Source organism: Pseudarthrobacter sp. NPDC092439 (genome assembly GCF_044754945.1).
Taxonomy (GTDB): Bacteria; Actinomycetota; Actinomycetes; order Actinomycetales; family Micrococcaceae; genus Arthrobacter.
This window is the reverse complement of the sequence record NZ_JBIVQB010000006.1, coordinates 54334-165237: the sequence shown is the minus strand read 5'-3', so window position 1 is coordinate 165237 and position 110904 is coordinate 54334. Positions and strand designations below refer to the sequence as shown.

Here is a 110904-nt window from a genome sequence, read left to right as displayed (position 1 = left end):
GTGGCATCCGTGCTGCGCAACCGGATCGCGGCCGGTGAACTGACGCCCGGGTCCAAGCTCTCCGAGCAGTCGCTCTCTACTGCCCTTGGAGTCTCCCGGAACACCCTGCGGCAGGCCTTCACTACGCTGGCGAGCGAGTCGATCGTGCACCGCATCCCGAACCGTGGAGTGTTCGTGTCATCCCCGGGAGTGGACGAAGTCCGCGAAATCTACCGCGTCCGCCGCGCCATCGAGCCGGCAGCGGTGATGTGGAGCTCGCCCACGCCCGCCACCCTTGCCACCATGGAGGCCGTGGTGCAGCGCGCGCAGGCAGCCCGTGACGCCGGGTCGGTGGCGGAGATGGCCGATGCCAACCAGGCCTTCCACCGCGAAGTGGTGGGACTGACCGGAAGCCACACGTTGCAGTCCCTGATGGACCGGGTGCTCGCCGAGATGCGCCTGGTTTTCCATGCCATGTCCTCCGCACCGGACTTCCACAGCCACTACGTGGACCGCAACGTGCAGCTGGTCACGCGGCTGCGGGCCGGCGAGAACGAGAAGGCCGCCCAGGAGCTTCGGGAGTACCTGGACACGGCCGAGGCCGAGCTGCTGGGGCACCTGCTCTCCAGCGCAAGAGCCTAGGACCCTCTCTCACTTAAGGCGGCAAAATCCCGCACCCTCTCTCACTTACCGGCGGAAAGCCGGAAGTCCAAGTCCCCGGGTGAGAGAGGGTTTCGATAAAAGCGGCATTAAGTGAGAGAGGGTTTCGGGGAGAGGCGTCCTAGCTGGTGGCGCCGGATGCCACCACGCCAAGGCCGAGCGCGGCGATGATCCCGCTGCTGGCCCGTTCCACGATGGTGCTGACCTTGGGGCGCTTCAGCCACCGCATCGCCTTGAACGCCACCACGGCAACAACCGACAGATAGGCAAAGGCAATCAGCGCCACGACGACGCCGAGGATCAGGGACGTGCCCATCGTGTCGCCGCCGTGCGGGATGAACTGGGGCACCACGGCGAGGTAGAACAGGCCGACCTTGGGGTTGAGCAGTGTTGACAATGCCCCCGCCCCCAGTGCGGAGAGCCTGCTGTAAGGAAGCGGGGTGTCCCCTCCTTCTCCGGCAAGTCCGGTCTTGGCGGCCTTAGCGGCCCGCCGGGACTTAATGAAGGAGGAAACCCCGAGGTACACCAGATAGAGGCCGCCCGCGATCTTGAGCCAGCGGAAGAGTTCCGCGGACTGCTCCAGGAGCGCAGCCAGGCCCACGCCAACCAGGGCGGCCCAGACTATCGCGGCACCCGCCGAGCCGGCCGCTGCCGCAACGCCGGCACTGGGCCGGTTCAATGCAATTCGCAGCACCAGGAACGTGTCCGGCCCGGGCGTCAGGGACAGAACGAGGCACAGCCCCGCGAAGGCAATCAGGGAAGCGATAGTCACGCCCCCGATTATGCAGCACGGACGCCGGTCCGCGCGCCTTCAGGGGATCAGGTACTCGCTGTCCCGGGCGTCCGTGATGAGCATGTGCCCCGGGGCGTGGCCGATGGCCAGCGGCGGCCGCGACTGCATCACCGCGGCCTGGGGCGTCACACCGCATGCCCAGAACACGGGGATGTGTCCGGCGGGAATCTGCACTGCGTCGCCAAAGTGGGGGCGGGACAGGTCCGTAATGCCCAGCTCCTCGGGGTTTCCCACATGCACCGGCGCGCCGTGGACCGCCGGGTAGCGTGAGGTGATCCGGACCGCATCCGCCACCTGGGCAGCGGGGACCGGACGCATGGAGACCACCATTGGCCCGGACATCGAACCGGCCGGGGCGCACTCCCGGTTGGTGCGGTACATAGGCACGTTAACACCCTGGTCGATGTGCGCAATGGAGATCCCGCCGTCCTGCAGGGCGGCTTCGAAGGTGAACGAGCATCCGATCAGGAAGGTCACCAGGTCATCGCGCCAGTGCTCCAGGATGTCTGTGGGTTCGTCCACCTTTTCGCCGTCCCGGTACACCGTGTACTTGGGCACGTCCGTACGGATGTCCCCTCCGGCCAGGAGCGGCCCGCTGGTTTGCCCGGGTTCGAGCACCCCCAGGATGGGGCAGGGCTTGGGGTTGCGCTGGGCGAAAAGCAGGAAGTCGAAGGCATGTTCACGCGGGAGGGCCAGGACGTTCGCCTGGGCAAACCCCCGGGACCAGCCTGCGGTGGGTTCCACCAGCCCGCCGCGGAACGCTTCGCGCGCCGCGGCGGGTTGTGCTGTTGCGCGGTGCATCATGCCCACAGCTTGGCGAGGCCCATGACCGAGTTCCAGCCGAGAAACAGGGTCAGCAGCCAGGTCAGGACGCCGACGATGAGCAGCCACTTGGGGTAGGCATAGCCGTGCATGAGGTCGCGGCGGCGCCAGGCCACCCAGAGCAGGACGGCGAAGCCCACCGGGAGGATCAGGCCGTTGAAGGCGCCGGCGAAGATCAGCAGCTGCTGCGGGGCCTGGCCAAGGAACATGTAAATGATGGCGCAGCCGGCAATGAACGCGACCGTGATGAGGTTGCGCTTGCGCTCCGGGGTCCTGGAGGAGGTGATGAATGAAACGGAAGTGAACGCAGCGCCGATGACGGAGGTGATGGCGGCGGCCCAGAGGACCACTCCGAACATCCTCATTCCTATCTCACCAGCGGCTGCGCCGAAGGCTTCTGCCGCCATGTTGTTGCTGGAAAGCACGGTACCGCCGGCCACCACGCCCAGAATGGCAAGGAAGAGCAGGACGCGCATGAGGCCGGTGACCAGAATGCCCAGTACGGAGCTGCGGGTGATTTCCTTGACGTGCTCGATGCCGGTGGCGCCGGAGTCCAGCATGCGGTGCGCGCCGGCGTAAGTGATGTAGCCGCCTACGGTGCCGCCCACCAGCGTGGTGATGATCAGGAAGTCAACGGTTTCGGGAAGGAACGTGTTCTTCAGCGCTTCGCCCACAGGAGGCGCGGCAACGATGGCCACGTAGATCATCAGCAGGATCATGAGCGCGCCCAGCATCACCACAACGCGGTCCAGGGCCATGCCCGCCTTCTTGCTGAGGAAGATCAGGATGGCCACCAGCGCGGAGGCGATGCCGCCTACCTTGGGGTCCACGCCCATCATCGCATTGACGCCCAGACCCGTACCGGCGATGTTGCCGATGTTGAAGACCACGCCGCCCAGGAAGACGAGGCCGGCGAGGAACCAGCCGACGCCGGGAATCACCTTGTTGCCGAGCTCCTGCGCCCGGAGGCCTGTGACACCGATGACGCGCCAGACGTTCATCTGGACGGCGATGTCAATGAGGATCGAGGCCAGGATCGCGAACGCGAAGGCCGCGCCGATCTGTGCCGTGAAGACCGTGGTCTGCGTGATGAAGCCCGGCCCGATGGCGCTGGTGGCCATGAGGAACATGGCCCCGAGGAGAGCCGTTCGCCGGGCTGAGGAGCTCAGGTTCAGTTTTGTGCCGGTGTCTGCCATGGGTCCGTCCGTTACTTTGGGTGACTGGTGTCACAATGGTCGTCTTGAGAGACGATACAGGTTGTTGAACAATCTGCGCAAGATATTGTTCAACAACTATTTTGTCCAGTCACGCTTCGGGCCCCGCATAATCCGCCCTCCGGCGCAGGCCCGGGCGGCTGCCCGGCCTGCGCCGGATGCGGCGGAGGCCCGGGCTACGAAGGAGACCCGCCCGGGTGGTCCCCGGGCTTGTGGGTTGCACCGCGCAGATTTTCCTGAACCTTGCCGAACAGATCCTTGATGGTCGATTCGGCATTGGTTATCACGTCCACCTGCAGGTACACGTCGTGGCCTACGGGGAGGTCATATTCATCCTTCAGGTGCGTGCCGCCGGCCACCCCGTCCAGGGACAGGTACACCATGGCCTCGGTCCGCGCGATTCCTGCGATCCGGCCAAAAACGACTGTGAACTCGTTCGGCTGGAAACTGACCGTCTGGCCGATGTGGCTGCGGTCCAGCTCCCCTGCGGCCACGGCCCGTTCTGACTGGCTTCCGGTGTAGTTCATGAACTTCTCCTTGCGATCGCCTGGCAGTTACCGTGGCAGTCTAACGCCGACGCCGATACAGGAGCACCGATGACTGCCGAGCGCTTCCCCGCAGCACAGCCCAACCGGCTCGCCGGCGTCCTGGGCATCGGGCTTCCAGTGGTGCTGGGGCCGTTCGGCGGCGTCTCCTCCGTCCGCCTCACCGCTGCCGTGAGCGACGGCGGCGGGCTGGGCTCCTTTGGCCTCTACGGGTATGACGGGGATGCCATCCGTCGCACGGCAGCCGAACTTCGGGCAGCCACCGGCCGGCCGTTCGCGCTGAACCTGTGGATCCCCACAGGCTCCGAAACCACGTCCCTGCCCCGGGCGGGCTTCGACCGCTACGCCGCCGCGCTGAAGCCGTTTTTTGATGAGCTTGGCCTCCCGTTGCCGCAGCCGCCGGCCCGCTTCATGGCCGACTACGCCGAACAGGTGGAGGCCACGCTGGAAGCCCGTCCCGCCGTCGTCAGCTTTGTTTTTGGCGTCCCCTCCCCCGAGGTGGTGGAGGCCGCCCACCGGCAGGGAACCAGGATTGTAGGCACAGCCACCACCGTGGCCGAAGCGGTGGCACTGGAGGCCGGCGGCGTGGACGCAGTGGTGGCAAGCGGGGCGGAATCCGGCGGGCACCGGGTCTCCTTCCTGGCCCCGGCCGAGGAGTCGCTGGTGGGCACCTTCGCGCTGGTGCCGCAGATCGCGGACGCCATCCGCATTCCGGTGATCGCGGCCGGAGGCGTCGGGGACCGCCGGGGTGTGGCCGCCGCTTTGGCATTAGGGGCCGACGGCGTGCAGGTGGGTACCGCTTTCCTGGCCACTTCGGAGTCGGCTGCTGTTCCCGCCTACCGCGACATGCTGCACAGCCCCGCCGCCGCGCACACGGTCCTCACGCGTGCCCTCAGCGGACGGCTGGCGCGCGGCATTCCCAACCGCGTGACCCGCAGCATCGCAGGGGACCAGATCGCCCCGTTCCCGGTTCAGAACTGGCTCACCGGACGGTTCCGGCCCGAGGCGGCCGCCCAGGGGAACACGGACCTGATGTCCCTGTGGGCGGGCCAGGCCGCGCCCCTTGTCCGGTACCGGAGCGCCGCCGACGTGCTGGCCGAACTCGTGGCGGGGCTCCCCGAGCACATCCGCCGGTAAGATTCAGGGCGGACCCCAGCAGCACACCCCGTGGAAGGAGCCGCCATGCGCACGTCGCCGCGGACCCCGTTCCACGCCCTGCGCGCTGCGTCGTTCGCCACCGCCACAGTCACCCTGGCAGCCGGGGCGCACCTGGCCGGCGGCGGCGGCCTTCCCCCGGCTGGAATCCTGCTGGCCCTCCTTGCCCTGACGGTCCTTTCCTGCACCGTCGCCACGCGCCTTCGGCTGGGCCTGCCCGCCATCGGAGCCCTCCTGACCGGCGGGCAGCTTGCCCTGCACGAGGCACTCACCCTCTTCAGCGCTACACCCGCCGCGCCTGCCGTGGCGCCACCGCCGGCGGGGGCGCACGCCCACGATACCGGCACCCTGGACGTGCCCATCGCCGCATTGGCCCACGTGGCCTCCCATGTGAGCCCCGCCGATCCCGCGGCTGCCCCTGTCATGCTGGCCGCCCACGCGCTGGCCACCCTCGGCTGCGCGCTTCTGCTCGCCCAGGGTGAGAACGCCCTCTGGCACCTGGCCGCGTGGCTGCGGCCGCTCGCGGAACTGCCGAGGGCCGCCGTCGTGCGCCCCGGCCCAAAGGCTCCCGCCGTAATCCCGTCCGCTGCGGGCCCCCTGCGTCCCTGGCGCAACCTTCGGCAGGACAGCCGGCGCGGCCCGCCTTCCGCCGCCGTGCTTTCCGCCTGACCCGCACTGCTTTCGTGCCGGTCCGAACATCCTTTACTTTTGCGCGCCCCGATGCGGCGCGCACCCGAAAGGCAAACCCATGCATAACACCTTCCTTCGCCGTACCCTGTCCGCCGCTGCAGCAACCGGCGGCGCCGCACTGCTTCTCTTCGCTTCCGCGGCCGGCGCCTCCGCCCACGTAGGCGTCACTCCCGACAAAACCGACGCCGGTTCCTACGCCCTGCTCACCTTCGGCATTCCGCACGGCTGCGACGGATCGGCCACCACTAAAATGGCCATCACTCTGCCGCAGGAGCTGAACGACGCCCAGCCCACCGTTAACCCCAACTGGACCGTCGAGAAGGTGACGGAACAGTTGGCGGAACCGCGCAAACTCGCGGACGGCTCGTCCATCACGCAGCGCACCAGCCAGATTGTCTACACCGCCAAGACCCCGCTACCGCACGAGCTCCGCGACGCGCTGGTGCTGTCCGTCAAGCTCCCCGAGAGCGCCGGGATGACGCTGTATTTCCCCACGCTCCAGACCTGCGAAACAGGCCAGACCGACTGGTCGCAGATCGCCAAGGACGGCGAGGACCCCCACTCGCTCGCTGCCCCGGCGCCTGCGGTCACCCTTACGGCCTCCGTCGCGCACAACGCGGACGAACACGGCGTGGCACCGGAAGAACAGCGGACGACGGCGGCGGACAGCGGGGCCTCTGCGCGCAGCTGGGCGGGACTCGCCGCAGGTGCGGGCGGGCTGGCGCTCGGCGGCGCGGCGCTGCTGCGCACCCGGAACCGCGCTACGGATAAGTAACCGGGATTGGTGACCGCTGGCGGAGGTCCCGGGCGAGGCCCGGTTCATCACGATCCGGGCATCAAATGGGCCTCCGCCACGCGGCATCGTTGACGCGGGCAACGGGTGGCGCAAAGGTGGTGCCATGAGGTCTCAGCGAAATTCATCCCGTTTAGTCATGGCTACGGCGGTTGCAGCGGCGGCTCTGGTATTGGCCGGGTGCGGGCCCAGCCAGCCACAGCAGTCCGCCACCAGCCCGGGCACCGGCTCCGCCAGCCCCGCTCCGAACGGCACGGACTCAGCCAGCCCCAGCGGCAGTGCCACGCCGGACGCGTCGGGGGCACCGTCGTCGACCGCGGCGGGTTCGCCTGCCCTGTGTAAGGCGGCGGGACTTTCCGCTGCTACGGACGCCACCGGCGGCGGAGCTGCCGGCAGCGTTTACATGAAACTGATGCTCACCAACAAGGGCACCGAACCGTGCCTCCTGCGCGGCTTCCCGGGAGTGTCCCTCGTGGCCGACGCCACCGGCGCACCCATCGGCGCTCCGGCCAGCCGCGACAACACCGCGGCCCCCGTGGATGTGCTCCTGGCCCCGGGCAAGAGCGGCACGGCGGTGCTCCGCTACACGCAGGCCCGGAACTACATGGAATGCAAGCTGGCGGACGCCGCGGGCTACCGAATCTACCCCCCGGAGGACAAGGGCTCCCTGTTCCTTGCCCAGCCCACTAAGGCGTGCACCAACACCGACATCACGCTGCTGAGCGTGGGGGCGTTCCAGCCCAGCTGACGGCACGCTCGCTACCGTAGGGATCGTTCCACCGCACAACCGTTCCACCGCACAACAAAGGCGGCCCGGCTGAATGCCGGGCCGCCCTGGTTTATGGTGTCTGCCGTTAGTGGGCCGTGGTGGTGCGGCGGGTGTGGGCGGTGCCGCGGGACAGGGCCACACCCAGTCCGATCATGGCGACGCCCAGGACGAAGTGCAGCCAGTTGTCCGCCGTGTTGACGGGGACGAAGTTGGCGGCGGTGTCGTGCCCGATCAGCAGCCCGTAGAGCCACAGGACCAGGTAGATGGCTCCGCCCCACACCAGGTAGTTCCGTGACTGCGCCGCGGTGCGTGCCATTCCGATCCCGGCTGCGCCGAACAGCAGGTGCACGATGTTATGCAGCACGGAAACCTGGAAGATGCCCAGCAGCAGCGCCTCCGAGCCGTGGCCGGCGAAGCCGAGTGCGCTGTAGTTGGTGGTGATTCCCGGGATGAACCCCAGGACGCCCACCAGGAGGAAAACCGCCCCCACGGCGAGCGCTGCTTTTTGGATGGTGGTCCGGCCCACGGTGCTGCCGTCCGAGCTGATGCTTGTCATGACTTCTCCTGGTGTCTGTCGAAACGTACACAAGATGCCCGCCGGGCTGGGCCTGGCCATAGACTTAAACCCGGACACCCTAAGTATACTTAGTAAATCCCGCGCGGATAAGGATGGCTCCATAACGGACCCATCACAAAACCGGCCCCGGCCAGGGCCTTCACCACGGAGGCAGGCAGCTGACATGACATCACTTTGGTTGGACCGTCCCGATACCTCTGTTCCTGATCCGTTCAAGCCGGGCTCCCGGTACCACACCGTCGTGGCCGGCGCGGGGCTTACCGGCCTGGTCACCGCGCTCCTGCTGGCACGGTCGGGGCAGGATGTGCTGGTGGTGGAGGCGCGGCACCCTGGCGCGGTGACCACGGGAAACACCACCGCCAAGGTCACCCTGCTGCAGGGCACGGTCCTGGCGCAGCTGGCACGGCAGTATCCCCGGCACCAGGTCCAGGCGTACGTTGACGCCAACCGCGAGGGGCAGGCATGGCTGCTGCGCTACCTGGAGGAGCACAACGTTCCGTTCCAGCGCCGGGACGCCTACACCTATGCCACCACGCCGGCTGCCACGGAAAAGCTCCGCGAAGAGGTCAGCGCGGCCACCACCGCGGGCCTGGACGTCGAATACGTGCGTGATGCCGGCCTGCCCTTCCCGGTCCACGGCGCCGCACGCCTTTCCGGACAGGCGCAGATCCACCCGATGGAGGTCCTGGACGCGCTGATTGCGGACCTCCGCAGCCGCGGCGGCTCGATCGCAACGGGTGTCCGGTTGCGGGACGTCACCGGCAGCGGGCCCTGCACGGTGGAGACGGACCGGGGCAGCGTCACCGCGGACCAGGTGGTGCTGGCCACCGGCACGCCCGTGCTGGACCGGGGACTGTACTTCGCCAAGCTGAAGCCGCACCGCTCCTACGCGGCGGCCCTCCAGCTCCCCGACGGCCAGGAGCCGCCTCCGGGGATGTACATTTCCGTGGAACAGCCCACCCATTCACTCCGGGACTACGGGTCCGACGGCGGGCGCCTCCTCCTGGTGGGCGGCCACGGGCATCCCGTGGGCCGGACCCCGTCCGAAAAAGCGCATCTGGAAGGTCTACTCGCGTGGGCCGGCCAGCACTATCCCGGCGCCGTGCCAACGCACACCTGGTCGGCGCAGGATTACCAGCCCACCAACCTCATGCCGTTCTTCGGCAAGCTCCCCCGAGGCCGCGGCCACGTGTACTTCGGCACCGGCTACAACAAGTGGGGCATGACCAACGCCGTTGCCGCAGCCCTGGGAATTTCGGCGGACATCCTGGGCGGCCAGGTCCCGTGGGCGGACACCATCCACCACCGGGTCACGTCGCCGTCCGGGGCGCTGTCCGCCGTGGGCCTGAACGCCGGCGTGGCCGCCCGGCTGGCCACGGACTGGGGCAAGGCGGCTGGCCGGAAGCTGCGCAGGGAAGCGCCGCCGGCGGCGGCACCGGCTGTCCCTGCGGAGGGGACGGGAACGGTCGACGGCGGAAGCGGACGTCCCGTGGCCGTCTCCACCGTGGACGGGACCACCTGCCGGCTCTCCGCAGTGTGCACACACCTGGGCGGGATCGTGCACTGGAACGACAGCGAGAAGACCTGGGACTGCCCGTTGCACGGCTCCCGGTTCAGCAGCGACGGAACGCTCCTCGAAGGACCGGCTACCCGGAACCTGCCGGGAGCCGACAAGGGGTGAGGCCTGGCTGTCGGCGGGGTGGGGCATGATGGAGGCATGAACCCGGAACGGCCGCCTGCTCCCGGCGCTGATGCTCCCATGGGGCAGTTCAGCCGCCCCACGAGGGAGTGGTTCCTGGGTGCGTTCAGTGGGCCCACGCCCGCGCAGGCCGGGGCATGGAACGCCATTTCATCCGGTTCGCACGCGCTGGTGGTTGCCCCGACGGGGTCGGGCAAGACGCTGGCCGCGTTCCTGTGGGCGCTGGACCAGCTGATCAGTTCCGCCGCACCCGCCCCTGTCCCCGCTGAAGTACCCAAAGGCAAACGCGCCCGCGCTCCCAAGCGAAAGACCCGCGTCCTCTACATCTCCCCGCTGAAGGCGCTGGGCGTGGACGTGGAGCGAAACCTTCGCTCCCCGCTGATCGGCATCACCCAGACGGCCAAGCGGCTGGACCTGCCGGCGCCGCTGGTCAGCGTCGGGGTGCGGTCCGGGGATACCACTACGGCGGACCGGCGGGCGCTGTTGAGCAACCCACCGGATATCCTGATCACCACGCCCGAGTCGCTGTTCCTCATGCTTACCTCCAGGGCGCGCGACACCCTCACCGAGGTGGACACGGTGATCATCGACGAAGTCCACGCCGTGGCCGGGACCAAGCGCGGGGCGCACCTGGCCGTGTCGCTTGAGCGGCTGGACGCGCTGCTGCCCAAACCGGCGCAGCGGATCGGGCTTTCGGCCACCGTGGAGCCGCGGGACCTTGTGGCGCAGTTCCTGGCCGGGACTGCGCCCGTGGAGATCGTGGCGCCTCCGGCCAAAAAGAACTGGGACCTTACGGTGTCCGTGCCGGTGGAGGACATGACGGACCTGCAGGGCGCGGCGGGCGCGTTCGACTCCGGCCCCGCGTCCGGGCTCCAGCCGCAGGCGTCCATCTGGCCGCATGTGGAGGAAAAGATCGTGGACCTGGTGCTGGCCAACCAGTCCACCATCGTCTTCGCCAACTCCCGCCGCCTGTCCGAACGGCTCACGGCGCGGCTGAATGAGATCTACGCCGAACGCCAGCTCGTCGCCGCGGGCGGCGGCTGGGACACACCTGGGCTGGGTACGGACGCAGCTGCGCCTGGGACGGCCGCGGCCTGGGGAGACGCGCCGCCGGGGGCGCCGCCGTCGGGCATTCCTGCCTCAACCGCCACCCCCGCGCACATGATGGCCCAGGCCGGAAGCTCCGCCGGGGCGGATCCGGTACTGGCCCGCGCCCACCACGGCTCCGTATCCAAGGACCAGCGGGCGCTGATCGAGGACGACCTGAAGTCGGGCCGGCTGCGCTGCGTGGTGGCCACCTCATCCCTGGAACTGGGCATCGACATGGGCGCGGTGGACCTGGTGGTGCAGGTGGAATCACCGCCGTCGGTGGCCAGCGGGCTGCAGCGGGTGGGCCGTGCCGGCCACCAGGTGGGCGAAGTGTCCCAGGGCGTCCTGTTTCCCAAGCACCGAGCGGATCTGGTGCACACCGCCATCACGGTGGAGCGGATGCTGGACGGAAAGATCGAGCGGCTCAGCATCCCGGCCAATCCGCTGGACATCCTGGCCCAGCAGACCGTGGCCGCCACCGCGCTTGGCAGCATCGATGTGGAGGAATGGTTCAGCACGGTCCGCCGCTCCGCCCCCTTCGCTTCGCTCCCCCGTTCGGCGTTCGAGGCCACCCTTGACCTGCTGGCGGGGCGGTACCCGTCAGACGAATTCGCCGAGCTGCGGCCGCGGATCATCTGGGACCGCAACGCCGGCACCATCGAGGGCCGGCCGGGGGCTCAGCGGTTGGCCGTCACCTCAGGCGGAACAATCCCGGACCGCGGGCTCTTTGGGGTGTACATCATCGGCACCGAAGTGGAGGGCTCCGCAGCACCTGCGGAGGACGGCAAGCCGGCCCGCGCACCCAAGGGCGGCCGGCGCGTGGGCGAGCTGGACGAGGAGATGGTCTACGAATCGCGTGTGGGCGATGTCTTCGCGCTGGGCGCCACGAGCTGGAAGATCGAGGACATCACCCATGACCGGGTCCTGGTCTCCCCCGCGTTCGGTCAGCCTGGCAAGCTGCCGTTCTGGAAGGGCGACTCACTGGGGCGGCCGGTGGACCTGGGACGCGCCCTGGGAGCGTTCGTGCGGGAGCTTTCAGCGTCCGACGCCGGCCCTGCCGCCGAACGCTGCAAGGCCAGCGGGCTGGACGACTTCGCTGCGAACAACCTCATCCAGTACCTCAGCGAGCAGAAGCAAGCCACCGAGGTGGTCCCCAGTGACACCACGCTGGTGGTGGAGCGCTTCCATGACGAACTCGGCGACTGGCGCGTGATCCTGCACAGCCCCTTCGGCATGCCGGTGCACGCGCCGTGGGCGTTGGCTGTGGGGCAGCGGCTGCACCAGCGGTACGGGCTGGACGGCTCCGCCATGGCCGCGGACGACGGCATCGTTCTTCGCGTTCCCATGATGGAGGACGAACCGCCCGGTGCGGAGCTGTTCCTGTTCGATCCGGAGGAGCTGGAGCAGATAGTCACAGCCGAGGTGGGCGGCAGCGCCCTGTTCGCGTCCCGCTTCCGGGAATGCGCCGCGCGCGCCCTGCTGCTGCCCAGGCAGACCCCCGGAAAACGGCAGCCGCTGTGGCAGCAGAGGCAGCGTTCCGCACAGTTGCTGGACGTGGCCCGGAAATACCCCACGTTCCCCATCGTGCTGGAGACGGTGCGCGAGTGCCTTCAGGATGTGTACGACCTCCCGGCGCTGAAGGACATTGCCGCGTCGGTGGAGCGCCGGGAGCTGCGCATCCTGGAGACCACGACGCAGCAGCCCTCGCCCTTCGCCAAGTCCCTGCTGTTCGGGTACGTGGCCCAGTTCCTCTATGAGGGCGATTCCCCGCTCGCCGAGCGCCGGGCTGCCGCCCTCGCCCTGGATTCGACGCTGCTCAACGAGTTGCTGGGCCGGGTTGAGCTGCGCGAACTGCTTGATGAGAAGGTCATCGAGGCTACCGAGCGCGAGCTGCAGCGGCTGGTCCCGGACCGCCGCGCCCGGGGACTGGAAGGCGTAGCTGACCTGCTGCGGCTGCTGGGGCCGTTGACACCGCAAGAAACGGCCGAGCGGCTGCAGGGGCCGGACGGGGTTTCGGCTGCTGACGGGGCCTCCGATGCCGGCGCCGAAACTGGATTGCCTGCCGACGACGCCGATGCCGGCAACGCGGTGGGCGCGCCTGCCGTGCCGGGCGCCTCAGCAGCCGAGGCCGCCGCGCACCTGGTGGCGCTGCAGCGGGCCAACCGGGCCATCCGGGTGACGATCGGCGGAGTGGAGCGGTTCGCCGCTGTGGAGGATGCCGCCCGGCTGCGTGACGCTATAGGCGTGCCGCTGCCCATGGGCGTTCCCTTGGCGTTCATCGAGCCCGTGGCCGATCCGCTCGGCGACCTCGTGTCCCGCTACGCCCGCACGCACGGGCCTTTCACGGCCGCCGAGGCCGCGGACAGGCTGGGGCTTGGTGTCGCCGTCGTGGAAACCGCGCTCAAACGCCTCGCGGCGGACGGCCGCGTGGTGGAGGGCGAGTTCCGCCCCCACGCCACGCCGCCCGACACCGCATCCGCGGACGCACATGAAGCTGCTCCGCAGCCGACGGCCCACCCGGCCGGCAGCGAATGGTGTGATGCCGAGGTCCTCCGCAAGCTCCGGCGTCGTTCGCTTGCTGCGCTGCGTGCCGAGGTTGAGCCGGTGGATGCGTCCGCATACGGCCGGTTCCTGCCCGCGTGGCAGCACGTCCGCACACCCGGCAGCGGCCGCGGACAGCCGTCCCTGCGGGGGCTGGACGGGATCGTCACCGCCATCGACCAGCTGTCCGGCGTGCCCATCCCGGCGTCCGCATGGGAGCCGCTCGTGCTGGCCAGCCGGGTGTCCAACTACCAGCCGGCCATGCTGGATGAGCTCATGGCGGCGGGCGAGGTGGTGTGGTCGGGGGTAGGTCCGCTGCCAGGCAACGACGGCTGGATCAGCCTCCACCTGGCAGATTCGGCGGAACTGACCCTGAACCCGTCGCCCGACTACGAACCCGGCGACGCCCAGCAGCGGATCCTGGACCATCTGCGGAACAACGGCGGCGGCTACTTCTTCCGGCAGCTGACCGACGTGGCCGGCGGCATGGACGCTGTGCTGGGCGACCAGGAAGTGGTTGCGGCGCTGTGGGACCTGGCTTGGGCCGGGCGGATCACCGGCGATACGTTCGCCCCGGTCCGGGCACTGATCGCCGGCGGGCACACCGCACACCGGCAGGTGGCCCGGGCGCCGCGGGCAAGGGCGCCGCGGCTCAGCAGGCTTGGCCGTTCGCACGGCACAGGTCTGCTGGGGTCCCCAGGGCTGAGCGGGGCTGCGGGATTGGGTTCCTCAGGGCTGGGCTCTTCCCGGTTGGGCGGCGCCGGAGCGGTGCCGTCCATGGCGGCGGGCCGCTGGTCGGCGCTGCCGCAGCCGGAACTGGACGCCACGATCCATGCGCGCGGTACGGCGGAACTGCTCCTGGACCGCTATGGAGTGGTCACCCGGGGCTCTGTCATGGCGGAGCAGATCCTAGGCGGCTTCGGCCTCATGTATAAAGTGCTGGCGCGGCTCGAGGAGGCCGGGCGGTGCCGCCGCGGCTACTTCATCGAACACCTGGGGGCAGCCCAGTTCGCCGTGCCCGCCACGGTGGACCGGTTGCGCTCCTACTCCGAGGACACCCAGCTGGCCAAGGCGGAGCCGGTTGCACTGGCACTGGCCGCGACGGACCCCGCCAACCCCTACGGCGCAGCGCTCCCCTGGCCTGCTTTGCATGACGACGCCGGCACCGGACACCGGCCCGGACGGAAGGCAGGAGCGCTGGTGGTCCTGGTGGACGGTGCCCTGTCGCTGTACGTGGAGCGCGGCGGCAAGACGCTCCTGGCCTTCAGCGATGACGACGCCGTCCTGGCCGCCGCGGCCGCGGCCTTGGCCGGAGTCGTGACCCGGGGTGCCGTGGACAAGCTGATCATGGAGAAGGTCAACGGCCACGGGATCCTTGATACCCCGGTCGCGGCGGCGCTCACCGCGGCCGGCGCCTACTCCACGCCGAAGGGGCTGAGGATCCGTGCCTGAAGGCGATTCCGTCTGGCGCGCGGCCCGGCAGCTGCACGAAGCCCTGGCCGGGCAGACGCTCCTGGCCTCCGACTTCCGGGTGCCGCGGTTCGCCACACTGAACCTGGCCGGCTGGACCGTGGCCGAGGTGGTGCCTCGCGGCAAGCACCTGCTCATGCGCGTCGCGGGTCCGGGCGGCAAACGGCTCACCATCCATTCCCACCTGAAGATGGAAGGGACCTGGCAGGTCTATCCGCCCCGCGGCCGGTGGCGCAAACCCGGCCACACGGCCCGGTGCGTGCTGCGGACGGCGGCTGCGGACGCCGTCGGATTTTCCCTGGGGCTGCTGGAGGTGGTGGCCACGGACCAGGAGGACGCGGTGGTGGGGTTCCTGGGGCCGGACCTGCTGGGCCCGGACTGGGACGTGGACGAGGCCGAACGCCGGATCCGTGCCGCGCCGGACGTTCCCGTGGGCGTGGCCCTGCTTGATCAGCGGAACCTGGCCGGCATCGGAAACATCTACCGGTGCGAAGCGTGTTTCCTGTCCGGAGTCCATCCCGCTGTTCCCGTCTCGGCGGTCGCCGATCTGCGGACCATCATGACGGATGCCAAGCAGCTCCTGGAGGTGAACCTCGGGCCTGGCCGGCGCGTCACCGTGCTCAACGCCCGCGGGCTGCCTGTGGGCCGAATGGCCGGACGGCCCGGCTACTGGGTCTACGGCCGCGAACACCGGCCCTGCCTCAAGTGCGGATCGCCCATCCGCCGCGGGCTGCTGGGAAAGCCCAACGGCGACGAGGAACGCGACATCTACTTCTGCCCGCATTGCCAGCCCGCCCCTGCCTGAAGCCACGCCCTGCTCACCTGGATTTGGCCCCCGACGCGTCCTGCCGGCCGAACCAGCGGGCCGCCGTCGTGGGTTCTTCGCTGGCGGGGCTGCCTGGAACCGCTGCCGCCCCGGGCACCATAAACCGGGGCAGAAGGAGATGGACCAGGGGGCCGATGGCAAGTGCATAAACCACGGTGCCCACACCCACCGAACCGCCCAGTACCCAGCCGATGGCCAGGACAGTGACCTCGATCAGGGTACGGCACAGCCGGATGGACCGCCCGGTGCGCCGGGCCAGACCGGTCATGAGTCCGTCGCGGGGCCCCGGGCCGAAGCGGGCGCCGATGTAGCACGCGGAGGCCACGCCGTTCAGCAGCACGGCACCGCCCATCATCGCGAACTGGCCGGCGACGTGCGTCACGTCCGGAATCACCGCCAGGCCCAGATCTGCGAAGAGCCCTACCAGGACCGCGTTGCAGAGGGTCCCGAAGCCCGGCCGCTGCCGGAGCGGAATCCAGAGCAGCAGCACGACGAAACTGGTAATGACCACTACGGTGCCGATGCTCAGCACTGTCCGGTTGGCTACGCCCTGGTGGAAGACGTCCCACGGGTCCAGGCCGAGTCCTGCGCGGATCAGCATCGCCAGGGACACCCCGTACAGGGCGAGGCCGATGAGGAGCTGGACGAGTCTGCGGGTCATCACACCACCTTGCCACGGAATCGTCCCGACCTCCGCGGCTTCGTCCCGGCTCCGCTGCGGAGATTAAGCGTAGACCTGCTCCAGGAACTGGCCCCATGCCTTGGCCGTGGTGTCCGGGTCACCGGAACCGCTGAAGTCGTGCACGGTCATTCCCACCGGGGCGCCCCACGCGCTGCGTCCGAAGAAGCGGTACATGGCGTCCTTGGTGCGGAGGCCCAGAAAGTGCTGGTTGGAGAAGTCCACCTCCGCCGAAAGCCGGCCCACGCCGTCCACCTCCACCTCCACCGTTGAGCCCTGCTGCGCCGACCCAAGGCCCAGCGCCCCGCGGAGCCGCTCGAAACCGTCCGGCGCCTGGGACGCGGCGGGAGCCTGGATGTCCGTGAAAACCACGGGCCGGCCGTCGAAATGCGCCAGGTACTGCCCCAGCGTGTGGAGGTAGAACGCGGTGTGGCGCGAGGCGCCGTCGTACTGTTCATCCCAGTTGTCCGCGAAGATGCCGCTATGGACGTAGTGCAGGCGGGCGCGGCCGCCGTCAAGCGGCTCGAGCACGTGCTCCAACTGGTTGAACCAGCCGTCCGGGCCCTCCATCCGGGAGACCAGATGGGTGGGATGCTCCTGGACTGTCTTCACGTCCGGCCACTGATCGGTGGGGAACATCCAGGCCGGGGTTCCGTTGGTTACAGCCTCCCACACCCGTTCCGGGGTGGCGGGAAGTTCGGTGTCCTGGACGATCTCGAAGCCGCGGTTGTCAGTCATTGTCCTGTTCCTTGCCTGTTTCGTGGTCGGTTGACTTGAGCGCGGGGTGCAGCGCGACCACCAGCCGGTGCCGCCTCCCTTTGGGTGTGTTGGGTCCGCCGGCGTGGTACTTGTCCACCAGCTGCGTGACCGCCACGCCAAGCTCCTCGGCGAAGGCGGCCCGGTCGGCGGCCGTGCGGAAGGTGATTTCGCCGTCGATCGCGAATGTCGCCAGCTTCTGCCTGGCTGCGGCCGCTCCGGCGATCAGCTTGCCTACTTCCTGCACCATCCGCCCGGCGAGTGCCAGCAGCCAGAAGGCGGAGAAGCGGTCCGAAAAGCGGTGCGGGTCCGGCGAGACCTCGGCCAGCGCCTGGGGCGAGATCAGGTATGACGCAGCAGTCGCCTGCAGCACCCGCTCCGTGACGTTGCCCTTGCGCCGCTCTTCCACCAGCTCCACCAGGCCATGCCGTTCCAGGGCTCTGAGGTGGTAGTTGACCTTCTGCCGGGGCAGTCCGGTCCTTACCGCGAGCTGCGTGGCCGAGCCCGGCTCGCCCAGTTCGTGCAGGATCCTGGTCCGGATGGGGTCCAGCGAGACCTCCGCGGCGGCGGGGTCTTCGATCACTGCGATGTCCAACATGGCTTAAGCATGCCGACCGACAACTTTTATTGTCAATAACTTTTTTATGATCGGCCGGGTCACCCTGAAGCCCACCAGACTCCCGCCCGGTAGACTGGGCCGGTGATGCAGTCCCCCCTTCCCGTGCGCGACGGCGTCAACGCCACACGCCTGCGCCTTCCGGAGGACGGGCCGTGGGACACCGCCATGGACTACATGATGCACCGGTGGGGGCACATCGATCCGCGAGGCATCGAGGACCGGTTCGATGCCGGCGAGATTGTTGGCGAGGGCGGCGTCCCGCTGGACCGGACCACCAGGCTCCAGGACCACACCTTCATCTGGTACTACCGCACGCTGCCGCCGGAAACCCGGATTCCCGTGGAGATCCACATCCTGCACCAGGACGACCACCTCCTCGTCGCGGACAAGCCGCACTTCCTTCCCACCACACCCGGCGGTACGTACATCCAGGAGTCGGCGCTGGTGCGGCTGCGGAACCAGCTTGATCTGCCGGATCTTATCCCCATGCACCGGCTGGACCGGATGACCGCCGGCGTCCTTCTCTTCTCCACCAACCCGAGGACGCGCGGCAAGTACCAGGTGCTCTTCGAGAAGCGGCAGGTGCAGAAGGAATACGAGTGCGTGTCCGCCGCCATACCCGCGCCCGCGTACCCCGCCGTCGACTTTCCAGTGGTGGTCCGCAACCGCATGACCAAGTCCCGCAGCTACCTCCTGGCCGAGGTGGTTGACGGCGAGCCCAATGCGGAGACCAGGATCGAGCAGCTTGAAACGTTCGACGCCGGCGCCCCGGCGGGTGCTCCGGGCACCACGGGCGGCGGCCGCCTCGCCAGGTACCGGCTGGAGCCGCACACCGGCAAAACCCACCAACTCCGGGTGCATATGGCATCGCTGGGGCTGGGCATCGTGAACGACGCGTTCTACCCGGACCTGCTGGACAAGGCCCCGGACGACTACTCCAAACCGCTCCAGCTCTTGGCGCGCGGCATCCGTTTCGTGGACCCGATCTCGGGCCGGCCCGTGGAGTACCGGAGCCGGCTGGAACTGAGCGAAGCAGCCCGGGCCGGCGCCTGATAGCTTGTCCGCATGGACTTCGGCAGCGCGGACAGCTGGGGCGCGGCGATCTATTTCTGGATCATCCCCGTTGTGCTCGGTGATGCCATTTTCCCGCCAGTCCCGTCCGAGATGGTGGTCATCACCGGCGGCGCGCTCTCCGCGGATGGCCGGGCCAACGTTTTCCTGGTGCTCCTGCTTGCCGCGCTGGCATCCTGGGTCGGCGACATGGTGGTGTTCCAGCTCTTCCGCCGCCGCCTCAGCCATGTCCTGGACCGCTGGCGCTGGGGCCGCCGGGTCCACCGCGGCATCCGCGAAGCCATCGCGAAAGCCGGCCGCACGTCCACCTACGGCACCATCATCGGGGCGCGGTTCATCCCCGGCGGCCGGCTGGCCACCTCAGCGGCGGCCGGTATCGCCAGCGTTTCAGTTCGCGGTTTCAGCCTCTGCGCCGGGCTTGGAGCAGTGCTGTGGGCCTGCTGGCTGGTGGGACTCGGCTACTTCACGGGATCGGCCACCGGGCTGCCGTTTTGGGCGAGTTCGCTCATCGGCGTCGCGCTGGGGCTCGTGGTGGGCGCGGCGGTCGGAGTCATCGCGACCAGGCGGCGCGGCAACCGTTCCCCCGTGGATGAACCGCCCGCCTGACCTCACACTGCGCCTGACCTCACACCGGCAGCCAGCGGCCCCGGCTGCGGCGGAGCACGGTGAGCGAGCCGGTCAAGGCAACACGTTCGACGGCGTCGCGCATCATGGCGCCCGACTCCACCGCCTGGCGGTTCTCACCGCTGTACCCGGTCGCCTCCACGAGGAACCGCAGGTTCAGCTGCGGCACGCCTCCGGCGATCTGGAGCTGGTGGGCTTCCACGTGATGGCGGGTTCCGAGCGCTTCGACGGCGGCGTCCATGACGGCCTCGGGCGGATTGCCGGGCCGCAAGCCGGTGATCTTCAGGCGGGCTTGGAACGAAGGCATGCCCTCCACCCTAGCCCGCCCAAACCCTCTCCCACTTAATACCCAAGATCCCCCAACCCTCTCTCACCTAATGCCCTTAACTCCCAAACGCTCTCCCACTTAATGCACTAGGTTCCCAAACGCTCTCTCAAATAAGTGCACAGGGCATGGTTTTACCGGGAGCACGGGTCTAGAATATGGCCGCGGTCTCATCGTTTCTACCCACTTTCAAGAAAGAAGAACGAACATGAGACGGACGCTAATTCGCCTGTTGGCTGCATTATCTGCAGGTCTGCTGGTATCAATGCTCACCATCAGCGGCGCGTCAGCCGCAGGCCAGAAGGACCTTGCACAGGTTCGGCAGGCTACCGCCCAGTACCACGATGTCAACGTCGCCATTGCAGCAGGCTACGTACCCGTAGGTGACTGTGTTCCAGGTATGGGTTACCACTACGTTAATTTCCAGCAGTTCGGCCAGTTGAACCCGCTGGTGCCGGATGCCTTCACGTATGCGGTTGACGAGGCAGGAGAACTCCGGCTGGTCGCTGCGGAATGGTTCAAGGTGGATGCGGACCAGGACCTGGCTACCGACAATGACCGGCCAAGTATGTTCGGGACGGCGTTCGATGGTCCCATGCCAGGACATGCTCCCGGCATGCCTATTCACTACGACCTCCACGCTTACCTGTGGCAGGGGAATCCTGACGGAGTCCTGGCGACTTTTAATTGGAACGTCGCTTGCCCCTAGCAGCCTAAGCCGGGCCCCGGGTGCTTAGCCGAGAGGCTGCGCCAAGACGCTCTCTCATTTGTTGCCCAAAATCCCCAAACCCTCTCTCACCTCCCGGGCGATAGCGCGGAGGGGTGAGAGAGGGTTTGGGTAAAACCGGCATTAGGTGAGAGAGCGTCACAGGAAGAGCGACGTTAAGTGAGAGAGCGTCGGGTTAGCCGGTGTTGCGCAGGCCGGCTGCCACCCCGTTCACGGTGATCAGCATGGCCCGCTGCAGGCGCTCATCAATCTCGCCGGCGCTGACGGTTCCCGCGGCTTCGGCATCATTCGCCCGGACGCGGCGGAGCAGTTCAACCTGCAGGTAGCTGATCGGGTCCAGGTACTGGTCGCGGATTTCGAGGGAACGCTTGAGGGTGGGCTGCGCGTCCAGGAGCAGGTTTTCGCCGGTGAGCTTCTGGATCTCGCTGACCGTGAGCTCGTACTCCTCGCGGATGGTGCGGAAGAGGTGGTGCAGTTCTTCCGGGACCAGGGTGGCCACGTAGTAACCGGCGATGTCCATGTCCGTCTTGGCCAGGGTCATCTCCACATTAGAGAGCACCGAGCGGAAGAAGTGCCAGTTCTCCATCATCTCAGCCAGTTGCCCGGAGTTCCCGGCCTCGCGTGCGGCCTTGAGCCCCGACCCCACACCGAACCATCCCGGCACGATCTGCCGGGACTGAGTCCAGCCGAAGACCCACGGAATGGCCCGCAGCCCGCCCAGCCCGGCACCGGAGTCGGGTCGCTTGGATGGCCGTGAGCCGATGTTCAGCGAACCCAGCTGCTCAACAGGGGTGGACGCCAGGAAGTAGGCAGGCAGGTCCGGGTGGTCGATCAGCTGGCGGTAGCGGTCGAACGCGGCATCGGAGATGACCTCCATGACGTGCCCGTAGCGTTCGCGCTGGTCCTCCGAGGTGCGCGGGTCCCGGTGCAGGGCAGACCCCTGCAGGACTGCGGCCAAGGAAAGTTCCAGGTTTTCGCGGGCCAGCTCCGGCAGGGAGTACTTGTCCGAGATGACCTCGCCCTGTTCGGTGAACTTGATTTCGCCCTCAAGGACGCCGTTGGGCTGGGCCATGATGGCGTCGTACGTGGGGCCGCCGCCGCGGCCCACGGAACCGCCGCGGCCGTGGAAGAGGCGAACCCGCACGCCATGCTTGGCGGCCACGTCCCGCAGCTTACGCTGGGTCTTGTGGATCTCCCACTGGCTGGTCATCACCCCGGACTCCTTGTTGGAATCCGAGTACCCCAGCATGATTTCCTGGATGTCCCCGCGCAGCCGGACGAGGTCGCGGTAGGACGGGTCGGACAGCAGCTGGTCGATGATTTCGGCGGAAGCGCGCAGTTCCTCAACGGTTTCCAGCAGCGGCGCGAAGCCGATCTTGGCGTACGGCTTCTCACCGAACAAATTGACCAGGCCTGCCTCGCGCGCCAGGACGGCTGCGGCCAGGACGTCGTCCGCACCGCGGGTCATCGAGATGATGTAGGTCTCTATGACATCGGGGCCGTAGGCGCGCAGGGCGCGACGGATCTCGCGGAAGACGTCGTACGTGCCGTCGGCGGCGCCGTCGAGCTTGATCGGGTGGCCGGAGAGGGGACGGCGGGAGGCGAGCTCGGAGCCGAGCACCTCGAAACGCTCCTCCCGGCTCAGCTCGGCGTAGCGCAGGCCGGGGCCGCCGAGGCGGTCCATCAGCTGCCCAACGGCGTCGTGGTGGTGGTCCGCGTGTTCGCGGATGTCCAGCGTGGCCAGGTGCAGGCCGAAGGAGGCGATGGCGCGGCGGGCGCGGGCCAGGGCACCGTCCGCCGCGAGGGTGGCCGAGTGGTTGCGGAGGGACAGTTCCAGCAGGTCGAGATCGGCCAGGAGCTCGTCCGTGCCACTGTAGTCCCGGCCGTGCTGGTGGTTGGAGTCTGCAGCCACCCGTTTGCCGGTGTTGATCAGCTTGGCTTTGATACAGGTGAGCTTCAGCCGGTAGGGCTCCTGCGCGTTGAGCTCAAGAACGCGCTTGTCCAGGCCCGGCAGCTTCTTCAGGTCCTCCTCGATCGAGTCCAGGAGCTGCTGGTCTGCGCCGGCCAGGGCCGTGGAGTTGGACAGGATGGAGATCAGTTCATCGATCATGCCGATGCTGATCCGCACCGCGTTCTGGTTTTGGATCTGCAGGATTTCCCGGGTGACCGCCGCGGTGACATTCGGGTTGCCGTCGCGGTCCCCGCCGATCCAGGACCCGAACCGGATGGGCGCGTCATGGGAGGGCATGCTGACGCCGTGTTCGCCCAGGAGCCCGGAGAAGTCCGTCAGGATCTCCGGCATGGTGTCGGTGAGGATGCCGCTGAGGTAGTAGATGGCGTTGCGGGCCTCGTCCACGGGCGTGGGGCGGACCTGCCGGAGTTCGTCCGTCTGCCACATTTGGTCGATGATCTCGGCCAGCTGGCGGTCCTGGCGGCGGCGGGCCGTGGTTCCCTCGGCCGTGGGCTGCGCCAGAACATCCGAGAGCTTGCGAATCTTGTCCAGCACCGAGCGTCGGGACGCCTCGGTAGGGTGGGCGGTGAAGATGGGGCGGACGTCCAGCCCGTCCACCACTTCCTGGAGCACTCCGGCGCCGGCCTTGTCCGCGATGTCCGCCACGGCCTTGGCAAGCCAGCCGTCCTTTTCGGCGCGGGTGCGCAGCCCGCGCACCCGGTGGACCTGCTCGGCAGCGTTGGCGAGGTGGAAGTAGAAGGCAAAAGCGCGCACCAGGTCGGTCGCCTGCTCGATCGGCAGGGAACCGAGGAGCTCGCGGACCTGGGCAACGACGTCGTGCGCGCTCCACGGGCCCGTGGCGTCCGCACCCCCACGCGCCGCTTCCTTGGACTCCTTGGTGAGGAGCCGCACCTGCTCCACCAGGTCCAGGAGCTCGGGGCCGTGCTGCCGGACCAGGGATTCGCCGAGCAGCGTGGAAACCCGCCGGACGTCAGCCCGGAGCTCGGAAGCGAGATCGGATTCGGAATTCATTGCAGTGTGAGCCATGGAAACTAATCTTTCGAGGGTTCGGGACTTGGCTCGTACACTGCGCTGGATACTGTGAGCCGCGTTACTAGCTAAAGATGCTACCCGCAGGCCGGCGCCGCGTGGGAATCCATCTCAGATAATGTCATCGGCCCCGGTAACGTGCGTCAACCGTCCTCGCCTAACCGGCCGCGCGCGCCACCTTGAAATTGAAGTCGGCGTGGCCCAGCGCACCCCACAGCCGAAGCCACAGGGGAAGCACCATTTCGGTGCCGCGGGCGGTGGTGATGTCACCCAGGTCGATGATGTCCCGGTGGCCGAACTCGCCCAGGAGACCGCGCACCACGCCCTTGGCGTCATCGTCATTTCCCGAGAGGAACACGGAATGGTCACCTCCGGCTACGCTTCCAGGGTCCACCATGATGGCGGCGTTCATGGTGTTGAGCGTCTTCACCACGCGCGCGTCAGGGAAGGCGCGCTGGAGCTGTTCACCCAGGCTGTCCGTGTTGACCGGGTTCAGCGACGGCGGGAATCCCGCCGAGAAGTCGAGCGGGTTGGCGATGTCGACGACGATCCTGCCGGCCAGGTTGCGCGCTCCCGCGGCCTCCAGGGCGGCCAGGGAACCGCTGCCGTTGGTCGCATTAACGATGAGGTCGCTGCCCTCTGCCGCTTCGGCGTAGCCGGCCACCGGAATCTCCCGGTGTTCCGCATGCCACTCGGCGAAGGGTGTACCGCCCATGGGTCCCGCTGCGGTCCGGGCCAGCGTGGCCTCGGGGTCCCGCGTTCCCACCGTGACGTCATGGCCGTTGGCCGAGAGTGCCCCGGCTACGGCCGTTCCCACCATGCCGGTTCCAAAAACCGCAATCTTCATGTCCCGCCCTCTTTCCGTTCATTGCCTCGGCAGACAGACTTGTCTGCCCTGCTCGCCGTGACGCTATCAGACAGACCTGTCTACTGCAAGGAACACGCCCAAGACAGACCGGTCTGTGTACGATGGACTCATGACGCCGACACCGGCCCCGGGCACCAGGACACCCGCCGGGCAGGCAAGGGAAAAAATCCTTACCACCGCTTTTCGGCTCTTCTATGCCCACGGACTGCGGGCCGCGGGAATCGATACAATCATCGCCGAATCCGGGGTGGCCAAAGCCACGTTCTACAAATACTTCCCGGCCAAGGATGACCTGATCCTCGCCTACCTGGAGAAAGTGGACGCCGTCTGGACCGGGCAATTGAAGGCTGCCGCGGAAGCCGCCGGACCGGAGCCCGCGGGCCAGCTGGTGGGACTCTTTGACGCCCTCGGCACCGCCTGCCGCCGCGACGGGTACCGTGGCTGCGCCTTTATCAACGCGGCCGCCGAGTCCGCCGCCGGAACCAGGGTGCACCAGCGGACCGTGGCCCACAAACAGCAGATCCTACATTGGCTGGAGACCCTGGCGGACCAGGCTGGAGCCGGCGATCCGGCCCGTCTGGCCCGCAGCCTTTCGCTGCTGCTCGACGGCGGCCTGGCCGGCGGCGCGCTGGACGCGGACCCCGCCGCGGCAGACGCCGCCCGCTCAGCCGCGGCTGAGCTGGTGGCCGCCGCCATAGGAAGAGCCCCCGTCCGCACTTCCCGGGAGGAACCATGACCTGGGCCCCGGACGCCGGATTCGAGCGCTGGCAGCGTTTCCGCGCCAACCGCAACAGCGCCCTCGCAGCCCGCCACGGCTGGCTCAGCCTCACCTCGTTCGCCTGGCTCGCGGACTCTCCTGCCGCCGTCGAGGGTGTCCCGGGGCTCTGGTCCACGGACGGCACGACGGCGGCGCTTACCGCAGTGCCAGCCGACGGGCTTTCGCTGGTGGAGACAGGCGGGCCGGTGGACGGAACCGTCACGGCGGCGCTTGCCGACGGGGAATCGCTGATGTGGGTCCGGTTCGGAGGGCCGAACGGGGACCGGGTGATGGTGGAGCTCGCCATGCGCGGTGGCCGGTACGCCCTTCGGACCAGGGATTCCGCCTCGCCGGTGCTGACCGCGTTCGCCGGCGTTCCCACTTTCCCGTACGACCCGGCCTGGGAGGTCACTGGCCGCTTCGAGCCCTACCCTGAACCGGTGGCCGTGCCTATAGGCACCGCCAATCCGCTGGTTGACGGCGTGCACCGGACGGTGGGCGCAGTTCTGTTCCGGTTGCCCGGCAGCAGCCATGAATTCCGACTGCAGGCGGAAGAGGAAAAGCTGGGTGCCCTCACCGTGACCTTCCACGACGAGACCAACGGCGACACGACCGACGACTGGCGCAAGCTGTCCATGCCACGGCCCCGCCCCAATCCGAACGGGACGTTCAGCGTGGTCCTGGACTTCAACCGGGCCATCAACTACCCAAGCGCCTTCACGCCTTACGGCACGTGCCCCATGCCGGTGCGGAACAACAGCCTGGACGCGCGCGTGGAGGCCGGGGAGAAGCGGCCGTTCCCGGAGGAATGAAGCCACCCCTCCCCCGGGCCGCCTACACGATCGCGGACATTCCCGTGACGGACCGCCCCACGATCAGGCTGTTGATCTCGTACGAGCCCTCGTAGGTGTAGATGGCCTCGGCGTCGGCGAAAATCTTGGCCATGCGGTAGTCGGTGACGATTCCATTGCCGCCGAGGATGGACCGGCCGAGCGCCACGGTTTCGCGCATGCGGGCGCTGATGAAGGACTTGGCCAGGGCAACCTGCGCCATGTCCGCGGCGCCTTCGTCCTGCAGCCGGGCCAGCCCGGCCATCATCCCCATGCTGGCCACGGCATTGCCCAGCATGGTCACCAGCTGCTGCTGGATGAGCTGGAATTTGGCGAGCGGGCGGCCGAACTGATGGCGCTCCACGGCATATTGGCGGGCAACGTCGAAGGCGGCGAGCTGTTGGCCCACCGCCTGCCAGGCCACCATGATCCGGGAGCCGCGCAGGAGTTCGTTGGTGTCCTCGAAGCTGCTGATGGCTGCGAACCGGTCTGCTTCCGCCACCCGGACGTCCTGGAACGCGATGTCGGCGTTCTGTACCGTCCGCAGGGCGATCTTGTTTTCAATCCGGCTCCGGGTCACGCCGGGCAGGGTCGCGTCCACGATGAATCCGCGGACGGCGCCGTCCGCCTCGTCCTTCGCCCACACCAGCATGTAGTCGCAGAATGTCCCGTTGCCGATCCATCGCTTGGCACCGTTGAGCACCCAGGCATCCCCGCCGTCGTCGGGCTTTCCCGTGGTGGAAGAAATGCGACGGGCGCGGGTCTCCATGCCGCCGGCCACGTCCGAGCCATGGTCGGGTTCAGTCAGCGCGAAGGCGCCCGTGATCCGCAGGTTTGCCGCGTCCGAGAGGAGCCGCCCGCGCTGGTCCGGGGTGCCGAACGCGTAGAGGGACTCGACGAAGAGGTCATGGTGGACCATGAAAAACGTGGCGATCGACGTGTCCACGCGGGTCATTTCCGCAATGACCAGACCGGCGAAGAGGTTGCTGTACCCGCGCTGGGCCGGCGTGCTCAGCTCCAGGGCGGCGAGCTTGGGCAGGATATGCGCGGGAAATTCGGCCTTGTTCCACCAATCCCCCGCATACGGCGCGATTTCCACTGCGAGGAAGGCGCGCAGCTCGGCGAGCTTGTCCCGTTCGCCCTGGCTGAGCAGGGACTCGTAGGCGAAGAAGTCCGCTTCCGGCAGGACCGCCGTGGCCGCGGGACTCACTTGGGTCCCATCCGGATGGCGCCGTCGAGGCGGATGGTTTCGCCGTTGAGCATGGCGTTGTCCACAATGTGCGCCACCAGGCTGGCGTACTCGGCGGGCCGGCCCAGCCGCGACGGGTGCGGCACCTGCGCCCCCAGGGAATCCTGCGCCTCCTGCGGCAGCCCGGCCATCATTGGGGTCTCGAAAATGCCCGGCGCGATGGTGACAACGCGGACCAGCGAGCGCGCCAGTTCGCGGGCGATGGGCAGCGTCATCGCGGCTACGGCACCCTTGGAGGCCGCGTACGCGGACTGCCCGATCTGCCCGTCAAACGCCGCCACGGAGGCCGTGTTGATGATGACGCCGCGTTCCGGACCGCCGAGTTCGGTGGCGGCAGGTTCGGTGGTGACCATCGCCGCCGCGGCCAGCCGCAGCACGTTGAACGTCCCGATCAGGTTCACCTGGACCACGCGGCTGAAGGAGTCCAGCGGCAGCACGCCGTCGCGCCCCAGCACTTTCCCCGGCGTGGCGATGCCGGCGCAGTTCACCACCACGCGGAGCGGGCCCAGGCCCATGGCGGTGTCGACGGCGGCCTGCACCTGCGCCTCGTTGGTCACGTCCGCGGGGACAAAGACGGCGCGCCGGCCATCCCCGGCAGCGTTCAGTTCCGCGGCAAAAGCCTCCCCGGCCGACGACGGGAGGTCCACGAGCACCACGGAGGCGCCGTCGTCGAACATCCTCCGGGCCGTGGCGGCACCCAGCCCCGAGGCGCCTCCGGTAATCAGCGCAACGCTGCCTGCAACGTCCATACATCCTCCTTGATGCGGTCCCCGGCCGCCGCGCGGACAGGAATGTTAGTTAGTGAATGTTAACTGAAATGCGCCGCGGCTGCACCCTTTTGGCCCTTCGGCGGGCTTGGCTAGGGTGGAACGCATGACGCTTCCGGATGCAGCCCGCCCGCAGTGGCACGACCGCGCCAACCATGCCGCCCGCTCCGTCACCGCGCTTTTCGGCAGGAAGCTGCTGCTGCTTCCGGGAACGCACCTGGGCGCCGTTTCCTGGTCCGGGCGCTCCCCGTCAGGACGCTCGGGGTCCGGGCGGGCCGCGGGGTGGCTGGAGGGGCTCATCCAGGGAAATGCCATCCGGGCGCTGTTCCAGCCGTGGCACTACTGGTGGCAGGCTCATTACGTGGACTGCCTGGTGGACACCGGCCGGCGGGAACTCGGCGGCGGCGCCACGCCTGCGGCCCGGTTCAACGGTCCGGACCGGCCCAGCGCCGGGCGGCTTGCCTCGCGGCTGGTGACCGGCATCCGGCTCCGCAACGCCTTCACCTTCGTCAACAACTACTACGACGACATGGCCTGGCTGGCCCTTGCCACCGAACGGCTGGACCGGCTGGCCGGGGAAACCCGCAGGCCGGGCCGCCGGCGCAACGCAGCGGTGCGGAAGTCGCTGGCGCTGCAGTTCGATTCCGCCGCCACCACGGACCTGGGCGGCGGCGTCTTCTGGAGCAAGGCGCGGGACTTCAAAAACACGCCCGCCACTGCGCCCATTGCACTCTTCTACGCCCGGACCGACCGGCAGGCCAAAGCCCAGGCGCTGCTGGACTGGCTGGACGCGACGCTCTTCGACGCCGATCGCGGCCTCTACCTGGACGGCGTCCGGCTGAACCCCGCCGGCGAAGTGGTCCTGGAACGCACCGTGTACACGTACAACCAGGGGCCGGTGCTGGGGGCACTCCTTGAGCTTGGCGGCGAGGAAAACCTGGCCCGCGTGGCTGCCGTGGTGGCTGCGGTTGACCGGCACCTGACCGTAGCCACCCCTGCAGCGCCCGGCTCCCCCGAGTCCGCTGAGTCCCCGGAGTCCGCTGAGTCCGCTGAGCCCCGCAGGATCCTGCGCTGTGATGGAAACGGCGACGGCGGTCTGTTCACCGGGATCCTCTGCCGCTACCTGGCACTGGCCGCTACAGAGCAGAAGCTGCCCGAGGCTACGCGGGAAACGGCCGCCCGCCTGGTGCTGGACACCGCCGAGGCTTTTTGGGCGGGCCGGCGCCCGCTGGCCCCGGAGGAGTCGGCGGGCCTGTCACCCGCAGGCCGTAACGCTTCGATCTTCTCCCTGCAGGCCGCACGGCGGGCGGGGGAAACGTATCCGCCGGGGGCCGCCGTCGAACTTTCCACCCAGCTGCAGGCATGGATGGCGCTGGAGGCGGCCGCGGCCATCGCAGACCGACGGGATGCAGCCGCCGCGGCCTGACCGGGCCGGGCGCCGTGTTCGCAGGACCGGGTACTCAGGCGGGCTTCCTCTTCTGCGGGTACGGCGTCTCCCCGCGCGCCAGCATCTCTACAAAAGCGGCAATCCTGCGTTCCCGCGTTGCCGCCTGCTTCACCGAGTCCGTCCGGTAGATCAGCGCGAACCGATTCACCGATGTCAGGACATCGAACATCGCCTGCGCTTCCGGAACGGCGGCGATCGCTGCGGCGAGGTCGTCCGGGACTACCGCCGCCGCCTGCCCGGCATACGCCGCCTCCCACCGCCCGTCAGCCTGCGCACTTTCGACGGCGGCGCGGCCCGCGTCGTCCATCCGGCCAGCGGCTTCGAGCCGTCCCGCGCGCCTCACGTTCCTGGCTGACCACGGGCTCTTGGGGGCGCGGCGCGTCATCCGCTGGAGGTAGCTCCCGGCATCGCGCTTCCTGACCTGGCCGTCAATCCATCCAAAGCACAGCGCCTCGTCCAGCGCCGCATCGTAATCCAGCCGGGTGACGTTCCCGCCCTTCTTATGGAGAACCAGCCACACGCCCGGACTGTCCCGGTGATTCGTTTCCAGCCAGGCCCGCCACGCAGCGGCATCTGCCACCAGCAGCTCCTCAAGTTCAATGGCCATGGCCCTATTTTGCACGGTGCCGGAGACTTCGGGAGGTGGCATGATGGCGGTATCTTCGCTGTTCCGGATTCGAGGAGTACCCCATGCTGCGTGTCCGACCCATTCATTCCACCTCCAGCGCCCGGAGCTGGGAACGGCTCCTGACCGCACTCGGGATGACCGGCGGAGAGGACGACGGCGGCCGCCGGGTCTTCACCGCCGGCTCCGGCAGGCTGGTGCTGCGGCAGGTCGCGGCCGGGTCCGCCGAGGACGGCACCACCGCATTCTCCGTGGAGGTGGGCGACCCGGCAGAGTTTGCCCGCCGCACCAACCTCGCCGCCCAGGCGGGCACCACGCGGACAGACATCGCACAGGCGGACGGTGACTCGTGCCGGATTACCGCGCCGGACGGCTTGAGTTTCACGGCGGAAAAAGCACCCCGCACCGTCCCGCTGGACGGCACCGACCCGGCGCTCGCCGTCGTCGGCGTCTGGTTCACGCCGGATCCAAGCACGGCAGCCGCCACCCTGCTGCATATCGGCGCCCGCCCGCGCCCGGTCCCGGACAACGACGAAACCGCAGACTTCACCGCCAAGAACGGCGGCGTCCTCCTGGTCCGCCCGGCGTCCGGCCATCCCCGCGGCGGCTTGGGATTCGAGTACGACGGCGGCCTGGAACCCCTGCGGGAACGGCTCGTCACCGCGGGGTTCAGTCCCACCGTCACCGAGGAGGCGTTCGGCAGCACCCTTCACGTGGCCAGCCCCGACGCCGGTGGCTCGGCCCATGCACCGGAGACGGTATGGATCTCGCTGCGTCACGCCATGGGGTAGAACTTAACCATGAACCTGCGCACCCCTGACCCGAATCCCGGCTGGCTCTCAGAAGAGGACCTTTTTGAGGCCCGCGGCCGGCTGCCCATGGTGTATGTGGAGGCCGTTCCGGTCAGGCTGGATCCGCTCGGGTTTGTCAACGAAGTGGGCACGCTGCTGCAGGCCGACGAGGACGGGACCATGATCCGGTCCCTGGTGTCCGGCCGTGTCATCTATCGGGAAACCATCCGGGCGGCACTGCTCCGCCACATGGAAAAGGACCTGGGCCCGCTGGCCTTTCCGCAGCTTCCCATCAGCCCGGTGCCGTTCACCGTGGCTGAATACTTTCCCGCGCCCTCGCAGACCGGTTTCACGGACGACCGGCAACACGCCGTTTCCCTGGCCTACATCATCCCCGTCACCGGCGAATGCGAGCCCCGCCAGGACGCGCTGGAACTGACCTGGATGACCCCGGAGGAAGTACTCAGCCCCGGCGTTCAAATGGAATTCAGCGGTGGCCGGGGTGGGCTGATCCGGCAGGCCCTGGCGTTCGCCGGCGTGGGTTTCTAGGCCACTGGGCGGAGCCGCGCGTCCCCACGTCCGGGCCGCCGTCTTTGTAGACTGTAGGGCGGACCGCAAGAGAACGTAAGGACTCCCATGACCGAATCACCAGCCGCCAGGCGCCGCAGTGAACAGCAGGCAGGGGCCCTGGCCGCCGGCAGCACCATCGTCCTGCCGGACGGTGAACGGACGGCGGAAATCCACCGCGTCGACCTGGAACCCGATGACTTTGGCGCGCCCGCACTCGTGCTCGCCAGCCTGGCCGGCGGCGGCACCCTGCGCATCGCCGTTGGCACCGCCGTAACGGTGCTGGAGCGGGATAACGACGTCGTCACGCGGCTTCCGTTCGCCGGCACGGCCGGCGCAGTGGCCGGGGAACCGGCCGGAACCCGGGGCTCCACGGAGACGGACGCCGGGGAAGCCGGCGCGGACACCCCGGCGGGGCCCGGGCTCGAGCAGTCCGGCGCCACGGCGGCCCCCGGCGCGGAGGCTCCCGCCGTCGTCGTACCCCCGCTGCCCCCGGCGCCGCCGGCACTGCCCGGACCGAGCGAGGAGGACCTGGCGCTGATCCCGGTGCCGCAGGGCACGCCCGAATCCGTGGTGGAGGCCGCTGCCGAGGCGCACCCGGATTCCGAGGGCGTCCTGCTGCTGGCGGACCGGCTGGCCAAGGGCGTGAACGTGAAGTCGGGAAGCTGCCTAAAGGACCTCAGCGACCTGGCGCACGAACTGTTCATCACGCTCAAGGATCCCGAGTCGGCCCTGTCGGTTGCGGACCTGATCACCGTGCTGCCGTACGACGGGAACCCCGGGCGGTGGTCCTCGGTGGAGGCCGCGCTGGCGCTGGCCAGCTACATCTGCCGCCAGGAGGGGCAGGACGAGCGCGCCGCGGTGTATGAGAAGCTGCTGCGCACGCCGGAAAACCAGGAAACTGACCCGTTCAAGGCACGGATGGCGGCCAAGGTGCGGCAGCGGTCGCTGAACGAGCCAAACCTGTACGACAAGGAAATCTTCCGCTCCATCGACAACTCCAACCACGATGCCGAGCGCGAGTGGCGGCTGCTGCGGCTCGAATCGCTGCTGTTCCTGCGGGCGCACGGCGGATCGGAGACCATCGGGGCTTCGGAGCTGGAACGCCGGATCGGCAACGAGCTGGACGCGGTCCGCGCCTGAGCAAATCGCCCCTACCCGCGGCCCGGCGGGAGTTGTACATTCGGGGCTATGACGAACAATCTGAGCGTACTGATCAACGCTGACGCGCCGCAGGTCTGGACCATGCTGCGTGAACCGTCAAAAGTAGCCCAATGGCACGGCTGGCAGGCCGAAAACCTGGATGCCGAGATCAGGGAGATCTACTTTTCCGGCGACGTGGAGGAATCCGCGGACCATACCAGCCTGACCGTCCACGGCGGGGATACGTTCGAGCTGCACCCCGCTCCGGGCGGCACCCGGGTCAGCGTGACCCGCGGGGCGCTGGACCACAACTCCGAATGGGCTGCCTGGGACGAGGACATCACGCAGGGCTGGCTCATGTTCCTGCAGCAGCTGCGGTTCGCGCTGGAACGGCATCCGCACGGCAAACGCCACACGTTGACGCTGCAGCTGCCCGGCGGGGATTCCGGGTCCGGTTCCGGTGCCGGGGCCATCCAGAAGCTTGGCCTGACGGATCTCCCGGCTCCCGGCGAGGACTATCGGCTCACCCTGGGCACGGGTGAGGAGATTTCCGGCAAGGTATGGTTCCGGACCGGCCACCAGGTGGGGCTTACCGTGCACGACTATGCCGGGCACGGCGAAGGGCTGCTGATCGTGGCTGATCATCCGGAGATCAAGGACGTGCAGCCCGACAACGGATCCATTGTGGTGGCGTCCACGTACGACCTGGGCGCAGCCAGGCTGGACTCGATCCGATCTTCATGGGACTCATGGCGTGCCGAGAACTACCCGTCCTCCGGGCCCGTGAGCTGACTGCCGATTTTGCTGGCACACTGGTACGGTGCCAGCCAACCCCGCCCCGTCCGTCCCTGCTGTCCAGTCACAGTTTTCGTTTGAGGTGGGCACCCGCCTGACTGAATCGTGCCCGCCGTCGTCCGCCCGGCTCGAACGCAACGGCGGCGAATTCCTGGGCCGCACCGGCACCATCACCACCCCGCACGGCGAGATCCAGACGCCGGCGTTCATCGCCGTCGGAACCAAAGCCACGGTCAAGGCGGTGCTGCCCGAAGCGGTAGCGGACCTCGGGGCGCAGGCTGTGCTTGCCAACGCCTACCACCTGTACCTGCAGCCCGGTGCCGAAATCCTGGACGAGGCCGGCGGCCTGGGCGCGTTCATGAACTGGCCAGGCCCCACCTTCACTGACTCGGGCGGGTTCCAGGTGATGAGCCTCGGCTCGGGGTTCAAGAAGGTCATCGACATGAAGTCCGTGGACGCCTCCGGGCCCGACGACGCCGTGGCGCCCGGCAAGGAACGGCTGGCCCATATCGACGACGACGGGGTCTGGTTCAAATCCCACCTGAACGGGGACCGGCACCGCTTTTCCCCCGAAATCTCCATGCAGGTCCAGCACAAGATCGGCGCGGATATCATGTTCGCGTTCGATGAGCTCACCACGCTGCAGAACTCGCGAGGCTACCAGGAGGAGTCCCTGGAACGGACCCGGCTGTGGGCTGAGCGGTGCATCAATGAGCACTTCCGCCTGACCGCTGAGCGCGCCGGCAGGCCATACCAGGCGCTGTTCGGCGTCATCCAAGGCGCGCAGTACGAGGACCTGCGCCGGAAGGCCTGCCGGGACCTTGGCGCCATGCCGTTCGACGGGTTCGGGATCGGCGGCGCCCTGGAGAAGGAGAACCTCGGCACGATTGTCCGCTGGTGCAACGAGGAACTGCCCGAGGACAAGCCGCGCCACCTGCTGGGCATCTCCGAGCCGGACGACATCTTCACCGCCATCGAAAACGGTGCCGACACCTTCGACTGCGTCTCCCCCACCAGGGTTGCCCGCAATTCCGCGTTCTACACCCCCTACGGGCGGTTCAACCTTTCCGGCGCCAAGTACAAAAGGGACTTCGGTCCCCTGCAGGACGGCTGCGACTGCTATGCGTGTACCCATTACTCCCGGGCGTACATCCACCACCTGTTCAAAGCCAAGGAGATGCTGTCCGCCACCCTGATCTCGATTCACAACGAGCGCTTCGTGGTGAAGATGGTGGATGACGCCCGGCTGGCCATCGAGTCCGGCACCTTCTTCGACTTCAAAGCCGAGACGCTGGGGCGGTACTACAGGTAGGTTTCCCTGCGACCTGCGGCACTGAGCCCCCCCCCCCCCCGCACGCTCTCTCACTTACCGCAGGAAAAACCCGCACGCTCTCTCACTTTCCGCAACGAGGTGAGAGAGCGTCCTAAAACAACCCGCATTAAGTGAGAGAGCGTCCTGGGGTCAGGTGCCGGAGTGTGCCTGAAGGAACGTGTACACCTCGGTTTCGTCCACACCCGGGAAAGCGCCCGGCGGCATCGCGGCCAGGAGGTGCGAGTGCGCCCGCGCCGACGGCCAGGCGTTGCCGGCCCACTCGGACGTCAGGGCCTCCGGCGGCCGCTTGCAGCAGGTGGGGTCCGGGCAATTGGAGGTGGCGCGCGCCGTCGTCTCCCGTCCGCGGAACCACTTAACGTGCTGGTAAGGCACCCCTATGCTCAGCGAAAACTGTCCGGTGGCGGAGCGCTCGGTGCGGGCAGTGCACCAATAGGTTCCGGAAGGAGTATCCGTGTACTGGCTGTAGGCGCTGAACTTGTCCGGTACGTCGAACACGGCCCGCGACGTCCATGCCTTGCACGACGGTTGCCCCTCGATGGCCCCGGTGTGGTCCTGCGGGAAGTTCACGCCGTCGTTCTCATAGGCCTTGTAGATGATGCCGCTCTGGTGCGTCTTCTGGAAGTGCGTGGTGATGCCCAGATGCTTTGTGGCCAGGTTGGTGAACCGGTGGGCCGCGGTCTCGTAGGACACGGCGAACGCGTCCCGGATGTCCTCGACGGCGATTTCCTTGGCCGCCTTGGCCTTTTGCAAAAATTCCACCGTGGCCTGCTCGGGCAGGAGCAGAGCGGCAGCGAAGTAGTTGGTGGCCACGCGCTGGGCCAGGAAGTCGCCGTAGTTCTTGGGCGTTTCATGGCCCAGGACGTAATGGCCCAGGGCCTGGAGCAGCACCGAGCGGGGGTCGTGGTCCTGCCGCTGGCTCTGAGTCAGGTAAATTCTGCGGTTCTTCAAATCGGTCACTGAGCGGGTGGAGTGCGGCAGGTCGCCCACGTGGTGGAGGCTGAATCCGAGGTGCGCTGCGATGTCCGCGATGACGTGCTGGCTGAGCGGGCCGGTGGTGTATCCAACCTCCTTGAGAACCTTTTGCGCCTCGGCCTCGTACTCCGGAAAGTAGTTGCCCCGCTCACGCATCATGGCCCGGAGTTCGCCGTTGGCGCGGCGGGCCTCCTCCGGGGTGGCCACCTGCTCGTTCATCTTCCGTTCGAGTTCGTGGAGCAGGCCCACCTGCGCTTCCAGCACATCCAGCGGAAGCCGCGAGCTGACGCGGATTTTCGGCAGGTTCAACGACTCGTACAACGGTCCACGCTGGTACCGTTCCAGTTCGATTTCCAGGGCCGCCCGGCGGCTGGGCGGCTCGGCCCCGAGCAACTGGTCTATGCCCACATTGAGCGCGCCCGCGAGCTGCTGGAGGAGGCCCAGTTTGGGTTCGCGCTTGCCGTTCTCAATCAGGCTCAGCTGGCTGGGCGCGGTGCCGACGGCGGCGCTCAGGCCATCGAGGGTGAGCCCGGCCTGCTTGCGCAGGTGGCGAACGCGGCGGCCCAGCGAGATGACGTCCAGTTCCGGGGTGGCGGGGACGGACGACGGCTGTAAAACTTCCCGGTTCCAGCTTGAAGGCGACATTTCTGAAGAATACGCGAAGAAGTGCGTTTCTTTCCAGACTTTTAGTCTAGAAAGGGGCCTGAAAGTGCAGAAAAGTAGTTTCCACGGAAAGAAACACCGCACCGGATAAGCCGGCGGGAACCCCAATGACGCGGTTCCCACCCACCGACTCCGGAGCTCAATCAAGGAGATCAACGATGACTGCAGCATTTGAGCCCACCCAGCAGACGCCCGAAGAACAGGCCGCCGCCTTGGAGCTCGAGTGGGCCGCCAACCCCCGCTGGGAAGGTGTGACCCGTGACTACTCAGCCTCGGACGTCGTCCGCCTCCGCGGCCGCGTCTCCGAGGAACACACCCTGGCCCGCCGGGGGTCCGAGAAGCTCTGGAAGCAGCTCACCGAAGAGCACGCCACCGGAAAGTACACCAACGCCCTCGGCGCCCTGACCGGCAACCAGGCAGTCCAGCAGGTCAAGGCGGGCCTGCGCGCCATCTACCTCTCCGGCTGGCAGGTTGCCGCGGACGCCAACAACTCCGGCCACACCTACCCGGACCAGTCCCTGTACCCGGCGAACTCTGTTCCCACGGTTGTCCGGCGGATCAACAACGCCCTGCTTCGCGCAGACCAGATCGAGTACTCCGAAGGCGTCCAGACCGTTGAAGACTGGCTGGTCCCGATCGTCGCTGACGCCGAGGCCGGTTTCGGCGGCCCGCTGAACGCCTACGAGCTGATGAAGTCCATGATCCAGGCAGGCGCCTCCGGCGTGCACTGGGAAGACCAGCTCGCTTCCGAGAAGAAGTGCGGACACCTCGGCGGCAAGGTACTGATCCCCACCCAGCAGCACGTCCGTACCCTCAATGCAGCCCGCCTGGCCGCTGACGTCGCCGGGACGCCGTCGGTCATCATCGCCCGTACCGACGCCGAGGCAGCAACCCTCATCACCTCCGACGTCGACGAGCGCGACCGCGAGTTCATCACCGGCGAACGAACGGCCGAGGGTTTCTACAAGGTCCGCAACGGCATCGAACCCTGCATCGCCCGCGCCAAGGCTTACGCCCCCTACTCCGACCTCATCTGGATGGAAACGGGCACCCCGGACCTGGAGCTCGCCCGCAAGTTCGCCGAAGCCGTCAAATCCGAGTTCCCGGACCAGATGCTTTCCTACAACTGCTCGCCGTCCTTCAACTGGAAGAAGCACCTGGACGACGCCACCATCGCCAAGTTCCAGCGTGAGCTCGGCGCCATGGGCTTCACCTTCCAGTTCATCACCCTGGCCGGCTTCCACGCCCTGAACTACTCGATGTTCGACCTCGCCCACGGTTACGCCCGGGAAGGCATGAGCGCCTACGTCGAGCTGCAGGAAAAGGAATTCGCTTCCGAGTCACGCGGCTACACCGCAACCAAGCACCAGCGCGAAGTCGGCACCGGCTACTTCGATGACATCGCCACTGCGCTCAACCCGAACGCATCCACCCTGGCCCTGGTGGGATCCACCGAAGAAGGCCAGTTCCACTAAAACTTACCGTTCGACGGCGGCGCTTGCCTCCGGCCTTCGGACCGGTCACCCCCGCCTTCGGAGCGGCAATGCTCTGCCTGCTATCCCCATGCCCGCCCCAAGACCTCGTAGAACTCGGTCGGGGGCGGGCATAGGGCCCCTTTACGCAGGCTGCCGCATCACCGCTCCTTCGGCTTTGCGCGTTCCTCGCCCACCCAGCCGCCACCCGCCGTCGAACTTCCCTTTCGTCTTTAAGGAGACAGAAATGAACAGCTTCACCGATAGCTTCACGATCAATGGCATCACCCTGACCGCCCAGCCTGTGTGCCGGCAGGATGAGGTGCTGACTCCGGATGCACTGGCCTTCGTCGCGAAGCTTCACCGGGCCACTGCCGAGCGGCGGCAGGAGCTCCTGCAGGCGCGCCGGGCCCGGCGGGCCGGGATCGCTGCCGGCACGGACCCCCGCTTCCTCCGGGAGACCGAGCACATCCGCAACGATCCGTCCTGGCGCGTCGCTCCCCCGGCCCCGGGGCTGGAGGACCGCCGCGTGGAAATCACCGGCCCGGTGGACAAGAAGATGACCGTCAACGCCCTGAACTCCGGCGCCAAGGTCTGGCTCGCGGACATGGAGGACTCCCTGACGCCCACGTGGCGGAATGTCATCAAGGGCCAGCTGAACCTCACGGATGCCCTGGAGCGCCGGATCGACTTCACCACCGAGGAGGGCAAGGAGTACAGGCTGCGCCCGTCCGCTGAGCTGCCCACCATCGTGGTCCGGCCCCGCGGCTGGCACTTGCCGGAAAAGCACATGCTGATCGACGGCGCCCCCGTTGCCGGCGGCATCGTGGACTTCGGCCTCTACTTCTTCCACAACGCCCGCCGCCTGCTCGCCCAGGGCAAGGGCCCCTACTTCTACCTGCCCAAGATCGAAAACCACCTCGAGGCACGCCTGTGGAACGACATCTTCATCATCGCCCAGGACCTGCTGGGCATCCCGCAGGGGACCATCCGCGCCACGGTGCTGATCGAGACCATCACCGCAGCCTTCGAAATGGAGGAGATTTGCTACGAACTGCGCGACCACGCCGCCGGCCTGAACGCCGGCCGCTGGGACTACATCTTCTCCCTGATCAAGAACTTCCGTACCCGCGGCCCCCGGTTCGTCCTGCCGGACCGCGGCCAGGTGACCATGACCCAGCCATTCATGCGCGCCTACACCGAGCAGCTGGTCCGGGCCTGCCACAAGCGCGGGGCCATGGCCATCGGCGGCATGGCGGCCGCTGTCCCCAACCGCAAGGACCACGAAGCCAACGCCATCGCGTTCGAGAAGGTCCGTGCCGACAAGGCCCGCGAAGCCAGCGACGGCTTTGACGGCTCCTGGGTGGCGCACCCGGACCTGGTGCCGGTTGCCCGCGAGGTGTTCGACGCCGCGCTCGGCGGGCGGAGCAACCAGCTGGACCGGCTGCGCGAGGATGTCACCCCTGACGACCGGGCCCTCATCAACGTTGCCGCCACCACCGGCACCATCACCGAGCAGGGCATCCGGAACAACATCGAGGTGGGCATCCGCTACATCGAATCCTGGCTGCGCGGCAACGGCGCCGTTGCCATCCACAACCTCATGGAGGACGCCGCCACCGCCGAGATCTCACGGTCCCAGCTGTGGCAGTGGATGTACGCCTCAGCCATCACCGACCAGGGCGAAATCATCACGCACCACTGGGTGGAGGAGCTGCTGGACGAGGAATTCGCGCGGCTGGAACGCTTCGACGGCGACCGGTTCGAAGACGCCCGCGACATCTTCGAGGAAGTCACCATGGCCCGGGAGTTTCCGACCTTCCTCACCCTGCCCGCCTATGCCCGCTACCTCACCGAGGCCCGTGAAAGGGCCACACTGGAGGAGCTCGCCGCGGCCTGACCGGCAGGCTGCAGCACCCACTTCCGTCCGCCGGGCCGGCACGCCCTCCGCAACAGGCACCCCGAAATCCGGGGGCCGGACCGGCGACGGACCCACCAGATGGCCCACCCTTCAGGACGCTCTCTCACTTAATGCGGAAAAACCCGGAACGCTCTCTCACTTTCCAATAGAAAGTGAGAGAGCGTTGGCGTTTCAGCCGCGTTAAGTGAGAGAGCGTCCGGGGGTGGGTGGGCGGGATGGAACGTACGACGGCGGCAGTCCGGTTTGGCGTCTTTGGTCCCCTTGGGCGGCCCTTGGGTCAGCGGCCCGGCTTACCGGCCCTTGGGCACCCGCCGCACGGACAGGGTGGTGCTGGCGACGAAGGTGAGCACCGACCCAAGGATCAGCAGCATCGGAAGCGTCCAGGAGCCCGTCAGCCCGTGGACGTAGCCCAAAACCGGCGGGGCTGCGGCACCGATGGAGTAGCCCACGCCTTGCACCACCGCGGACATCCGCCCGGCAGAAGCCTGATCGCGGGCGATCTTGATGATGGCGATGAAGATGAGCGTGATGCCGCCGCCTTGTGCCACACCGCCTACGGAGGACCACAACCACCACCACTGCGGCGCCAGGAGCAGGCCCAGAGGGACGGTCAGCCACATTGCGCCCAGGGTGACGGCAACCGTCGTCGTACTCGCGAGCCGTGCCACCAGCGGCACCCCCAGCCCGCCCGCGATGGCCAGGATCTGGAACAGCGACGACCCCGCCCCGGCAGCCGAGGGTGCCATGCCGAGTTCATCCGAGAGGAACGTGGGCAGCCAGGCCGTGACCCCGTAGTAGGAGAATGCCTGCCCCGCAAAGCCTGCCGTCAGGCCCGCCGTGGTCCACCGCGCCCCGGCGACCGGTGGCAGCCGGGTGCCCGAACCGTCGTCGGGCGCTATCAGGAAGGCGCGCCGCGCACCTACGGCGAGCGTCCAAAAGACGATCGCCGCAACCGCCAGCAGCGCCACCGATGCCAGGGCCACCTGCCAGCCCGCGATGGCCGCGAGCGGAGCGGTGGTCATGGAGGTAAGGAACGAGCCGATATTCAGTGCGGCCGTGTAGATGCCCATCGCGGTTCCCTGGCGGGCGGGAGCGAAGTCGCGCCGGATGATCAGGGGAACCGCGATATTGCCGATGGTGATGGCCAGGCCGATCACCACGGTGCCAAGCATGACCATTGCCGGGCCTCCGGCGGAGCGCAGGAGCACTCCGGCCAGGACACCCAGGATGGTCAGCGTGACGGCGAACTCCGCGCCGAATCTGCGCGCCGCAAGGGAGGCAAGCGGCGCGGCGAGCGAAAAGCAGAGGACGGGGATGCTGGTAAGGACACCCAGCGTCGCCGGCGAGAACCCCAAGTCCGCCTGCATCATCCCCACCACGGGCGCGACGGCCACGAACGGACCGCGCAGGTTCAGCGCGAGCAGCCCGATGCAGGCCAGCAGGACCCAGCTGTTGGGGACCCGGGCGAGGAGCCGGCCGCTCATGGGCGGGGCCGGAGGTGCAGCATGTTCATCACCCCCATTGCTATCACGGCACGCCGTTGCCTCCCTCCCCCGCCTCCGGAGTTTTCGTCCAGTTACAGGACTCATGAACCGGTTTTAGGCCCTGTAAGTGACCAATAACTCGTTGGGGCGGTTCAGGATTACTGCATATACCACCCGCGTGCATGGTTGCTCACGGCCGGCTGCCCTCGGGAGATTTCCGGCTGGGCGGCCCAACGGACGGCGTTGGCCAGCACCTGCCGGATCTCCGCCTGGTGGTAGACCGGATAGTCCTGGTCCCCCGGACTGAAGTAGAAGATCCTGCCCTTGCCGCGGGTGAACGTGACGCCGGAGCGAAACACCTCCCCGCCTTCGAACGAGCTGATGAAAATGAGGTCGTCCGGGTCCGGAATGTCGAAAAGCTCGCCGTACATCTCCTGCTGGGGAATGACCAGCGGGCTCGGCACTCCCTGCGCAATGGGGTGGGACGGCTTGACGGTCCACACCAGCTCGCGTTCGCCCTCGTTGCGCCACTTGAGCGAGCAGGTGGTGCCGAGCAGCCGGGTGAAGATCCGGGCGAAGTGGCCCGAGTGCAGCACCAGCAGGCCCATACCGCCCAGGACGTGCCGCTGCACCCGGTCCACCACTTCGTCACTGACCTCGGCGTGGGCTTTGTGGCCCCACCAAAGGAGGACGTCCGTGGCCGCAAGCGCTTCCTCGGTGAGGCCGTGCTCCGGATCCGCCAGCGTGGCGGTGCTGATGTACGCCTCCGGCAGGTGCACGCGGAGCCCCTCGGCAATGGCGCCGTGGATGCCTTCCGGGTACATCTCCTTCATCGTGGCGGGCTCGTTGTTCGCCTCGTGGACGCCTTCGTTCCAGACCAGGATGCTCAGGTTTTCAGTCATGTCAGAGTGCCACTTCCCGGTGTTCCAGTGCGGACCGGTAGCAGGCGTCCAGGACCAGGGCGCGGCTCAGGGCCACGGACCCGTCGTGCTGGCCCCACACCTGTTCCCCGCCGCGGACAGCTTCGATGAAGTCCTCCACCACGGCGTCATGCGCGCGGCCCGGCTCCGCCACCACCGCGTAGTCGGCATTTTCGCCGTCTTTCTCCTTGAAGATCCGCAGGTCGGCAACCGGAGTCAGGGACGCGCCGACGGCGCGCAGCTCCGCTCCGCCATCCGTCCCGTAGACCGTAAAGTCCAGCAGGTCAGCCTCTTCGCGGTAGGCCGCCCAGCCCGCTTCGAGGATGAGCGTGCCGCCGCCCTCGAGCCGGATGAACGCCGTGGCGAAGTCCTCCACCTCGAACTTGTGGCTGGATTTCATGGCGGTGTAACGGGCGTTGCCGCCGAGTCCGCGCGGCCCCAGCTCCGAGTGCGTGGCGGCCGATACGGACAGGACCTTCGGTTCGCCCAGCAGGTGCAGCGAGTAGTCCAGCACGTGCACGCCGATGTCCGCGAGCGGGCCGCCGCCGGCCAGTTCCGGGTTGGTGAACCAGCTGCCCAGCATCGGAATCCCGGACCGGCGCAGCCACGAAGCCTTGGCGTAGTAGGGCCGGCCCAGTTCGCCGTTGTCGATGATGCCCTTCAGCTTCTGGATGTCGCCTCGCCGCCGGTGGTTAAAGGCGACGTCCAGCACCCTGCCCGCCTTGCGCGCGGCGTCCACCATTGCCTGGCCTTCGACGCCGTTGCGCGCCAGGGGCTTTTCGCTCAGGACGTGCAGGCCCTTCTCCAGCGCCGCAATGGCGATCGGGGCGTGCAGGAACGTGGGAACGGCCACGCTGACGGCGTCCAGCCCCTCCAGTTCAAGAAGGTCCTCCCAGCGGGCGAACGCGTTCGGGACGGCGTGCTTGTCCTTCAGACCGGCAAGGAGTTCCGGCTCCATGCCGGCGATGGCCACGAGTTCCACGCCTTCAATGTCCTTGTAGGCCTTGATGTGCTGCTGGCCGGCCCATCCGATGCCGACAACCCCCACTTTCAGGGTTTCCGTCTGCTGGTTGCTCACGGGTAGATCCTTCTCTTTTTGTTTGGCGGACGTTTGATAACAGGCGTTGTGGAGGCGCACTGCGGAGGTCAGCCCTTGACGGCTCCGGCGGTCATGCCGGACACGATCCTTTTCTGGCAGACCAGGACCAGGATGACAAGGGGCAATGTGATGAGGACGGACGCAGCGCTGATAGTGCCGAGCGGCTGGTCGAACTCGCTGGCCCCGCTGAAGAAGGCAATGGCCACGGGAACGGGCCTAGCCTCGGGGGACGTGGTGAGCGTGACGGCCAGGAGGAACTCGTTCCAGACTGAAATGAACACCAGGATTGCGGTAGTGGCCAGCCCCGGTACGGCCAGCGGGAGGATGACCTTATGGAAGGCCTGGAACGGCGAGGCTCCGTCCATGTACGCCGATTCCTCCAGTTCGCGCGGGATCTCCTTGAAAAAGGAGGTCAGCGTGTAAATCGCCAGCGGCAGGGCAAACGTCATCTTGGGAATGATGAGGCCAAGGAGCGTGTCGTACAGGCCGATGTCCCGCCAAATGGCGAACATCGGCGCCGCGATGGCGATGGCGGGAAATGTGGTCACGGACAGGACCAGCGTGAGGATCAGCGCCTTCCGACGCATCCTGAGCCGCGCCAGGGCATATGCGGCGAATGACGCGAACACCAGGGCCAGGGTGGTGGTGACGACGGCGATAATCACCGAGTTCCGGAGCGCCAGCAGGAATTCGGCATTCTGGAGCACGCTCAGATAATTTTCCAGCGTGGGCTCACCGGGAAACATTTCGCCCTGGCCCAGGCTGGCGCCCTTCTTCAGGGAGGTGTTCACCAGCCAATAGAACGGCACGAGCGAAAAGCCCATGACGGCCACGACGAACAGCCAGGTCAGCGGGTGCAGTTTCGCTTCCCCGCGCAGCCGGCGGCGCGGCGCCCTGGACTTGGCGGGAGCAGGGCCGGCCGGACGTTCCGCGAGCAGAGTGGTCATCAGTTCTCCTTGGCGACGGCGCGGATATTGCTGCCCGCGAAACGGATGTAGACCATGGAAACCGCCATGACCGTCAGGAACGTCAGGATGGACAGGGCCGAGCCCTCACCCACCATCCGGTTTTCGCGCAGCTCGTTATACGCCAGCATGGACATCGACTCCGTACCGTTGGCACCTCGGGTCAGGACGAAGGGAAGGTCAAAGACGCGCAGGGAATCCATGGTCCGGAAGATTGCAGCCAACGCGATGGCGGGTTTGAGCAGCGGGAGCGTGACATCCCGGAACGTCTGCCACTTGCTGGCCCCATCCAGTTCCGCGGCCTCATAGGTTTCATCGGGGATGACCTGCAGGCCTGCCAGGATGATGAGCGCCGCGAAAGGCGTTGTCTTCCAGACGTCGGCCAGGACCACCACGGCCATGGCGTACCCGGGTTCACCAAGCCAGACGATGTCGCCGCCGGGCAACCCCAGACCGGACAGCACCGTAGTGACCAGGCCGAGGTTGGGTTCGAACATGGTCTCCCAGGTGATGGCGCTGACTACGGTGACGATCGCATAGGGCAGCAGCACGACAGTGCGCAGCAGCGCCCGCCCGCGGAAAGCCAGGTTCAGGAGGAGCGCCATGGCAGTTCCCAGGATGAGTTCCAGGGAGACGGACAGCCCGGAGAACAGGAAGGTTTGCCCGAACGCGGCCCACCACTCCCGGCTGCTCAGGGCCGCGATGTAGTTGTCGAGGCCCACGAAGCGGGAGAGGCCGGCCTGGCGGACGCTGTATTGGTTCAGCGACAGCCAGATGGCGTAGCCGATAGGGACAGCGGCCACCAGGGCCATCAGGATGAGCGACGGTGCCGTCATCCTGATGGCCAGGCGGCGTTCTGCCCGGTCGTGGCCGCTGGCGCGGCCACGACCCGGGGTCAGGACTTGGGGCGCCATGGTCAGAAGGTCGCCTTGGCGGTCTTGATCTCTTCGGCCATGCGCTTGGTGGCCTCGTCGGCGGTGGCTTCGCCGGAGAGGACTGCGTAGACGTTCTTGTTGATGGCCTGGGAGATCTGCGGGTACACCGGGGAAACCGGCCGCGGCTTGGCTCCCTTCACCGAGCCGAGCAGTTCCGCCGCGAACGGCATCTTTGCCAGCACATCAGGGTCCGAGTAGGCGGCCTCGTTTACCGGCGCCTGGGAGTTGTCCATGGCCACATGCTTCTGCCAGTCCGGGGAGGTGGCAAAGTTGATGTACGCGACGGCCGCTCCAGGGTTGGTGGAGTGGGCGGAGATGGAGAAGTTCCAGCCGCCCAGCACGCCGCTTGCCTTGCTGGAACCGTCGAAGGACGGCAGCGGAGCCACCCCGAACGTGCCCGCCATCTTAGTGGCGTTCAGCAGGCGGTAGACATGCGGCCAGTTGCGCTGGTACCCGAAGTCACCGGACTCGTAGGCCAGGCGGGTGGGGTCCTCGCTGTAGGTCAGCACGGCGCGGTCGGCAGATCCGTTCTTGATGCCGCCGGCCATGAATTCCAGGACCTTCCGGGTGGTCTCATTATCCACCACGACTTCACCGGCATCGTCCAGCACTTCTCCGCCGGCGCTGTAGAGCAGTTCCAGGAAGTTCACGGTCAGGCCTTCGTACTGCTTGCCCTGGTAGACCAGTCCGTTGCCGGGAGCCTTGGCCGCCTCCTGGTAAAGCTGCTGCCAGGTTTCCGGCTTGGCCACCTTGTCCTTCTGGTAGTAGATAAGGCCGGCGTTCGTATAGAACGGCGTAGCCCAGTACTTGCCCTCGTACTTCGCCGACTCCGTGGTGGACGGGATGAGCCTGTCCTTGATCCCGTCCATCAGTTCCGTCTGGTCGAGCAGCCAGCCCTGCGAGGCGAACTCCGCGGTCCAGATGACATCCGTCATGAAGATGTCGCACTCAGTGGACTTGCCTTCCAGGCGCTGGACTGCCTGGGTGCGGGCTTCGTCCGTGGTGGAACCGATCTCGGTGTACTTCGCCGTCATTCCAGGGTTTGCCTTGTTGAAAGCGGCGGTGGTGTTCTTGTGGATGCCGCTGGCGTCTTTGCCGCCGCACAGATTGACGTTTCCCTTTGCGCCCTCCGCGCTCTTGGGATCGGCAACTGCGGCAGCCGGGGCTGCCGCGGAGTCGGATGCCGGCTGGTTTCCACAGCCGGCGAGCATGACGCCCGCCACTACGGTTGCTGCAACACTCTGGGCGAGACGACGGCGTCTGGCTGGCATGGGTGCCTTCACGGATTTCCTTTCGGGTGGCATGGTCCGCGCCGCCGGCCGCGTCCGAACATTCGGTGCGTTCGGTCGCCGGTTTTGCGGGAAGAGTTGGCGATGGCCCGACACTTTCGACTGAACTAACTCAAAAGTATGTAAGTCCAACGCTGTAAGCAGATTTCCACGGAGTGTGATCTATGTCAACAAAATCCGGAGTGAATTTTCGGGTCCTGCGTTTACGCCAAAACGGCCCCGTGGCACGCGAAAGCGTCCCCGGCTGGAAGGCCTTCCGGGGCATCGAGAGAGGCTGCTAGCCGGGCTGGGAGGCGTTGCGGATAGCGGCTTCCAGCACTTCGGGAGAGAGTACGTGATCGATAACCATACGGCTCGCGCCCAGGATTGCGGCGTCTCCCGGTGCTTTCGCCTGCTCGATGCGCAGCCTTGACGTGGCCAGCGGCAGCGACCTGCGGTAGACCGCCTCGCGGACGCCCGCCAGCAGTTGGTCACCTGCGCGGGACAGGCTTCCGCCCACCACGATGACGGACGGGTTGAGCAGGTTGACGCAGAATGCCAGGACCTCCCCCAGGTCCCGCCCCGCCTGGCGCAGGGCATGGATCGCCTGAACATTCCCTTTCGCTGCCAGCTCCACCACATCCGTGCTGGTGGCGGCCTCGATCCCTTCGGCACGGAGCTTGGCCGCGAGGGCGGGGCCGGACGCCAGCGCCTCAAGGCAACCGGTGTTGCCGCAACGGCACTGCACGTCCTCACCATCGGGCACCCGCACGTGGCCCAGGTCGCCGGAGGTGCCGTCCGCACCGCGCTGGATTTCACCGTTGCTGATGATGCCGGCGCCGATACCCGTGGCCACCTTGACCAGCAGCACGTTTTGGAAGTCCTGCCAGTGGGCGTAGCGCTCGCCGACCGCCATGATATTCACGTCGTTATCGACCAGGACGTCGGTCGCAAGCCGCTCCCCTACGAATCCGGCCACATCGAAACCGTCCCACCCCGGCATGATGGGGGGCTTCACCGGACGGCCGGAGCTGTGCTCCACCGGGCCGGGCAGCCCGATTCCCACCCCGGCGAGGTCGCCGAGGCCGCGCCCCACGTCTTCGAGGAGCTTCTGGCCGATCTCGATTACCCGGTTCAGGACTGGTTCCGGGCCCTCGGCGATGTCGATGGCTTCGGAGTGGCGGGCAAGAATGGTCGCGTTGAGGTCGGTGGCCGCCACGGACGCATGGGTGGCGCCCACATCTGCCGCCAGGACCACCTTGATGCCGGCGTTGAAGGCAAATTTCGACGGCGGCCGCCCGCCTGAGGAGGCAGCCTCGCCGGCAGGGCCCACCAGCCCCATGGCCAGGAGGGCATCAATACGGGCGGCGACGGTGGTCCGGGCAAGGCCGGTGACTTCGGCGAGTTCGGACCGTGTCCGGGCTTTGCCGTCCCGCAGCAACTGAAAGAGGTCGCCGGTGCGTGAAAGCAGTCCGGCTTCCTGGGGCGGGAACTGCTGATGCCTGGGAACGATCGCCATGCGTTAAGGAATAGCACATCGCGGGGCCTTAGTCGCGAGAAATCTACGACTTTTGATTGACTTGCGTCAAAAGTCGCCGTACGTTGAAGAAAATCCCGCGAAGTGCGCTGCGGCACACACGCACACGCAGCTCCGAGCAGCAAGGACGCGCAAGCCATGGACTACTCGCTTCAGCTTTACACTCTTCGGCGGCCGCTGGAACAGGACCTCGCCGGCACCATCCGCCGGGTTGCAGAGATCGGTTTCACCCGGGTGGAGCCCTACAACTTCGTGGCCACGGCGAAGGAACTCGGCGCAGCCTTGAAGGAAAACGGACTCACCGCCCCCTCCGGACACGCGCCGTTGCTGACCGGGAACCAGGATGAAATTTTTGCGGCTGCCAGCGAGCTTGGCATCGGCACGGTCATAGATCCTCACGTTCCCGCAGAAGACTGGCAGGACGCCGCTGACATCCAGGCCACGGCAGCCAAGCTCAACGCGGCGGCCAGGAAGGCGGCCGCGTACGGCCTCCGCGTGGGTTACCACAACCACGCATGGGAACTGGAGTCCACCATCGACGGCCGCCCTGCCCTGGAGTACTTCGCGGAGCTGCTGGATCCGGAGCCGGTCCTGGAGGTGGACACCTATTGGGCCGCCGTCGGAGGCCGTGACCCGGTGGAGCTGCTCGCCAGGCTGGGCGAACGGGTGAAATACCTCCACCTAAAAGACGGCCCGCTCACTGCCGAGACTAAGGCACAGTTGCCGGCGGGTCAGGGCAAACTGCCCGTACTGGAGGTCATCGCCGCTGCGAAGTCCGTGGAGGTGGGCGTCGTGGAGTTCGACGACTACGCCGGCGACATCTTCGACGGCATCACCGAGAGCCTCTCGTTCCTGCTGGCCTCCGGCGAGGGAATCAAGGCATGAACACCCCCGCCACTGCCGAACCGGCCCGCAAGGGTCCGGTCGGCGTCGGCATTATTGGCGCCGGCAACATCAGCAGGCAGTACCTGGACAACCTCACGGTTTTCCCCGACCTGAAAGTCCACGTCATCGCGGACCTGTTCGAGGAGGCAGCAGAAGTCCGCGCCGCCGAATACGGGATCCCCGAGTGGGGCGGGCCGGAGAAGGCGCTGAACCACCCCGAGGTCGAAATCATCGTCAACCTCACCATCCCCGCGGCGCACGTCGAGGTGGCCACCGCCGCCGTCAACGCGGGCAAGCACGTCTGGACCGAGAAGCCCTTCTCCCTGGACCGCGAGTCCGGCCTGGGCCTGCTCAAGGCCGCGCACGCCGCCGGGATAAGGCTGGGCACCGCGCCGGACACGTTCCTCGGGGCCGGCCTGCAGACCGCGCTGCGGCTGATCCAGCGCGGCGACATCGGCACCCCGCTGACCGCCATGACCACGTTCCAGACCCCGGGCCCGGAATCCTGGCACCCCAACCCGGCCTTCCTCTTCCAGCAGGGCGCCGGCCCGCTGTTCGACATGGGCCCGTACTACCTCACCACGCTGGTCCAGGCGTTCGGCTCCATCCGCAAGGTTGCCGCCCTCGGATCCAAGGCCAAGGATGTCCGCGTCATCGGCTCCGGGCCCAAGGCAGGAGAGGAATTCACCGTGGAGGTGCCCACCCACGTCTCCGCCATGGCCCAGTTCGAGTCCGGCGCCTCATCCCACAGCGTCTTCTCCTTCGAATCCCCCCGTGTCCGCATGGGCTTCGTGGAAATCACCGGCACCGAGGCCACCTTGTCCCTGCCGGACCCTAACTATTTCGACGGCGACATCAGGCTTTGGCGTGCAGGTGACGAGGAGTGGACCGCCATTCCCGCCACCGGACCGGCGCACGGCCGGGGCATGGGCGTGCTGGACATGGCCCGCTCCCTCCGCGCTGGAGTCCGGCACCGCGCCACCGGCGACCTCGCCTACCACGTGCTGGACAGCATGGTCTCGATCACCGAATCCATGGAATCCGGCACCTTCGTGGACGTCGACAGCTCCGCTCCGGCATCCCCGGCCCTCCCCGAGGACTGGGCGCCGGAAACCGCCACCCTCTGAAAAGCAGGAACAACCATGAGCACCCTCGAAGATCCCTCCCGCCGGCCGGGCCCCAAAACACTGGGCGTGGCCGCCATCGGCTATGCGTTCATGGGCAAGGCCCACTCCAACGCCTGGCGCAACGTTGCCGCTTTCTTCGACGTCCCGGCCTTCGAACAGAAGGTCCTCGTGGGCCGGGACGCCGCAGCCGTGGCCGACGCGGCGGCAAAATACGGCTGGGCTGAGTCAGCCACCGACTGGCGTGAGGTGATTGCGCGGGACGATATCGACGTCGTCGACATCTGTGCGCCCGGCTGGATGCACGCCGAAATCGCCATCGCCGCCTTGGAAGCAGGCAAGCACGTGCTGGTGGAAAAGCCGCTGGCCAACAGCCTGGCCGAGGCCGAGGCCATGACCGCGGCTGCGGCGAAGGCCCGGGGACGGGGCGTCCAGTCCATGATCGGCTTCAACTACCGCCGCGTCCCCGCCCTGGCCCTGGCCAGGGAATTGATCGCCGAGGGGCGGGTCGGCACGGTCCGGCACGTCCGTGCCGCCTATCTCCAGGACTGGCTCGCCGACACACAGGCACCCATGACCTGGCGGCTCCGGGCGGAAACCGCCGGGTCGGGCGCGCTGGGTGACATCGCCTCGCATGCCATCGACCAGGTCCTGTTCCTGCTCGGCGAGCAGGTCACCGAGGTCACTGGGCGGCTGCACACCTTCGTGGACCGGCGCCCCGGCGCCGCCGGCCTGGAGGAGGTAACGGTCGACGACGCCGCTTGGGCCACGCTTTCCCTCGGCTCCGGGGGGATCGCCTCCGTTGAGGTGTCCCGGGTGGCAACCGGCCGGAAGAACTCCCTCACCGTGGAAATCTACGGGGACAAGGGCACCATCCTGTTCGATCTGGAAAACCTCAATGAGCTCGGCTTCCTGGACGCCACCGAGCCCGTCAGGGAGCAGGGCTTCCGGCGGATCCTGGTCAACGAACCCGACCACCCTTACCTTGCCGCGTGGTGGCCGCAGGGACATATCATCGGCTGGGAACACACGTTCACGCACCAGGTCCGGGACTTCCTGCTGGCCATCCGCGACGGAACCCGGCCCTCGCCGTCGTTCGAGGAAGGACTGGAGGTCCAGCGAATCCTGAACGCCGTCGCGGAATCCGCCGCCGCGAAAAGCGCCCTCATTCAACTGGCGCCTGCCGCCGCCGAAACCGAAGGAGCCTGACATGCCCCGCCCGTTCACCCTGTTCACCGGCCAGTGGGCCGACCTTCCCTTCGAGGAAGTAGCCAAGCTCGCCTCAGGCTGGGGCTATGACGGCCTGGAAATCGCCGTCTCCGGCGACCATCTGGACGCCTGGCGCTGGGACGAACCCGGCTATGTCGAGTCCAAGCTCGCCGTCCTGGAGAAGTACAACCTGAAGGTCTGGGCCATCTCCAACCATCTCAAGGGCCAGGCCGTCTGCGATGACCCCATCGACTTCCGCCACGAAGCGATCGTCGGGACGAAGGTCTGGGGCGACGGCGACCCCGAAGGCGTCCGCACCCGCGCCGCCGAGGAAATGAAGCACACCGCAAGGCTCGCCAGGGCACTCGGAGTGGATACCGTCGTCGGCTTCACCGGGTCCTCCATCTGGCAGTACGTGGCCATGTTCCCGCCCGTCCCTGAAAAGGTCATTGACGCCGGCTACCAGGACTTCGCGGACCGCTGGAACCCCATCCTGGACGTCTTCGACGAATGCGGAGTCCGGTTCGCGCATGAAGTCCACCCCTCGGAAATCGCCTACGACTACTGGACCACCGTCCGCACCCTCGAGGCGATTGGCCACCGGGAAGCGTTCGGGCTGAACTGGGACCCGTCCCACATGATGTGGCAGGGCATCGATCCCGTCTCCTTCATCTGGGACTTCAAGGACCGGATCTACCACGTGGACTGCAAGGACACCAAGATCCGCCAGACCGGCCGCAACACCGTCCTGGGCTCGCACCTGCCTTGGGGCGACCCCCGCCGCGGCTGGGACTTCGTCTCCGCCGGCCGCGGTGACGTGCCATGGGAAGCCTCCTTCCGGGCGCTCGCCGCAATCGGCTATGACGGTCCCATCTCAGTCGAATGGGAAGATGCCGGGATGGACCGCCTGCACGGCGCCCCCGAAGCCCTCGCAGCGCTGAAGAAGTTCGACTTCCCCGCCTCCCAAACCAGCTTCGACGCAGCATTCAAGCAGTAACCCGTCCGGACCCGCACGTAGAATCCCTGCATGAGCCACACCATCCGCAGGGCAACAGCGGACGACGCCGGCGCTCTGGCAGCGCTGGCAGCCGTCACCTTTCCGCTGGCCTGCCCTCCGTCGTCGTCGCCTGAAGACATTGCGGCGCACCTTGCCGGGACACTGGGCGAAACGCACTTCGAGAGCTATCTCGCCGACCCTGACATCACCATCCTGGTCCTGGACGACGAGGGGACGCTGCACGGGTACAGCCTGCTGGTCAACCGCCCGGCGGCCGATCCCGACGTGGCGGCAGCCCTAACGCTGCTGCCGTCGGTGGAACTGAGCAAGTGTTACGTCCACCCGGAACACCATGGCCTGGGCGCCGCCGCGGAACTCATGCGTGCAAGCCTGCACGCCGCGTCGGCTGCAGGCGCGGCGGGCGCCTGGCTGGGAGTCAACAGCCAGAACGCCCGCGCCATCCGGTTCTATGAAAAGTCCGGTTTCCGGAAGGTGGGAACCAAGACGTTCAGGCTGGGGACCGCCGTCGAACATGATTTTGTGATGGAGCGGCCCCTGCCCTGACCCGTTACCGGCGAGCGTTGATGCCGGTGCTGTGGCCTGTGCCGGCTTCGCCCAGGAGCGCCTCCAACGGAGGGCGCGGATCCTTGCTGAACCGGAGACCTGGTGGAAGTCCCTCGATGCTGCCTTCGTTGCCCCGGGCGCTAATGGTCACCCGGCTGGTGTCCAGCAGCACGTTTGCTGCCCGGAACTCCCCGATCTCCCGGTTAAGGATGGGGGCCAGGTGCACCACGCCCCGGGTGAAGTCGGGGTCGAAACGGAGGAGGATGCGGGCAAGCTGCACAGGGGCGGCCGCAGCCCAGGCCTGCGGCGAGCACGCCGTAGGGTAGGGCACGGGGCCCGGGTATTCGCCGCGGTCAAAGCCGCAGAACAGCTCGGGCAGGCGGCCATCGAAATGCTCGGCGGCGTCGAAGATCGCCTGCGCCACGCGGCGGGCTTCCTCCACGAAGCCGTAGCGCATCATCCCGGTGGCCACCAAAGCGCTGTCGTGGGGCCATACGGAGCCGTTGTGGTAGCTCACCGGGTTGTAGGCCCCCATGTCCGAGGCGAGCGTCCGGATTCCCCAGCCAGTGAACATCTGCGGGGACATCAGGTGTTCCACCACCTGCGCCGCCTTGTCCTCGTCCACGATGCCCACCCAGAGGCAGTGCCCGATGTTGGAGGTCAGGGCATCGACCGGTCGCTTGTCCTTATCCAGTGCTTCGGCGAAGTAGCCCTTCTCCGGCAGCCAGAACTTCTCGTTGAAGGCCTTCTTAAGCTCATTGGCACGCCCCGTCCAGTGCTTTTCCAGGTCGTGGTCGCCGCTCCAGCGGGCCAGCTGCGCGCGGCCCACGTAGGCCGAGTACACATAGGCCTGCACCTCGCAGAGGGCGATAGGCGCCTCGGCCATGGTGCCGTCTGCAAAGTTGATGCCGTCCCAGGAGTCCTTCCAGCCCTGGTTGATCAGGCCATGGTCGTTGGGGCGCAGGTACTCCACGAATCCGTCGCCGTCACGGTCACCGTAGTTGTCGATCCACTCGAGCGCCCGGTCGGCATGCGGCAGCAGAGACTCGATGATGTCGGCCGAGAGGCCCCACCGGCTCAGTTCACCCAGGAGGCCGACGAAGAGCGGGGTAGCGTCGGCAGTGCCGTAGTAGGCTGTGCCGCCCAGCGACAGGCCCGCGGTGATGCCCAGTCGGACCTCATGCGGAATGCGGCCCGGCTCTTCCTCCGAGTCGTTGTCCACCTTGGTGCCCTGGAGGCCGGCCAGGGTCTGCAGGGTCCCGGCGGCAAGTTTGGGATCAACCATCAGGGACATGTAGGACGCCAGCAGCGAGTCGCGGCCGAACAGCGCCATGAACCACGGAGCGCCTGCTGCCACCGCCGCGCGCTCCGGGTGGTGGGGATCGAAGATCCGCAGCGAGCCGAGATCGCTTTGGCTCCGGTTCAGGACGGCCTGCAGGTTGCTGTCCGCAACCGTGACGCGGGGGACGTTTTGCTCCCAGTCCCGGTGCCGCCGCACTCCCTGGCGGTGGTGCGGCTGCCCGGCTTCAGTGAACGCCTCCGCCGGCGCCTCACCGTTGATGAGCGGCACCACGATGACGCTGGTGGCCCACTTGCCGCGCGCCGGGACCGTGGCACGGAAGCGCAGCCCGTCCATGGTGACGTCTGCTCCCCTGGCCCGCACGGCGGTGCCGCGGCGCTGTCCGTTGTGGCTGGTTTCGATGACCAACTGGCCGTCCTGCACCGTGCGGGATGCCCGGGCGCCGCCGGATGTGCGGCCGCCCTTGACGTCGAAGAGGTCTGCCTGGTCCGCATCCACCAGCAGCTCGATCTCGCAGTCCACCGGCTCACCCGAGTAGTTCTCAAGGGTGATGTCGTCCTGGAGGCCGGGGCCGATATGCCGCACCTGGCGCACCACCAGCGGGCTGTCAAACCGGCCGTCCGGCCATTTGGCGCGGCCCACGAACGTGGCCCCGAACGGATGGGGCCGCTGGGCCACCAGCGGTTCGCGCAGCGAGCCGTTGATTCGCAGGACCCAGCGGGAAATAATCCTGGTGTCCTGGAAAAACGCTCCGTTCGTGCCGCCGTCGGAATTGATGTCTCCGCTTCCGGACGAGATGCAGAACGAGGAGCCCTCCACCACCGTGACGGAACCGGTCTCGGATGCGGCGGCCTCGGTATCTGCGTTCCATGCGGTCATGAACGGTATTCCTCCTCAGAGTCGGGTAAGTGCAGGCGGACCAGCGCGTGCACCCTTAAAGATTCTGGTGCACGCCAACAGCATCCGGAACCCCTCCCGGGCCCTTCCCCTCAAGAAGTTCGCTGAAAAGCTCCAGGTGCTCGCTGACCATGCGCTCCTCGCTGAAGCGCTGTTCGGCTGTCCTGCGGCACAGTTCCCGGCTGAGCCCTGCCGCCGCCGGCACGAACTCCGCCAGGTTCTCCGTCTCCCCCAGGAAACCGGTCCGCCCGTGCTCCACGATTTCCGGCGCTGACCCGATGCTTGTGCCGATCACCGGGGTGCCCGTGGCCAGCGCCTCGATCATCACCAGCCCGAAGGGTTCGGACCACTGGATCGGGTTGAGGAAGGCCAGGGCTTCGCCCATCAGCGCGAACTTCCCGCCGTCGTCAACCTCGCCGACGAAGTCCTCATTGGGACCCAGCATGGGCTCGATCACCTCGCGAAAGTAGCGCAGCTCATCCGGCTGGCGCATCTTGACGGCGATCCTCAGCGGCATGCCGGCGCGCCGGGCCAGCATGATGGCTTCCGGCAGCCCCTTGTCCGGACAGGACCGGCCCACGAAGCACAGGTAACCCCCGCGGCCGGACCCCACCGGCACCGCCTGCACGTCCATGCCGTGGTGGATCACCCGGGACACCGGGACATCCGGAGCGTGCGAGGCCTGGTCCCGGGAGATCGCGATGATCGCTGAATCCCTTGCCATGGCCCGGTAGATGTCCACTGCCTGCGGGTGCAGCGGGCCATGGATGGTGGTGGCCACGGGAACCTGCCGCGGCCGGTTCAGATACAGCGGCCCGGCCAGGGTGTGGTCATGGATAATGTCCACGCCGCGCAGCCCCTGATAGGCCCGGACCACGTGGCTGAGCTCCGAAATCGTATAGCCCAGGTCCTCTCCCGAGGCAGGGCGCATCCCGGGGGCTGGCCGGACCGGACAGGTGCTGTCCGACGGGGCCGCCAGCACCACCTCGTGGCCTGCGGCGGCGAACCCGCGCGCCAGGCTGTCCACTACTCGTTCAATGCCACCGTACGTACGCGGTGGGACAGGAATCCATGGTCCTGCAACCAATCCAATCCGCATCCCAGGCCTCCCAGGATCATGACTGGCCGGCCCCCAGCTGCCGGGCATCTGTGCCGTGGGGCCACTGCTTGACCTACATCCGACTATTGCCCACGATCCTGCGCGCCGCAAGACCCGCGTTCCCAGGCTCTCCTGCCGACCGTCCTGCCTGTGGTGGAACTAACAGAACGATGCCGGAATGGCCGCCGGCGCGGAACAGTTACCCTAACCATGGAGATCGAGATCTGGTCAGACGTTGCGTGCCCGTGGTGCTACATCGGCAAGCGCCGGTTCGAAGCAGCCTTGGCAGAGTTCCCCCACCGCGATTCCGTGGAGGTCACGTGGCGTAGTTTCCAGCTCGATCCGACCCTCCCGGAGCATTACGACGGCAGCGAACTGCAGTACCTGAGCACCCGGAAGGGCCTGGCTCCGCAGCAGGTCACGCAGATGTTCGAACACGTGGCGGAGCAGGCCGCAGGAGTCGGCCTCCACTACCGGTTCGACAAGGTGGTAGTGGCCAACAGCTTCACCGCGCACCGGCTGCTGCACCTTGCCGCTGTCCATGGCCTGCAGGACGCCGCCAAGGAACGCCTGCTCAGCGACCACTTTGAACACGGCAGGGACATCGGCAGCCGCGACTACCTCACCGAATTGGGCACCGGCCTGGGCCTGGATCCCGCGGAAGTCGAAGAGCTGTTCAGCACCGACAAGTACGCCGACGAGGTCCGGGCGGACTTCGACGAGGCCCGCGCCCTGGGCATCAGCGGCGTCCCGTTCTTTGTGCTGGACCGGAAGTTCGGACTCTCCGGCGCGCAACCCAAGGAAACTTTCACGGCAGCCTTGAACCAGGCCTGGAACGAGGCCCGTCCGCTGGCGATGATAGGCGCCGGGGACGCCTGCGGCCCGGAGGCCTGCACCCCTTAACGCCCTCCCCAACGTGCATGAGTTCCTGTCCACTTAGAGGCTTTGAGGCGCGTTTTTGGCCCTTCCAAGCGGACAAAACTTTTGGTGACACATCGGGGTAAAGTGTCCGTATGCCAAGGATTTCAGCGGCGAGCAACGCGGAGCAACGCGCAGATACCCAGCGCCGCATCCTCACGGCCTTTGGCGAGCTCCTCTTTTCGCACGGCCTTCCGGGCCTGACCATGACGGACGTCGCCCGCCACGCCGGGATCGGACGCACCGCCGTATACAACTACTACGCGGACATCGAAGAGCTGCTCATCGCCTACGCCCTGGACGAGACCGAAAAGTTCCTGGCCGAGCTCCGCGATTCCCTCGCCCGGCTCGAGAACCCGGTGGAGCGGCTCGCCCTGTACGTGCGCGCCCAGGTGGTGGACCTCAGCCGCCGCCACCTACCGCCGGGACCTGCCATGGGGGCTGTACTCTCGCCGTCGTCCTTTGCCAAACTCGCGGACCACGTGGGTGAGCTGAGCGTCCTGCTGCAGGGCATCCTGCGGGACGGCATGGAGCAGGGCTACCTGCCCGTGGCGGACGTGGGGCAGCAGGCGCAGCTGATCCTCGGGACGCTGTCCTCCAGCGCCGCCCGCGGCAGCGATGAGCCTGCCGAACTGGAAGCGCGCGTGGCGCGCACGGTGCGGTTCATCCAGCAGGGCGCCGGGGCAAGGTTCGACGGCGCCGGGAGGCCCGTGCGGCTCGGCCCGCCTTCCGCCCTGGCCGGGTAGGTCCGTCAGGGTGTGGGTGCCGCGGACGGGACCACCGGCCATTTGTCATCGTCGGCGATCCTCCGGCTGTCGCGCGGACAGCTCAGCGTGCCCGGCGTCTGGTCCACCAGGTCCGGGGGCGTGAGCGCACTGTACTGCTGCGCCAGGATCACGTCCACGCTCCCGTCCGTCCGGCTGTCCTGGAAGTAGTCCGAGCCGGGCAGGTGCCGCTGCACGGTGAACGCCGCGGACTGTCCGGCAGCGCCGGAAACCACCGCCGCCGTTCCCCGGTAATTGGCGTCGGTGTTGGCCGCCGCTCCCACCACGAACTTGCGGGCCAGCAGCTCCTTGCCAACGGTCCGGGCCAGGCCCGGCCGGCTGGTGGAGTTGAACACGTTCACATTGACCTTGTCCGGGGACACGTAGTTGAACGTGGCGTCCGGGCAGGTGGAAACAGTCTCTTCCGCAGGACCCAACGCCGGGATCTTGAGCCGTTCGTCCAGCACGGCGAGCGCGGTGATGACGCCGGCCGCGATGATCCCCAGCAGCAGGACCAGGACAATTCCATGCAGGGCCCGGCGCCGGACCCGGGCGGTCTGGTCCGCACGGGCTGCCTCGAACGTGGCGCGCAGTTCGGAGCCGGTGACCACATGGTGGCCATGGAGGATGCTGGGATCCTGGATCTTCCTAGCCATCCAGCACCAGGACCCGGGCGTGGATCGCGGTGCGCTGGTGCAGCGCGGTGCGGACAGCGCGGTGCAGGCCGTCCTCCAGGTAGAGCGTTCCCTGGTACTGCACAACATGCGGAAAGAGGTCGCCGAAGAACGTTGAATCCTCGGCCAGGAGCGCTTCGAGGTCCAGCGTGCGCTTGGTGGTGACCAGTTCATCGAGGCGCACCGGTCGCGGCGGGAGGGCCGCCCAGTCCTTGGGCGTGTTGTAACCATGGTCGGGGTACGGGCGTCCCTCGCCCACAGCTTTAAAGATCACTCTGCCACCCTAGGCAAGCGGCAGGCCCGGGGAAAGTAGCGTCCCCGGCCTGGCGCCAGGTTGTAGCCAAACGGTAACCATGTCACACGCGGTGATGTTCGTCGTCGGAGCCGTCCGGCACGGGCGGCGGCTGACAGAATGGGTGCATGACCTCTGATTTTCCTGCTGTTCCCGCGCCCGGCACCGCCGTGCCGTCCGCCCCGCCGCTGGCGTTGCTGCTGGACGTGGATGGCCCCATCGCCAGCCCCGTCACCCGGGAGGTTACTGACGGGATCATCCGTGACCTGGTGGCGCTGGCCGCCGCCGGCATCCCCGTGGTCTTTAACACCGGCCGGTCCGATGCGTTCATCCGCCAGCAGGTCATGGAGCCCATGATCGAAGCGGGAATTCCCTCGGGCACCGTCGTCCACGCCGTGTGCGAGAAGGGCGCGGTGTGGTTCAGCTTCACCTCCGCCGGTCCCGGCCCTGTCCACGTTGACCACGACCTGGCCGTCCCCGCCGCCTACGGCGATGACGTTCGGCGGCTGGTGGCCGAGGACTACGCGGCGCACATGTTCTTTGACGAGACCAAACGGGCCATGGTCTCCGTGGAGCAGCACATCGAGGTCCCCAACGCCGACTACCTGGCCGAGCAGGCATTATTCGACGCCGAGGCGATGGAACTGATGGCCCGCCACGGGCTCGGGGTGGTGCGGCTGGACCACCATGCGCCCAATTCCGACGACGAGGTGGACTACCGTGTGGATCCCACCATCATTTCCACGGACATCGAATCGGTGCGGCTGGGCAAGGATCTCGGCGCCAGCCGGGCAGTGGAGCTGCTCGCCGCGCAGCACATCACCCCGCAGGCGTGGCGCACGGTGGGCGATTCACGCACGGACTACGCCATGGCGGACTGGCTTCACCACAACGACCACCAGGTCAAGCACGTGGACGTCCGGCCCGCCGACGGGGTTCCGGACAAGCCCTACCCCGTCCTCACCGCCGCGGACCTGGGACTGCCGGAGACGGTGATCCACGACGGCGCCGGCGCGGCCTTCCTGCGCAGCTGGCGTGAGGCGCTGGGCGTCTGAGCCCTTCCCGGACAGGGCTATCATCCAAGAAGGAATACTTACTTTTCACAGCATGGAGACCACCATTACAGAAGCACCGGTCCAGGACGAGGTCTACTACGGCGCCCAGGCGTCCGTGGAGGAACAATTTCCTGCCGAAATCACGTCGGCTGCGGCCGAGCAGCGCCTCAAACACCGCCCTGACGTCATCCGGCACAAGGGACGCTATGCCCTGATCAACCACAACCGCACGCCCTACCAGGCGATGGTGGAGGACCTGCTGTTCCTGCGCAACGTCCTGGACAACGCCGGGCTGGCATACCTGCTGGTCCGCGGCAACAATGACAGGCCCGTCATTGCCCTGGACTGGAAGGACCGGAAGAAACTGCGGGCCGCGATGGTGGAAGCGTGCCGGGACGAGCCTGTCTACTCCATGACCGTGGACGCCAAGAAGAAAACCTCCATCCTGGTGGCCGACGGCGAACTGTCATCCAACCGCCAGGCGCGCATCTTCCGGATCTACCGCCCGCGTGTCGAGCCGGTGGGCGGTTTCGAATTCGGCGCGTCGGCAGGTGTCCAGATCGAGCTGTGGTCCTTCAAGGGCGACGAGATCATCCTGCCGATCGAGAACTCCCTGACCCGCCGCACCCTGCTGCGGCAGGACGCTGTCCGCGGCACCGTGGACCGGTACGGACACACGTGGCCCACCATCGAGAACATGTTCGCGGACCACGCCAGCGACATCAGCTTCGACATCGACCTGGTGTTCTCCTGGGTGGATGGCAGCTCGCCGGAGTACATCGCGGCCCGCCGCGCCCAGCAGAAGGACGTGGTCCTGGGCGAAGGCGACGACCATGAAGCCCGGTTCCGGCAGATCAACGAGCTCAAGTACGCGCTCCGGTCCGTCTACATGTTCGCGCCCTGGATCCGGCGCATCTTCATTGCCACGGATTCGCCGGCCCCGGAGTGGCTGGCTGACCACCCGGCGGTCACGATCGTGCGCAGCGAAGAGTTCTTTGCCGACCCCTCCGTGCTGCCCACGCACAACTCCCAGGCGGTCGAGTGCCAGCTGCACCACATCGAGGGCCTGTCCGAACACTTCCTCTACTCGAACGACGACATGTTCTTCGGCCGTCCCGTCAGCCCGGACCTGTTCTTCACCCCGGGCGGGATCACCAAGTTCATCGAGGCCGAAACCAGGATCGGGCTCGGCGAGAACGCGGCCGAACGCAGCGGCTTCGAGAACGCGGCACGGGTGAACCGCAAGCTGCTTTGGAACCGGTTCGGCCGGATCACCACCCGGCACCTGGAACACACCGCCGCCCCGCTGAGGCGCAGCGTGGTGGAGACCATGGAGCTGGAGTTCCCCGACGAGTTCCGCAAGACTGCGGCCAGCCGGTTCCGGGCCGCGGACAACATCTCCGTGACCAATTCCTTCTACCACTACTACGCGCTGTTGACCGGCCGGGCCGTCACACAGACGGCCGCGAAAGTCCGCTACGTGGACACCACCATGCGGTCCGGGCTGAAATACCTGGCCAAGCTGCTGGCCAAGCGGAACATGGACATGTTTTGCCTCAATGACGGAAGCTTTCCCGAGGTGGACGCCAACGAACGCGCCGCGCTCGTGACCGACTTCCTCGAGAAGTACTACCCCATCAAGGCGCCCTGGGAAAAGTAGCCCCGCGCCGCCTAGCGCGACGAGGGTTGTCTGACGGTGCCGCGCTTGGCGGTCTCAGGGATGCGGATGCCGGCAGCCTCGAGCCGACGCGCCGTCTCCGCCGGAGTCACGTACTCCCCCACCGTGGCCGAGCCGCCCAACGGCACGACCGAATGGACAATGGTGTGTTCGTAGACGTGGACCAGGTTGAACGCCTGTCCGCCGTCCCGGCCGCGGGTCCCGCCCACCGGTACGTTGAGGTCCTGGGTGTAACAGCTGGCCGAAGCGACGGAGACCGGGATTCCGGCGAACGTGGCTGTGGTGGAGTAGTGCAGGTGGCCGGCCAGGATGGTGCGGACGTCGGAATCGCGCACCACGGCGGCCAGGGAGCTCTGGTCCCGGAGCTCCACCAGGACCGACAGATCCAGCACCGACGGAACCGGCGGATGGTGCAGGGCCAGGATGGTGCCGTCCGGGGCGGGGGTTGCCAGCTCCGCGGCGAGCCATTCGAGCTGCGTGGCGTTGAGTTCGCCGTGATGGAACCCCGGGACCGAGGTGTCCATGGTGATGATGCGCAGGCCGTTGATGAAGTAGCTATGGTCCACGGGAGCATCGGTTCCGGGCTGGTCAAGCAGGCCCTTGCGGAAGTTGGCCCGGTTGTCGTGGTTGCCCATGGCCCAGATGACGTCGGCGCCCATCTCGGTGCAGGCGGGTTCCACGATGGCGCGCAGCTTGGCGTAGGCTTCCGGATCGCCCTTGTCCGCGAGGTCGCCGGTGAAGATGACGGCCTCGGGCCGCGCGCCGGACTCTTTGACTTCTTCGAAGAGCTGGATCAGCCGGGCTTCGCTGTCAACGGCGCCGTAGAGGGGCTCTGGCCCGCCTACCAGATGGGGATCGCTCAGGTGGAGTAGGAAGTGGCGTGGCCGGGGATGTTCGGCCTCGATGTGCTCCATTGCTACCTCTGTGGTCGGTGGGAAGCCGCTCTTCCCTTGTACCCTTCAGTAAGGTTTATCCAATCAGACATTTGGTGAATTTTGGACGAATTGCGGCCGCCTATGTGGAAAAAAGTTAAAGCAGTGCCTCAACGGCGTCGATGACCTGGGCCGAGTCCGGCTCGACAGTGGGGGCGAACCGGGCAGCCACCACGCCGTCCCTGCCCACCAGGAACTTTTCGAAGTTCCACTTCACCAGCCCCGGCAGCGGGCCGTTCTTGAACCTGGTCAGTTCCGTGTAGAGCGGGTGCCGGGACTTCCCGCGGACGTCCGCCTTGGCCGTCAGCGGAAAGGTGACACCGAAGTTGCGCTGGCAGAACTCCGCGATTTCGCTGTCGCTGCCGGGCTCCTGCCCCGCGAACTGGTTGCACGGCACGCCCAGGATCTCGAATCCGCGGTCCCTGAACTTTCCGTAGAGCGCTTCAAGGCCCGCGTACTGCGGCGTGAACCCGCATTGCGAGGCGACGTTCACCACCATCACCACTTTTCCCCGGAACCGGCCGAAATCTGTAGCCGTTCCGTCATTCAGGATCAGGGGAATTTGGTACAGGGATGCCACAGGCTGCGTCCTCACGAAGGTGTCCATACTGATGGTTCGTTTCAGGCAGTCCAGCGTACTGGTCCCTGCTGGGAATTTCCTGACCGCATTTGTCCTTGCCGGGTGTCGCCCGGGCAGCGGACGACGGCGGTGCCTCCTCCCCCGGGAGGGCCGGCCCGGCCGGTGGTTCCGCGGGCAACGGACTATTGGAGGCCGGTTTTGCCGGCGCAGCTTTCGCTGGAACCGTTTCGGTGGGCATGGGTTCTATGGGCGTGGGCGCCGTGGGCGTGGGCGCTGCAGGGGCCGGCTCCGGTTCTGTAGGTGCGGCTGGGTCCGTGGGGACGGGAACGGGCACTGCTGGTTCGAGGGTGACCGGCGAGGGTGGAGGCGGTGGCGGGGACGTCTGCTCTGTCGGCGGTGGCGGGGACGCCTGCTCTGTCGGCGGTGGCGGGGACGCCTGCTCTGTCGGCGGTGGCGGGGACGCCTGCTCTGTCGGCGGCGGGGCGGCCGGCGGAGCAACTGCGGACGGCGTGGGTGCGGGCGGAGGCACCGCCGAGGGTGCCGGTGTCGCAGGAGGAGCGGGCGCCGTCGTCGTACTTCCCGAGAAGGGTGGCCAACGCGAGGGTTCGCCACCCTCGGAGTTGCCTGTTCCGGGAAGGAAGGACAACGCCGGGGCGTCCGGACGCGCAGGCGGGAGGTCGGCGAGCGCGGAAAGCGGCAGGAGGGTCCAGGTGAGCGGGTTGATGTGGCGGCCGTTGAGGATGACCTCGAAATGTAAGTGGCAGCCGGTGGACCACCCGGTGCTGCCGACGCGGGCAATGGTCCCGCCGGCTGCCACCGCGTCGCCGGGGCGCACGGCAATGGATTCCAGATGGTTGTAGGTGGTGACCAGCCCGTTGCCATGGTCCACCTCCACGCGGTTCCCGCCACCCCAGGGGTGCCAGCCGGCGGCGCGCACCACGCCGGAATCGGCCGCATATACCAGCGTGCCGCACGCGGCCGCGTAGTCCTGGCCCAGGTGGAAATCCCCTGGCAGTCCGCTGATAGGGCTGGCCCGCGGGCCGAACGGCGACGTCGGCACCAGAACCTGCAGAGGGGCTATCAGGTAGCCTGCGGGCAGCTTCACTGCGCCGGCCGTGAGCACTTTGAAGGCCCGCGCGGCCTGGTTCCACGAGGTAATGCCGCGGGCATCTCCGCCCCCTGGCGGGAGTGCGTGGGCAGCCACCGCCGTGCGCGGGAAGTCCACCGCCGCGCGGATGTTCGCGGTCAGGGCGGGGGCCAGCATCCCTGCGCCCACCACGCCCGCTGCCTGCCGGCTGGCCGCCCCCACCACAGCGGCCGGGCCACCGGGGTGAAGCGGCAAGCTGTTTCCGCTGCCGCCCGGCAGGAGCAAGGTGCCCAGGACCAGGGAAAGCGCGCCAGCGGCGGCGCGGGAAACGGCGAACAGGCGCACGGCACTCCCCGGTCTCTGCCGGCTGTTGCCCCTGTTGTGTCCCCGTACCTTGCCCAATCGACTGCTCCAGGACGTCGCGGACCGCTCGCTGTCTCGACGGTAATTTCCATGGGACCATACGCTTCGGCGCTGTGGGAACCCCTTCGGGAATTATGTGGATATCCCCGCTCCGGCCTGCCCACAATGGGGTATGCGAGGGCTTTTCCGGATCTGGCGGGACGAACTGAGGAAAACGTTCACGGGCAAGTCGGACACGCCGCCGGAGTGGACGCTGCGGTTGGCCGACGGGGACGACGCCGGCTACCACCTGCCCGGGTCGGCAGTGTGGGCCGTGCATGGTTCCATGTCCCCGATCGTGGGCGGCATACGCACACTCCTCATGCAGTCGCTGCACCCCGGGGCGCTGGCGGGAGTGCACGAGCATTCGGACTTCCGGGCTGATCCGCTGGCGCGGCTGGCGGCCACCATCCGCTGGATTTTCACTGTGACCTACGGCTCCAGGGCTGCCGCGGAAGAAGCCTCACGCAGGGTGCGCGTGCTGCACGGGCCGGTGCAGGGCACCTACCGCGGCAACGATGGATCACTGCGGGAGTACAGCGCCAACGACCCCGAGCTCGGGGCCTGGATCCACCTCGCATTCACGGACGGATTCCTTGCTGCGCACCTGATCTGGGGCAAGCAAATTCCCGGCGGACCCGATTCTTACGTCCGGGAATGGGCGCAGGCAGGCAGACTCATGGGCGTGGCCGATCCGCCGATGAGCGAGGTGGATCTGCGGCGGCAGCTGGATGACTGGTACCGCCGCGGCGAACTCAGGGCGGACGCCCGGGTGGCCGAAACCGTGGAGTTCATCCGGAACCCGCCGCTGCATCCCCTGCTGCGGCCCGGCTACCGGATCCTGTTCGCCGGCGCGGTGTACAGCCTGGAGCCGCGGTACCGGCGAATGCTGGGGCTCACTGTTCCCCGGCTTGGACCCTTCCCGCTTCCGGTGCGGCTGGGCACCCGGGCGGTCCTCGGCGTCGTCCATCTCATGCTGGGACGCAAGGGCCCCAGCGAACTGGCAGCCCGGGAACGGCTCCGCCGCCTGGGCGTGGCCGCGCCGCGTGCATGAATGACACGGCGCCGAGCTCCGGGGTCAGGCGGTCCGGGGGCTCAGGCGTCCAGGCGCTTGCGGAGGAGGCAGAACTCGTTGCCCTCCGGGTCGGCCAGGACGTGCCACGGCTCGTTGCCGGTCTGCCCCACGTCGGCCGGCCGGGCGCCCAGGGCAAGCAGCCGCTCCAGCTCCGCGTCCTGGTCGCGGTCCACCGGGCTGACGTCAATGTGCAGCGGCAGCTTCCCGGTCCGAGGATCGGTGCTGGGGCTCAGGATGATGGTGGGCTGCAGGCCGCCGGACCCCTTGGGCGGACCGATCTCGATGGCGCCGTCCTCACGGTCAAGCTCCACATAGCCGAGGACCTCGCTCCAGAAGCGGGCGAGCGTCTCGGGGTCGGAGCAGTCAAGGACAAGTTCGCTGATTCGGCATGACATGGGCCCAGTGTACGGAGCGCGCAGGCCGGGAAAAAGGCCGGCCCCGTCTTGGCGCCCAAAATGGTGGTCGACGCGTCAGCGCCGGCGCGGCCCGAAATGAGGTACACCGCGAATACGAAAACACCCCCGGTCCGAAGACCGGGGGTGCAGCCTGATGTTGTAAGACATCAGCTTCGGCGGAGAATGGGGGATTTGAACCCCCGAGGGCGTTAACCCAACACGCGTTCCAGGCGTGCGCCATAGGCCGCTAGGCGAATTCTCCAGCTGCTTCTGAATCAAAAGCAGATACTAGAGTACCTGAAGATTTCCGCATCGCCCAATTGAGGGACGTCAGCGCGTGGGGGCGCCGTTGTTAACGCGAAAATGGACGCCCCCAATGCGCCCACTTCGTGGTACACCATTGAGCTGCCGGGTCCGCCCCCGCCTGCCAGGCCCCGCAGCTCACAATCTGGAGATTGCCCCAATCGGTGTACATACCCATGATCAGGGGTGCGCGCTGGATAATCAACGGTTCGGTCCGGATTGAGGGTGATTCACGGAGTTCGATGCTGCACCATGGGACCCATGACCGAGCTGCACGCAATGATAATTTACGTCCCTGCGTCCCACACCGACCGGATCCTGGCCGCAATCGGCGACGCCGGAGCCGGACGGATCGGTGACTACTCGCACTGCTCCTTCGTCACTCCAGGGACAGGCCGGTTTACTCCGCTGGACGGGGCAAGGCCATACCTCGGCAGCATCGGGAAGCCCGAAGCGGTATCCGAGGACAGGGTGGAGTGCGTAGTGGAGAAGCCCAACCTCGCAGCCGTAGTGGCCGCCCTGCGCGCAGCCCACCCCTACGAAGAACCGGCGTTCATGACCTGGCCGGTGGACGGCTGGCGTCACTGAAGAGCGGCAAGACATCCGGCGCCCCGCCGATTCGAGTCACACCCCGATCTCGGGTAAAGTATCTGACGGCCCCTCATGTGGCGTCATCCTGTTGAACTCCCCCAGGACCGGAAGGTAGCAAGGGTAAATGGGCTCTGGCGGGTGCATGGGGGGTCTTTACTATTCCTCCACAGGGCGGCGGCTTGTCAGCCCGGATTGGTAGGGTTTCCTCTGTGACAGTTACTACCGCCCTCTACCGCAGATACCGTCCTGATTCCTTTGCTGACGTTATCGGGCAGGAACACGTCACGGAGCCGCTGATGACGGCCCTCCGGAAGAACCGCGTTAACCACGCCTACCTTTTCTCGGGCCCCCGGGGTTGCGGCAAGACCACCTCGGCACGCATCCTGGCGCGCTGCCTGAACTGCGCCGAAGGCCCCACGGACACCCCCTGCGGTACCTGCCCCAGCTGCGTGGAACTGGCCCGGGGCGGATCGGGTTCCCTGGACGTCATCGAGATCGATGCCGCGAGCCACGGCGGCGTGGATGATGCCCGCGACCTCCGCGAGCGCGCCACCTATGCCCCCGTCCGGGACCGCTACAAGATCTTCATCATCGACGAAGCCCACATGGTGACGTCGGCGGGGTTTAACGCCCTGCTGAAGATCGTCGAAGAGCCGCCGGAACACATCAAGTTCATCTTTGCCACGACGGAACCGGACAAGGTCATCGGGACCATCCGCTCCCGCACGCACCATTACCCGTTCCGGCTGGTGCCGCCCGAACCGCTGATGGCGTACCTGGAACAGCTTTGCAACCAGGAGAACGTGCCTGTTGCGCCCGGAGTCCTGTCCCTGGTCATCCGCGCGGGCGGCGGCTCTGTCCGTGATTCACTGTCCGTCCTGGACCAGCTCATGGCCGGCGCCGGCCCAACCGGCCTGGACTATGAGCTCGCCGTCGCACTCCTGGGCTACACCCATGCCTCGCTGCTGGATGATGTCGTCGAGGCCGTGGCCGCTTCGGACGCTGCCACCGTCTTCCGGGCGGTGGACCGGGTCATCCAGACCGGGCACGACCCGCGCCGCTTCGTGGAAGACCTCCTGGAACGCTTCCGGGACCTGATCATCGTCAAGGCCATGCCGGAGAGCGCGCAGACCATCCTGCGCGGAATGCCGGCCGACCAGATCGCCCGGCTGCAGAATCAGGCCCACAACCTGGGATCCGCCGAGCTTTCCCGCGCCGCGGACGTGACCAACACGGCGCTGACGGAGATGACCGGAGCCACCTCGCCTCGGCTGCACCTGGAGCTGCTGTGTGCGCGCATCCTCCTGCCCAGTTCGGACCAGAATGAGCGCGGAATTGCCGCGCGGATTGACCGCGTCGAACGCCGGTTGAGCTATGAAGGGAACGACGTCGGCGCTCCCGCCACCCAAAGTGCCAGTGTCGAGGCGGGTACCCCGCACCAGCGGACTGCCCAGGCGCCGCCTGCGCCGGCACTACAGGCGCCCGCGCCGGAAGCACCTGCACCTGCACCTGCACCTGCACCTGCACCTGCACCTGCACCTGCACCGAAGACTACCCCTGCGGCCAAGCCCGCGGGACAGTCAGCCGCGGAAACGGCACCGCAACGGGCTTCCCTCACTCCTCCTCGCGTGAGCACGAACGACTGGCCTGTGGACCAGCCCTCGGCGGCCCGCGCCTCCGACCCGGAAACGGGTCCCGGAAACGTGCCGGCCGGCCGGGAGTACCCAGACGGGCAACAGCCGGCCGGTCAACAGCCTGCTGAGAAACGGACCGCGCAGCCGTCCGCCTCATCCCAGGCGCCGGTCCGGACTACCGAACCACAGGCTGCGCCCTCCGCGGCACCGTCCATCGCTGCGGCTGTGCAGCCTGAACAGGCCGGGCCGCCTGCCCCGCCAGCGCCAGCCGGACCGTCAGGTGACGTTGAGGTGCTGCGCCGGGCGTGGCCCGATGTGCTGCAGACACTTGCCGGAATTAAGCGCAGCACCTGGGCATTGGTGGAACCGAATGCCCAGGTCAGCGCCTTCGACGGCCAGGTCCTTACCCTCGCTTTCGCGACGCCGGGACTGGCCGGCGCATTCGGCCGGGCCGACCATTCGGAGAACCTCAGGCAGGCGATCCATAAGACGACGGGAATCGACTGCCAGATCAATGCGGCGGCAGGGAACGCTGCTGTGGGCAATACGAGCAAGGCGAGCTCTGAGCCAAACCCAAAAGCGCCGGCCAGACCGGCGGCGTCCGCCGGTCCGGCGGCGGCGCCTACTTCGGCTGACGTGGCATGGGGCCTGGCTCCTGCTCCTGCCGCCGTCCCTGCCCAGGCACCTGCCGGTGCATCAACGCCGCTTGACAGCCCTGCCCTCAGCACCGCTCCCGGTCCTGCCACGCAGCCATCCGCACCTGCTCCTGTGCAGAACCCGGCACCGTCACCGGCACCCCAGGCGGCAACGGCCGAGTCGCCCGCGTCACGGTCGACTCCTGCCGCCCAGCCGGCACCTCCGGCCGGTGATTACTCGTACTCGGATGACGACTGGGGTCCACCCCGCGACGAGGACGCGCCACCGCTTGAGGAAGAGCCCCCTCTGGACTGGGAGCCGTCCTCGCGGCAGCGCCCCCAGCCCACCTCTGCCCGGACCGGCGCCGCGGTGGCCGGCGCTGCCGTGATCGAGGAGGCACCCGCCGCCTCAACCACCCCTTCCCGGCAAGCCACCCCCGGCGGCAACGATCCGGACGCCGATCCCTGGGCGCGTGCCGTGGAACAGGCGCCGGGCGTGTGGGTGGTTGGCGAGGCCACCAACGTCGGCAGGCAGCCGCCGTCGAACGTTCCTGCAGCCAAAGAACCGGCAGCAGCACCGGCACCTCACTATGAGCCGGCCATGGCCCAGGTGCCGCCGTCCATTCCGGTGAACCCTCCGGCTGAACCTGCCCGGGAATACGCCATGGCGTCGGCAACCGGCGCGGCGGCAACTGCCGCCTCAGCCGCGACGGTCACGGCAACAGCCGCCGTCGCCGCCCCGCCGTCCGGGGCCGGGACCCGGCAAAGCCTGTACCAGCGGCTGTCCAACAGCCCCGAAGCCGAGGCCGGCCGGGCCAAGGCTCCGGCCAAGGCGGTCGCCGCGGCCGCCACGTACGTCCAGGACATCCCGAGCGCGGATGACGAAACCATTGAGGAGTCCGGCGTGTTCGGCCGTGCGGCGGTGGAGCGTATTCTGGGCGGGAAACTGATTGAGGAACGGTCCGCCGACGGCAGCCCCGTCGCACGCCGCTACTGATCGGCCAGCCTCCATCCATACCAAGCTAAAGAGGAAATTGTGTACGAAGGTGCTGTCCAGGAGCTGATCGACGAGCTCGGACGCCTTCCTGGCGTCGGGCCGAAATCCGCCCAGCGGCTGGCGTTTCACATCCTCGAAGCGGATCCGCAGGACATGAAGCGCCTGGTGGACGCGATCACCACCGTCAAGGACCGGGTGAAGTTCTGCACGGTCTGCGGCAACGTCACGGAACAGGAACTTTGCAACATTTGCCGGGACCCGCGCCGCGATCCGGCAGTGATCTGCGTGGTCGAGGAATCCAAGGACGTGCTTGCGGTAGAGCGCACCCGGAGCTTCCGCGGCCGGTACCACGTGCTGGGCGGCGCCATTAATCCCATTGCGGGCGTGGGCCCGGAACAGCTCCGCATCCGGGAACTGCTGACCAGGCTGAATGACGGCGCCATCCAGGAAGTCATCATCGCCACGGACCCGAACCTCGAAGGCGAAGCGACAGCAACCTACCTGGCACGCATGCTCAAGACCATCGGCATCACGGTGACACGCCTCGCCTCGGGCCTCCCCGTGGGCGGCGACCTCGAATACGCCGACGAAGTCACGCTGGGGCGTGCCTTCGAGGGCCGGCGCAACGCCCTCAGCTGATCCGGCTTCGTGTTTTCCTGAGGGCCCTCGGGCCACGCCATGTGGCCAGCCCATCAACCCTACTGCGATGCCTGCCTGCCGGAGGAGCCGGACGACGGCATGACACAATTCCACCCGCGCTGCGGGCAGCGATAAACTGTCCGGAGAAGTCCCGCCGCCTTAGGCGTCAGGCTGCCTGGCCGCCAGAACCCCCAATGACCCAGTGAAGGTACGCGCATGAGTACGCCCACTACCGAAGTGCACAACGCAACGCAGGAGCTGCCCGCGGGCCATGCGGTAACCAAACAGCTCATCGTCCAGAAATTCGGCGGCTCGTCTGTGGCCGACGCGGACGGCATCAAGCGCGTTGCGGCCCGGGTGGTGGCAGCCCAGCGGTCCGGCAACGAGGTAGTGGTGGTGGTTTCCGCCATGGGCGACACCACGGACGAACTGCTGGACCTCGCCGCGCAGGTCACCGATTCGGCCCCCGCGCGCGAGATGGACATGCTGCTCTCGGCCGGCGAGCGCATCTCCATGGCACTGCTGGCCATGGCCATCAACAAGCTCGGCGCCAGCGCCCAATCGTTCACCGGCTCGCAGGCCGGCATGATCACCGACGGCATCCACGGCAAGGCACGGATTATCGACGTCGACCCGCACCGGATCCGCACGGCCCTGGACAAGGGCAACATCGCCATCGTGGCAGGCTTCCAGGGCATGAGCCGCTCCACGAACGAGATCACCACGCTGGGCCGAGGCGGTTCGGACACCACCGCCGTGGCGCTGGCCGCGGCCCTCGAGGCGGACGTGTGCGAAATCTACACGGACGTGGACGGCATTTACACGGCAGACCCGCGCGTGGTTCCGTCCGCGCAGAAGGTCTCCAGGATCTCCAGCGAGGAGATGCTGGAGCTCGCCGCTTCGGGCGCCAAGATCCTGCACCTGCGCTGCGTCGAGTACGCCCGCCGCTTCGGGGTCCCGCTGCACGTCCGGTCCTCTTTCAGCCACCACGAAGGCACCTGGGTCATCCCCAGCGCCGAAGACAAAATCACCACACAAGAGGGAGTCGCCTTGGAGCAGCCAATCATCTCCGGCGTTGCACATGACCGTTCCGAAGCCAAGGTCACCGTGGTGGGCGTCCCGGACATTCCCGGCAAGGCTGCCGCGATCTTCCAGGTCATCGCGGACGCGCACTCGAACATCGACATGATCGTGCAGAACGTGTCCACCCACGGCACCGGCCGGACGGACATCTCGTTCACCCTGCCCATTGTGGAAGGCGCTGACGCCCTGGCAGCCCTGCACGCCGCCCAGGACCAGATCGGCTTCGAGAGCATCGAATACAACGAGAAGATCGGCAAGCTCTCGCTGGTGGGCGCCGGCATGCGTTCGCACCCCGGCGTTTCCGCCACGTTCTTCAAGGCCCTGTCCGACGCCGGCATCAACATCAACATGATCTCCACCTCCGAGATCCGCATCTCAGTGGTGACGCATGCAGACCTGCTGGACGAGGCCGTCCGTGTGATCCACAAGGCGTTCGATCTGGACGGCGATGCGGAAGCCACCGTCTACGGCGGCACAGGCCGGTAGACCAGGCTGGCGATACCGCGGCACCACATGCCACAGCCAAAGGCGCCCGGGGCTCCCGGGCGCCTTTGGCGTGTCTACGGCTCCTAGGCCAGTTTCTCAAGGTCCTCGCGGCGCACCGCGTAATGGTGGCCGGAGGAATCGCTTTCCACGATGAAGTGCGCGAGGTCCTCTTCGGAGGCGCGTTCAAACTCATCGTGTTTGTGCACTACAGGCGTATCGGCGTCCAGCCGGGTGGCAGGTCCGAACAGGAACCGGAGCTTGTCCGTAAGGCTCATGAAGCCGCTGAGTACATGTGCCACTGTTTCCACCTCCTTCCCGGGTATCGGGAAAGTGCGGCCGCCTCCGCAGGCGGCCAGTGAGGCCATTTTACGCCCGGGGGCAGCGAAAGGATCCGGCCCGGGCGGAACTCAGCGCAGGGACTTGTCCCCGGGGTTCCGCGGGACCACGTAAGTGCTGCCGTCCGGCCGGGTCACGGTTTCCCACTGGCGGGTTTCGGCCTGCCGCTGTTCCAGGAGCCTGCGGTTTTCTTCGGTCATGTCATGACCGAGTGCGGAACTGCTGGCCGGTCCAAAAACCGCGCGAAGCCGGCCGGTGGCCCGCATGAAGCGCTGCGCTGCGTTTTCCTTGCCCTCCGGGCCAGCCTTGCCCATTAACCTGTTCCTTCCGCTTGGTTTCCTGCTTGGAGTGTACGCTAATCATTAGTGCACTAACAATTGGAGGTTTCATGACTGCCACATCCGGTGAAACCCGGGAGGACGATCTCCTCCTGGAGCACCAGCTCTGTTTCGCCCTTACCGTCGCTGCACGCAGCGTGGTGGGCGCGTACAAGCCGGTGCTTGAGCGGCTCAACCTCACACATCCGCAGTACCTGGTCATGCTGTGCCTGTGGGAGGAAAGCCCCCGGACCGTCCGCAACATTAGCCAGGCGCTTGCCCAGGAGCCCGCCACCATCTCCCCGCTGCTGCGGCGCCTCGAAACGGCCGGCTACCTCACTCGGCGGCGGGCCGACGGAAATGAGCGCGCACTCGCAGTCGAACTCACCCCGGCCGGTGCAGCCCTGCGCCAGGAGGCCCTGAAAGTGCCGGGAACCATGATGGAGCGCCTGGGCCTGACCCGCAGCCAGGTCACCGAACTGCATGCGTCCATGATGGGCCTGATCGCCGCCACCACTGAGTAGGATCCGAGTCCCGGGGCTAGAATCGAAGAAACGAAGGAGGCATCGGCGTGATGCGTACAATGCGGCTGCACCTGGCGTTCGCGGCACTTGCCGCGCTGCTCATGACTTCCTGTACCGGTACCCCCGGCGATGGTGGCGGCACGTCCGCCACGCCGCCGTCGGGCGCCTCCTCCTCGCCCGGCACCACGCCGGCGTCCCCCACCGAGCCCGCTCCCGACTCCGAGACCACCGTCCCGGCTCCCTCGCCCGAGGCTCCTTCCGCAGTTCCTTCCGGCCCGGGCAAGGGCAACGCCGAACTGGCCATCTCCGTGATCCCGGACGAAGGCAAGCCGGCAGTGAATTACACGCTGGTCTGCCAGAACGGCGTCCCCGCGGCCGAAAGCCAGCACCCCTCCGCTGCCGCCGCCTGCGCCGCTCTCAAAGCCAACGCCTCCCTGCTGAACCCGCCGCCCAAGAGCCCCGACCGTGCCTGCACGCAGCAGTACGGCGGGCCCCAAAAGGCAACCGTTTCCGGCGTGGTGGACGGCGTGCCGGTGGAGGCCGCCTTCAGCCGCACCGATGGCTGCGAAATCTCTGCCTGGGACGCCGCGAAGGCCGTCCTTGGCCCCGCCGGTGGAGCAGTTTAAGCTCCTGGCGGCCGAGGACTGGCTGGCCCTGGAAGCTGCCCACCACCAGCGCGTCAGCCGCTACGCCGATCCTTACCTTGCCCGCCGCGCCGCCGGCCGGAAGCATCCGGTGGAAGACTTCCTTTTCACCTACTACACGCAGAAACCCGGGCAGTTGCGCCGCTGGCATCCTGGAGCGGGCACCGTCCTGGCCGGGCGGGAGGCGGCGGACCGCCTGGGATGGAAGCACTACAGGGCGCTGGACGACGGCGAACTCACCGCACTGGGGCTGCCGGCGGGAAGCGCCGCGGTCACCTTCGACCGGGCCGCGTTCCTGGCCGACCGCCGGGATGCGGTGGACTTTGCCGAAATCATCCTCCGCGGCACCGCAGCACGTCCGGCCCAGTTCGGCTGCTTTGGCCTGCACGAGTGGGCCATGGTCTACCGACAGGACCGGTTCGACCTGCGCCACGAGTACCTGCAGCTGCGTTTGGGAGCAGCCGGCACGGACCGGGTTGTGAAGGACAACCGGATCCGGTGCACACACTTCGACGCGTTCCGTTTCTATACGCCCGATGCCCTCCCGCTGAACGAACACCAGCCCACCCGGGAACTGCAGCGGACCATGGAACAGCCCGGCTGCCTGCATGCCAACATGGACCTTTACAAGTGGGCGTACAAGCTGCTGCCGGCGCTCCCCAGCGGGCTGGTGATGGACTGCTTCGAACTGTCCTGGCGGATCCGTGCCATGGACATGCAGGCCTCCCCTTACGACCTGGAAGAGTGGGGTTACCCGCCCATTCAGATTGAAACCGCGCAAGGCAAAGCCGCCTATGTGGAGCATCAAAGGGCGTTCGCCGCTGAGGCCGCGGCCCTGCGGAAGAAGCTGGCGGCGGCGCTGGACGCCGCCCGCGGAGGACTGGACGACTGAACCGGGCGGACACGTGCAGGATCCCCGGGCAGCCCTGGCCGACCGGGGATCCTGTTTCGGCTGACAACCGGCGTCAGCCTGCGGGGACCGCCTGTGCCGGTGCCAGCTCAGGCGCGCCGGCGGGAGCGGCCGTTCCGCCACCCACGCGGACGTTGACCCAGGTCCTGATCCCGTTCTCACCCAGGCTCAGGCGGGACAGGTAAGCACCTTCAGACAGGCCGGACCAGTTCAGCGTGGCCGAGGTGGCCGAGCCGTTGGGTGCCACGATGGGGTTCGGATCGACCACGAGGTTTCCGGCGTCACCGTTGAACGTCACCGCCTGGACCGCAGCGTTAGCCGCACCGTTGTCCGGTGTGGAGTAGAGGTTGACCACCACGTAGTACGTTCCGGCGCGGGGCGACTCCAGGTCCAGGAACTCGCTGGCCGCGGCCGTGGCACGCTGGACGGCGGTCAGCCCGCCGGAGCCATTGGGCACATACACCACCATGTCCCAGTCCACGTCTCCGGACTCCGCCTGGACCCCCATCCGGGCGAACGTGGCGCCTTCCGGCACGGTGACCCGCAGCAGCGCGTTGTGGGCATCGTTGGCCGGCGCGTACGGGCCCGGCGTCTTGCTGATCGCGGTCTGGTTCAACGGGGCAAGCCCTTCTACGGCAACGCCGACGGGGCCGTCTGAACCGGAAACCAGCGGCATGGTTCCGCTGCCGGCCCCGGCGTCAGAGGTGAAGGAGAAGGACGGCGCGATCTGCGCATCGACCGGGCGGACCGCGATGGGCGAAGTCACGGTCCTCGGGCCCTTCCAGGTCACGGTTCCGGCGGCAAACTTGCCCAGGGGAGCGCTGATGTTGCGGATGGTCAGGGTGACATCGCGCGTCTGGCCCGCCTTGGAGAAGTTCAGCGACTTGGGTTCAACATCGACGCTCACGCCGGGGATCCTGGCCTCGGCACGGTAGAGGCCCGGGACCAGAGCGGTCAGCCGGCGCTTCACCTGGACCTCTCCCACCAGGCTGCCGAGGGCAATGGACGGCAGGTTCAGGTCGCGTGCTGCGATGCTACCGGCCTGCGGAGCTCCGGTTTCCACACCCTGGCCGTTGAGGTAGGCCAGCCAGTCCTTGACGTCCGAGTTATACACCAGGCCGGGGTCGGTGAACCGGGTGGAGTCGATGTGCCCGGCTCCACCCTGGAACGGATCCGTGTTGGGCGCACCGTCCGCGTTCACCAAGGGGTAGGCGGTGGTCATCATGGCCGATTTGACCATCGCCGGACTCCACGTGGGCTGCTTGGCCAAAGCCAGTGCACCAAAACCGGCGATATGCGGCGCCGCCATGGAGGTGCCTGACATGAAGCCGAACTGTTCGCCCGCGTTCCCGATGGTGGAGACGCCGGCCAGGACGTTGACGCCCGGTGCGGCGATGTCCGGCTTGAGCAGGTCGCCGCCTGCAGCAAGGGTGGGTCCGCGCGAGGAGAATCCGGCGATCTGCGGGGCAGGGGCCGGCGCGTCACCGGTCAGGTCGCCCTTGAGCAGGCTCACCGTCAGGGCAGGGTTGGCCTGCAGCTTGGATTTCAGGTCGATGCTCTTGGGGGCGTTGACGTGGACCGTGGGCACCGCATGGTTGTCCGCGTCCTCGGAACTGCTGGTGAGGTTCAGCAGGACCATGCCCACGCCACCCTTGTCCAGGACTTCCTGGCTCTTTTCCGTCCGGGCAACCACGCCGCGGTCGCAGACCACAACCTTGCCCGCCACCTTTCCGGCGTCCAGGGAACCGGATACGCAGAGGTTGGCGTCCACTGCGCCCGCGGCTGCAACGTCAGCGGCGATTACAACGGGGGCGTCGGCCACCCCTGCCTTCATGATGGACGCACCCCGGTACAGGGATCCGTCGGACACCTTTACGGTTCCCAGCAGGTCACTGGGGAACGTGGACGCCGCCACGGAGGCGAGCCACGGCGAAGCGTGGTTCACCGTGGAAGCGGCGGGGCCGGAGTTGCCTGCCGAGGCCGAGACGAAGACTCCGGCAGACGCGGCATTCAGGAAGGCGAGGGCCACGGGATCGGTGGTGCTGCTGTTGTTCCCGGAGATGGAGTAATTCAGAACATCCACGCCGTCCTTGAGGGCGGCTTCGATGGCTTCCAGGGATGCCGAGGTGTAGCAGCCGCCGGTGTTGGGATTGTTGTCCTCCCAGCAGATCTTGTACACGGAGACCTTGGCTGCCGGGGCAACGCCGGAGCTCTTGCCGAAGTCCACGCCATCAATGACCTGCCGGACATTGGCGTTGCCTGCCGCGGTGCTGGCGGTGTGGGTGCCGTGGCTGCCCACGTCCACCGGGGAGATGAGCTCCTCCGGAGCGCGGTTCGCTTCCGGCACATACTGGAGGAACGTGTCCGCGAAATAGCGGGCGCCGATCACCTTGGAGTTGCACTCAGAACCGTCGAAGTCTGCGCCGGTACCCTGGCCCGGCTGGCACTCGCCTTCGAACGTGGTGCCGTCCGCCTTAAGCATGGCGATCCGGCCCTCACCGGCCAGGTAGGGAACGCCCACCTGCGGGGCGCCTTCGAGCGGCTTGACGGGCCCGCCCTGGAGGAACGGGTTGTCCGGCGCATAGCCGGTGTCGATGACGCCGACCACCGTGCCCTTGCCCGCGTTGGCTTCTCCGCCGAACTGCGTGGCCCAGACACCCTGCGGGCCGGTGAGCCTGAGGAAGTCGGTGGCGGTGTAGTCCGGAGCGTTCTCCACGTCCTTCTCCACGGCCAGCACCCGGCTGTCCTTTGCGAGCGCTGCTGCCTGGCTGGCTGTGAGTTCTGCGCTGAACCCGTTCAGTGCTGCGGTGAACTGTTTCCGCAAGGTCACCCCCTGGTCCGCGGCCACGGCCTGCTGCTGCCGGCGCAGGTGCGCGTCGTACGCCTTGTAGTTGGCGCTTCCCGCGTCCAGCTTGCGGCCTGCCCGGGGCTTCGTTGCGCCCAGGCCCGCCGTCTGCCCCTCGTAGGCCGCGGCTGCGGGGCCCGTCAGGACGACGATGTAGCGACCATCCCCGTATCGGGGTGTTTCCGGGCCGGATGCCGCGGCTCCTCCATCAGGTCCGTCCGGCGCCGCGGTGGCAGGCCCCATGGACAGTGACGAGAGGAGAAGCGGTAGCCCGACGGCAAGCGCGGCCGCCTTCCGGAGTCCCCCGCCCCGGGCGGGGCTCTTTCCACTTGATTTCACGTGCAACCCTTTCACGATGTACCCGGCCCGGCCAGAGACGGGGGCCGGAAAACGACTGGCACGAATCATGCATTACAAATCTTGTAATGCCATACGACCAGACGATTCACACAGTACATAGTGAGAGCCAAATATGACATAGGGCACATTATGGAATTTTTGGCTTGTCACATCCCGCTTGGTAACCGCACTGAGGCCCGGTCCGGCCGCAAAAAAGGGCGCCCCGAAAGGCGCCCTGCCGTGCTTGCGGATTCCGGGGAAGGCTACTCCCGTGGCGTCCGGACCACCTCGCTGATCCATTGCCGGGTTTTCTCGTCCACCGGCCCGGCGGTACGGATGTTTCGCGCCTGCCTGTCCGCCTTGATCTTCTGCAGAACCATCCGCCCCAGGCCGGCGAAAACAGCCGCGGCAACCACGGGCAACAGCACGGATTTGGAATTCTCAGCCATTCGCCAATCCTAGTGAGCGGCCCCCAACATCTCCAGAGCAGGCTGCCCCGGCCCCTGATTCAGGGAGGGTGCCGCGGCCGCTAGAATAGAGGAGCAAGCTCGCGGAGCGCCCGTCCACACTGTTCACCCTGAAGGTCCCCAACAGACGGTACGGCGTAAGACGGCACCACTCCGCTGCGCCCTTACCCAAGCTCACGCACAGGAGTTACCGGATGCCCCGGATCGTTGTTGACGTCATGCCCAAGCCCGAAATTCTGGACCCGCAGGGGAAGGCGATCGTCGGGGCCCTCCCCCGGCTGGGCTTCACCAGCTTCAGCTCTGTCCGCCAGGGCAAGCGCTTCGAACTGACCGTTGACGGCGAGGTGACCGAGGAGATCCTGGCCCAGGCCCGCAACGCCGCAGAGACCCTCCTCTCCAACCCCGTGATCGAGGACGTCGTCAACGTCGAGGTCGTCGAGGCCTGACATGACTGAACTTCCCCTGATCGGCGAGGCCGTCGCCGTTGCGGCGGAACCCCGCCTTGCCGGCGCCCGGATCGGCGTCGTCACCTTCCCCGGAACCCTTGACGACCGCGACGCAGCCCGTGCCGTCCGTCTGACCGGCGGCACCGCCGTCGAACTCTGGCACGGCGACAGCGGACTCGGTGACGTGGACGCCGTCATCATCCCCGGTGGTTTCTCGTACGGCGACTACCTGCGCGCCGGCGCGATCGCCCGGTTCGCCCCGCTGATGTCCCGCATCATCGACGCCGCCAACAGCGAAGCGAAGCTGCCGGTCCTCGGCATCTGCAACGGCTTCCAGATCCTCACCGAGTCGCACCTGCTGCCCGGTTCCATGATCAAGAACGACCACCTGAAGTTCCTGTGCCGCGACCAGGTTCTGCGGGTGGAGAACAGCAACACCGCCTGGACCCTGGACTACGAAGCAGGCCAGGAGATCACCATCCCGCTGAAGAACCAGGACGGCCAGTACATCGCGGACGAAAAGACGCTGGACGCGCTTGAGGCCGAGGGCCGCGTCGTGTTCCGCTACGTGGGCTTCAACCCGAACGGCTCCCGCCGTGACATCGCCGGCATCTCCAACGCCGCCGGCAACGTGGTGGGCCTCATGCCACACCCCGAGCACGCAGTGGAAGTTGGCTTCGGCCCCGAATCCCTCGATGGCATCGGCGGGTCCGACACCGACGGCCTGGGATTCTTCACCTCCGTCCTGAACAAGATTGTGGGAGGCGCCAAGTGACCACGGAAACCACCAAGAAGTTCAATATCGACACCGTCGAGAACGCGGCCAAGACCCCGGACGTCGAGCTCCCCTGGGCCGAACTGGGCCTGAAGCAGAACGAGTTCGACGAGGTCGTCAAGGTCCTGGGCCGCCGCCCCACCGGCGCCGAACTGGCCATGTACTCCGTCATGTGGAGCGAGCACTGCTCCTACAAGTCCTCCAAGAACCACCTGCGCCAGTTCGGCCAGAAGGTCACCGAGGAAATGAAGAAGGACATGCTGGTGGGCATCGGCGAGAACGCCGGCGTCACCAACCTGGGGGACGGCTGGGCCGTGACCTTCAAGATCGAATCGCACAACTCGCCGTCGTTCGTTGAGCCCTACCAGGGCGCCGCGACCGGCATCGGCGGCATTGTCCGCGACATCATCTCCATGGGCGCCCGCCCGGTGGCCGTCATGGACCCGTTGCGCTTCGGCGCCATCGACCACCCGGACACGGCACGCGTGATGCACGGTGCCGTTGCCGGCATCGGCGGCTACGGCAACTCGCTGGGCCTGCCAAACATCGGCGGCGAGATGGTCTTCGACTCCGTGTACCAGGGCAACCCGCTGGTCAACGCCCTCGCGGTAGGCGTCATGCGCCACGAGGACATCCGCCTCGCCAACGCCTCCGGCAAGGGCAACAAGGTGGTCCTGTTCGGTGCACGCACCGGCGGCGACGGCATCGGTGGCGCTTCAGTGCTGGCCTCCGAGTCCTTTGACGACACCAAGCCGTCCAAGCGTCCCGCCGTCCAGGTGGGCGACCCCTTCGCCGAGAAGGTCCTCATCGAGTGCTGCCTTGAACTGTTCAAGGGCTCCCTGGTGGAGGGCATCCAGGACCTCGGTGCGGCAGGCATCTCCTGCGCCACGTCCGAACTGGCCTCCAACGGCGACGGCGGCATGCAGGTTGAGCTGACCTCCGTCCTGCTGCGCGACCCCACGCTGACCCCGGGCGAAATCCTGATGTCCGAGTCGCAGGAACGCATGATGGCCGTGGTAACCCCGGAGAACGTGGAAGCGTTCGAGGCCGTGATGGACAAGTGGGCCGTGGAGTACTCCTGGCTGGGCGAGGTGACCGACACCGGCCGCCTGATCATCACCTGGGAAGGCGAGGTGATTGTCGACGTCGATCCCCGCACCGTCGCGCACGACGGACCGGTCTACGACCGCCCGTACGCCCGCCCCGAGTGGCAGGACTCCGTCCAGGCAGACACCTTCACCGGTTCCGTGCAGGACGCCGGCCGCCCGTCTTCCCCGGCTTCCCTGGCTGCCGCCGTAACTGAACTCGTGGCATCGCCGAACATGTGCTCCAAATCCTGGATCACCAACCAGTACGACCGGTACGTGGGCGGCAACACCGCCATGGCGTTCCCGGACGACGCCGGTGTGGTGCGCGTGGACGAGGAAACGGGCCTGGGCGTTGCCCTGGCCACCGACGCCAACGGCCGCTACACCTACCTGGACCCGTACCACGGCGCGCAGCTGGCACTGGCCGAGGCGTACCGCAACGTGGCCACTTCGGGTGCCATCCCGATGGCCGTCAGCGACTGCCTGAACTTCGGCTCACCCGAGGACCCGGATGTCATGTGGCAGCTGGCCGAGGCCATCCGCGGCCTGTCCGACGCCTGCATGGTGCTGGGCATTCCGGTCACGGGCGGCAACGTCTCGCTGTACAACCAGACGGGCAGCACCCCCATCCACCCCTCCCCCGTGGTGGCGGTGCTGGGCAAGCTCGACGACGTCGCCCGCCGCACGCCGTCAGGCTGGCGCGAGGACGGCCAGGCGATCTACCTGCTCGGCACCACGGCTGCCGAGCTGGACGGTTCCGAATGGGCCAACATGCGCGGCCACCTGGGCGGGCGGCCGCCCAAGGTGGACCTCGAGGCCGAACGCGCCCTGGGCGGGATCCTGATCAATGCGTCCCGTGACGGCATGATCGACTCCGCTCACGACCTCTCCGAAGGCGGCCTCGCGGCTGCCCTGGTGGAGTCGTCGCTGCGCTACGGCGTCGGTGCCAGGATCGCGCTGCAGGACGTCATGGACCGCGACGGCGTGGACCTGTTCACCGCGCTCTTCTCCGAGTCGCAGGGCCGCGCGATCGTTGGCGTGCCCCGCTCCGAAGAAGTCCGCTTCACGGACATGTGCACCGCCCGCGGCTTCGCCCACACCCGCATCGGCGTGGTGGACGCGGCCAGCGGCAAGCTGGAGATCAACGGCGTGGAAGGCCTGTCCCTGGACGCCCTCCGCGAGGCCCACGAAGGGACCCTGCCGAAGTACTTCGGCTAACGCTCCACAAGGAATCCGCGCCGGTTCCGGACAAACGCACCCCTGACCCGGGGCGCAGATGTCCGGAACCGGCGCGGATTTTTGTTGACGCGTCCAGCCGGGTCAGTCCTCGCTGTGGAGCTCGCGCTGGCGGGCGCTCAACAGGTCGACTTCGGGGCGGGCAGCCACAAAGCGTTCGACGCCGGCCAGCACCTCCGCGAGGTGCGCCCGGTCCGCTGCCACCAGGCCAACGCCCAGCCTGGCCCTCCGATACTGTTCCTGGTCCCCTACCTCGGCCACCGAGACCTCGAACCGGCGTTTCACCTCAGCCAGCAGGGGGCGCACCACCGACCGCTTCTCCTTCAGGCTGTGCACATCGCCGAGGAGAATGTCGAACTCGATCCAGCCGATCCACATGTTCCGCGGCCCTTTACCGTCCCGGCAGCACCAGGTCCGGGTAGTGCCGCTCTGTCACGTCCGGGTGCGCGCGCATCCTGCCCTTGAGCATGTTCATGCCAAAGGAGGACAGAAGCGGATTGGCCGGATCGTCGGTGATGCCCCGCGCCGCAGCCTTGAGCTCGGGATCCAGCGGAACTGGCCCGATCACCGCGTCGAGCCGCGGCGACCAGAAGAACGGCACCGAATAGCGGTCCACGCCCGGCGGCGGAGCCTGCACCCTGTGGATGGTGGCGGCCAGGTAGCCCTCGGTGGCTACCTCCAGCATTTCGCCCAGGTTCACCACCAGCGCGCCCGGGATGGGTTCCACGGGAGCCCACCCGGTGGCGCCCGGGGGCAGGACCTCGAGGCCTCCGACGTCGTCCTGCAGCAGCAGGGTCACGAAACCGTAGTCCGCGTGCGAGCCCACGCCCTGGTCACCGGCCGCCTCCACCACGCCTCCCACGTAGTGCACCAGCTTGCCCATCCAGGCCGGGGTGCCCTGGAACGGCTCGTCGAAGTAGTCCTCGGGCAGCCGCAGCGTCACCGCGATGGCCCGCATCAGTTCCATGCCTACGGAAGACATCAGCTCCGCCCACTCCATGGCTGCGGGCTTGAGTTCGGGGAAGAACTCGTCCGGCCAGAGGTTGGGGCCCTGGAGCAGCCAGAAGGGCTGGTCCGCAGGGTAGTCCGGAACGGGTTCGCGCTCCGGCGAATAGTCAATCTGTTCCCGTGCGTCCGCCCGGCCCTGGGTGACTTCCGTGCCCATTCGGGTGTAGCCGCGGAAGTGTGGCGAGAGGCGGTTGTCAAGCTTCATCCGCTGCTCCAGGGGCAGCGCGAAGAAACGGCGGATCACCTCCAGGAGGTGTTCGGCCTGTCCGGGCGCGGCGCCGTAGCCCGTCACCTGGAAGAACCCCACGTTGTGCGTGGCGTAGCGAAGTTGCTCAATGAACTCTGGATTGAAGGACCCGTCGGCCCGGCGTGCTGTACTAAGGTCCAGGACAGGTATGGTCCCCTGATCGTGTGGCATCTTGGCAGACTAGCATCGAGCAGGGTGCCTTTGTAGGCTCGCAGGATGCGGCAGCCCGGAAGGAAGACCAAGCACATGCAGCTCAACTACCCGGGTATCGGTTTTACCGAGGACGGACGCGTTCCGGAGGGCTATCGCTCCGTGGTCCGGGAGGAGTATCTCGGTGAGGGCAGGGACGTGTATCTCCGCGTTGCCCACGGCATCCTCGGCTGGCAGCTGCAGCGGCTGGCGGGGCTGCGCGTTCGTGCGGATGCCGCCGTCGCCCACCCCGGTGCACGCGTGGTGAGTGGGTTCGGCGCCGGCCCTTTCCGGCTGGACGCGCCCTGTGAAGTGGTGTGGGTGCGCCGCCCAACCGTCGCAGCGGGCGCGCAGTCGGCGGGTTTCGGATATGGCACGTTGCCCGGCCACCCCGCCCGGGGCGAGGAATCATTCGAGGTGGCAATCGACGCCGCCGGAAGGGTGGTCCTGAAGATCACCGCCTTCAGCAGGCCGGCCAACTGGTTCTACGCTGCGGGAGCGCTGGCCTACCGGGCGGCGCAGCGGTACGTGACCTCCCGGTACATTGAAGGGGCACGCACACTCGCCGCAGGTGAAAGCTGATCAGGAGAAGGTACATGCTGGACCAGAAGACCCTTGACCGATTGTGGAACTACGCCGATCCCGGGCTGTCCGGGCAGCGGTTCCAGGAAGCCATGGCAGGCCAGGAGTACGACGCCGACGAGAAAGCGGAGCTCGCCACGCAGCTGGGGCGGGCCATGGGCATGCAGGGCCGCTTCGAGGAGGCGGATGCGCTGCTGGACGGGATCGACGGCGAGGAGCCCACCGTCGCGGTCCGCGTCCTGCTGGAGCGGGGCAGGCTGCTGCACGCAGGTGGCCATTCCGCCATGGCGGTGCCCCTCTTTGAGCAGGCGGCGGAGCTGGGCGACCATCTCGGCGAGGAACTGCTCGCCGTGGACGCCCTGGCCATGCTGGCCGCGGCGGACCCGGCCCACGCCGAACCGTGGGCCCGCAGTGCCATCGAATACGCTGCCACCGCCCATGACTCCCGCGCCCGCCGCTGGCTGCCGGCGCTGCACGCCGCGCTGGGCGGCACGCTGCAGGAAGCCGGGCGCTACCCCGAGGCAATTGTGGAATTCCAGCTGGCCGAGCAATGGGCCGAACGCGCCGGAACTCCGGACCAGCAGCAGGAGGCCAGGGACGCCATCCGGTCCTGCGAACGGGCCCTCGCCGTCGACTGAGCGTTCGCCGGCCCTTAGAGGTTGTACTGCCAGGCCACCTGGGCGGGGCAGAGGTTCATGACCACGTCCAGCCCGGCAGCCTTGGCGCGCTCCGCGGCGGCCTCGTCCACCACGCCCAGCTGCAGCCAGACAGCTTTGGCGCCCACGGCGATCGCCTGGTCCACCACGGCGCCCACCTTCTGCGAATTCACAAAGCAATCGACGACGTCGAGAGGGTGCTTTTCCGCCGGTATCCCAGCGAGCGTGCGGTACCCGGTTTCGCCGTGGACGGGATCGCCGGGCAGGTTCACGGGGATGATTTCCATGCCCAGCCGGTCCCGAATAAACAGCGACGTGTCGTAGGCAGCGCGCCACTCGTTGGTGGTCAGGCCCACGATGGCCCACCGCCCTTTGTTCCGCATGAGGCGCTCGATGACTTCAGGATCGTTGGTGTGGGCCATATGCCAAGCCTACGCCGTCGGCGCACATCCTTTCTGCCGAATAAGTGACTGAATGAGTGCGGCGCCGGCGCCTGTGAACGAATATTACGGCGCCGGATGCGGCGATTTGGCCAATGCCGTACGGTTCCGCTGTAGTGGGTAGTGACCATCCCGAGCGGCCGAGAGACCTGGATCAATGAAGCCGCAGCATCCCTAGGGCGGCTTGCCGCCTGAAAAGCAGCACGTGCCGAGGCGACCATCCCCGGCGGGCGGTGAAGGGTGCTACTGCCAGGATCGATGGAGCACCATGACCCCTGAAATTGATACTGCTGCGCCTGTTTCCACCTGGAACCCTGCCATGGCCGCCAACGGCGTGCCCGGCGCAGGTTCCCCCAACGCCACTTCGAACGCGACGGCGGTCGAAGCAGGGCTGCGTGACGCGCCAGGCCCCGCCTCCGGCTCTTCGGGATGGTCCTCGACCGGGCCGGAAGACGATGCCGTGCACGGCGTACCGTCCGGCGGCCCGGCGCGTCACAGCAGCACCATCGTGTCCCCGGAGAATGTCGCCTTCTGGGAGCAGCAGGCCCTGCGCCTGGACTGGGAATCCCCCTGGCACACCGCCCACCGCTGGGTACCGGCTGACGCGGCGGCCGGCACCGGCCCGCAGATCAGCTGGTTCGACGGCGGCAGGCTCAATGTGGCCTACAACTGCGTGGACCGCCACGTGGCCAACGGCCTGGGCAGCAAGGTGGCCCTGTACTTCGAGGGCGAACCCGGCGACCGCCGCACCATAACCTACGCCGAACTCCAGCGCGAGGTGGCCAAGGCAGCCAACGCCCTCCTGGCGCTGGGCATCGCCAAGGGCGACCGCGTGGTCATCTACCTGCCGGTCATCCCGGAAACCGTCATCATCACCCTTGCCGTGGCCAGGATCGGGGCCATCCACTCCCTGGTGTTCGGCGGTTTCTCCGCCGAGGCCCTGCGGTTCCGCGTGGAGGACACCGGCGCCAAGCTGCTGGTCACCACGGACGGCCAGTACCGCCGCGGGGTGGCAGTTCCGGTCAAGGACAACGCCGATGCAGCGGTGGCCGGGGACAACGCCGTCGAACACGTCCTGGTGGTGAACCGCACGACGCCCGCTGAGGACCTCCACACGGTGAACATGACGGAAGGCCGCGACGTGTGGTGGCACGACGTCGTCGGGAATGCGCCGGATGTCCATCAACCCGAGGCGTTCGACGCCGAAACCCCACTGTTCATCATGTACACCTCCGGCACCACCGGAAAACCGAAGGGCCTGGTGCACTCCTCCGGCGGCTACCTCACGCAGGCGTCCTGGAGCTTCGAGCACCTGTTCAGCAACCCGGACCCGGCGTTCCGCGACCAGGACGTGCACTGGTGTACAGCGGACCTGGCCTGGGTCACCGCCCACACCTACGAGATCTACGGACCGCTGTCCAACGGCGTGACCCAGGTGATCTTCGAAGGCACCCCCAACACCCCGCACCCGGGCCGGCATTTCGAAATCATCGAGCGCTATGGCGTCACGCAGTACTACACGGCGCCGACCCTGGTCCGCTCGCTCATGGGCTGGTTCCCGGACGGCGTGCCGGAGTCATACGACCTCTCCTCCATCCGGATGCTGGGCACCGTGGGCGAGGCGGTGAACCCGGAGGCGTGGCGCTGGCTGCGCGCCAACGTCGGGGGCGGCACCGCACCGGTGGTGGACACCTGGTGGCAGTCGGAAACGGGTGCCGCCATTCTCTCCCCCGCGCAGACGGACACGGATTTCAAGCCCGGTTGCGCGGCCCGGCCCCTTCCCGGCGTCAGCACCAGGGTGGTGGACGACGGCGGCGCCGCAGTGCCGCCGGGCGTCCAGGGATTCATTGTGGTCGACTCCCCCGGTCCGGCCATTGCGCGGACCGTCTGGGGCAACCCGCGGCGCTACTTCGATTCGTACTGGAGCAAGTACTCGGACCAGGGCTGGTTCCTGGCCGGGGACGGCGCCAAGTACGACGAGGACGGCGACATCTGGATCCTCGGGCGGGTGGACGACACCCTGAACGTCTCCGGCCACCTGCTCTCCACCATCGAGATCGAGTCCGCCCTGGTGTCACACCCGGACGTGGTGGAAGCGGGCGTCTGTCCGGTGGCGGATCCGAAGACCGGCCACGCCATCGTGGCGTTCGTAGTCCTTCGGGAGGCGGCGCCAGGCGCGGCAGGCCCAACCGCGCACGAACTCCGGCAGCACGTCGCGAAGGCGATCGGCCCCATCGCCAAGCCGCGCGACGTCGTCGTGGTTCCCGATGTTCCCAAGACCCGCAGCGGCAAGATCATGCGCCGGCTGCTCACCCAATTGTTCGAGGGGACCGCCCTTGGCGATACCACCTCACTCCAGAATGAGCCGGCGGTTGCCGGCATCCAGGACGTCCTGCGCGAGCGGACCCAAGCAAAGGAAAATTCATGACCGAGATCAGCAACGTCGCCCGGCTCTCCGAACCGCTCAAGTTCGCATACTGGGTTCCCAACGTCTCCGGCGGCCTGGTGGTATCCACCATCGAACAGCGCACCAGCTGGGACTTCGAGTACAACAAGAAGCTGGCGCGCATCGCCGAGAACTCCGGCTTCGAATACGCCCTGTCCCAGACCCGCTACGCGGCTTCCTACGGCGCGGACAAGCAGCACGAGGCCACCTCGTTCAGCCTGGCGCTGCTGGCCGCCACGGAACGGCTCAAGGTCATCGCCGCGGTCCACCCGGGCATGTGGCACCCGGGCGTGCTGGCCAAGTACATCATCACGGCGGACCACATCTCCAACGGCCGCGCGGCCGTCAACATCGTCTCCGGCTGGCTGAAGGCGGAGTTCGAAAACTTCGGCCTCGAATGGCTGGAGCACGATGAGCGCTACGTCCGCACAGAGGAGTTCATCCGCGTCCTCCGCGGCCTGTGGACCCAGCAGGAGTACAGCCAGTCCGGCAAGTACTACAACATCACGGACTTCACCCTGAACCCGGCCCCTGTCAACGTTCCCGGCCGCGCCCACCCGGAGATCTTCTTCGGCGGAAACTCGACGGCGGCCCAGGCCACCGCGGGCCGCGTAGCGGACTGGTACTTCTCCAACGGCAAGGACCTGGAAGGTTTCAAGGAAAACATCGCCGGCGTGGTTGCCGCTTCCGGTGAAACCAAGCGCGGCACCGAGGGTGCCCTCGCCGCCCCGCGCTTTGGCCTCAACGGCTTCGTCATTGCCCGCGACTCCGAGAAGGAGGCCCGCGACACCCTGCGCGAGATCGTGGAGAAGGCACACAAGCCGGCCGTTCAGGGCTTCCGGGACGCCGTGCAGGAGGCCGGGCCCTCCACCAAGGACGGCAAGGGCATGTGGGCCGACTCCACGTTCGAGGACCTGGTCCAGTACAACGACGGCTTCAAGACCCAGCTGATCGGCACCCCGGAGCAGATCGCCGAGCGCATCGTGGAGTACAAGAAGATCGGCGTGAACCTGTTCCTCACCGGCTACCTGCACTTCCAGGAAGAGATCGCCGCGTTCGGCCAGGACATCCTGCCGATCGTCCGTGAACTCGAGGCTGACCTCGCCCGGAAGAACGGCACCGAGCTGGACCTCTCCCAGGCACCTGTCGCTGAAACGGTGGCCGCCTGATGGCTGACCGCAAGTTCGGTTTCCGCACCCGCGCCCTGCACGCCGGCGGCACGCCGGACGCCGAGCACGGTGCCCGCGCGGTGCCCATCTACCAGACCACCTCTTTCGTGTTCAAGGACACCCAGGACGCAGCCAACCTCTTCGCCCTGCAGAAGTACGGCAACATCTACTCCCGCATCGGAAACCCCACGGTGGCAGCCTTCGAAGAGCGCATTGCCTCATTGGAGGGCGGCATCGGTGCTGTTGCGACGTCGTCGGGCATGGCAGCGGAGTTCCTCACCTTCGCCGCGCTGACCCAGGCCGGCGACCACATCGTGGCCGCATCCCAGCTCTACGGCGGCACCGTCACCCAGCTGGACGTCACCCTGCGCCGCTTCGGCGTGGACACCACGTTCGTGCCCGGCACGGACCCGGCGGACTACGCAGCCGCGGTCCGGGACAACACCAAGGCGATCTTCGTCGAGGTGGTGGCCAACCCGTCCTCGGAAGTCCAGGACCTGGCGGGGCTGGCGAAGGTGGCGCACGACGCCGGCATCCCCCTGGTAGTGGATGCCACCTTGAGCACGCCGTACCTCGTGCGCCCGATCGAGCACGGAGCGGACATCGTTATCCACTCCGCCACCAAGTTCCTCGGCGGACACGGCACCACCCTGGGCGGCGTGATCGTCGAGAGCGGCCGCTTCGACTGGGGCAACGGCAAGTTCCCCACCATGACCGAGCCCGTGGCCTCCTACGGAAACGTCTCCTGGTGGGGCAACTTCGGCGAGTACGGCTTCCTGACCAAGCTCCGCTGTGAACAACTGCGCGACATCGGGCCCGCCCTCTCGCCGCAGTCCGCATTCCAGCTGCTGCAGGGCGTGGAAACGCTCCCGCAGCGCCTGGACGAGCACCTGAAGAACGCGCAGGCCGTGGCCGAATGGCTGGACGCAGATCCGCGGGTGGCCTACGTTAACTACTCCGGCCTGCCCTCCCACCCCCACTTCGAGCGGGCTAGGAAGTACCTGCCGCAGGGACCGGGTTCGGTGTTCTCGTTCGGTGTTGCCGGCGGACGCGCTGCGGGGCAGAAGTTCATCGAGTCGCTCCAGCTGGCCTCGCACCTGGCCAATGTGGGTGACTCCCGCACCCTGGTGATCCACCCCGGATCCACCACGCACCAGCAGCTGAGCGCCGAACAGCTCGAGTCGGCCGGCGTGCCGGAGGACCTGGTCCGCATTTCGGTGGGCCTGGAGGACATCGAGGACATCCTGTGGGACCTGGACCAGGCCCTTACGGAGGCCCAGGACGCAACTGCGGATGGCGCCGTCGTCCGCCCTGAGGAGGCGGCTGACGCCTGCACGATCGGAGTACGCGCATGAGCACTGCTGAACGGACCTGGGAAGGCCCCGCCGCCCCCGAGCGCCTGTCGCTCTTGCGGGCGGCCAAGTCGGTCGCCATCGTGGGGGCCTCCGACAAACCGTCGCGGGCCAGCTACTTCGTGGCCACTTACCTGCAGTCCTCCACGCGGTACAAGGTGTATTTCGTCAATCCCGTGGTGAAGGAGATCCTTGGCCAGCCAACGTACGCCTCCCTCGCGGACCTTCCCGAAAGCCCGGACATCGTGGATGTGTTCCGCAAGCATGACGACCTTCCGGGCGTCCTGGAGGAAGCCGTTGCGGCCGGGGCCAAGACCCTCTGGCTGCAGCTGGGCTCGTGGCACGAGGGCGTGGCCGCGGACGCCGAGGCGGCCGGGCTCAACGTGGTGATGGACCGCTGCGTGAAGATCGAGCACGCCCGTTTCCACGGCGGGCTGCACCTGGCCGGCTTCGATACCGGCGTGATCTCCTCCAGGCGGCAGGTCCTGGCCTAGGTCCGGCCAGGACGCGCTACTGGTTGAACTTCTTCAGCCACCTGGCTCCGGGGCTGGCCTTATGGCCGGTCCCGGAGTTGCCCGCCTTCGCGGCCTGACGCTCCGCCGGCGCCTCAATTTCGGGGGCATGCTGTTCCCGGTCCTTACCGGCTCCCGCCGGCTTGGTGCCACTGTCCGCCGCCCGGCCGCCGTTTCCGGCGCCTGCGGCGGCGTCCGGGTTTTCCGTGGCCCGCGGCTTGCCGTTGCCAGCCGTTGCGGACTGGCCAGGCCCCGTCAGCGCGGCCACGTCCTGTCCTTCAGCGGCGTCGACGGCCTCCGGCTCCACGGCGCCCGGTACGGGCTTCTCCGTGGGCACGCCGTCCGCTGCAGCGTTGGGAACCGCGATGGTCCACCGCGGAGCCCAGTTCTCGAGGAGCTGCTGGACCGAAGCGTGGTTGTCCGTAGCCTCCGGCAGGCTGGCGGCCACACTGGTGACGCCCAGGCCCATCCCGGCCATCACGGTGAGCCCGACCACAGCCGAGCGGTTGCGGCGCAACGCCCGCCGGCGGGCCAGCTCATCGCTGCGGAATCGCGCGCTCTTTCGGGCAACTTCCTGGCGGGCAGCGGCTTCCCTCGCCATGGCTTCGCGCCGGGTGGTATGGGCGGGGGTGCCGGACAGCATCGCTGCAAGTTTAGGTCCCGGCGCGGGGACGGGCAGTTCAGCGAGCGTGCCCATGGAAAGCAGGGCGGCGCGCAGGTCGGTTGCGTCCTGCTGGCCGGACTCGAGCAGGATCTGGTCCACTGTGTCCAGGACCCTGGCAGCGTGGGGATTCATGGCCTCACATATTCCTTTACAGCGGGCTCCTCCCGGAGCCTGTTCAGTGCCCGGCGCTGAAGCTGCTTAACAGCACCCGGACTTTTGTCCATCACCTCGGCGACCTGTTCCACAGTGAGACCGGCAACGATGCGCAGGGTCAAAACCTCGCGCTGGTCGTCGAGCAGGCCGCTGAACAGGCGCTGGACTTCCTGGGGAGCGATGAGCCCCAGGACTTCGGTTTCCGCAGAGGTATCTTCGCGCTGGTCCAGCTCCGGTTCGAAGGGAAGCCTGGCCGGCGCGCGGTTCTGCCGGCGGTGATCATCCACCATGCGGGCGTGGGCTACGGAAAAGATAAAGGTGCGCAGGCCGGCCATTCCGCCGCTGATGGTATCCAGTCGGGGCAGCACTGCGAGGAAGACATCCTGCATGACGGCCTCCGGGTCCTCTACTCCGCGGGCCGTGAGATAGCCCAACACCTGTGATGCGTACGTTCGGTACACCAGGTTGAAGATTTCCGGGTCGCCGGCGCCGTCACGTATTGCGTCATCGATCAGCGCATCGGTCACGGACGTACGGCTTTCAATGGAGGGAACTTTGCTTGCTAAGTCTAGGCCCGGCAGCGCCTCCACGAAACTTGCCCTCTACAACCAAGTGCTCATACATAAAAAGAGCCGGGCTGGAACGTGATGGGGGACAGGTTCCAGCTCGGCGCTTCATATAGGTAATCGCCCGGGTATCCGAAAGGGTTACGCGGTTTTGAGAAAACTTTTAAACAGTCCGTTTGCCCCGGACCCGGCCGTAGCTGCGCCGGGAAAGCGAACGGCGGGCCACCCCACCGGGGGCGCCCGCCGTCGTCGTATGCGTAAAGCCTTAATCGTTGATGAGGTCGTTCACCACGATGGTCTGGTCCCGGTCCGGTCCTACGCCGATGGCGGAGAAACGCGTGCCGGAGAGCTTCTCAAGGGCGAGGACGTAGTTCCGCGCGTTCTCCGGCAGGTCCGCAAGGGTGCGGGCACCGGTGATGTCCTCGGTCCAGCCCTCGAAGTACTCGAAGATGGGCTTGGCGTGGTGGAACTCGGTCTGGGTCATCGGCATTTCGTCATGGCGCACGCCATCAACGTCGTAGGCCACGCAGACGGGGATCTGCTCGATGCCGGTGAGTACGTCCAGCTTGGTGACGAAGTAGTCCGTGAAGCCGTTGACGCGGGAGGCGTGGCGGGCCAGGACGGCGTCGTACCAGCCGCAGCGGCGGGGACGGCCGGTGTTCACGCCGAACTCGCCACCGGTCTTCTGCAGGTAGACGCCCATCTCGTCGAAGAGTTCCGTGGGGAACGGGCCGGCACCAACGCGGGTGGTGTAGGCCTTGATGATGCCGATCGAGCGGGAAATCCGGGTGGGGCCGATGCCCGAGCCCACCGAAGCTCCGCCGGCCGTCGGGTTCGAGGAGGTGACGAACGGGTAGGTGCCGTGGTCAACGTCCAGGAAGGTCGCCTGGCCGCCCTCCATCAGGACCACCTTGCCCTCATCCAGGGCGCTATTCAGGACCAGGGTGCTGTCGATCACCAGCGGGCGCAGGCGCTCAGCGAAGGACAGGAAGTACTCCACGATCTCGTCCACCACCACGCTCCGGCGGTTGTAGATCTTGACCAGGACCTCGTTCTTCTGGTGCAGCGAGCCTTCCACCTTCTGGCGGAGGATGGATTCGTCGAAGACGTCCTGGACGCGGATGCCCAGCCTGGCTACCTTGTCCATGTAGGCGGGACCTATGCCGCGGCCGGTGGTGCCGATGGCGCGCTTGCCAAGGAAGCGTTCGGTGACCTTGTCCAGCACCTGGTGGTAGGGCGCCACAAGGTGGGCATTGGCGGACACACGCAGCTTGGAGGTGTCCGCGCCCCGCGCCTGCAGGCCGTCAATCTCCTGGAACAGGGCCTCGAGGTTCACCACGCAGCCGTTGCCGATGATGGGAACCGCGTTGGGGCTGAGGATGCCTGCCGGCAGCAGCTTGAGTTCGTACTTTTCACCGCCTACGACGACGGTGTGCCCGGCGTTGTTGCCGCCGTTGGGCTTGACGACGTAGTCAACGCGGCCGCCCAGGAGGTCAGTCGCTTTGCCTTTTCCTTCGTCGCCCCACTGGGCTCCTACGATCACAATTGCTGGCATGGGATCCTCCCCCATTCGTTCGGGCCACCTGGTCCGGCCGGAAGATGGCAGGCCCCTGCGGCACCGTTCATGAGAATGCCCCGAACGTACCGGCGGTCGCTGTTCCGCATGGCGGCGCAGCAATGCAAGAGTTCCGGGGCCCTTACCACCCAAGTTTAGCGGATCAGCGGATTTGTCCACTCGTTAGGCGTCCCGTCCCGGCATTTCGCGCACCTGCGGCTTGCTAAACTGGTCAAGGCCGGTCAGGAACCGGCCCACCCCTTTTCCACCGCCCCGGACCGGCTGCGCCGTCGTGCGCCCTTTTCCGGTGTGTCAGCAACGCCATATCCGCAGGAGATCCCGCCCTTCATGACAGCACTGGCCCCCGAATCCGTCCATGAGCAGCTCCTGAGCCGCCGCTACGAACCCAACGTTGCAGCCGTCAACGAGCTCTGCGATTCCCTGCAGGAAACCAAGCCGGGCACGGTGGTGCCGTACGTCGACCCCATGCACGACGTGGATGAATGCCGCATCATCAGCCTGTTTTCCAACATCGGGGAGGCGGATCCGTCCGGCTTTATCACCGCCGGGGACCACGACGCCGCCACGCGCATGCTGGGGATCCAGTGGAAGCTGGGCCTGCGCCCTGAGTTCGTCATGCCGTGGAACGTCCACCCGTGGCACGTTCCGGGCGAGCCGAACGGCAAGTTCACGCCCGACCAGATCCAGTCCGGCCTCAAGCCGCTGCTGAAGTTCCTGGCCCTGGTACCGCGCGCATCGGTGATCGTTGCCCACGGGACCGAGGCCAACCGCCTGGCCAACCTGCTGCTGAAGACCGAGGTTCCACTGCTGTGGCGCCGTGGGCTGAAGACCTACAAGGTACGGTCCCTCAGCGGCCGCGCGTTTGCCGGCTCGCCCGCCCGCCAGGAGGAATACCTCCAGGACATGCGCGTGGCCTACGCCGACGCGATGGCCCGGACAGGCCTCCAAAAAGCCTCCTGACCCTTTCGGGTTGTCGTCCAAAACTCCCGGACGGACGACGGCGGCTGGCCTTCCACGAAGGGCCAGCCGCCGTCGGACTTTAAAACGGGGCTGCTATGAGGCTTCGATCGCGGCCTTGGCCGTGGGGTCGGAGTCCTTGAGGAACTTCTCGATGCGTTCGGGTTCTTCCGCCTCGCCAATGGCCGACGATGCACGGCCCAGCGAGTACAGCGCGCGGAGGAAGCCGCGGTTGGGCCCGTGCTCCCACGGGATGGGCCCAACGCCGCGCCAGCCGCTGCGGCGGAGTGAATCCAGGCCGCGGTGGTAACCCACCCGCGAGTATGCATAGGAGTCGATGGTGCGGCCTTCCGCCCACGCTTCCTCGGCCAGGACTGCCCAGAGCAGCGACGACGTCGGGTATTTCGCCACCAGGTCCAGCGCTTCCTGGCCCGATTCGAGCTGCTGGTACACCTCAGGCTCGGCAGGCAGGAGCGTGGGCTCGGGGCCCATCAGGTTCCGGCGGAACTCGTCCGACATCTAGAAGGTCTTTCCGGCGGAGCCAAGCTGCTTGGTGGCTTCCACCACGCGCGCGGCGAGGCCGGCTTCGGCGGCTGCGCCCCAAACGCGGGGGTCGTAGGTCTTCTTGTTGCCCACCTCGCCGTCCACCTTCAATACACCGTCGTAGTTGCGGAACATGTGGTCCGCAACCGGGCGCGTGTAGGCGTACTGGGTGTCGGTGTCGATGTTCATCTTGATGGTGCCGTAGGAGACGGCGTCCGCGATCTCCTGGTCCGAGGAGCCGGAGCCGCCGTGGAACACGAGGTCGAACGGGTTTTCCTTGCCGATCCTGGCGCCCACCTGGGCCTGGATGTCCTTGAGGATCTCCGGGCGCAGCTTCACTCCGCCGGGCTTGTACACGCCGTGGACGTTGCCGAAGGTCAGGGCGGTGATGTAGCGGCCGCGCTCACCGGCGCCAAGGGCCTCAACCGTTGCCAGGGCGTCCTCGACCGTGGTGTAGAGCTTTTCGTTGATTTCGTTCTCAACGCCGTCCTCTTCGCCGCCGACGGTACCGATTTCCACCTCGAGGATCATCTTGGCGGCAGCGGTGCGCTCCAGCAGCTCACGGGCGATCCGCAGGTTGTCCTCCAGTGTTTCGGCGGAACCGTCCCACATGTGGGAGTTGAACAGCGGGTTGCGGCCGGCCTTGACCTCGGCCTCGGACGCGGCGAGCAGGGGCAGCACGAAGCCGTCCAGCTTGTCCTTCGGGCAGTGGTCCGTGTGCAGGGCGATGTTGACGTTGTAGTTCTTGGCTACCTCGCGGGCGAACGCCGCGAAGCCCAGCGAACCGGCAACCATGTCCTTCGTGGACGCGCCGGACCAGTAGGCGGCACCGCCGGTGGAGACCTGGACGATCCCGTCGGACTCAGCTTCGGCGAAGCCGCGCAGCGCTGCGTTCAGCGTCTGGGAAGAGGTCACGTTCACGGCCGGGAACGCAAAGCCGCCCGCCTTGGCGCGATCGATCATCTCGGAATAGATCTCTGGGGTTGCAATGGGCATGCTGACTCCTATGCTTGCTGGGGTTTTCGTCTGAGGGATATGTCGCTGGAGTAGACCTCTTTGGCTAGGCACCATCCTAGCGATTCCTGTACCCCGCGAGTGTTTCGGGTCACGCAGCGCGGTAACACTCCCCCGCAAGATGGCATTTAACGGCAATCGCCGCCGCCGGGACTGCGGTTAAATGTCATTTCGCGTCCATCCCCGGCTCTGGAGGGCCGCCTTGACTTTACGGACGACGGCGGGGCGATCGCCTTCGAGGTCGCGCTTGCCAACGCGCACCTCCAGCCACCCCTGGAGTGCTGTGGTGTGCTGGCGCTCGATATCGCGCAAGTACTGTTCTTCGCCGGCATGGTGGCGCCCGTCGTACTGCAGGGCAATCCGCCAGTGAGGGTAGGCGGCATCTGGCCACAGGACCGGCTGCCCTTCGGAGCTGAACAGAACGTGGTTCAGCTCCGGCTCGGGCAGTCCGGCCTCCATGAGGGCGAGCCGCATGCATGTTTCCGGGGCTGAATCGCAGCCCACCCGCACCAGCTCCAGCGCGGCCCGCGCCGTCTTCATGCCGCGCATTCCCCGATGCCGAATAATTGCCTCGCGCAGCTCCTCGATGCTGCATAGGGGTTCCCTGGGCCTCGGGAAGTCGGGCCCGTGGGCGCATACCAGGAAGTCCCCCACAGCGACCAACTCGTCAAGGGAGAGAAGTGACGCGAGGTCAAGCCAGGTGCGCGCCGGCGAGGTGAGGCGGACGCCGTCGTACTCGGTTGTTTCCCCGGGAAGGAAGGTCAGGAGGTGGCCCACCACGTTGACCCGTCGCGGCAGGCTGAAACCCCTGCGGCGGGCCACATGGATCCGCCAGTCGCCGCTCAATCGGGCGGGCACGGGCCCGCGCCAGGCCTGGAGCGCAGAGAGCGAAGCCAGCACGGAGTTGTCGTCCTGGTCCGTGTATGCCCGCAAGGCCGCTGCACCCGAGGCGCCGGAGTGGACCGGCACCCGAATTCCCCGCGAGACGGTGACCAAGTCCTTGGCGGCGGTCCGCGTACGGGATATACCGGCCTTGTCGGAGGCCCGCACGGAGAACGATCCCGTGATCAGGTGGCCGGGAAGTTTGGCCCTGCGCATGCCCCATTCTGACCCGCTGGCCATGCCCGGATTGAGTTATCCACAGGACAACTTTCCCCACCCTCCGCGAGATGGCATTTAACCGCAATCCTGGACCCTGGCACTGCCGTTAAATGCCATCTCGCGGGTTGAGGGCGTGGGGGAAGGTGTGGGGTGGGCGTGGGGCGGGGTTGGAGGGTGGGGCGGTCCTATACGTGCTGGTTGAACACGTGCCGGCGGATCCAGGCGTGCATTGCGATTGCCGCCGCCGAGGCGGCATTGATGGACCGCGTGGACCCGAACTGCTCGATGGACAGGGTTGCCAGGGCCGCTTCGTGGACCTCGGGCGTCAGCCCCGGCCCCTCCTGGCCGAACACCAGCACGCAGTCCCGCGGCAGGTCGTAGGTTTCCAGCGGCACGGAGTCCGGGAAGATGTCCACGCCGATGATCGCCAGCCCCTCGCCCTGCGCCCACGCGACGAAATCCTCCACGGTGGGGTGGTGGCGGACGTGCTGGTAGCGGTCGGTGACCATCGCGCCGCGCCGGTTCCAGCGCCGCCGTCCGATGATGTGGACCTCCTTGGCCAGGAACGCGTTGGCGGTGCGCACCACGGTGCCGATGTTGAGGTCGTGCTGCCAGTTTTCGATGGCCACGTGGAAGTTGTGCCGGCGGGAATCCAGTTCCGCCACGATCTCCTCGTGCTTCCAGTAGCGGTACTTGTCCAGCACGTTGCGGCGGTCGCCGTCGGCCAGCAGATCCGGGTCCCAGTGGTCGCCTTCCGGCAGTTCGCCTTCCCAGGGCCCGACGCCGACCTCGGCCCTGGGCGGTTCAGCCTCCCCGGGCGCGTGGTCGGGTTCGTCTGTCATACCGGGCGTTTGGCTCACCCCTCAACACTAGACTGGACCTTTCAGGCTTTCATCACCGGCGGAGGTTAGGCATGGCAGAGGCGGACGTGGTCAAGGGCAACCCGGCGGTTTACCGCAGTGGCCAGGAAATCGAGTGCTGGCTAACGGACATGGACGGCGTCCTGGTCCACGAGAACCAGGCCGTTCCCGGCGCCGCTGAGCTCATCCAACGCTGGGTCGATACGTCCAAGCGCTTCCTGGTACTCACCAACAACTCCATCTTCACTCCCCGCGACCTGGCCGCCCGGCTGCGCGCGTCGGGACTGGAGGTACCGGAGGAGAACATCTGGACCTCGGCCCTGGCCACCGCCCAGTTCCTCAAGGACCAGGTGCAGGGGTCCGGATCCGGGAACCGTGCCTACACCATCGGTGAGGCGGGATTGACGACGGCGCTGCACGAGGCCGGCTTCATCCTCACCGACCAGGACCCCGACTTCGTGGTGCTTGGGGAGACGCGGACCTATTCCTTCGAGGCCATCACCACCGCCATCCGGCTGATCCTGGCGGGGGCGCGGTTCATCGCCACCAACCCGGATGCCACGGGGCCGTCTAAGGACGGGCCGCTGCCGGCCACCGGGGCCATCGCGGCCCTCATCACCAAGGCCACTGGGCGCGAGCCGTACATCGTGGGCAAGCCCAACCCCATGATGTTCCGGTCTGCGATGAACCAGATCGACGCCCACTCGGAGACCACGGCCATGATCGGCGACCGGATGGATACGGACATCGTGGCCGGCATGGAAGCGGGCCTGCACACGGTGCTTGTGCTCACCGGCATCACCCGGCGCGAGGACATCGGGTCCTTCCCGTTCCGGCCCAACCAGGTGCTGGACTCCGTGGCGGACCTGAAGAAGCAAATCTGATAGATACCTGCGTCTAGAAGATACTCACGCGGGAACCGCCCCGCGGCAGCGGGAAGTAGCTGTCCAGCAGGTCCGCCAGGACGGGCCGGTAGATGTGCGGGTTCCAGCCGGGGCTGGCATGGGCCGGCTGCGCGCCTTGGGTCTGCAGGTCCCAGGAGACCATGTTGTCCTTGAAGGCAACCGCCCACGCCTCCACCGCCGTCTGGTAGCGGACGGTCCGGTCCTTCCGGTTCCCTATGTAGGCCATCTTCGCGTTGCCGAGCTTGCCCACGAACCGCAGCCCGTCGAAGTGGTAGATGTAGGCGGACTCGGACTGGATAAGCACGCTGGAGGGGGCGATGGGCGAGAGCTGTTCCAGGGTCTGGTCCAGGATCTGCCGCCAGGTCCGTTCGTCCTTGTGGATGACCCGCTCCCCCAGTTCGTACCCGCCGCGCAGGGCGGACGGAACCCGGAACCCGCGCTCATAAAGGAACACCACGCCGTCGAACCAGCTCTGGTCCAGCACGTCATGCTTGCTGTAGGGGCTGGAGTCCAGCACGATGAACTCCACTTCCACGCCGTGGATCTCCAGCAGCCGGGCGGCAACCTGCGTGGCCACCATGCCGCCAAAGCTGTGGCCATAGAAATAGAGTTTGGTGAGCTTTTGGGCCCGGACGTGCTCGATGACGGCGATCACCACCTCGTCGATGTCCAGGCCAAGGTTGGAATACCCGACGGCGGCCAGGCGGGCGCGCTTGTTCAGCGCCCCACGGAGGGAGCTGAGGATCCATTGCGCTTCCTCCCAGCTCGTCTTGTAGCCGGGAAACAGGAACCAGCTGGCATCCGGGTGGTATTCATCGGCGAAGTCGTCGGTCACGGCCAGGATCCGGTTGGTCCGGCGCCGGGACTGCACGTGCCGGGTCACCAGCATGTCCGCCGCGAGGATCCCGGACGCCCCGGCACCGGCCAGGAAGCTTCGGCGGGAGAACCGTTTCAGGGCAGCAGCTTCACCCAGCAGCCGGGCTTCGGGAGTCCGGGGCCGGTCCTGGGTTGATGGCTCCCCCTCGTGTGGCACTCCCCTACCGTAGGCATACGGGAAGAGCGCCCCGCAAGACGGCGGACGTAACCGTTCGGCCCGAACTCAGCTGGCGGCCTGGTTCCCGGTTGCGGGAAGGGACGCGGGAGAGCCTGCCGGCCAGGCCCCGCCGACGGCCTGCTGCCGGCGAACGATCTCCTGTCCCACATCGTTGTAACGGCCCAGCAGGTCCGCACCGGCCAACGTGCCGGGGTTGTCCAGCAGCGAGAAGAGGGCGTCGCTCGCGGCCAGCAGTTCGTGGTCCGCGTACTCAGCGAGGGGGCGGCCGCAAAGTTCATCCAGGTACGCTGCCGGGGCGGGAGGCAACCCCGCAGGCAGGTTCTCCGCGCCGGGCGCGCCGCCGCCGAGCGTTAATGGCTGCCCCGGGGCAGGCGCGTCCTGGGCCGGGGTGACCGCAATGGACACTCCGGCGCCGTAGATCCCCGGCAGGGTGAGGGCGTCCATGGCGTTCAGGTCGCTGCGGAGCCCGGCCAGGGCTGCGGAGGCGACCAGCTCGGCCTGCGAAAGGTCGACGCGGATGTGTGAACGGATGCCCATGCGCCGGATGCGGCCGATGATGTGGATCAGGACGGGGCGGGACTGCTGGTCCAGGCTGCCGAGAATGTCGATGCGGACAACGTCGGCAGGGACATCGATGCTGATCCGGGCGTTTAAGGTGTGGTCCATAGGTACTCCAAAAGAGGTCTATGGCCGACGGCTCAACCTCGGCTAGCGTATCCCCCGTGCCATTTACGCACAAGCTGCACCCAGCAGGAATATGCGCCGCCGGTCACGCTGTCCGGCCGGACTGCACCTTCCCCGGCTCCTGGTAATGCGTGCGCGTGCCGGCGCCGCCCACGGAGTCCACCAAAGAACGCGCGATCTCCCGTAATTTGGTGTTGCTGTTGCTCGCGGCCTCGGTGAGGATCCCAACAGCTGCTTCCTGGCTGCAGCGGTTCTGCGCCATGACGATGCCGATGGCGATGTCGATGATGGTGCGGTGCTCAAGGGTGGCGCGGAGGTTGGCGGCGCTGTCTGTGTGCAGCGAGAACCGGACAGCCAGCCGCAGGGCCTGCGATATCTCGCGGGTGAACCCTCGGGCCTTGGCGGCCGCGCGCTCATCGAACTTGTGAGCCACGTCAGAGTAGAGGTTAAGTGCAGCCTTGGCATCCCCTTGGAGGTGGAACGGCAGGGACAGCACCGACCGCAGGCCGTGGGAAGCTACGGCTTCGGCATAGTCGGGCCCCCAACGGGTTTCCTGGAGGAGGTCCGGGACGTGGACTTCCCGTTCTTCCTCCGCCGCGGTAAGGCAGGGGCCCTGGGACAGTGAATACTGGATTTCGTCCACCTCGCGCGCGGAGTCGCTGCTCCAGCCGATCGTGACCGCCTTGCGGTCGCGAAGCAGGGTGATGCCGCACAGGGCGTCGTCGCCCCCGCCCGCCACCTGGTGTGCGGAGAACCGGGCCAGCTCGTTCAGGAACTCTTCGAAGTCGGCACTTTCCAGGATGAGGTTCTGGACCTGCTCGGTAGTGCTAAGCGGCTGTTCTGCGGGGAGCATGGTGCGCGGTTCTCCAAGGTCATTCGAAGGGGTAGGCACATGATACGCCACCTGCCGGGGCTCCAACAGCGTTCCGGCGACGCTCCGGAGCCCTGCCCGGCGACCGGGCAGGGCTGGAAGCCGGGTCAGGAAAGGCCCAGCTCATCCTTGCCAAAGGCAAACAGGTAGGGAACGCCGGTTTCGGCTTCGATCTTTTCCTTGGCGCCGGTGTCGCGGTCCACGATGACGGCGACGGCCACCACGTTTCCGCCTGCCTTGCGGACGCCTTCAACTGCCGTCAGGGCGGAGCCGCCGGTGGTGGAGGTATCCTCCAGGACCAGGACGTTACGGCCCTCAACAGACGGACCCTCAACCTGCCGCCCCATGCCGTAGGACTTCTGCGCCTTGCGGACCACGAAGGCGTCGACCGGGCGCCCGGCATCAACCGCTGCGTGCATGACGGCGGTTCCCACCGGGTCCGCGCCCATTGTCAGTCCGCCTGCGCATTCGAAGTTGATGCCCGCCTCGTCGGCGAGCGCCAGCATGACCTGGCCCACCAGCCTGGACGCCTCGTGATGCAGGGTGATGCGGCGCAGGTCGATGTAGTAGTCGGCCTCGGCTCCGCTGGAGAGGATGACCTTGCCGCGGACCACGGCCAGTTCCTTGATCAGTTCCAGCAGGCGGGCGCGGGCGGGGGCAGTATCTGCCGCGGTTTCAGTGGGGGAAGTCATGGTTCCCAGTTTAGTGGGGAGGTGCCGTGCCTTTGCTTGAGGGTTATTGGCACCTCTGGCTAGGCTGGACCACATGCGCGAACTCCAGGCCAAGATCATCGAAGAAATGGGCGTCCAGCCCCGCATTGATCCCGCAGGGGAGGTGCGCAAACGCGTCGATTTCCTCAAGGATTACCTCAAGGCCACGGGCACCAAGGGCTTCGTGCTGGGCATCTCCGGCGGGCTGGATTCCTCCCTCGCCGGAAAACTCGCCCAGATGGCGGTGGAGGAGCTCGAGGCAGAGGGAGTGGAAGCGAATTTCGTCGCCGTGCGCCTGCCTTACGGCGTCCAGCACGACGAGGCGGACGCCCAGGCTGCACTGGACTTCATCCAGCCCAAGACGGAGTGGACCTTCAACATCTCCGCTGCGGTTGACGGTTTCGAGGACGAGTTCGAAAAAACCGTGGGCAACGAAATTTCCGACTTCCACAAGGGAAACACCAAGGCGCGCACCCGGATGATCGCCCAGTACGCGCTGGCGGGCGAGCACAACTACCTGGTCATCGGCACGGACCACGGTGCGGAGTCCGTCACCGGGTTCTTCACCAAGTACGGCGACGGCGGCGCGGACATCCTGCCCCTCTTCGGCTTGAACAAGCGGCAGAACCGGGCCCTCCTGGCCGAACTCGGTGCGCCCGCGCGGGTCTGGGAGAAGGTGCCCACGGCCGACTTGCTGGACGACAAGCCCGGCCGCACCGACGAGGACGAGCTGGGCCTGACCTACGACCAGATTGACGATTACCTGGAAGGCCGGGAGGTTCCGGACCACGTGGCGGACCTGATCGAGCAGAAGTACCTGCGGACCCGGCATAAGCGCACGGTTCCGGTCAGCATCTTTGACACCTGGTGGAAGCACGGGGGCCCCGAAGAGGCGCGCCCCGGCCTCTAGCCGGACGCCTTCCGCCACGTTCCCCACCTTCGCGAACGCCCGACGGCGCGCCGCCCCCCGCCCGGCGGCCCGCCGTCGTCGTCCACCACCAAAAGTGGGGAGATTCAGCGGGGCAGGCGCCCCTTCTCTCCCCTGCCGCCCAACTGCTGGGTGATGCGGTGCGCCTCGGCCATGAGGAGGGACCCCAGCTCGGCCTGCCGCTCCGGCTTGAATCGTGGCTCGATCCCTGTGAGCGACAGGGCCCAGGCAGGGCGGCCGGACGCATCGAAGACCGCGGCTCCCATCCCCCAACTGCCCTCCAGGACCAGGCCGGGGTTGACGGAGTACCCTTTCAGGCGCGTCCTGGCGAGGTTGGCCCGCACCACGTCAGGTGTATGCGCCGCAGCGAAGGCCCTGGCATGCGCCCGCCAGTTTGCGAAGATTTCCTCCTGTTCGGCCTCGGACAGGAACGCCATGATCGCGGTTCCGGCGGAGGCAACCCCCAGCGGAAACCGCACACCCTCATGCAGCACAAAGGATCGGACGGGGAAGCTGCCTTCCTCGCGCAGCAGGCACACGGTCTCGGCGCCGCGGCGGATCGAGAAGAAAGCGCTCTCGCCCGTGGCTTCGGCCAGGCGGCGGAGGCTTGGCCGCGCAATGTCCTCCAGGGGGAAGCGGGCCGAGGCGACGGATCCCATCAGCAGCATCTCCGGGCCCAGCACCCAGTTGCCGGTGACGGCATCGTGGTCCAGCAGCCCTTCGGCCGCCAGGGAGGACAGGAGCCGGTGCGCCGTGGGCCGGGTCAAACCTGACTCGCGCACCAGCGTGGCGAGCGGGATCCCCTCGGCGCTCCGGCCCACCAGTCGAAGCAGGCCGGCGATGCGGCTGACCACTTGGGCTCCCTGAACCGGAACATTACTCATTGACCCGCCCTAAATGTCCATATTGTGGATAGCGTTCATTTGTTCGTCCACAGTGTAAAACATCGTGCATTTATGGGAAAGATTGCCTTGACGCCACCTTTCAGCGGCCCGTAATCTCCTAAGGCAGAACGCCTGTCCACAAAGTGGACGGACCGCCCGCGCATCCGCGCCGCTCAATGAGGAGACGCCATGACCAAACTCCAACCATCCGCCACCGAGGCCCTGCAGGGGTCGCTCCGGGACGGCATGACCCTTGCCGTGGGCGGCTTCGGGCTCAGCGGAATCCCGGCGGACCTCATCGAAGCCGTCCGGGACTCCGGCGTCAAGGAACTCACTGTGGTTTCCAACAACATGGGCGTGGACGGCAAGGGCCTGGGCATCCTGATCGAGGCCGGCCAGGTCCGCAAGGTGATCGCCTCCTATGTGGGCGAGAACAAACTCTTCGCCGAGCAGTACCTCGCGGGCAACCTCGAGGTGGAGTTCACGCCGCAGGGCACCCTCGCCGAACGGCTCCGCGCCGGCGGCGCCGGGATCCCGGCCTTCTACACCAGGACCGGCGTGGGCACCATGGTGGCCGAGGGCAAGCCGCACGAGGAATTCGACGGCGTGACGTACGTCCGCGAGCGCGCGATCCGGGCCGACGTCGCGCTGGTCCACGCACACACCGCGGACACGGACGGCAACCTCATCTACCGCTACACCGCCCGCAACTTCAACCCGGTGGTGGCCACAGCGGCGGAGCTGACGGTCGCCGAAGCCGAAGTCATCCTGCGCCCCGGGGAACTGGACCCCAACCACATCGTGACCCCGGGCGTGTTCGTCCAGCGGCTGGTACAGGCCACGGACCGCGTCAAGGACATCGAGCAGCGCACCGTCCGCCCGCGCAGCGTTTCCGCGGACACCGCCGCGCTGTCCGCCTAAGCAACTGAACCGACAAAGGAGAACCCCATGGCCTGGACCAGGGATGAAATGGCCGCTATCGCGGCCGAGGAACTGAACGACGGCGACTACGTGAACCTGGGGATCGGCATCCCCACGCTCGTGGCCAACAACCTGCCCGAGGGCGTGCGGGTGGTGCTGCAGAGCGAGAACGGACTGCTGGGCATGGGCCCGTTCCCGTATGAGGGCGACGAGGACGCCGACCTGATCAATGCCGGCAAGCAGACCGTGACGGTCCTGCCCGGCGGCAGCATTTTCGATTCCGCCGCGTCCTTCGGCATGATCCGCGGCGGCCACGTCAAGGTGGCGATCCTCGGTGCCATGCAGGTGTCCGGCAACGGCGACCTGGCCAACTGGACCATTCCCGGAAAAATGGTCAAGGGCATGGGCGGCGCCATGGACCTGGTGGCCGGGACCCCCCGCGTGGTTGTCCTGACCGAGCACAACGCCAAGGACGGCACCGCCAAGATCGTGCGCGAGTGCACCCTTCCGCTGACCGGCCTCAGCTGCGTGGACCGGATCATCAGCGACCTTGCCGTCTTCGATCTGGCGAAAACGGACGACGGCGGACGGCAGCTTACCCTGACCCGCCTGGCCCCGGGCGTGACCGAAGAGGAGATCCGGGAGAAGACAGAGGCCCAGTTCAGCGTCGCCCTTGGTGAACCGGCCCTGGAAGGAGCACCGGCATGAGCCTGCGGGAACAGTTTGGCAAGGATGTCCTGATCACCGGCTGGGGGCACAGCCGCTTCGGCAAGCTCACCGACGAGACCCTGGAGTCCCTGATCGTCCAGGTGGCCTCGGAAGCCATCAGCACCGCCGGCATCGAGCCCGGCCGGATCGATGAAATCTACGTTGGCCAGTTCAACTCCGGGATGATGCCCCTGGCGTTCCCGTCCTCCCTGGCCCTGCAGGTTTCGCCGGAAGTGGCCAATGTCCCGTCCACCCGCGTCGAAAATGCGTGCGCCTCCGGCTCCGCCGCGTTCCAGCAGGGCACCAAAGCCCTGCTCGCCGGAACCGCGAAGACCGTCCTGGTGATCGGCGCCGAGAAGATGACCCACGCCGGGGCCGATGTGGTGGGCGCCGGGCTGCTGGGCGCTGACTACGACATGGCCGGAAAGCCGTCCACCACCGGCTTCACCGGGCTCTTCGCCGAAGTGGCCAAGCACTACCAGAAGCGCTACGGCAGTGTGTCCGACGTCCTGGGCACCATCGCCGCCAAGAACCACCGCAACGGCGTGGACAACCCGTACGCGCAGCTCCGGAAGGACCTGGGCGAGGAGTTCTGCCGCACCGTCTCGGACAAGAACCCGATGGTCGCCGATCCGCTGCGCCGCACCGACTGCTCCCCCGTGTCCGACGGCGCCGCGGCAGTAGTCCTCTCCACCGCGCCGACGGGCGGGACTGCAACGCCCGTGCGCCTTGCCGGATTCGGCCAGGCCAACGATTTCTTCCCCGCCGAGCGCCGGGACCCCACTGCTTTCGAGGCCACGCGCGTGTCCTGGCAGCGTGCGCTGGCGATGGCCGGCGTCGGGCTTGAAGATCTTGACTTCGCCGAGGTCCACGACTGCTTCACCATCGCCGAGCTCCTTATGTACGAGGCGATGGGCTTGACCGAACCCGGCCACGGCAGCCGCGCCGTGGGAGAAGGCTGGGTCTTCAAGGACGGAAAGCTGCCGGTCAACGTCTCCGGCGGCCTCAAGGCCAAGGGCCATCCGGTGGGTGCCACCGGTGTTTCGCAGCACGTGCTGGCGGCCATGCAGCTGACCGGAACCGCAGGTGACATGCAGCTGGCCGGCCCGCGCCGCGCAGCCGTCCAGAACATGGGCGGCGTGGGGATCGCCAACTACGTGAGCATCCTCGAGGCCCTGTAGCTTCCGGCGGGACGGGCCGGCCCGCCGGGCTTCCCATCCTTGACCCACGACGGCGGCGTGTCGCCCTTTCGGTGCGGCGCGCCGCCGTGATTTCCCCGGAAAGGTGGGCAAATTCGGCGCCGGCAGCGACGCAACAGTGCCGAACCCTTGCGTGCCGGGCGCGCGCACCGTACGTTGGGGACTGCGGGGGACGTTCTCCGCACACTCTGGGCGGATAACCCGGGGAGAGAATCAGAGTCACATGAAGGAATGCAGCCATGGCAACAGGCACAGTTAAATGGTTCAACGCCGAAAAGGGTTTTGGCTTCATTGCCCCCGATGACGGGTCCGCTGACGTTTTCGCCCACTACTCGGCAATCGCCACCAGCGGATACCGCTCCCTGGACGAGAACCAGAAGGTCGAATTCGACGTGACCCAGGGCCCCAAGGGTCCGCAGGCAGAAAACATCCGCCCCCTCTAAGGTTTAGGTGACCGCCGGCCCGGCCGGCAGAATCCGGTACCACGCAGCGGCCCGTCCAGCATTTTGCTGGACGGGCCGCTGTTTTTGCCTGACGTCGGGCTGGGACAATGGGAGGGTGAAGGGACAGGAGCAGGATCCCTGGGAGGAGTTCGACCAGTTGGGGCCGGGCGCACCCGACCGCGTTCCAGGACTCCCCGGCGGTGAGCCACTGGGCTTCGGGTTCCGGACCGGCGTCCGCAGCGCGCGCGTCGCGGTCGGATTCGCGGTCTACGCCCTGGCGCTAGGTACCGTCCTGGCGGTGACCGGCGGCATCGTCTTCGCAGCACAGGGGCACTGGCTGCTGGTTTGCCTGATGCTGGTCACCGAGGCCATGTTCGTTTACGCCTTCAGCCGCCTGGTGGCACAGGCACGCAACCGGTCTACACGAAAGCGGACTTCCCGGTCACGGCCCTGGCCACGATGAGCGAATTGATCTCATAGGTGCCCTCGTAGGTGTAGAGGATCTCGGCGTCGCCGAAGAGTTTGCCCATCTCATAGTCCGTGCTTATGCCATTTCCGCCCATCAGGGACCGGCCCATCGCCACGGAGGCGCGGGCCAGCCGGGTGGTGGTGGCCTTGGCCATGGCGGCCTGCGCCATCTCCAGCCTGCCGTCAACCTGGATCTGCGCGAGCTGGACCATCAGCGCGAGGGAGGCCGTGGCGTTGCCCAGGATCTCGGCGAGCTGCTGCTGGATGAGCTGGAACCGGGCGAGTTCCTTGCCGAACTGCTTCCGCTGCAGGGCATAGGACCGTGCCACGTCAAAGGCGGCCAACTGAATGCCCGCGGCCTGCCAGCCCACCCAGGCGCGGGAATCCCGCAGCAGCTCGTTGGCGCGGGAAAAGTCCGTTGCCCCCGGCAGGAGGTTGCCCGCCGGGATGCGGACCTCGTCCAGCACGATGTCCGCGTTTTGCATGATCCGCAGGCCGATCTTATTGGCGATCTTGGTGGCGCTGTAGCCCGGCCGGTCAGTCTCCACGATGAAGCCCTTGATCTGCTGGTCCGCGGCGTCCCTGGCCCACACCAGGGCGAAGTCCGCGATGGTTCCGGCGCCGATCCAGCGCTTGGCCCCGCTGAGAACCCACTCTGCGCCGTCGCGCCGGGCGGTCGTGGCCAGGCCGCCGGCGATATCCGAGCCGTGGTCCGGCTCGGTCAGCGCGAACGCACCGATCTGCTGCAGGGCAGTGAGTCCGGGCAGCCAGCGGGTCTTTTGCTCCTCCGACCCCAACTGGTGGATCATCCCCACGATGAGTTCGTTATGGATCCCCACCAGCGCGGACAGCGACACGTCGGCCCTGGCCACCTCGGTATACATGAGCCCCTTGAAGAGCGTTGAGGTGCCGTCGGTCTGCAGGCCGCCCAGCCCGTACTTCCCCAGTTCCGACACCAGGCCGAAGGGAAACTCCTCGCGGTTCCAGTAGTCGATGGATGCAGCACGGATCCGGCTCTGCAGGAAATCGCGGACCTCGTGATACCGGTCCTGTTCCGCCTGGGGCAGCAGCTCTACTATGTGCATGAGATCCGCGTCCGGAAACGGCGGTGCCGGCTGCGGCTGAACTGCTGATGGTCCTACTGCGTGTGGCCGCACAGGCGCCCATCCCTTTCGTGAGACTGTTCCGGACCGGCCGGAGCTTCCAAACCCTTGGATGTCCTAGTATATTGCACAGTGATGTGTATCACTAGGCGCTCCGGCCATCCGGGCGAAAGGTGCACCATGACCGCCACTGAGGAAGTCCGCTTGGCAAGGGCAGCGTCCGGCGCTCTGAGCCGACTTCCCCGCACTGAAAAGCTAGGCTGATGCCCATGGATTGCAGGACGACCCGCTGGAGGTGCCATGGCCACGCCGCTGCCGCGTGACCCGATCGCGGACGCCCGGCTGAACTGGGAGCGGCACGGCTGGTCCGACGTCGCGGCACCGATGGCCGCGATCACCGCGATCATGCGTACCCAGCAGATCCTGCTGGCACGCATCGAGGCGGTGCTGAAGCCCTTCGGGCTGACGTTCGCCCGCTATGAACTCCTGGCGCTGCTGAGCTTCGCCCGCAGCGGCGCACTGCCCATGAACAAGGCGAGCGCGCTCCTGCAGGTGCATCCCACATCGGTGACCAACGCTGTCGACCGCCTGGAGCAGGCGGGGCTGGTGCACCGTTCGCCGCACCCCACGGACGGCCGCACCACCCTGATCGAGCTCACCACCGAAGGCCGCAGGCTGGCTAAAAGCGCGACGGCGGCGCTCAACGCCGACGTGTTCGCCCAGTCCGGCTTCGGGGACCGGGACGTGGACCAACTGATCCGCATCCTCGGCACGTTCCGCCGTAACGCCGGTGACTTCAGCGAGTAGGCCCGACGCCTTGCCGCAGCTCCGCCCTACCGGTGCCTGAAGTCCGGCTGCCGCTTTTCCATGAACGCGGCCATGCCTTCCTTCTGGTCTTCGGTGGCGAAAAGTGAATGGAAGAGGCGCCGCTCGAACAGCACGCCTTGCGCCAGTCCGGTCTCAAAGGCCGCGTTGACTGCTTCTTTGGCGGCCATGGCCACCGGCTTGGATTTCGCTGCAATGGTTTCGGCTGCGTTCAGGGCTTCCTCCACCACATCCTCGGCGGGGACCACCCGGGACACCAGGCCGCAGCGTTCAGCTTCCTCGGCCCCGATGAAGCGGCCGGTGAGGATCAGGTCCATCGCTTTGGCTTTGCCCACGGCACGCGTGAGCCGCTGGGAGCCGCCCATGCCCGGAAGCACGCCCAGGTTGATTTCCGGCTGGCCGAACTTGGCGTTGTCCCCGGCGATCAGGAGGTCGCACATCATGGCCAGTTCACAGCCGCCGCCCAGGGCGAAGCCGGAGACCGCCGCGACGGTGGGAATCCGCAGCCGGGTGAAGTCCTCCCAGCCCCGGAACCAGTCCGCCCGGTACATGTCCATGTACCCCTGCGAGGCCATCTCCTTGATGTCCGCACCGGCCGCGAAGGCCTTGGCGGAGCCGGTGATCACCACCGCGCCAAGGCCGGGGTCGGCGTCCATGGCGGTCACTGCGGCCACGAGTTCTTCCATGGTGGCGTGGTTCAGCGCGTTCAGCGCCTGCGGCCGGTTCAGGGTTACCAGCCCCACCCGGCCGCGCTGTTCCACCACGATGTTCCGGTATTCCGTCATTCAGGGCTCCCATCATCCTGCGCCGCGGGCAGGTGGTCTGAGGTTTGGCCGGCGGCCGCAGCGGACCTGTCCCGGATGTCGTTGATGATGGCGGAGAAGTCCTGCCCGGCCCCGCCTTCCGCCGCAAACGTATCGTAGATTTCCGCGGCCAGCGGTCCCATCCGCCCCGCCACCCCGGTACTGCGCAGGGCGTTGAGGGCGAGGTTGAGGTCCTTGGCCATCAGGGCGCCGGCGAAGCCCGGCTGGTAGTCGCGGTTGGCCGGGCTGGTGGGAACGGGCCCCGGCACCGGGCAGTTCGTAGTCAGCGCCCAGCACTGCCCGGAAGCC

At 67.2% G+C, this 110904-nt stretch carries 108 protein-coding genes, 1 tRNA gene and 1 other RNA gene (2 of these 110 cut by a window edge); 57 read left to right on the top strand and 53 right to left on the bottom strand.

All coding sequences use genetic code 11. The features are described from left to right. Positions 1–621: the 3' portion of a GntR family transcriptional regulator gene (locus tag ACIQCM_RS13535; protein ID WP_400606773.1), read on the top strand. It extends 66 nt beyond the left edge of the window; only the last 621 of its 687 coding nucleotides appear in the window; the start codon falls outside the window, past its left edge; its stop codon occupies positions 619–621. Positions 622–760: 139 nt separating this feature from the next. Here ACIQCM_RS13535 and ACIQCM_RS13530 read toward each other — a convergent pair whose 3' ends face one another. The 4 genes from ACIQCM_RS13530 to ACIQCM_RS13515 form a co-directional block, all read right to left on the bottom strand. Next, entirely contained in the window at positions 761–1411 is a 651-nt protein-coding gene (locus ACIQCM_RS13530) for a LysE family translocator (protein ID WP_400606770.1), read from the bottom strand. 39 nt (positions 1412–1450) lie between these two features. Beyond that, positions 1451–2236 (bottom strand): putative hydro-lyase, encoded by a 786-nt coding sequence (locus ACIQCM_RS13525; RefSeq protein ID WP_400606768.1) that lies wholly within the window; start codon positions 2234–2236, stop codon positions 1451–1453. Beyond that, positions 2233–3450, bottom strand: coding sequence for an NRAMP family divalent metal transporter (locus ACIQCM_RS13520; protein WP_400606766.1), 1218 nt, complete (start codon positions 3448–3450; stop codon positions 2233–2235). The genes ACIQCM_RS13525 and ACIQCM_RS13520 overlap by 4 nt, the downstream gene beginning before the upstream one ends. A 194-nt stretch (positions 3451–3644) precedes the next feature. Next, positions 3645–3995 carry a hypothetical protein gene (locus ACIQCM_RS13515; protein ID WP_400606763.1) on the bottom strand — a complete coding sequence of 117 codons (351 nt, stop codon included), beginning with the start codon at positions 3993–3995 and terminating at the stop codon, positions 3645–3647. A 69-nt stretch (positions 3996–4064) separates the two neighbouring features. On the opposite strand from ACIQCM_RS13515, the gene ACIQCM_RS13510 reads away from it, so the two are divergent. The 4 genes from ACIQCM_RS13510 (at position 4065) to ACIQCM_RS13495 (ending at position 7399) form a co-directional block, all read left to right on the top strand. Next, positions 4065–5150, top strand: a complete 1086-nt coding sequence (locus tag ACIQCM_RS13510) for an NAD(P)H-dependent flavin oxidoreductase (protein WP_400606761.1) — start codon at positions 4065–4067, stop codon at positions 5148–5150. Positions 5151–5195: 45 nt separating this feature from the next. Further along, complete coding sequence (locus ACIQCM_RS13505; RefSeq protein ID WP_400606758.1) at positions 5196–5837, top strand: hypothetical protein; 642 nt, start codon at positions 5196–5198, stop codon at positions 5835–5837. Between the two features lie 79 nt (positions 5838–5916). Next, positions 5917–6633 carry a YcnI family protein gene (locus tag ACIQCM_RS13500; RefSeq protein WP_400606756.1) on the top strand — a complete coding sequence of 239 codons (717 nt, stop codon included), beginning with the start codon at positions 5917–5919 and terminating at the stop codon, positions 6631–6633. Between the two features lie 157 nt (positions 6634–6790). Next, positions 6791–7399, top strand: a complete 609-nt coding sequence (locus ACIQCM_RS13495) for a DUF4232 domain-containing protein (protein ID WP_400606754.1) — start codon at positions 6791–6793, stop codon at positions 7397–7399. A gap of 106 nt (positions 7400–7505) precedes the next feature. Here the strand turns inward: ACIQCM_RS13495 and ACIQCM_RS13490 are convergent, their stop codons facing one another. Further along, the gene (locus ACIQCM_RS13490) at positions 7506–7976 is read right to left on the bottom strand and encodes a DUF4383 domain-containing protein (RefSeq protein WP_400606752.1); all 471 of its coding nucleotides are present in this window, start codon (positions 7974–7976) and stop codon (positions 7506–7508) included. Positions 7977–8160: 184 nt separating this feature from the next. On the opposite strand from ACIQCM_RS13490, the gene ACIQCM_RS13485 reads away from it, so the two are divergent. From ACIQCM_RS13485 to ACIQCM_RS13475, 3 genes are read left to right on the top strand one after another with little or no spacing between them, the layout of a single operon-like run. Then, entirely contained in the window at positions 8161–9678 is a 1518-nt protein-coding gene (locus tag ACIQCM_RS13485) for an FAD-dependent oxidoreductase (RefSeq protein ID WP_400606750.1), read from the top strand. 36 nt (positions 9679–9714) lie between these two features. Further along, positions 9715–14778, top strand: a complete 5064-nt coding sequence (locus ACIQCM_RS13480) for a DNA glycosylase AlkZ-like family protein (RefSeq protein ID WP_400606748.1) — start codon at positions 9715–9717, stop codon at positions 14776–14778. After that, complete coding sequence (locus ACIQCM_RS13475; protein WP_400606746.1) at positions 14771–15601, top strand: Fpg/Nei family DNA glycosylase; 831 nt, start codon at positions 14771–14773, stop codon at positions 15599–15601. Before ACIQCM_RS13480 ends, ACIQCM_RS13475 begins: the two co-directional genes overlap by 8 nt. Positions 15602–15614: 13 nt before the next feature. Here the strand turns inward: ACIQCM_RS13475 and ACIQCM_RS13470 are convergent, their stop codons facing one another. The 3 genes from ACIQCM_RS13470 to ACIQCM_RS13460 are packed head-to-tail and all read right to left on the bottom strand — an operon-like array spanning position 15615 to position 17655. Continuing rightward, positions 15615–16286, bottom strand: coding sequence for a YitT family protein (locus ACIQCM_RS13470; RefSeq protein ID WP_400606745.1), 672 nt, complete (start codon positions 16284–16286; stop codon positions 15615–15617). A gap of 60 nt (positions 16287–16346) precedes the next feature. Then, positions 16347–17039 (bottom strand): SRPBCC domain-containing protein, encoded by a 693-nt coding sequence (locus ACIQCM_RS13465; protein ID WP_400606742.1) that lies wholly within the window; start codon positions 17037–17039, stop codon positions 16347–16349. Continuing rightward, positions 17032–17655: a helix-turn-helix domain-containing protein gene (locus tag ACIQCM_RS13460; RefSeq protein ID WP_400606740.1), complete on the bottom strand. Its 624-nt coding sequence runs from the start codon at positions 17653–17655 to the stop codon at positions 17032–17034. The genes ACIQCM_RS13465 and ACIQCM_RS13460 overlap by 8 nt, the downstream gene beginning before the upstream one ends. 105 nt (positions 17656–17760) lie before the next feature. Here ACIQCM_RS13460 and ACIQCM_RS13455 point away from each other — a divergent pair, with 105 nt between their 5' ends. Further along, complete coding sequence (locus tag ACIQCM_RS13455) at positions 17761–18729, top strand: RluA family pseudouridine synthase (protein WP_400606985.1); 969 nt, start codon at positions 17761–17763, stop codon at positions 18727–18729. Positions 18730–18741: 12 nt separating this feature from the next. Next, complete coding sequence (locus tag ACIQCM_RS13450) at positions 18742–19353, top strand: DedA family protein (RefSeq protein ID WP_400606737.1); 612 nt, start codon at positions 18742–18744, stop codon at positions 19351–19353. Positions 19354–19372: 19 nt separating this feature from the next. Here ACIQCM_RS13450 and ACIQCM_RS13445 read toward each other — a convergent pair whose 3' ends face one another. Continuing rightward, positions 19373–19678: a hypothetical protein gene (locus ACIQCM_RS13445; RefSeq protein ID WP_400606734.1), complete on the bottom strand. Its 306-nt coding sequence runs from the start codon at positions 19676–19678 to the stop codon at positions 19373–19375. A 283-nt stretch (positions 19679–19961) separates the two neighbouring features. Here ACIQCM_RS13445 and ACIQCM_RS13440 point away from each other — a divergent pair, with 283 nt between their 5' ends. Then, positions 19962–20405: a hypothetical protein gene (locus ACIQCM_RS13440; RefSeq protein WP_400606732.1), complete on the top strand. Its 444-nt coding sequence runs from the start codon at positions 19962–19964 to the stop codon at positions 20403–20405. A gap of 193 nt (positions 20406–20598) precedes the next feature. On the opposite strand, the gene ppc is transcribed toward ACIQCM_RS13440, so the two are convergent. Beyond that, positions 20599–23421, bottom strand: a complete 2823-nt coding sequence (ppc, locus tag ACIQCM_RS13435; protein ID WP_400606730.1) for a phosphoenolpyruvate carboxylase — start codon at positions 23419–23421, stop codon at positions 20599–20601. Between the two features lie 160 nt (positions 23422–23581). Continuing rightward, complete coding sequence (locus ACIQCM_RS13430) at positions 23582–24271, bottom strand: NADPH-dependent F420 reductase (RefSeq protein WP_400606728.1); 690 nt, start codon at positions 24269–24271, stop codon at positions 23582–23584. A gap of 130 nt (positions 24272–24401) precedes the next feature. Here ACIQCM_RS13430 and ACIQCM_RS13425 point away from each other — a divergent pair, with 130 nt between their 5' ends. Together ACIQCM_RS13425 and ACIQCM_RS13420 are read left to right on the top strand one after the other, a co-directional pair. Beyond that, positions 24402–25028, top strand: coding sequence for a TetR/AcrR family transcriptional regulator (locus ACIQCM_RS13425; protein ID WP_400606726.1), 627 nt, complete (start codon positions 24402–24404; stop codon positions 25026–25028). Then, positions 25025–25861, top strand: coding sequence for a DUF1684 domain-containing protein (locus ACIQCM_RS13420; protein WP_400606724.1), 837 nt, complete (start codon positions 25025–25027; stop codon positions 25859–25861). Before ACIQCM_RS13425 ends, ACIQCM_RS13420 begins: the two co-directional genes overlap by 4 nt. 22 nt (positions 25862–25883) lie before the next feature. Here ACIQCM_RS13420 and ACIQCM_RS13415 read toward each other — a convergent pair whose 3' ends face one another. Together ACIQCM_RS13415 and ACIQCM_RS13410 are read right to left on the bottom strand one after the other, a co-directional pair. Beyond that, positions 25884–27089 carry an acyl-CoA dehydrogenase family protein gene (locus ACIQCM_RS13415; protein WP_400606722.1) on the bottom strand — a complete coding sequence of 402 codons (1206 nt, stop codon included), beginning with the start codon at positions 27087–27089 and terminating at the stop codon, positions 25884–25886. Continuing rightward, the gene (locus tag ACIQCM_RS13410; RefSeq protein ID WP_400606719.1) at positions 27086–27877 is read right to left on the bottom strand and encodes a 3-hydroxyacyl-CoA dehydrogenase; all 792 of its coding nucleotides are present in this window, start codon (positions 27875–27877) and stop codon (positions 27086–27088) included. The genes ACIQCM_RS13415 and ACIQCM_RS13410 overlap by 4 nt, the downstream gene beginning before the upstream one ends. A gap of 124 nt (positions 27878–28001) precedes the next feature. Between ACIQCM_RS13410 and ACIQCM_RS13405 the strand changes: the two genes are divergently transcribed. Further along, positions 28002–29321, top strand: a complete 1320-nt coding sequence (locus tag ACIQCM_RS13405; RefSeq protein WP_400606717.1) for a glycoside hydrolase family 76 protein — start codon at positions 28002–28004, stop codon at positions 29319–29321. A gap of 34 nt (positions 29322–29355) precedes the next feature. On the opposite strand, the gene ACIQCM_RS13400 is transcribed toward ACIQCM_RS13405, so the two are convergent. Beyond that, the gene (locus ACIQCM_RS13400) at positions 29356–29949 is read right to left on the bottom strand and encodes a YdeI family protein (RefSeq protein ID WP_400606715.1); all 594 of its coding nucleotides are present in this window, start codon (positions 29947–29949) and stop codon (positions 29356–29358) included. Between the two features lie 83 nt (positions 29950–30032). On the opposite strand from ACIQCM_RS13400, the gene ACIQCM_RS13395 reads away from it, so the two are divergent. The 5 genes from ACIQCM_RS13395 to tgt all read left to right on the top strand — a co-directional run bounded on the left by ACIQCM_RS13395 (position 30033) and on the right by tgt (position 34575). Further along, positions 30033–30758, top strand: coding sequence for a VOC family protein (locus ACIQCM_RS13395; RefSeq protein WP_400606713.1), 726 nt, complete (start codon positions 30033–30035; stop codon positions 30756–30758). 9 nt (positions 30759–30767) lie between these two features. Further along, positions 30768–31307 (top strand): NUDIX hydrolase family protein, encoded by a 540-nt coding sequence (locus ACIQCM_RS13390; protein ID WP_400606711.1) that lies wholly within the window; start codon positions 30768–30770, stop codon positions 31305–31307. 87 nt (positions 31308–31394) lie between these two features. Continuing rightward, positions 31395–32468 carry a DUF6707 family protein gene (locus tag ACIQCM_RS13385; RefSeq protein WP_400606709.1) on the top strand — a complete coding sequence of 358 codons (1074 nt, stop codon included), beginning with the start codon at positions 31395–31397 and terminating at the stop codon, positions 32466–32468. 48 nt (positions 32469–32516) lie between these two features. Next, complete coding sequence (locus ACIQCM_RS13380) at positions 32517–33260, top strand: SRPBCC domain-containing protein (protein ID WP_400606707.1); 744 nt, start codon at positions 32517–32519, stop codon at positions 33258–33260. A gap of 28 nt (positions 33261–33288) precedes the next feature. Beyond that, complete coding sequence (gene tgt, locus ACIQCM_RS13375; protein WP_400606705.1) at positions 33289–34575, top strand: tRNA guanosine(34) transglycosylase Tgt; 1287 nt, start codon at positions 33289–33291, stop codon at positions 34573–34575. Positions 34576–34725: 150 nt separating this feature from the next. Here tgt and ACIQCM_RS13370 read toward each other — a convergent pair whose 3' ends face one another. Beyond that, positions 34726–36213 (bottom strand): helix-turn-helix domain-containing protein, encoded by a 1488-nt coding sequence (locus ACIQCM_RS13370; RefSeq protein ID WP_400606703.1) that lies wholly within the window; start codon positions 36211–36213, stop codon positions 34726–34728. 176 nt (positions 36214–36389) lie between these two features. On the opposite strand from ACIQCM_RS13370, the gene aceA reads away from it, so the two are divergent. Continuing rightward, complete coding sequence (aceA, locus tag ACIQCM_RS13365) at positions 36390–37706, top strand: isocitrate lyase (protein WP_377216637.1); 1317 nt, start codon at positions 36390–36392, stop codon at positions 37704–37706. A 244-nt stretch (positions 37707–37950) separates the two neighbouring features. Continuing rightward, positions 37951–39603, top strand: a complete 1653-nt coding sequence (gene aceB, locus ACIQCM_RS13360; RefSeq protein ID WP_400606701.1) for a malate synthase A — start codon at positions 37951–37953, stop codon at positions 39601–39603. Between the two features lie 311 nt (positions 39604–39914). Here aceB and ACIQCM_RS13355 read toward each other — a convergent pair whose 3' ends face one another. The 7 genes from ACIQCM_RS13355 to ACIQCM_RS13325 all read right to left on the bottom strand — a co-directional run bounded on the left by ACIQCM_RS13355 (position 39915) and on the right by ACIQCM_RS13325 (position 47814). Beyond that, a complete protein-coding gene (locus tag ACIQCM_RS13355; protein WP_400606699.1) occupies positions 39915–41108 on the bottom strand; it encodes a CynX/NimT family MFS transporter in 1194 nt (397 codons plus the stop codon). A 158-nt stretch (positions 41109–41266) separates the two neighbouring features. Next, entirely contained in the window at positions 41267–42010 is a 744-nt protein-coding gene (locus ACIQCM_RS13350; RefSeq protein WP_400606697.1) for a ThuA domain-containing protein, read from the bottom strand. Between the two features lies 1 nt (position 42011). Continuing rightward, positions 42012–43106, bottom strand: a complete 1095-nt coding sequence (locus ACIQCM_RS13345; RefSeq protein WP_400606695.1) for a Gfo/Idh/MocA family protein — start codon at positions 43104–43106, stop codon at positions 42012–42014. Positions 43107–43174: 68 nt separating this feature from the next. Then, positions 43175–44074, bottom strand: coding sequence for a carbohydrate ABC transporter permease (locus ACIQCM_RS13340; RefSeq protein ID WP_400606693.1), 900 nt, complete (start codon positions 44072–44074; stop codon positions 43175–43177). Beyond that, positions 44074–45006: a carbohydrate ABC transporter permease gene (locus ACIQCM_RS13335; protein ID WP_400606691.1), complete on the bottom strand. Its 933-nt coding sequence runs from the start codon at positions 45004–45006 to the stop codon at positions 44074–44076. The genes ACIQCM_RS13340 and ACIQCM_RS13335 overlap by 1 nt, the downstream gene beginning before the upstream one ends. A gap of 2 nt (positions 45007–45008) precedes the next feature. Beyond that, positions 45009–46298, bottom strand: a complete 1290-nt coding sequence (locus tag ACIQCM_RS13330; protein WP_400606689.1) for an ABC transporter substrate-binding protein — start codon at positions 46296–46298, stop codon at positions 45009–45011. Positions 46299–46593: 295 nt separating this feature from the next. Next, positions 46594–47814: an ROK family transcriptional regulator gene (locus ACIQCM_RS13325; protein WP_400606687.1), complete on the bottom strand. Its 1221-nt coding sequence runs from the start codon at positions 47812–47814 to the stop codon at positions 46594–46596. 156 nt (positions 47815–47970) lie between these two features. Here ACIQCM_RS13325 and ACIQCM_RS13320 point away from each other — a divergent pair, with 156 nt between their 5' ends. From ACIQCM_RS13320 to ACIQCM_RS13300, 5 genes are read left to right on the top strand one after another with little or no spacing between them, the layout of a single operon-like run. Next, on the top strand, positions 47971–48717 hold the full coding sequence (locus ACIQCM_RS13320; RefSeq protein ID WP_400606685.1) for a sugar phosphate isomerase/epimerase family protein: 747 nt from the start codon (positions 47971–47973) through the stop codon (positions 48715–48717). Continuing rightward, positions 48714–49844: a Gfo/Idh/MocA family protein gene (locus ACIQCM_RS13315; protein ID WP_400606682.1), complete on the top strand. Its 1131-nt coding sequence runs from the start codon at positions 48714–48716 to the stop codon at positions 49842–49844. The genes ACIQCM_RS13320 and ACIQCM_RS13315 overlap by 4 nt, the downstream gene beginning before the upstream one ends. 15 nt (positions 49845–49859) lie before the next feature. Further along, complete coding sequence (locus ACIQCM_RS13310) at positions 49860–51050, top strand: Gfo/Idh/MocA family protein (protein WP_400606680.1); 1191 nt, start codon at positions 49860–49862, stop codon at positions 51048–51050. 1 nt (position 51051) lies between these two features. Then, positions 51052–52047 (top strand): sugar phosphate isomerase/epimerase family protein, encoded by a 996-nt coding sequence (locus ACIQCM_RS13305; RefSeq protein WP_400606677.1) that lies wholly within the window; start codon positions 51052–51054, stop codon positions 52045–52047. A 30-nt stretch (positions 52048–52077) separates the two neighbouring features. Next, complete coding sequence (locus ACIQCM_RS13300; protein WP_400606675.1) at positions 52078–52611, top strand: GNAT family N-acetyltransferase; 534 nt, start codon at positions 52078–52080, stop codon at positions 52609–52611. 4 nt (positions 52612–52615) lie between these two features. Here the strand turns inward: ACIQCM_RS13300 and ACIQCM_RS13295 are convergent, their stop codons facing one another. Together ACIQCM_RS13295 and ACIQCM_RS13290 are read right to left on the bottom strand one after the other, a co-directional pair. Next, positions 52616–54790: a glycogen debranching N-terminal domain-containing protein gene (locus ACIQCM_RS13295; RefSeq protein WP_400606672.1), complete on the bottom strand. Its 2175-nt coding sequence runs from the start codon at positions 54788–54790 to the stop codon at positions 52616–52618. 55 nt (positions 54791–54845) lie between these two features. Beyond that, a complete protein-coding gene (locus ACIQCM_RS13290; protein WP_400606670.1) occupies positions 54846–55907 on the bottom strand; it encodes a glycosyltransferase family 4 protein in 1062 nt (353 codons plus the stop codon). A 210-nt stretch (positions 55908–56117) separates the two neighbouring features. Here ACIQCM_RS13290 and ACIQCM_RS13285 point away from each other — a divergent pair, with 210 nt between their 5' ends. Further along, positions 56118–56810, top strand: coding sequence for a DsbA family oxidoreductase (locus tag ACIQCM_RS13285; RefSeq protein ID WP_400606668.1), 693 nt, complete (start codon positions 56118–56120; stop codon positions 56808–56810). A 110-nt stretch (positions 56811–56920) separates the two neighbouring features. Further along, complete coding sequence (locus tag ACIQCM_RS13280; RefSeq protein WP_400606666.1) at positions 56921–57571, top strand: TetR/AcrR family transcriptional regulator; 651 nt, start codon at positions 56921–56923, stop codon at positions 57569–57571. A 5-nt stretch (positions 57572–57576) separates the two neighbouring features. Here ACIQCM_RS13280 and ACIQCM_RS13275 read toward each other — a convergent pair whose 3' ends face one another. Continuing rightward, a complete protein-coding gene (locus tag ACIQCM_RS13275) occupies positions 57577–58245 on the bottom strand; it encodes a LytR C-terminal domain-containing protein (RefSeq protein WP_400606663.1) in 669 nt (222 codons plus the stop codon). Further along, the gene (locus ACIQCM_RS13270) at positions 58238–58537 is read right to left on the bottom strand and encodes a type II toxin-antitoxin system VapB family antitoxin (protein ID WP_377216618.1); all 300 of its coding nucleotides are present in this window, start codon (positions 58535–58537) and stop codon (positions 58238–58240) included. Before ACIQCM_RS13270 ends, ACIQCM_RS13275 begins: the two co-directional genes overlap by 8 nt. Before the next feature lie 146 nt (positions 58538–58683). Here ACIQCM_RS13270 and ACIQCM_RS13265 point away from each other — a divergent pair, with 146 nt between their 5' ends. Continuing rightward, positions 58684–59610: a hypothetical protein gene (locus tag ACIQCM_RS13265; RefSeq protein ID WP_400606662.1), complete on the top strand. Its 927-nt coding sequence runs from the start codon at positions 58684–58686 to the stop codon at positions 59608–59610. A gap of 52 nt (positions 59611–59662) precedes the next feature. Next, positions 59663–61270 carry a stealth family protein gene (locus ACIQCM_RS13260; protein ID WP_400606660.1) on the top strand — a complete coding sequence of 536 codons (1608 nt, stop codon included), beginning with the start codon at positions 59663–59665 and terminating at the stop codon, positions 61268–61270. A gap of 11 nt (positions 61271–61281) precedes the next feature. On the opposite strand, the gene ACIQCM_RS13255 is transcribed toward ACIQCM_RS13260, so the two are convergent. From ACIQCM_RS13255 to ACIQCM_RS13245, 3 genes are all read right to left on the bottom strand, one after another. Continuing rightward, positions 61282–62202 carry a phosphodiesterase gene (locus ACIQCM_RS13255; RefSeq protein WP_400606658.1) on the bottom strand — a complete coding sequence of 307 codons (921 nt, stop codon included), beginning with the start codon at positions 62200–62202 and terminating at the stop codon, positions 61282–61284. Between the two features lie 115 nt (positions 62203–62317). After that, positions 62318–62800, bottom strand: coding sequence for a glutathione peroxidase (locus ACIQCM_RS13250; protein ID WP_400606656.1), 483 nt, complete (start codon positions 62798–62800; stop codon positions 62318–62320). Continuing rightward, the gene (locus ACIQCM_RS13245) at positions 62763–64232 is read right to left on the bottom strand and encodes a M23 family metallopeptidase (RefSeq protein ID WP_400606653.1); all 1470 of its coding nucleotides are present in this window, start codon (positions 64230–64232) and stop codon (positions 62763–62765) included. The genes ACIQCM_RS13250 and ACIQCM_RS13245 overlap by 38 nt, the downstream gene beginning before the upstream one ends. 190 nt (positions 64233–64422) lie before the next feature. On the opposite strand from ACIQCM_RS13245, the gene ACIQCM_RS13240 reads away from it, so the two are divergent. After that, positions 64423–65343: an oxygenase MpaB family protein gene (locus ACIQCM_RS13240; protein WP_400606651.1), complete on the top strand. Its 921-nt coding sequence runs from the start codon at positions 64423–64425 to the stop codon at positions 65341–65343. Between the two features lie 41 nt (positions 65344–65384). Here ACIQCM_RS13240 and ACIQCM_RS13235 read toward each other — a convergent pair whose 3' ends face one another. After that, complete coding sequence (locus ACIQCM_RS13235) at positions 65385–65759, bottom strand: VOC family protein (protein WP_400606649.1); 375 nt, start codon at positions 65757–65759, stop codon at positions 65385–65387. A gap of 177 nt (positions 65760–65936) precedes the next feature. Beyond that, a tRNA-Ser gene (locus tag ACIQCM_RS13230) sits at positions 65937–66021 on the bottom strand. 302 nt (positions 66022–66323) lie between these two features. Between ACIQCM_RS13230 and ACIQCM_RS13225 the strand changes: the two genes are divergently transcribed. From ACIQCM_RS13225 to ACIQCM_RS13205, 5 genes are all read left to right on the top strand, one after another. Next, entirely contained in the window at positions 66324–66650 is a 327-nt protein-coding gene (locus ACIQCM_RS13225) for a hypothetical protein (protein WP_400606647.1), read from the top strand. Positions 66651–66714: 64 nt separating this feature from the next. Then, positions 66715–66811: signal recognition particle sRNA small type (ffs, locus tag ACIQCM_RS13220), an RNA gene on the top strand. Between the two features lie 51 nt (positions 66812–66862). Next, positions 66863–69919: a DNA polymerase III subunit gamma and tau gene (locus ACIQCM_RS13215; protein ID WP_400606645.1), complete on the top strand. Its 3057-nt coding sequence runs from the start codon at positions 66863–66865 to the stop codon at positions 69917–69919. A 39-nt stretch (positions 69920–69958) separates the two neighbouring features. Further along, complete coding sequence (recR, locus tag ACIQCM_RS13210; protein WP_400533056.1) at positions 69959–70558, top strand: recombination mediator RecR; 600 nt, start codon at positions 69959–69961, stop codon at positions 70556–70558. Positions 70559–70774: 216 nt separating this feature from the next. After that, a complete protein-coding gene (locus tag ACIQCM_RS13205; RefSeq protein WP_400606642.1) occupies positions 70775–72127 on the top strand; it encodes an aspartate kinase in 1353 nt (450 codons plus the stop codon). Positions 72128–72210: 83 nt separating this feature from the next. Here the strand turns inward: ACIQCM_RS13205 and ACIQCM_RS13200 are convergent, their stop codons facing one another. Then, the gene (locus ACIQCM_RS13200) at positions 72211–72426 is read right to left on the bottom strand and encodes a hypothetical protein (RefSeq protein ID WP_400606640.1); all 216 of its coding nucleotides are present in this window, start codon (positions 72424–72426) and stop codon (positions 72211–72213) included. 108 nt (positions 72427–72534) lie between these two features. Then, positions 72535–72777: a hypothetical protein gene (locus ACIQCM_RS13195; RefSeq protein ID WP_400606638.1), complete on the bottom strand. Its 243-nt coding sequence runs from the start codon at positions 72775–72777 to the stop codon at positions 72535–72537. 74 nt (positions 72778–72851) lie between these two features. On the opposite strand from ACIQCM_RS13195, the gene ACIQCM_RS13190 reads away from it, so the two are divergent. Genes ACIQCM_RS13190 through ACIQCM_RS13180 form a run of 3 tightly spaced genes read left to right on the top strand, consistent with a single transcriptional unit; the run spans position 72852 to position 74840 of the window. Then, positions 72852–73304, top strand: a complete 453-nt coding sequence (locus tag ACIQCM_RS13190) for a MarR family winged helix-turn-helix transcriptional regulator (protein ID WP_400606636.1) — start codon at positions 72852–72854, stop codon at positions 73302–73304. Positions 73305–73354: 50 nt separating this feature from the next. Beyond that, positions 73355–73930: an SSI family serine proteinase inhibitor gene (locus ACIQCM_RS13185; RefSeq protein ID WP_400606635.1), complete on the top strand. Its 576-nt coding sequence runs from the start codon at positions 73355–73357 to the stop codon at positions 73928–73930. Further along, entirely contained in the window at positions 73863–74840 is a 978-nt protein-coding gene (locus ACIQCM_RS13180) for a 3-methyladenine DNA glycosylase (RefSeq protein ID WP_400606633.1), read from the top strand. Before ACIQCM_RS13185 ends, ACIQCM_RS13180 begins: the two co-directional genes overlap by 68 nt. 73 nt (positions 74841–74913) lie before the next feature. On the opposite strand, the gene ACIQCM_RS13175 is transcribed toward ACIQCM_RS13180, so the two are convergent. Together ACIQCM_RS13175 and ACIQCM_RS13170 are read right to left on the bottom strand one after the other, a co-directional pair. Continuing rightward, a complete protein-coding gene (locus ACIQCM_RS13175; RefSeq protein ID WP_400606630.1) occupies positions 74914–78042 on the bottom strand; it encodes a S8 family peptidase in 3129 nt (1042 codons plus the stop codon). Positions 78043–78305: 263 nt separating this feature from the next. Further along, on the bottom strand, positions 78306–78491 hold the full coding sequence (locus ACIQCM_RS13170) for a hypothetical protein (RefSeq protein WP_400606628.1): 186 nt from the start codon (positions 78489–78491) through the stop codon (positions 78306–78308). Between the two features lie 212 nt (positions 78492–78703). Here ACIQCM_RS13170 and purS point away from each other — a divergent pair, with 212 nt between their 5' ends. Genes purS through purL form a run of 3 tightly spaced genes read left to right on the top strand, consistent with a single transcriptional unit; the run spans position 78704 to position 82036 of the window. Next, positions 78704–78955, top strand: a complete 252-nt coding sequence (gene purS / locus ACIQCM_RS13165) for a phosphoribosylformylglycinamidine synthase subunit PurS (RefSeq protein ID WP_045730009.1) — start codon at positions 78704–78706, stop codon at positions 78953–78955. Between the two features lies 1 nt (position 78956). Next, complete coding sequence (gene purQ, locus ACIQCM_RS13160) at positions 78957–79730, top strand: phosphoribosylformylglycinamidine synthase subunit PurQ (RefSeq protein WP_400606625.1); 774 nt, start codon at positions 78957–78959, stop codon at positions 79728–79730. Further along, a complete protein-coding gene (gene purL / locus ACIQCM_RS13155; protein ID WP_400606623.1) occupies positions 79727–82036 on the top strand; it encodes a phosphoribosylformylglycinamidine synthase subunit PurL in 2310 nt (769 codons plus the stop codon). Before purQ ends, purL begins: the two co-directional genes overlap by 4 nt. A gap of 102 nt (positions 82037–82138) precedes the next feature. On the opposite strand, the gene ACIQCM_RS13150 is transcribed toward purL, so the two are convergent. Together ACIQCM_RS13150 and ACIQCM_RS13145 are read right to left on the bottom strand one after the other, a co-directional pair. Next, positions 82139–82432, bottom strand: a complete 294-nt coding sequence (locus ACIQCM_RS13150; protein WP_400606621.1) for a DUF503 domain-containing protein — start codon at positions 82430–82432, stop codon at positions 82139–82141. 13 nt (positions 82433–82445) lie between these two features. Further along, entirely contained in the window at positions 82446–83480 is a 1035-nt protein-coding gene (locus tag ACIQCM_RS13145) for an isopenicillin N synthase family dioxygenase (protein WP_400606619.1), read from the bottom strand. Between the two features lie 45 nt (positions 83481–83525). On the opposite strand from ACIQCM_RS13145, the gene ACIQCM_RS13140 reads away from it, so the two are divergent. Together ACIQCM_RS13140 and ACIQCM_RS13135 are read left to right on the top strand one after the other, a co-directional pair. Then, positions 83526–84080: a DUF1990 family protein gene (locus ACIQCM_RS13140; protein WP_400606616.1), complete on the top strand. Its 555-nt coding sequence runs from the start codon at positions 83526–83528 to the stop codon at positions 84078–84080. Between the two features lie 14 nt (positions 84081–84094). Then, the gene (locus ACIQCM_RS13135) at positions 84095–84718 is read left to right on the top strand and encodes a hypothetical protein (RefSeq protein ID WP_400606614.1); all 624 of its coding nucleotides are present in this window, start codon (positions 84095–84097) and stop codon (positions 84716–84718) included. Between the two features lie 14 nt (positions 84719–84732). Here ACIQCM_RS13135 and ACIQCM_RS13130 read toward each other — a convergent pair whose 3' ends face one another. Next, on the bottom strand, positions 84733–85158 hold the full coding sequence (locus tag ACIQCM_RS13130; RefSeq protein WP_400606612.1) for a CoA-binding protein: 426 nt from the start codon (positions 85156–85158) through the stop codon (positions 84733–84735). A 286-nt stretch (positions 85159–85444) separates the two neighbouring features. Here ACIQCM_RS13130 and acs point away from each other — a divergent pair, with 286 nt between their 5' ends. Genes acs through ACIQCM_RS13110 form a run of 4 tightly spaced genes read left to right on the top strand, consistent with a single transcriptional unit; the run spans position 85445 to position 90637 of the window. After that, positions 85445–87604, top strand: coding sequence for an acetate--CoA ligase (acs, locus tag ACIQCM_RS13125; protein ID WP_400606609.1), 2160 nt, complete (start codon positions 85445–85447; stop codon positions 87602–87604). Then, a complete protein-coding gene (gene sfnG, locus ACIQCM_RS13120) occupies positions 87601–88791 on the top strand; it encodes a dimethylsulfone monooxygenase SfnG (protein ID WP_400606607.1) in 1191 nt (396 codons plus the stop codon). The genes acs and sfnG overlap by 4 nt, the downstream gene beginning before the upstream one ends. Beyond that, positions 88791–90146: an O-acetylhomoserine aminocarboxypropyltransferase/cysteine synthase family protein gene (locus ACIQCM_RS13115; RefSeq protein ID WP_400606605.1), complete on the top strand. Its 1356-nt coding sequence runs from the start codon at positions 88791–88793 to the stop codon at positions 90144–90146. The genes sfnG and ACIQCM_RS13115 overlap by 1 nt, the downstream gene beginning before the upstream one ends. Beyond that, on the top strand, positions 90143–90637 hold the full coding sequence (locus ACIQCM_RS13110; RefSeq protein WP_400606603.1) for a CoA-binding protein: 495 nt from the start codon (positions 90143–90145) through the stop codon (positions 90635–90637). Before ACIQCM_RS13115 ends, ACIQCM_RS13110 begins: the two co-directional genes overlap by 4 nt. 16 nt (positions 90638–90653) lie before the next feature. On the opposite strand, the gene ACIQCM_RS13105 is transcribed toward ACIQCM_RS13110, so the two are convergent. The 3 genes from ACIQCM_RS13105 to ACIQCM_RS13095 all read right to left on the bottom strand — a co-directional run bounded on the left by ACIQCM_RS13105 (position 90654) and on the right by ACIQCM_RS13095 (position 93593). Further along, a complete protein-coding gene (locus ACIQCM_RS13105) occupies positions 90654–91451 on the bottom strand; it encodes a hypothetical protein (RefSeq protein WP_400606601.1) in 798 nt (265 codons plus the stop codon). Then, complete coding sequence (locus ACIQCM_RS13100) at positions 91448–91999, bottom strand: RNA polymerase sigma factor (RefSeq protein WP_400606598.1); 552 nt, start codon at positions 91997–91999, stop codon at positions 91448–91450. The genes ACIQCM_RS13105 and ACIQCM_RS13100 overlap by 4 nt, the downstream gene beginning before the upstream one ends. A gap of 304 nt (positions 92000–92303) precedes the next feature. Continuing rightward, a complete protein-coding gene (locus ACIQCM_RS13095) occupies positions 92304–93593 on the bottom strand; it encodes an adenylosuccinate synthase (protein WP_400606596.1) in 1290 nt (429 codons plus the stop codon). A gap of 348 nt (positions 93594–93941) precedes the next feature. On the opposite strand from ACIQCM_RS13095, the gene ACIQCM_RS13090 reads away from it, so the two are divergent. Then, positions 93942–94574, top strand: a complete 633-nt coding sequence (locus ACIQCM_RS13090) for a uracil-DNA glycosylase (protein ID WP_400606594.1) — start codon at positions 93942–93944, stop codon at positions 94572–94574. A 93-nt stretch (positions 94575–94667) separates the two neighbouring features. On the opposite strand, the gene ACIQCM_RS13085 is transcribed toward ACIQCM_RS13090, so the two are convergent. The 4 genes from ACIQCM_RS13085 to ACIQCM_RS13070 all read right to left on the bottom strand — a co-directional run bounded on the left by ACIQCM_RS13085 (position 94668) and on the right by ACIQCM_RS13070 (position 98071). Continuing rightward, positions 94668–95090: a DUF3151 domain-containing protein gene (locus ACIQCM_RS13085; RefSeq protein WP_400606592.1), complete on the bottom strand. Its 423-nt coding sequence runs from the start codon at positions 95088–95090 to the stop codon at positions 94668–94670. Next, entirely contained in the window at positions 95091–96110 is a 1020-nt protein-coding gene (gene fbaA / locus ACIQCM_RS13080; RefSeq protein ID WP_400606590.1) for a class II fructose-bisphosphate aldolase, read from the bottom strand. Positions 96111–96287: 177 nt separating this feature from the next. Continuing rightward, positions 96288–97250, bottom strand: a complete 963-nt coding sequence (locus ACIQCM_RS13075; protein WP_400606588.1) for a hypothetical protein — start codon at positions 97248–97250, stop codon at positions 96288–96290. Positions 97251–97414: 164 nt separating this feature from the next. Then, on the bottom strand, positions 97415–98071 hold the full coding sequence (locus ACIQCM_RS13070) for a TrmH family RNA methyltransferase (RefSeq protein WP_400606586.1): 657 nt from the start codon (positions 98069–98071) through the stop codon (positions 97415–97417). Positions 98072–98142: 71 nt separating this feature from the next. On the opposite strand from ACIQCM_RS13070, the gene ACIQCM_RS13065 reads away from it, so the two are divergent. Next, complete coding sequence (locus ACIQCM_RS13065) at positions 98143–98973, top strand: HAD-IIA family hydrolase (RefSeq protein WP_400606584.1); 831 nt, start codon at positions 98143–98145, stop codon at positions 98971–98973. A gap of 13 nt (positions 98974–98986) precedes the next feature. Here ACIQCM_RS13065 and ACIQCM_RS13060 read toward each other — a convergent pair whose 3' ends face one another. From ACIQCM_RS13060 to pyrE, 4 genes are all read right to left on the bottom strand, one after another. After that, positions 98987–100027, bottom strand: coding sequence for an alpha/beta fold hydrolase (locus tag ACIQCM_RS13060; RefSeq protein ID WP_400606582.1), 1041 nt, complete (start codon positions 100025–100027; stop codon positions 98987–98989). Positions 100028–100093: 66 nt separating this feature from the next. Next, positions 100094–100714: a hypothetical protein gene (locus ACIQCM_RS13055; RefSeq protein ID WP_400606580.1), complete on the bottom strand. Its 621-nt coding sequence runs from the start codon at positions 100712–100714 to the stop codon at positions 100094–100096. 103 nt (positions 100715–100817) lie between these two features. Then, the gene (locus ACIQCM_RS13050; protein WP_400606578.1) at positions 100818–101585 is read right to left on the bottom strand and encodes a GAF and ANTAR domain-containing protein; all 768 of its coding nucleotides are present in this window, start codon (positions 101583–101585) and stop codon (positions 100818–100820) included. Between the two features lie 125 nt (positions 101586–101710). Then, positions 101711–102295 carry an orotate phosphoribosyltransferase gene (gene pyrE, locus ACIQCM_RS13045; protein ID WP_400606577.1) on the bottom strand — a complete coding sequence of 195 codons (585 nt, stop codon included), beginning with the start codon at positions 102293–102295 and terminating at the stop codon, positions 101711–101713. A gap of 73 nt (positions 102296–102368) precedes the next feature. On the opposite strand from pyrE, the gene nadE reads away from it, so the two are divergent. After that, on the top strand, positions 102369–103223 hold the full coding sequence (gene nadE, locus ACIQCM_RS13040; protein ID WP_400606575.1) for an ammonia-dependent NAD(+) synthetase: 855 nt from the start codon (positions 102369–102371) through the stop codon (positions 103221–103223). Positions 103224–103327: 104 nt separating this feature from the next. On the opposite strand, the gene ACIQCM_RS13035 is transcribed toward nadE, so the two are convergent. Beyond that, positions 103328–104125 carry an IclR family transcriptional regulator gene (locus tag ACIQCM_RS13035; RefSeq protein WP_400606573.1) on the bottom strand — a complete coding sequence of 266 codons (798 nt, stop codon included), beginning with the start codon at positions 104123–104125 and terminating at the stop codon, positions 103328–103330. 189 nt (positions 104126–104314) lie between these two features. On the opposite strand from ACIQCM_RS13035, the gene ACIQCM_RS13030 reads away from it, so the two are divergent. The 5 genes from ACIQCM_RS13030 (at position 104315) to ACIQCM_RS13010 (ending at position 107859) form a co-directional block, all read left to right on the top strand. Then, complete coding sequence (locus ACIQCM_RS13030; RefSeq protein WP_400606571.1) at positions 104315–105046, top strand: CoA transferase subunit A; 732 nt, start codon at positions 104315–104317, stop codon at positions 105044–105046. A 27-nt stretch (positions 105047–105073) separates the two neighbouring features. Continuing rightward, positions 105074–105754: a CoA transferase subunit B gene (locus ACIQCM_RS13025; RefSeq protein WP_400606569.1), complete on the top strand. Its 681-nt coding sequence runs from the start codon at positions 105074–105076 to the stop codon at positions 105752–105754. Next, entirely contained in the window at positions 105751–106935 is a 1185-nt protein-coding gene (locus ACIQCM_RS13020) for an acetyl-CoA acetyltransferase (protein ID WP_400606567.1), read from the top strand. The genes ACIQCM_RS13025 and ACIQCM_RS13020 overlap by 4 nt, the downstream gene beginning before the upstream one ends. Positions 106936–107192: 257 nt before the next feature. Beyond that, a complete protein-coding gene (locus ACIQCM_RS13015) occupies positions 107193–107396 on the top strand; it encodes a cold-shock protein (protein ID WP_009357211.1) in 204 nt (67 codons plus the stop codon). A gap of 115 nt (positions 107397–107511) precedes the next feature. Next, positions 107512–107859, top strand: a complete 348-nt coding sequence (locus ACIQCM_RS13010) for a hypothetical protein (RefSeq protein WP_400606565.1) — start codon at positions 107512–107514, stop codon at positions 107857–107859. On the opposite strand, the gene ACIQCM_RS13005 is transcribed toward ACIQCM_RS13010, so the two are convergent. Beyond that, a complete protein-coding gene (locus tag ACIQCM_RS13005) occupies positions 107816–108949 on the bottom strand; it encodes an acyl-CoA dehydrogenase family protein (RefSeq protein ID WP_400606563.1) in 1134 nt (377 codons plus the stop codon). The genes ACIQCM_RS13010 and ACIQCM_RS13005 overlap by 44 nt on opposite strands. A 318-nt stretch (positions 108950–109267) precedes the next feature. On the opposite strand from ACIQCM_RS13005, the gene ACIQCM_RS13000 reads away from it, so the two are divergent. Continuing rightward, a complete protein-coding gene (locus ACIQCM_RS13000) occupies positions 109268–109774 on the top strand; it encodes a MarR family winged helix-turn-helix transcriptional regulator (protein ID WP_400606561.1) in 507 nt (168 codons plus the stop codon). 26 nt (positions 109775–109800) lie between these two features. Here ACIQCM_RS13000 and ACIQCM_RS12995 read toward each other — a convergent pair whose 3' ends face one another. Both ACIQCM_RS12995 and mmsB read right to left on the bottom strand, forming a co-directional pair. Next, positions 109801–110577, bottom strand: a complete 777-nt coding sequence (locus ACIQCM_RS12995) for an enoyl-CoA hydratase (protein WP_400606558.1) — start codon at positions 110575–110577, stop codon at positions 109801–109803. Further along, positions 110574–110904 carry the 3' portion of a 3-hydroxyisobutyrate dehydrogenase gene (gene mmsB / locus ACIQCM_RS12990; protein ID WP_400606555.1) on the bottom strand. Its footprint extends 671 nt past the window's final position, so 331 of the gene's 1002 nt are visible here — the last part of the coding sequence; its start codon lies off the right edge, out of view — the gene reads right to left on this strand; its stop codon occupies positions 110574–110576. Before mmsB ends, ACIQCM_RS12995 begins: the two co-directional genes overlap by 4 nt.

Bases quoted from the DNA above. Each gene is read 5' to 3' on its own strand.
- ACIQCM_RS13525 (WP_400606768.1), bottom strand. From the start codon at position 2,236: ATGATGCACCGCGCAACAGCACAACCCGCCGCGGCGCGCGAAGCGTTC.
- ACIQCM_RS13520 (WP_400606766.1), bottom strand. From the start codon at position 3,450: ATGGCAGACACCGGCACAAAACTGAACCTGAGCTCCTCAGCCCGGCGA.
- ACIQCM_RS13515 (WP_400606763.1), bottom strand. From the start codon at position 3,995: ATGAACTACACCGGAAGCCAGTCAGAACGGGCCGTGGCCGCAGGGGAG.
- ACIQCM_RS13510 (WP_400606761.1), top strand. From the start codon at position 4,065: ATGACTGCCGAGCGCTTCCCCGCAGCACAGCCCAACCGGCTCGCCGGC.
- ACIQCM_RS13505 (WP_400606758.1), top strand. From the start codon at position 5,196: ATGCGCACGTCGCCGCGGACCCCGTTCCACGCCCTGCGCGCTGCGTCG.
- ACIQCM_RS13500 (WP_400606756.1), top strand. From the start codon at position 5,917: ATGCATAACACCTTCCTTCGCCGTACCCTGTCCGCCGCTGCAGCAACC.
- ACIQCM_RS13495 (WP_400606754.1), top strand. From the start codon at position 6,791: ATGGCTACGGCGGTTGCAGCGGCGGCTCTGGTATTGGCCGGGTGCGGG.
- ACIQCM_RS13490 (WP_400606752.1), bottom strand. From the start codon at position 7,976: ATGACAAGCATCAGCTCGGACGGCAGCACCGTGGGCCGGACCACCATC.
- ACIQCM_RS13485 (WP_400606750.1), top strand. From the start codon at position 8,161: ATGACATCACTTTGGTTGGACCGTCCCGATACCTCTGTTCCTGATCCG.
- ACIQCM_RS13480 (WP_400606748.1), top strand. From the start codon at position 9,715: ATGAACCCGGAACGGCCGCCTGCTCCCGGCGCTGATGCTCCCATGGGG.
- ACIQCM_RS13465 (WP_400606742.1), bottom strand. From the start codon at position 17,039: ATGACTGACAACCGCGGCTTCGAGATCGTCCAGGACACCGAACTTCCC.
- ACIQCM_RS13460 (WP_400606740.1), bottom strand. From the start codon at position 17,655: ATGTTGGACATCGCAGTGATCGAAGACCCCGCCGCCGCGGAGGTCTCG.
- ACIQCM_RS13455 (WP_400606985.1), top strand. From the start codon at position 17,761: ATGCAGTCCCCCCTTCCCGTGCGCGACGGCGTCAACGCCACACGCCTG.
- ACIQCM_RS13450 (WP_400606737.1), top strand. From the start codon at position 18,742: ATGGACTTCGGCAGCGCGGACAGCTGGGGCGCGGCGATCTATTTCTGG.
- ACIQCM_RS13445 (WP_400606734.1), bottom strand. From the start codon at position 19,678: ATGCCTTCGTTCCAAGCCCGCCTGAAGATCACCGGCTTGCGGCCCGGC.
- ACIQCM_RS13440 (WP_400606732.1), top strand. From the start codon at position 19,962: ATGCTCACCATCAGCGGCGCGTCAGCCGCAGGCCAGAAGGACCTTGCA.
- ppc (WP_400606730.1), bottom strand. From the start codon at position 23,421: ATGGCTCACACTGCAATGAATTCCGAATCCGATCTCGCTTCCGAGCTC.
- ACIQCM_RS13430 (WP_400606728.1), bottom strand. From the start codon at position 24,271: ATGAAGATTGCGGTTTTTGGAACCGGCATGGTGGGAACGGCCGTAGCC.
- ACIQCM_RS13425 (WP_400606726.1), top strand. From the start codon at position 24,402: ATGACGCCGACACCGGCCCCGGGCACCAGGACACCCGCCGGGCAGGCA.
- ACIQCM_RS13420 (WP_400606724.1), top strand. From the start codon at position 25,025: ATGACCTGGGCCCCGGACGCCGGATTCGAGCGCTGGCAGCGTTTCCGC.
- ACIQCM_RS13410 (WP_400606719.1), bottom strand. From the start codon at position 27,877: ATGGACGTTGCAGGCAGCGTTGCGCTGATTACCGGAGGCGCCTCGGGG.
- ACIQCM_RS13405 (WP_400606717.1), top strand. From the start codon at position 28,002: ATGACGCTTCCGGATGCAGCCCGCCCGCAGTGGCACGACCGCGCCAAC.
- ACIQCM_RS13400 (WP_400606715.1), bottom strand. From the start codon at position 29,949: ATGGCCATTGAACTTGAGGAGCTGCTGGTGGCAGATGCCGCTGCGTGG.
- ACIQCM_RS13395 (WP_400606713.1), top strand. From the start codon at position 30,033: ATGCTGCGTGTCCGACCCATTCATTCCACCTCCAGCGCCCGGAGCTGG.
- ACIQCM_RS13390 (WP_400606711.1), top strand. From the start codon at position 30,768: ATGAACCTGCGCACCCCTGACCCGAATCCCGGCTGGCTCTCAGAAGAG.
- ACIQCM_RS13385 (WP_400606709.1), top strand. From the start codon at position 31,395: ATGACCGAATCACCAGCCGCCAGGCGCCGCAGTGAACAGCAGGCAGGG.
- ACIQCM_RS13380 (WP_400606707.1), top strand. From the start codon at position 32,517: ATGACGAACAATCTGAGCGTACTGATCAACGCTGACGCGCCGCAGGTC.
- ACIQCM_RS13370 (WP_400606703.1), bottom strand. From the start codon at position 36,213: ATGTCGCCTTCAAGCTGGAACCGGGAAGTTTTACAGCCGTCGTCCGTC.
- aceA (WP_377216637.1), top strand. From the start codon at position 36,390: ATGACTGCAGCATTTGAGCCCACCCAGCAGACGCCCGAAGAACAGGCC.
- aceB (WP_400606701.1), top strand. From the start codon at position 37,951: ATGAACAGCTTCACCGATAGCTTCACGATCAATGGCATCACCCTGACC.
- ACIQCM_RS13355 (WP_400606699.1), bottom strand. From the start codon at position 41,108: ATGAGCGGCCGGCTCCTCGCCCGGGTCCCCAACAGCTGGGTCCTGCTG.
- ACIQCM_RS13350 (WP_400606697.1), bottom strand. From the start codon at position 42,010: ATGACTGAAAACCTGAGCATCCTGGTCTGGAACGAAGGCGTCCACGAG.
- ACIQCM_RS13340 (WP_400606693.1), bottom strand. From the start codon at position 44,074: ATGACCACTCTGCTCGCGGAACGTCCGGCCGGCCCTGCTCCCGCCAAG.
- ACIQCM_RS13335 (WP_400606691.1), bottom strand. From the start codon at position 45,006: ATGGCGCCCCAAGTCCTGACCCCGGGTCGTGGCCGCGCCAGCGGCCAC.
- ACIQCM_RS13330 (WP_400606689.1), bottom strand. From the start codon at position 46,298: ATGCCAGCCAGACGCCGTCGTCTCGCCCAGAGTGTTGCAGCAACCGTA.
- ACIQCM_RS13325 (WP_400606687.1), bottom strand. From the start codon at position 47,814: ATGGCGATCGTTCCCAGGCATCAGCAGTTCCCGCCCCAGGAAGCCGGA.
- ACIQCM_RS13320 (WP_400606685.1), top strand. From the start codon at position 47,971: ATGGACTACTCGCTTCAGCTTTACACTCTTCGGCGGCCGCTGGAACAG.
- ACIQCM_RS13315 (WP_400606682.1), top strand. From the start codon at position 48,714: ATGAACACCCCCGCCACTGCCGAACCGGCCCGCAAGGGTCCGGTCGGC.
- ACIQCM_RS13310 (WP_400606680.1), top strand. From the start codon at position 49,860: ATGAGCACCCTCGAAGATCCCTCCCGCCGGCCGGGCCCCAAAACACTG.
- ACIQCM_RS13305 (WP_400606677.1), top strand. From the start codon at position 51,052: ATGCCCCGCCCGTTCACCCTGTTCACCGGCCAGTGGGCCGACCTTCCC.
- ACIQCM_RS13300 (WP_400606675.1), top strand. From the start codon at position 52,078: ATGAGCCACACCATCCGCAGGGCAACAGCGGACGACGCCGGCGCTCTG.
- ACIQCM_RS13295 (WP_400606672.1), bottom strand. From the start codon at position 54,790: ATGACCGCATGGAACGCAGATACCGAGGCCGCCGCATCCGAGACCGGT.
- ACIQCM_RS13290 (WP_400606670.1), bottom strand. From the start codon at position 55,907: ATGCGGATTGGATTGGTTGCAGGACCATGGATTCCTGTCCCACCGCGT.
- ACIQCM_RS13285 (WP_400606668.1), top strand. From the start codon at position 56,118: ATGGAGATCGAGATCTGGTCAGACGTTGCGTGCCCGTGGTGCTACATC.
- ACIQCM_RS13280 (WP_400606666.1), top strand. From the start codon at position 56,921: ATGCCAAGGATTTCAGCGGCGAGCAACGCGGAGCAACGCGCAGATACC.
- ACIQCM_RS13275 (WP_400606663.1), bottom strand. From the start codon at position 58,245: ATGGCTAGGAAGATCCAGGATCCCAGCATCCTCCATGGCCACCATGTG.
- ACIQCM_RS13265 (WP_400606662.1), top strand. From the start codon at position 58,684: ATGACCTCTGATTTTCCTGCTGTTCCCGCGCCCGGCACCGCCGTGCCG.
- ACIQCM_RS13260 (WP_400606660.1), top strand. From the start codon at position 59,663: ATGGAGACCACCATTACAGAAGCACCGGTCCAGGACGAGGTCTACTAC.
- ACIQCM_RS13255 (WP_400606658.1), bottom strand. From the start codon at position 62,202: ATGGAGCACATCGAGGCCGAACATCCCCGGCCACGCCACTTCCTACTC.
- ACIQCM_RS13240 (WP_400606651.1), top strand. From the start codon at position 64,423: ATGCGAGGGCTTTTCCGGATCTGGCGGGACGAACTGAGGAAAACGTTC.
- ACIQCM_RS13235 (WP_400606649.1), bottom strand. From the start codon at position 65,759: ATGTCATGCCGAATCAGCGAACTTGTCCTTGACTGCTCCGACCCCGAG.
- ACIQCM_RS13225 (WP_400606647.1), top strand. From the start codon at position 66,324: ATGACCGAGCTGCACGCAATGATAATTTACGTCCCTGCGTCCCACACC.
- ACIQCM_RS13205 (WP_400606642.1), top strand. From the start codon at position 70,775: ATGAGTACGCCCACTACCGAAGTGCACAACGCAACGCAGGAGCTGCCC.
- ACIQCM_RS13195 (WP_400606638.1), bottom strand. From the start codon at position 72,777: ATGGGCAAGGCTGGCCCGGAGGGCAAGGAAAACGCAGCGCAGCGCTTC.
- ACIQCM_RS13190 (WP_400606636.1), top strand. From the start codon at position 72,852: ATGACTGCCACATCCGGTGAAACCCGGGAGGACGATCTCCTCCTGGAG.
- ACIQCM_RS13185 (WP_400606635.1), top strand. From the start codon at position 73,355: ATGCGTACAATGCGGCTGCACCTGGCGTTCGCGGCACTTGCCGCGCTG.
- ACIQCM_RS13180 (WP_400606633.1), top strand. From the start codon at position 73,863: ATGGCTGCGAAATCTCTGCCTGGGACGCCGCGAAGGCCGTCCTTGGCC.
- ACIQCM_RS13170 (WP_400606628.1), bottom strand. From the start codon at position 78,491: ATGGCTGAGAATTCCAAATCCGTGCTGTTGCCCGTGGTTGCCGCGGCT.
- purS (WP_045730009.1), top strand. From the start codon at position 78,704: ATGCCCCGGATCGTTGTTGACGTCATGCCCAAGCCCGAAATTCTGGAC.
- purQ (WP_400606625.1), top strand. From the start codon at position 78,957: ATGACTGAACTTCCCCTGATCGGCGAGGCCGTCGCCGTTGCGGCGGAA.
- ACIQCM_RS13150 (WP_400606621.1), bottom strand. From the start codon at position 82,432: ATGTGGATCGGCTGGATCGAGTTCGACATTCTCCTCGGCGATGTGCAC.
- ACIQCM_RS13145 (WP_400606619.1), bottom strand. From the start codon at position 83,480: ATGCCACACGATCAGGGGACCATACCTGTCCTGGACCTTAGTACAGCA.
- ACIQCM_RS13140 (WP_400606616.1), top strand. From the start codon at position 83,526: ATGCGGCAGCCCGGAAGGAAGACCAAGCACATGCAGCTCAACTACCCG.
- ACIQCM_RS13135 (WP_400606614.1), top strand. From the start codon at position 84,095: ATGCTGGACCAGAAGACCCTTGACCGATTGTGGAACTACGCCGATCCC.
- ACIQCM_RS13130 (WP_400606612.1), bottom strand. From the start codon at position 85,158: ATGGCCCACACCAACGATCCTGAAGTCATCGAGCGCCTCATGCGGAAC.
- acs (WP_400606609.1), top strand. From the start codon at position 85,445: ATGACCCCTGAAATTGATACTGCTGCGCCTGTTTCCACCTGGAACCCT.
- sfnG (WP_400606607.1), top strand. From the start codon at position 87,601: ATGACCGAGATCAGCAACGTCGCCCGGCTCTCCGAACCGCTCAAGTTC.
- ACIQCM_RS13115 (WP_400606605.1), top strand. From the start codon at position 88,791: ATGGCTGACCGCAAGTTCGGTTTCCGCACCCGCGCCCTGCACGCCGGC.
- ACIQCM_RS13110 (WP_400606603.1), top strand. From the start codon at position 90,143: ATGAGCACTGCTGAACGGACCTGGGAAGGCCCCGCCGCCCCCGAGCGC.
- ACIQCM_RS13105 (WP_400606601.1), bottom strand. From the start codon at position 91,451: ATGAATCCCCACGCTGCCAGGGTCCTGGACACAGTGGACCAGATCCTG.
- ACIQCM_RS13095 (WP_400606596.1), bottom strand. From the start codon at position 93,593: ATGCCAGCAATTGTGATCGTAGGAGCCCAGTGGGGCGACGAAGGAAAA.
- ACIQCM_RS13090 (WP_400606594.1), top strand. From the start codon at position 93,942: ATGACAGCACTGGCCCCCGAATCCGTCCATGAGCAGCTCCTGAGCCGC.
- ACIQCM_RS13085 (WP_400606592.1), bottom strand. From the start codon at position 95,090: ATGTCGGACGAGTTCCGCCGGAACCTGATGGGCCCCGAGCCCACGCTC.
- fbaA (WP_400606590.1), bottom strand. From the start codon at position 96,110: ATGCCCATTGCAACCCCAGAGATCTATTCCGAGATGATCGATCGCGCC.
- ACIQCM_RS13075 (WP_400606588.1), bottom strand. From the start codon at position 97,250: ATGGCCAGCGGGTCAGAATGGGGCATGCGCAGGGCCAAACTTCCCGGC.
- ACIQCM_RS13070 (WP_400606586.1), bottom strand. From the start codon at position 98,071: ATGACAGACGAACCCGACCACGCGCCCGGGGAGGCTGAACCGCCCAGG.
- ACIQCM_RS13065 (WP_400606584.1), top strand. From the start codon at position 98,143: ATGGCAGAGGCGGACGTGGTCAAGGGCAACCCGGCGGTTTACCGCAGT.
- ACIQCM_RS13055 (WP_400606580.1), bottom strand. From the start codon at position 100,714: ATGGACCACACCTTAAACGCCCGGATCAGCATCGATGTCCCTGCCGAC.
- ACIQCM_RS13050 (WP_400606578.1), bottom strand. From the start codon at position 101,585: ATGCTCCCCGCAGAACAGCCGCTTAGCACTACCGAGCAGGTCCAGAAC.
- pyrE (WP_400606577.1), bottom strand. From the start codon at position 102,295: ATGACTTCCCCCACTGAAACCGCGGCAGATACTGCCCCCGCCCGCGCC.
- nadE (WP_400606575.1), top strand. From the start codon at position 102,369: ATGCGCGAACTCCAGGCCAAGATCATCGAAGAAATGGGCGTCCAGCCC.
- ACIQCM_RS13035 (WP_400606573.1), bottom strand. From the start codon at position 104,125: ATGAGTAATGTTCCGGTTCAGGGAGCCCAAGTGGTCAGCCGCATCGCC.
- ACIQCM_RS13030 (WP_400606571.1), top strand. From the start codon at position 104,315: ATGACCAAACTCCAACCATCCGCCACCGAGGCCCTGCAGGGGTCGCTC.
- ACIQCM_RS13025 (WP_400606569.1), top strand. From the start codon at position 105,074: ATGGCCTGGACCAGGGATGAAATGGCCGCTATCGCGGCCGAGGAACTG.
- ACIQCM_RS13020 (WP_400606567.1), top strand. From the start codon at position 105,751: ATGAGCCTGCGGGAACAGTTTGGCAAGGATGTCCTGATCACCGGCTGG.
- ACIQCM_RS13015 (WP_009357211.1), top strand. From the start codon at position 107,193: ATGGCAACAGGCACAGTTAAATGGTTCAACGCCGAAAAGGGTTTTGGC.
- ACIQCM_RS13005 (WP_400606563.1), bottom strand. From the start codon at position 108,949: ATGCACATAGTAGAGCTGCTGCCCCAGGCGGAACAGGACCGGTATCAC.
- ACIQCM_RS13000 (WP_400606561.1), top strand. From the start codon at position 109,268: ATGGCCACGCCGCTGCCGCGTGACCCGATCGCGGACGCCCGGCTGAAC.
- ACIQCM_RS12995 (WP_400606558.1), bottom strand. From the start codon at position 110,577: ATGACGGAATACCGGAACATCGTGGTGGAACAGCGCGGCCGGGTGGGG.